Origin of the sequence: Salmonella sp. 741265055_HSA (assembly GCF_046569525.1) — a bacterium.
Taxonomy (GTDB): domain Bacteria; phylum Pseudomonadota; class Gammaproteobacteria; order Enterobacterales; family Enterobacteriaceae; genus Salmonella; species Salmonella enterica.
Map to the genome: position 1 here is coordinate 1 of NZ_JBKFSQ010000004.1, position 115,343 is coordinate 115,343.

Below are 115,343 nucleotides of genomic sequence, written 5' to 3' on the forward strand. Positions count from 1 at the left end.
GCACTGCCCAGGTCCAAAATGGCAAGTAAAATAGCCCTAATGGGATAGGCTCTTATGCTGTCTCTTATTCCATACTGATAACCATTATTCCCCATCAGCATATAGATATGCGAAATCCTTACTTCCCCATATCTGGCTGGAAGGTATGCTGGGAAGGTATCCCAATTTCATACAGTTAAGGACAGGCCATGAGTAAGATTTATGAAGATAACTCGCTGACTATCGGTCATACGCCGCTGGTTCGACTGAACCGTATCGGTAATGGACGCATTCTGGCGAAGGTGGAGTCGCGCAACCCGAGCTTCAGCGTCAAGTGCCGTATCGGCGCCAATATGATTTGGGATGCCGAAAAGCGTGGCGTACTGAAACCTGGCGTGGAACTGGTGGAGCCGACCAGTGGCAACACCGGTATTGCGCTGGCGTATGTCGCCGCCGCGCGCGGTTACAAACTCACCCTGACCATGCCGGAGACCATGAGCATTGAACGCCGCAAGCTACTCAAAGCATTAGGCGCGAATCTGGTGCTGACCGAAGGGGCGAAAGGGATGAAAGGCGCTATTCAGAAAGCCGAAGAAATTGTCGCCAGCGATCCGCAAAAATATCTCCTGCTCCAGCAGTTCAGCAACCCTGCCAACCCGGAAATCCATGAAAAAACCACCGGCCCGGAAATCTGGGAAGACACCGATGGTCAGGTGGATGTGTTTATCTCCGGCGTCGGCACTGGCGGTACGTTAACCGGCGTCACGCGTTATATCAAAGGGACGAAGGGTAAAACCGATCTTATCACCGTTGCGGTAGAACCCACTGACTCCCCGGTTATCGCCCAGGCGCTGGCTGGTGAAGAGATCAAACCGGGCCCACATAAAATTCAGGGCATCGGCGCAGGCTTCATCCCGGGCAACCTGGATCTGAAACTGATTGATAAAGTGGTTGGCATCACCAATGAAGAAGCCATTTCTACCGCGCGCCGTCTGATGGAAGAGGAAGGTATTCTGGCGGGAATTTCTTCCGGCGCCGCGGTTGCTGCAGCGCTTAAGCTGCAGGAAGATGAAAGCTTTACCAATAAGAATATTGTGGTTATCCTACCTTCATCAGGTGAGCGTTATCTGAGCACCGCGTTGTTCGCCGATCTCTTTACTGAGAAAGAACTGCAACAGTGATGCCAGCATGTTAAAAACGCGTAAAAAAGCACCTTTTTGGGTGCTTTTTTGTGGCCTGCTTCAAACTTTCACCTCACCTGGCATTGATTCACCCTGCCGGAACTGGTATTTAACCAGACTAATTATTTTGATGCGCGAAATTAATCGTTACAGGAAAAGCGTTAGCTGAATCGATTTTATGATTTGGTTCAAATCTTCCTTTCGCGGCATAATGTTTAATGACGAGCGAAACGTCAGCGGCCATAAGTTGCCAGCAACGGATTGCGTAGAACACCTTTTGTGTCGCGTCCCGTTTACGCCGGCGCTAACAATACAGGCTAAAGTTGAGCCGCCAGGCTAGACTTTAGTTCCACAACACTAAACCTATAAGTTGGGGAAATACAATGTTCCAGCAAGAAGTTACCATTACCGCTCCGAACGGTCTGCACACCCGCCCTGCTGCTCAGTTTGTTAAAGAAGCAAAAGGCTTCACTTCTGAGATTACTGTGACTTCCAACGGCAAAAGCGCCAGCGCGAAAAGCCTGTTTAAACTGCAGACTCTGGGCCTGACTCAAGGCACCGTCGTCACCATCTCCGCAGAAGGTGAAGATGAGCAGAAAGCGGTTGAACATCTGGTCAAACTGATGGCGGAACTCGAGTAAGTTTTTTTCCGGGTTCTTTTAAAAATCAGTCACAAGTAAGGTAGGGTTATGATTTCAGGCATTTTAGCATCCCCGGGTATCGCTTTCGGCAAAGCACTGCTGCTGAAAGAAGACGAAATCGTCATTGACCGGAAAAAAATTTCTGCCGACAAGGTTGATCAGGAAGTTGAACGTTTTCTGAGCGGTCGTGCCAAGGCATCTGCGCAACTGGAAGCGATCAAGACAAAAGCTGGTGAAACGTTCGGTGAAGAAAAAGAAGCCATCTTTGAAGGGCATATTATGCTGCTCGAAGATGAGGAGCTGGAGCAGGAAATCATAGCCCTGATTAAAGATAAGCACATGACGGCTGACGCAGCCGCGCATGAAGTTATCGAAGGTCAGGCCACTGCCCTGGAAGAACTGGATGATGAATACCTGAAAGAGCGCGCGGCTGACGTACGTGATATCGGTAAGCGCCTGCTGCGCAACATCCTGGGTCTGGCCATTATCGATCTGAGCGCGATTCAGGAAGAAGTTATCCTGGTTGCCGCTGACCTGACGCCATCAGAAACCGCACAGCTGAACCTGCAGAAAGTGCTGGGCTTCATCACCGACGCGGGCGGACGCACGTCTCATACCTCCATCATGGCGCGTTCTCTGGAACTGCCAGCGATCGTAGGTACCGGTAGCGTCACCTCTCAGGTGAAAAACGGCGATTATCTGATTCTGGATGCCGTAAACAACCAGGTTTACGTCAACCCGACCAACGATGTTATTGAGCAACTGCGCGCCGTCCAGGAGCAGGTTGCGACCGAGAAAGCGGAACTTGCAAAACTGAAAGATCTGCCGGCAATCACGCTGGATGGACATCAGGTTGAAGTTTGCGCCAACATCGGTACCGTTCGCGACGTTGAAGGCGCTGAGCGTAACGGCGCGGAAGGCGTTGGTCTGTATCGTACTGAATTCCTGTTCATGGATCGCGACGCGCTGCCGACGGAAGAAGAGCAGTTTGCCGCCTATAAAGCGGTCGCTGAAGCGTGCGGCTCGCAGGCGGTTATCGTCCGTACCATGGACATTGGCGGCGACAAAGAGCTGCCGTACATGAACTTCCCGAAAGAAGAGAACCCGTTCCTGGGCTGGCGCGCCGTGCGTATCGCCATGGATCGCAAAGAGATCCTGCGTGACCAGGTTCGCGCGATTCTGCGTGCCTCCGCTTTCGGTAAATTGCGCATTATGTTCCCGATGATCATCTCTGTTGAAGAAGTTCGCGCGCTGCGCAAAGAGATTGAAATCTACAAACAGGAACTGCGTGACGAAGGTAAAGCATTTGACGAAAGCATTGAGATTGGCGTGATGGTGGAAACACCGGCTGCGGCGACAATTGCGCGTCATTTAGCCAAAGAAGTTGATTTCTTTAGTATCGGCACCAATGATTTAACGCAGTACACCCTGGCAGTTGACCGTGGTAATGATATGATTTCACACCTTTACCAGCCAATGTCACCGTCCGTACTGAACTTGATCAAGCAAGTTATTGATGCTTCTCATGCAGAAGGTAAATGGACTGGCATGTGTGGTGAGCTTGCAGGCGACGAACGTGCTACACTTCTGTTGCTGGGGATGGGTCTGGACGAATTCTCTATGAGCGCCATTTCTATCCCGCGCATTAAGAAGATTATCCGTAACACGAACTTCGAAGATGCGAAGGTGTTAGCAGAGCAGGCTCTTGCTCAACCGACAACGGACGAGTTAATGACGCTGGTTAACAAGTTCATTGAAGAAAAAACAATCTGCTAATCCACGAGATGCGGCCCAATTTACTGCTTAGGAGAAGATCATGGGTTTGTTCGATAAACTAAAATCTCTGGTTTCTGATGATAAGAAAGACACCGGAACTATTGAGATTGTTGCCCCGCTCTCTGGCGAGATCGTCAACATCGAAGACGTGCCGGATGTAGTTTTTGCTGAAAAAATCGTTGGTGATGGCATCGCTATCAAACCAACCGGTAACAAAATGGTCGCCCCTGTTGACGGCACCATCGGCAAAATCTTTGAAACCAACCATGCGTTCTCTATCGAATCCGATAGCGGCATTGAGCTGTTCGTTCACTTCGGTATCGACACCGTTGAGCTGAAAGGCGAAGGCTTCAAGCGTATTGCTGAAGAAGGTCAGCGCGTGAAAGTTGGCGATCCGGTCATCGAGTTCGATCTGCCGTTGCTGGAAGAAAAAGCCAAGTCTACCCTGACTCCGGTTGTTATCTCCAACATGGATGAAATCAAAGAACTGATCAAACTGTCCGGTAGCGTGACCGTGGGTGAAACTCCGGTTATCCGCATTAAGAAGTAATTCTTGCCGCAGTGAAGAATGGCGCCTTTGGGCGCCATTTTTTTGCCTGTAGGCCGGATAAGGCGCTTGCGCCGCCATCCGGCGATGGTGCGGCGCACTGCCTGATGGCGCTACGCTTATCAGGCCTACAAGGTTGCGAACATTTCAGCGCCAATCCACGGGTTACAACTGCGAGGTCACCGGGCGAAAGCACTTCTCGCGCATCAGGATCTTCATCCCATCCGGGCCACTCTCCAGCATCCTGCGTTCGGAATCGGACACTTGCAACTCGCACTGATAGCCGCCAGTGATGCCAAATATCGCTCGCGCCACGCAGATATCTTCCAGCGCGTCCAGCCCGCTCGTTTCAAAATGCCCCACGATACGTCCCTGCTGGCGAACCACCAGCCGATAACTCTTCATCGCGCCTCCCCTGCCGGCGGCAGAATTAACTCATCACAGCCACACTGCTGTGTCCAGGTCATCACCTCCAGCACGCGCTGCGCCGCATCTTTTGCCGCGGTCGTCAGTTTTTTTCCCTGCACAATACCGCTGACCAGCTCGGCGCAGAAGAGATCTCCCGTCCCTTTTAACTCCGTCGCCACCCGCGGATGAGCAAAGACCTCCACGACCTGCGCGGTAACGACGGCAACCGTTATGGTCTCCAGAGATTCACCCGGCGCGCTGGTGATAACCACCCATTTCAGCGTATCGGAAAGCAGCGATTGCGCCGCCGCCACCGCCTCTTCCAGCGTGCGACACGGTTTACCACTCAGCATCTCCAGCTCAAATACGTTCGGCGTTAGCCCCTGCGCCTGCGGCAACAAATGTGTGCGATAAGCCTGCGGAATTTCCGCCTGCACATACATTCCACTGTCGGTATCGCCAATGACCGGATCGACAAGAATACACACCTCCGGATGCGAAGCCCGGATCGCCATTAGCCACTTCGAAAGCAAGACAATTTGGTCTGCGCTGCCCATGTAACCGGTGGTAATCGCTTTTAATTCACGTAGCGCATCGCGCTCATTCAACGCCGTAAGGTAGCCTGCAAACCACTCGGCGGGAATAATGCCGCCATAAAAGGTTGTATAGTGCGGCGTATTGCTGAATAGCACCGTCGGGACCGCCGTCACGCGTAGTCCCTGCGCTTTAATGGCCGGAACAGCGATGCTGTTGCCTACGCTGCCGTACACGACCTGTGACTGGACGGCGACGATATCGGTCTGTAACGCCCGATGGTTGTCGTCGAAGAGCACTGACTGAATATCACTCTCTTGTCCCATAAAATTTTCCTCTCGCTGGACAGCAGGCTACCGCCTCATTATCATTGTCATATGCTAAAATTCATTTTGTCATAGGTCAATAATGATCGACGGAAAAACCGCTAACGAAATTTTTGACAGTATCCGTCAACACATTATCGCCGGCACGTTACGGGCGGAGGATTCGCTCCCGCCGGTACGGGAGCTGGCAAGCGAATTAAAGGTGAACCGCAATACCGTCGCAGCGGCGTATAAACGGCTGATAACGGCGGGACTGGCGCAAAGTTTAGGCCGCAATGGGACGGTGATTAAAGGCAGTCCGTCTCCCGTAGCGCTGGAAGGCGGCGATCCGCATACGCCTCTGCACGACCTTTCCGGCGGCAATCCCGATCCGCAGCGTCTGCCTGACCTTAGCCGTTATTTTGCTCGTCTCAGCCGCACGCCGCATCTCTACGGCGATGCGCCCGTTTCCCCTGAACTACACGCCTGGGCGGCGCGCTGGCTACGGGATGCCACCCCCGTCGCAGGCGAAATTGATATCACCAGCGGAGCTATCGACGCTATCGAAAGACTGCTTTGCGCGCATCTGCTGCCGGGCGACAGCGTCGCGGTGGAAGATCCCTGTTTTTTAAGCAGTATCAATATGCTGCGCTATGCCGGTTTTAGCGCCAGCCCGGTCAGTGTGGATAGCGAAGGAATGCAGCCTGAAAAGCTGGAACAGGCGCTAAACCAGGGCGCGCGGGCAGTGATCTTAACGCCGCGCGCACACAACCCTACCGGCTGTAGCCTGAGCGCTCGCCGTGCCGCTGCGCTGCAAAATATACTGGCGCGTTACCCTCAGGTAGTGGTCATTATCGACGATCACTTCGCTCTACTTTCTTCGTCGCCCTGGCAGCCGGTTATTGCGCAGACAACGCAACACTGGGCGGTGATACGCTCCGTTTCCAAAGCCCTTGGCCCTGATTTACGTCTTGCTATTGTCGCCAGCGACAGCGCGACCTCGGCAAAACTTCGGCTGCGGCTAAATGCCGGTAGTCAGTGGGTCAGCCATCTGTTACAGGATCTGGTCTACGCCTGCCTGACCGACCCTGAGTATCAGCACAGGCTGGCGCAAACGCGGCTGTTTTACGCCGCCCGGCAACAAAAACTGGCCCGCGCCCTACAGCAATATGGCATCGCCATTTCTCCCGGCGACGGCGTGAATGCCTGGCTCCCGCTGGACACCCATAGCCAGGCTACCGCGTTTACGCTGGCAAAATCCGGCTGGCTGGTACGTGAGGGAGAAGCCTTTGGCGTAAGCGCGCCGTCTCACGGTCTACGTATCACGCTGTCGACATTAAATGACAGCGAGATCAACACGCTGGCGGCTGATATCCATCAGGCGCTAAATCGCTAACAGGAGAAAATAACGTGCGAGTTCATTTTGTTGTCCATGAGTCGTTTGAATCCGCTGGCGCTTATCTGAAATGGGCTGAAGATCGCGGTTATACCATTTCATGGTCGCGCGTCTATGCCGGAGAAGCGCTACCGCCCAATGCCGATGAGTTCGATATGCTCGTGGTATTTGGCGGTCCGCAGTCGCCGCGCACCACCCGCGAAGAGTGCCCATACTTTGACTCTCGCGCCGAACAGCACTTAATTAATCAGGCGATTACGGCCCGGCGGATGGTTATCGGCATTTGTCTTGGTTCACAGCTCATTGGCGAGGCGCTGGGCGCCGCTGTGTGCCAAAGTCCGGAAAAAGAGATTGGTCACTACCCTATTACGCTCACTGAAGCCGGTCTGCGGCATCCGCTTATCACCCACTTTGGCTCCCCGTTAACCGTCGGCCACTGGCACAACGATATGCCAGGACTCACCGATCAGGCGACCGTGCTGGCCGAAAGCGAAGGCTGTCCACGTCAGATAGTGCAGTACGGTAATTTTGTCTACGGCTTCCAGTGTCATATGGAATTTACCGTCGAGGCGGTTGAAGGATTAATCCAACATTCGCAGCAGGAGCTGGCCGACGCGCAAGGGAAGCGTTTTATCCGCTCGGTTGCCGAGATGCGCGCATGGGATTACCAGCAAATGAATGAAAAGCTGTGGCGTTTTCTGGATGAACTCACGCTGGCGCACTCACAGAAATAACCACACCAGGAGTGCAACTTATTACCCGGCTAACGGTCTGAGGTGCAGTGATTATCGCATGAAAAAGGATTTTACCATGAAGAAAATTGTCTGCGCCGTCGTTGCGCTCCTGCTGACCCTCCCCGCCTGGGCGAAGCTAAACGCCCACGAAGAAGCGCGCATTAACGCCATGCTGAATGCGCTGGCGCAGAAAAAGGATCTGACATTCGTTCGTAACGGTGATGCGCATAACTGCGAGGAAGCCGTATCGCACCTGCGCTTAAAACTGGGCAACACGCGCAATCGTATCGACACCGCCGAACAGTTTATCGATAAAGTCGCGTCGTCGTCGTCCATCACCGGAAAATCCTATATCGTTAAAATTCCCGGTAAAAGCGATGAAAACGCGCAGCCTTATTTACATGCGCTTATTGCGGAAACGGATAAAACGCTATAACACACGGGTGCCATACGACGATGGCACCTCGTTTAAATCCCTGCCCCCTGGCTGAAATGCTCTTCACCAAACACGCCGGTAGACAAGTAACGGTCGCCGCGATCGCAGATGATCGCCACCACTATCGCGCCGGGCGTGGCTCGTGCGACGCGTAACGCGCCCGCTACCGCGCCGCCAGAGCTGACGCCGCAGAAAATCCCTTCACGAACCGCCAGTTCACGCATGGTGTTTTCGGCATCATTCTGATGAATATCCAGCACCTCATCTACCAGCGAGGCGTTAAAAATGCCCGGCATATATTCCGCAGACCAGCGTCGAATACCCGGAATACTGCTGCCCTCTTCCGGCTGTAGGCCAACGATAGTGACCGGCGTTTCCTGCTCGCGCAGAAAACGCGACACGCCGGTAATGGTGCCGGTGGTGCCCATGCTGGAGACAAAATGGGTGATGCGACCTGACGTTTGCCGCCAGATTTCCGGGCCGGTGGTGGTGTAGTGGGCGTAGGGGTTATCAGGATTATTAAACTGATCGAGCAGTTTACCTTCTCCGCGCTCAGACATAGCGAGCGCTAAATCGCGCGCCCCTTCCATTCCCTGCTCTTTAGTGACCAGAATCAGTTCCGCGCCATAGGCCCGCATTGCCGCCCGACGCTCCTGGCTCATGTTGTCTGGCATCAATAGCTTCATGCGATAACCTTTCAGCGCGGCGATCATCGCCAGCGCAATGCCAGTGTTGCCGCTGGTCGCTTCAATCAGGACATCGCCCGGTTTAATTTCCCCGCGCTTTTCCGCCTCGACAATCATCGATAGCGCCGCGCGATCTTTCACCGATCCTGCCGGATTATTGCCTTCCAGCTTGACCCAGATTTCACTGCCGTTATCCGGCCCCAGACGTTGTAATTTGACCAGCGGCGTATTGCCGATGGTTTGTTCTAATGTATTCACGTTTTCAGCTCAATAAAAATGCCGGGTGGCGCTGTGCTTACCCGGCCTACAGGTCATGCTGCACCTGGTAAGCCCGGTATGCGTAGCGCCACCGGGCGATAACTATACAAATTAACCTATCAGGCCGATTGCGCCAGAGCAAGTTCCTCTTCACGCGTTTCAATACGCTGGTCGCCGTTATACAGACGCGCTTTTTGCAGTCCAACAAATAAACGCTCGCCGCGAACCGGAACATCCTCACCCGCCATCACCACCGTCAGCGGATCGTGATACCACCCCAGCGGCTGTACCACTAACTGTGTATAGTGACCTTTCGGGCTGGCCTCAATGACCTGTACTGGTAGCGGAGAATCCAGGCTGGTGCGGCGGCTAATATCCACCTCCCACGGACGCAGGAACAGATCGACCGGCCCCTGGTACGCGGGCGTATAACCCAGCGGCCAGCGATGCGCGCCAACGTGAAACTGCCCGCCGCGGACGGTGCCTGTCAGACGATTCACCTCGCCCATAAACTCCAGTACAAAGCGGGTTGCCGGTTCACGCCACACTCGATCCGGCGCATCAGCCTGTTCGATATTGCCCTGACTCATTACCACCACCCGATCCGCCACTTCCGTCGCTTCTTCCTGATCGTGGGTGACAAAGACGCTGGTGAATTTCAGTTCTTCATGTAGCTGGCGTAACCAGCGACGTAACTCTTTACGTACCTGGGCATCCAGCGCGCCAAAGGGTTCATCCAGCAGTAGAATTTGCGGTTCCACGGCAAGCGCGCGCGCCAGCGCCACGCGCTGTTTTTGTCCGCCGGAAAGCTGGGCGGGGAAGCGATCCGCGAGGTGCGCCAGTTGCACCATCTCCAGCAATTGCGTCACTTTCGTTTTAATCGCCGCCGCAGTTGGGCGGTCGCGTCGCGGCAGCACCGTCAGGCCAAAAGCGATGTTGTCAAACACCGTCATATGGCGAAACAGCGCATAGTGCTGAAACACAAAACCGACTTTACGCTCACGCGCGTGCAGGCGGCTAACGTCCGTACCGTGGAAACGAATATGGCCGCTGGACTGATGTTCCAGCCCGGCAATAATGCGCAGCAGCGTCGTTTTGCCGGAACCAGACGGCCCCAACAAGGCAACCATCTGGCCGGAAGGAATATCCAGCGAGATATCATTCAGTACCTGAGTGCGACCAAACGATTTCTTAATTCTGGCGATCTCAATGCTCATGATTTTCCTCCTGTTGCGCGCGTTTTTCCTGATTCTCCAGACGCCATTGCAACATGCTCTTCAAAAACAGGGTAATAATCGCCATTAGCGTCAACAATGCGGCGGCGGTAAAGGAGCCGACGGTGTTGTAGTCCTGCTCCAGTAATTCAATCTGTAACGGTAGCGATAACGTTTCGCCGCGAATCGAGCCGGACACCACCGACACCGCGCCAAACTCGCCAATCGCGCGGGCGTTGGTTAACACCACGCCGTAGAGTAGCGCCCAGCGAATATTCGGCAACGTTACGCGGCGAAACATTTGCCAGCCGGATGCGCCCAGTAAAATCGCCGCCTCATCTTCCTGACTGCCCTGGCTGAGCATTACTGGCACCAGTTCGCGCACCACAAACGGACAGGTGACAAAAATAGTAACCAGTACCATCCCCGGCCAGGAGAACATCATTTGCAAATTATGCTCATCCAGCCAGCCGCCCAGCGGGCCGTTGGAACCATAAAACAGCAGATAGACCAGACCGGCCACCACCGGCGAGACGGCAAAGGGAATATCCAGCAGGGTCAGCAATAGCTGACGTCCGGGGAAGTTAAAGCGCGTCACCAGCCACGCCAGCAGAATGCCGAACACCAGATTCACCGGCACTGCGATCAAGGCAATCAACACCGTCAGCCAGATGGCGTGCAGCATGTCCGGATCGGCCAGATTTTGCAGTACCGGCATTAACCCTTTGCTGAACGCCTGCACGAAGATGTAAATCATCGGCACCAGCAGGATAAACGCCGAAACCAGCATCCCGACGCCAATCAGAAACCATTTTCCCCAGTTAATACGGGGGACGTTGTATCGCTTCAATTGAGTCACTTCCGCCATTAATGACCTACCACACGTCGACCAAAGCGACTTTGCAAAGTATTGATAGAGAACAGCAGCAGCAAGGATGCCGCAAGGATCACCGAGGCAATGGCGCTGGCGGCGGGGTAATCAAACTCCTGCAAACGCACAAAAATCATCAGCGAGGTCACTTCTGTTTTCCAGGCGATATTTCCGGCGATAAAAATCACCGCGCCAAACTCGCCCAGGCTACGGGTAAAAGAGAGCGCCACGCCGGCAATCAGCGCAGGCGACAGCTCAGGCAGCACGACTTTGCGAAAACTTTGCAGGCGGGTGGCCCCCAGCGTTTGTGCCGCTTCTTCATATTCCGGCCCCAGCTCTTCCAGTACCGGCTGGACGGTGCGCACCACAAATGGAATGCTGGTAAAGGCCATCGCCACCGCAATACCGAGCCAGGTATAGGTCACTTTGATATCAAACTGCGCGAGAAACTGACCGTAGAAACCGTTCACTGAGAACAGCGAGGCCAGCGTTAATCCCGCTACCGCTGTCGGCAGCGCAAATGGCAGATCCATCAGCGCATCCAGCAACGTGCGCCCTGGAAAACGGTAGCGGGTTAAAATCCACGCCATCAGCAGGCCAAACACGCCGTTAAAAATCGATGCCACAAATGCCGCCAGTAGCGTCACTTTATAAGCAGCCACCACCTGTGGGTTGGTCACGACATCCCAGTATTGCGACCAGCTCATCTGTGAGAGCTGCATCACCAGCGCGCTCAACGGCAACAGCAGGATCAGGCAGACAAACAGCAAACTGGTGCCGAGGCTTAACGTAAAGCCGGGCAGCACGCGTCGGGAAGAAACGGCAAGCATTACTTACGCCCCGCCGCCAACAGTTTGTCCAGCTCGCCGCCGCTGGCAAAGTGCGTTTTCATCACCTCAGGCCACGTGCCAAATTTTTCTTCCACGCGGAACAGTTCGGTCTGCGGGAATTTATCTGCTTGCTTGCCCATGATTTCCGGGTTATTCACGCGGTAGTAGTAATGGGTGATGATGGTCTGCGCCTGCGGGCTATACAGCCAGTTAAGGTAAGCTTTGGCGGCTTTTTCTGTGCCGTTGGCCTTCACGTTTTTATCCACCCAGGCAACCGGGAATTCAGCAAGAATGTTCGTTTTCGGGATCACCACTTCAAATCCCTGGGCTTCATATTGTTTGCGGATGTTGTTCACTTCCGATTCAAAACTAATCAGCACATCGCCCAGACCACGCTCGGCAAAGGTAGTCGTAGCGCCGCGGCCGCCGGTATCAAACACTTCGACGTTTTTCAGGAACTGGATCATAAACTGTTCGGTTTTGGCTTTATCGCCGCCGTCCGCGTTATCCGCCGCGCCCCATGCCGCCAGATACGTGTAACGGGCGTTGCCGGAGGTTTTCGGGTTAGGGAAAATCAGCTTCACGTCGGAACGTACAAGATCGCTCCAGTCGTGAATATTTTTCGGGTTCCCCTTGCGCACCAGGAAGCCCATCGTGGAATAGAATGGCGAACTGTTGTTCGGCAGACGGCTTTGCCAGTCGGCAGGGATCAGTTTGCCTTTATCATGAAGAATCTGTACGTCGGTCACCTGATTGTAGGTCACGACGTCTGCCTTCAGACCCTGCAAAATCGCCAGCGCCTGTTTTGATGACCCGGCATGAGACTGCTTAATCGTCAGCTTATCGCCGCCGTTATCCTTCGCCCATTGTTGCTCAAACGGCGGGTTAAGGGCGGCAAACAGCTCGCGGGAGACATCGTATGAGCTGTTCAGCAGCTCCGTTGCCTGCGCCTGCCCTGCCAGTAACAGCATTGCTGCCAGCGTCAGGGGTCTCTTTTTCAGTAAGTTAACGGCCATTGCGCACCCTTATAAATTTAATGACTTTCTTATGGTCATCATATTTATAACCAGCGCTAAAGGAGTAACGGTTTTATATACCGTTTGATGATTTGAAAGTTGAAAAGGGAATAAGAGAATCCCTCCCCACGCGGCGCGGGGAGGAGACCGGCCTCAATCAGACGCCAACGCTCACGCTTTCAGGCAGGGTACTGCCGCCATCAATGACGTTTTGCGTTCCGGTAAGATAGCTGGACTCATCGGAAGCCAGAAATGCCGCCAGTTCCCCTACTTCCAGCGGATCGGCAAGGCGGCGTAGCGGAATAGCTTTTGCCATTTCCGTTAATACCGATTCCGGATCGTCAGGGTTAGACTGACGGGCAATGCTTTCCGCCATCGGCGTTCTTACATAACCGGGGCAGATGGCATTCACGCGAATACCGGACTGCGCATACTCTACCGCCAGCGATTTGGTTAAACCGACAATGGCGGCTTTTGACAGCGCATAGGCCGTTTCACCCGGGTCCGCCACCATATCTCCCGTGACGGAAGACATCATCACAATGCGGCCATCTTTACGTTTAATCATCTCCGGCAGGACGGCTTTGGTGACGTTCCAGACACCTTTAATATTAATATCAATGTGGAAATCGCGATCTTCTTCACTCATATCGAGGAAGTTGCCCAGACGGCACACGCCAGCGTTATTCACCAAAATATCAATTCTACCTTCAGTCTCTTTGGCGCGCGCAACCGCCGCCTGCACCGAAGCAAAATCTCTGACGTCAGCCTTAACGGCAGTACAGCGATGTCCGCGCCCGCCCAGCTCATCCGCCAGTTTTTCAATCTCATCGGAGATATCCAGCAAGATTAAGTTCGCGCCGTGGCGTGCGAATACGCGAGCGATCCCTTCGCCAATGCCCTGCGATGCGCCCGTAATCAATGCTGTCTTGCCCGTGAGTTTACCCATTTTCAATGTCTCCTTTTGAATATGGAGTCTTACACTCCATTAACACTGAAAATACAGTAATAACAAATAAGTACTGAGGAATAGCTCACTAATTCAGGTAAATCTTAGGTAAAAAAATCCCCGCGGAGGCGGGGATGGGCATTTTTATGCTGTTCTGCCTGATGGCGCTGCGCTGATCAGGCCTACCAATCGTAGGTCGAATAAAGCGTTTGCGCTGCCATCCGACAGGGTTTTACCTTATAGCGCTAACAGGCGATCCAGCGACGGCGCAAAATAGTAGCCGCCAGTCACCGGTTTGGTGAAGCGCAGCATCGCGTCGCGTTTACCGTCGGTATCGCCGAACATACTCAGAAGCTGCTGTTCGATATTGTGCAGACGTGCGCAGTAAGCGCAGAAATAGAGACCATGAGTACCGCTGGCGGTGCCGTATGGCAGGCTCTGGCGCACAATCTTCAGCCCTTTGCCATCTTCTTTGAGATCGACGCGGCTCAGGTGAGACGTTGCCGGACGCGCATCGCCGTCAATCTCTTCATTGGCTTCTTTGGTACGCCCGATCATCATCTCCTGATCGTGAATACTCATCCGGTTAAGTTGCTTGAGATTGTGTTCCCAACGCTGCACGAACACATAACTGCCGCCGGCATCCACGCCATCTTTGATCACCGCCACTTCACGGCGCGTCTCTTCGCCCGCCGGGTTCTCTGTCCCGTCGACAAAGCCGCTCAGATCGCGTTCTTCCACCCAACGGAAGCCGTGAACTTCTTCTTTCACGTCGATACCGTCGCCGAAGGCTTCCATCGCCGCCTGGGCAACAGAAAAATTCACATCGTGGCGCAGAGAAAGGATATGGATCAGCACGTCATACTGCGTGGCCGGCGCCAGCCCTTTACCATAAGGAATAAAATCTTTCAGTTCTTCCGCCCCGACGCCGCCGCTCAGGGCGCGCCAGGTGTTGTTGCCAAACGCCACAACGGCCCCAAGATGGGCGTCCGGAAATTTGACTTCGAAGGTCGCCAGTTTATCGGCAAATGTTCTGCTGGCCGCGCGCAGGGCGTCCAGGTCGCCTTTCACATTGGCTTCAATCCAAATTGCCGCACGGCAATGCTCCGGCAAAATGCCACTTTGAACCTGAGACATGATTCCTCCTGAAAATGAGAATGCCACGCAGTCGTGGCATTAATGGAGGCTATTTTACCTTGTTTTTAAGCGAAGCGGTTTGTTCAGGCGCAAATTAACGACGCCAGATAATTTTGCTCACGTCCCAGTTTTTTAAGACGTCATCAGGAGGCATTAAGCCTTCCGGTCCGCTCCACTCGCCGGAGAAAACATAGCTAATATGCTGACTTCCCTCGGCTTTACATTCGACGCTGGTATGGCTATCGCTGGAAACCGGCTCGCAGTGACCAAACGCTTTGCTGTAAAGGTCGCTAAACGGCGTACCGATTTTGCCCCCCGCGGCGGTTGGGATGTCGCTGTCCAGCACATCAATACGGCTCACGGTTCCCTGCTCGCCGTTGATCACCATCGCGACGCTGTCGCCCTTCATCGCTTCGAAAAAGCGCACCACGTTGCCGTTATCGGTTTTCATACCGCTACGCAGGCGATAATCGCCATCTAATGCCTCTGCAATAGCCGGCTCTTCCAGCGGCGTGGCGGCGGTCAGCGCTCCCACGCCTTGCTCAGTGACTTCTGTCGAGGAACCAAACCAGTTCCATGGATTTGCGGCAGACCAGTTGACCGAGGAGAGCGTCGAGCAGCCGGTCAGCGCCAGCGGCAGTGCGAGTAAAGTCAAACGCAGCGATTTCATCTCACTTCCTTTCTTTTATTAATTAACGTTGGTTGGAGTGCGGGTTCGCCAAAAAGTGCCGTTATTCTTTCTCAAAGGAAAAACAGGCACGCAAACGTTGATTGGTTAACAGCCAGATCAGCGCGACGATGTCCGCCAGCAGCAGCGCCAGCCCGACGCCGTTGACCGGGTCGCCACCCAGCCACATCACCGGCAGCCAGCACAACGACACCAGTTGAGCGAGGATCAGGAGTCCGCGCAGCCAGCGCCACACACCAGGAAACGCTTCACGCCGCCCGCTGAGTAAAAACGCCACTACCGCCGGAACGCCGGGCAACAGCCCCAGCCAAAAATTATCATGGTCGGGATAAAAAAAGTTTAACAAAGTATTACCCTGTCCACGGGATGAACCGGCAATGACAAAGAGTACCCAGGCGCGCGCCTGAAGTAGCAGTACGCACCAGAACAGAAACGGCAGGCGTAAACGTCCGTGTACATCATAATCGGCTGGATGAAACTCAGTACTCTTCATCTTCAATCAGGCGTTTACCCAAACTTAGGGCGTCAGAATGCTCATACCCCAGACGTTCATACATGCCCAGCACAACGTCGTTATCATCGCGCACCATAATTTGGATTTTCGGACACCCGCGGGCGATGAGTTTTTTTTCCAGCCGGTTAAGCAACGCATTCGCAATGCCGCGCCCGCGGAACTCCGGGTGAACGCCCAGGTAATACGCCGAGCCGCGATGCCCGTCATAACCGCCCATTACCGTACCGACGACTTCGCCGCTAACTTCCGCAACGAGGAACAAGCTGACATCGTGATTCACCTTGCGTTCAATATCCATTTCAGGATCGTTCCATGGACGCAGCAGGTCGCAACGCTCCCAGAGGGTAATCACCTCTTCGAAATCTTCCTGGCGAAAAACGCGTATTTCCATGGTATTCGTTGCCTTTTCGGGTGGAAAAACCAAGATTATGGCGCAAACATCTGATTCAGCCAATATCTGACGCGATGTAGCGGAAAAAATGGCATAATGGCGATGTGTCACGTATTGAAATGAAAAGTAAAACAATTCTCATCACCAACCGTCGTAACGGATTACGCGATACGATATAACATCTTGAACTTAATTTTCACAACTCAGGCCGTATGAGCACTTTTAAACTCCTAAAAACTCTCACATCGCGCCGCCAGGTACTCAAAACAGGTCTGGCGGCCCTGACGCTGTCAGGTATGTCGCACGCAATAGCCAAAGAAGAAACGCTAAAAACCAGTAATGGTCACAGCAAACCCAAAACCAAAAAAACCGGCAGTAAACGGTTGGTGATGCTCGACCCCGGACACGGCGGCATCGATACCGGCGCGATTGGCCGCAACGGTTCTCAGGAAAAACACGTCGTGCTGGCAATTGCCAAAAACGTACGCGCTATTTTGCGAAATCACGGAATCGATGCGCGTTTAACCCGGACAGGGGATACCTTTATTCCGCTGTACGATCGAGTGGAAATCGCCCATAAGCACGGCGCGGATCTGTTTATGTCCATTCATGCCGATGGTTTTACCAACCCGAAAGCGGCGGGCGCTTCCGTTTTTGCGCTTTCCAACCGCGGGGCCAGTAGCGCCATGGCGAAGTATCTCTCCGAGCGTGAAAACCGCGCGGACGAAGTGGCGGGTAAAAAAGCCACTGACCGGGATCATCTATTACAACAAGTTTTGTTTGATCTGGTGCAAACCGATACGATTAAAAACAGTCTGACGCTGGGTTCGCATATTCTCAAGAAAATCAAACCTATACATAAATTACACAGCCGCACTACCGAACAAGCGGCTTTCGTGGTGCTAAAATCACCGTCAATTCCGTCGGTACTGGTCGAAACCTCGTTTATTACCAATCCGGAAGAAGAACGCCTGCTGGGCACGACGGCGTTTCGCCAGAAAATCGCTACGGCGATCGCCAACGGCATCATCAGTTATTTTCACTGGTTTGATAATCAGAAAGCACACACGAAGAAACGGTAATCATGAAACCCGATGCACATCACGTAAAACAGTTTCTGCTACGCCTGCAGGATGATATTTGCCAAACGTTATCCGCTGTGGATGGCGCAAACTTTGTCGAAGATAGCTGGCGACGCGAAGCGGGCGGCGGCGGACGCAGCCGGGTATTACGCAACGGCGGGATTTTCGAACAGGCGGGCGTTAATTTCTCTCACGTTCACGGCGATGCAATGCCCGCGTCCGCCACCGCACATCGGCCAGAACTGGCCGGGCGTAGCTTTGAAGCGATGGGCGTATCGCTGGTGGTGCATCCGCACAATCCGTATATTCCCACCAGCCATGCTAACGTGCGCTTTTTTATTGCCGAAAAACCGGGCGCCGATCCGGTGTGGTGGTTTGGCGGCGGGTTCGATTTAACGCCCTACTACGGCTTTGAAGAGGATGCCGTTCACTGGCACCGCACCGCCCGCGACCTGTGCCAGCCGTTTGGCGACGATGTGTATCCGCGTTATAAAAAGTGGTGCGACGACTACTTTTTCCTCAAGCATCGTAACGAGCAGCGCGGTATCGGCGGCCTGTTTTTTGACGATTTGAATACGCCGGATTTCGACCACTGTTTTGCTTTTATGCAGGCGGTCGGTAACGGCTACACCGAGGCGTATTTACCGATTGTCGAACGACGCAAAGCGATGGTCTGGGGAGAGCGGGAGCGTAATTTTCAACTTTATCGCCGCGGGCGCTACGTGGAGTTCAACCTGGTGTGGGACAGAGGCACCCTGTTTGGTCTGCAAACCGGCGGGCGCACTGAATCTATCCTGATGTCGATGCCGCCGCTGGTGCGCTGGGAGTACGACTGGCAGCCGGAAGCGGGTAGCCCGGAAGCGGCGCTGAGCGAGTTTATTCAGGTACGCGACTGGGTGTAATTGCCTTATAGCGCTACGCTTATCAGGCCTACAACCACAACGGCACCGCCCCGTAGGCCGGATAAGACGCAAAGCGTCGCATCCGGCACAAGAATGCCATCAAGCCCATTGCCGCATCCGTTGATGCAGCGTCAACGACGGTTTTTCGGCAAATAATTGCTGATAATCGGTGGCAAATTGCCCCAGATGCCAGAATCCCCACTGCATCGCGGCATCTTTGACCGTGGCGCTCTGCGACCACGGGCTAATCAGTTCCCGGCGTACTGCATTTAAGCGAATACGTTTCAGCCACGCATTGGGGCCAATGCCCAAAATGGCGTGAAACGCATTTTGCAGCGTGCGACGGCTTACGTGTAGCTGGTTACATAAGTCGAGCACCGTCAGCGGCTCCGACATATTTTCCAGCACATATTCCCGCGCCCGCGACAGTAGCCTACGATATCCCTGATGGCTGATGCTTTCGGCGCTATGAATCGGCTTCGCCTCTTCCAGCATCGTGCCCATCGCCAGCAACAAATTATCACTCAAGACCTTACGCACCGCAGGTTGATGCAGGGTTTCAGGACTCTCGCTAAAGGTGGCCAGCGCCTGCTGCACAAAGCCCCACAGCGCCGCTTTATGCTGCTCTTTTACCTCCAGCGCTAACTGGTTACGTAGCATATGCAGCACCCTTTCCGGGTTATGCAAAAACGTGGCCTGACGGGAAATAACATCTTCCGAGATAACGACGCCCAGAATGGTGTAATCATCCGGCGTGCTCAGTTCAAACTCGGTGCCTCCCGGTCGGGTGGCAATCTCGGCGCTGCCGAGCCCCTGCGCGCCGATAAATCCCTGTTCGCCGCGCGTCGCCGGAATACCAAACCAGAAAGAGTTTGGCCAAACCAGACACGACTGACGCAGCGCCAGGCCGGTGTATTCACGGAACACCTGAATCTCATCAAGCAGGATTTCCGTGAACTCGCCATGAAATTTACCCGGGTGTAACTGATCGTAGATCTGCTGCCAGGCGGTGATAGTCAGAGCATGTTCATAGACATCCGTCGTCCGTCGCTGATGAACATTGTCCACCTCGACTCTGGGCGTAAGTTTAACGTCTTCGGGTAACGCTTCATGATAAAGATGGTGCAAATTCGCTGTACGGGTCTTTTTCATGATCTTCTATGCCGGACGCCCGCCAGGACGCCCGGCCCTCCGACAGATTAATTTTTGATGCGATAGCGACTACTGCGTTTACGCAACGCTCCGTCAGAAAAGAGTTGTTCCAGCACGTTTCTGGCCTGCTCCAGCGGCCAGCCAAAATGCGCGGCAACCTCTCCCGCCGTCATTCCCTGGCGTACTGATGCCAGCAGCGCCAGTAACGCTTCAGCGAACTCAGGCGTTGCGGGTACCTGGGGCGCTTTCTCAGTCGGCGTTGTCGCACGCGCAAACCCGCCAATCAGCCACTGGGTGTCCTCTTCCGGACGACCAATTTCTTTGCGGCTAATCACACGGCCTGTGCGCTGCGCGGCGGCGCTTCCGGCATCCAGCGCCGCACGACACGCCGCCAGATCGCCCTCCACCACCAGCGTGAGCCTACCAGGGTCGAGCACTTGGTGACTGAGCAAACGCACGTTGGCCGCTTTCAGCATGGCATCCGCCGCATCGACGGCGGCGACCATTCCGTCCACTTCCAGTAATCCCAGGGCATTGATCATTGGCAGCCTCCGTTACGCACGCTGGACAGGGTTACGGGCGATATCCAGCACGGCGTCGGTAAAGGCGTTGCAGGCGGCTTTACACGCGGCCTGGCTTCCCGTTAAGAACGCGGCCGAATAGTTGGTTTCCGACGGCGGCGGCACGTAAGTCACCAGTTGAACGTCAGCGGATTTCATCGCCGCGTCAATGCCGAATGTCGCTTCCAGCGGCGGCGCTACCAGATAGGCCATTGGATCGCCCAGCGCGATACCTGCGGTAGACGAGAGGTACGAGCCGGTACGCGAAACCACATGCGCCAGGAACGCGGTATTTTCCGCATCGTTCGCCCACTGGAACGCCGCGCCGTTTTCAATGCTGGCGACCATTGCATCCAGACCGGCGCGCACTTCCGCCGGGTTCGGTCCGCCCAGCATAATCAACACCTCACCGGCGGTCGGCGACGGCCCGTGAGCCGCCCCGGCATAGAGGGAGCGGCCATAGACTACTTCCACCATCGCCTGTTTTGTCGCTTCGTCAGCGGCAATATAGGTCACATCATCAGAATCTGCCGTGATGAGTCCGAGACTACGTATATGTGGCGGTAATTTAAGTTCCCGCGCAAAGCCGTCATTCACGGAGGCAATCACGCGCATGGCAGTCACTGAAGGTCGAATCAAATCTAATGCAGGCATGATGTCTCCTTAACGGGTCATGTTGATGCCGGACGCTTTCTGCTCCAGCATCCGTTTGGCCAAATCCACAATCACGGCGGCGGCTTCTACTGGCGGCGTCCCCCCCTGATGAATGTTTGAAATACAGGTTCTGTCGGCCTCGACGGTGGTCGCCACGCGCGGGGAATAGACGGCGTAGCAGGAGAGGCTTTCCGACTGCCCCAGCCCCGGACGTTCGCCCACCAGCAGGATGACGACCTTCGCGCCGAGAATTTCGCCAATCTGATCTTCAATCTTCACGCGGCCATAGCGCACAAAGAACGGCGTGCCGACGTTCAGCCCGGCCTGCTTCAGACCGGCAAGCAGCGGCGGCAGGATCTCTTCATAGTTGGCGGTGATCGCATCCGTAGAGAGGCCATCGGAGACCACTACCTGCACATCCGGGTTCATCACGCACTGCGACTTCAGCGCGTCAATGGCTTCCGGGCTCAGGCGACGCCCCATATCCGGGCGCGTCAGGTACAGGTTTTTGTCGCTGATTTCCGAACGCACTTCCAGCAGCCCTTGCGCTTTGACCCACTCTTCCGGCACTTCTTTGAGCACGGTGTCTTTCGAACGGGAGTGATCCGCCAGGAAGCGCAACAGCGCCTGGGTACGTGGACGCGGCCCGGCACGACCCGTACAGACACGTGCCGCAGTACTGCGACGCAGTTCGGTCAGCACGTCCGCACGATGCGGGTTCTCGACGCCAATCCAGGCTTTTGCCTCCGCGGAACCTAAATCCAACGCGCAGCTTTCGGTCACCGTCGGCGCGGCGCACTGCGGCTTTGCGCCTTCCTGCGTTGACGGCGCGGCGGGTTGCGGTACGTCCTGTCCCATTGACGCCATCACGCTACGTACAATTTCTTCAATCTGTTTTTGATCCATGGTGTTATCCCCGCGTCATCAGAAGAACAGTGACGGATCGCCCGCCCGTTTGGTCAGACGACCGTTTGCCATAATGCCCATCGTTTCCAGCCAGCGTTCAAACTCCGGCGATGGCCGTAAATTCAGCAACTGACGGACGGTGGCGGTATCGTGGAAAGCGGTGGTCTGGTAGTTGAGCATGATGTCGTCGCCGAGCGGCATCCCCATGATGTAGTTACAGCCGGCAGTGGCGAGCAGAATCATCAGGTTTTCGTTAAGGTTCTGGTCGGCGTCGGCATGGTTGGTATAGCAGCAGTCGCAGCCCATTGAGATGCCGCTCAGCTTGCCCATAAAGTGATCTTCGAGACCGGCGCGGATAATCTGCCTGTCGTTGTAGAGATACTCCGGCCCGATAAAGCCCACGACGGTGTTCACCAGGAACGGATCGTAGTGGCGAGCCAGCCCGTAGTTACGCGCTTCCATCGTCACCTGGTCGGCACCAAAGTTCGCGCCAGCAGAGAGCGCAGACCCTTGCCCGGTTTCAAAGTACAGGCAGTTTTCCCCGGCGATGCGGTTGAACTCCGCCCCCACAGCCCGCGCTTCGTCGAGCATGGCCAGCTCGACGCCGAACTCTTTTAAGCCCTTCTCGCTGCCGCAAATGCTTTGGAAAATCAGTCCGCCCGGCGCGCCGCGACGAATCGCTTCAATCTGGGTGGTGACATGCGCCAGCACGCAGCCCTGGGTCGGAATATTGAATTTATCGATAACGCCGTAAACGGTGTCGAGCACGCGGGTCAGGTTCTCCACGTCATCGGTCACCGGGTTAACGCCGATCACCGCATCGCCTGCGCCGAAAGAAAGCCCTTCGTAGATTTGCGCGGCGATACTCTGTACATCGTCACGGGTATCGTTCGGCTGCAAACGGCAGCTAAAGGTGCCCGGAATACCGATGGTGGTATTGGCTTTTTTGATCACCGGCATTTTCTTGCCGCCGTAGATCAGGTCGGCGTTGGAGCAGATTTTCGCTACTGCCGCCACCACTTCGGAGGTCAGGCCTTTGCGGGTAAACGCGATGTCGTCCACGGAGGTTTCATCGCTCAGCACGTATTCGCGCAGCTCGCTGATGCTCCAGTTTTTAATCCGGTTATAGGCCGTTTCGTTGACGTCGTCCTGAATCAGGCGCGTCACGCAATCCTCTTCATAGGCAATCACCGGATTGTTGCGGATATCCGCCACCGTCATTTCCGACAGTACCTGTTTTGCCGCTACGCGCTCCTGCGAACTTGCCGCGGCAACCCCGGCCAGCACATCCCCCGAACGCAGTTCGTTGGCTTTAGCCAGTACCTCTTTTACATCCTTAAACTGATAAACATTGCCGAACAATGTGGTCTTTAGTTTCATAAGTCGTTCCCTCAGGAAGGAAATGCGAGTGATTTCACCGTCACCGGCACAACCGATCCGCCAAAAAGAGGCGTACCAATGTCGATATAGTCTCCCGCCCGCACGACCACCTCATCGATGACCGCCAGCGGAAGTTGCGGTAACTGTGGGCGCAATAACATGCCCAGCGCTTTACCAAAATCCTGCTCGGCCACCACCAGCAGGGGATGTGGATTGGGATAACGCGCGACAAAAGCCGTCAGCGCGTTGATGACCGTGAGTAATGCGGCGTAACGCACCGGGAGCGTGGCGGGAAGCGCCAGCACGTAAGCGTCGGTTTGCGGGTCGAGATCAAGCTGGAGAAGCGCCTGCCGCCAGGCGTTCACCAGATCGGCGTCATCCTGCGGGATCGCCACCGGCAGGTTGCGCAGCGGCAGTTGGACGTCTTCCAGCCAGATAGTACTGCCGGAAAGCGAGAGCGTATGGGCCCCCGCGCCAATCACCGTGGCGCGTACGGTTTGCGCCGGAAACTGCACGTTCATCTCGCGCAGGCGCGGATGTTCATGCAACGCCGTGGCGAGCAGCGGTCCAATATCAGAAAAGCAGAACGGATCGGCAGGTTGGTTGCGGTAGCATTCACCTACCCCACCGGAAAGGGTGATCACCTCCGGCGTAATATCGGCGGGCAGCAGCCCGGTTTGCATCAGCGATTGCGCCAGCGGCGAGAGCGCGCCAGTGATAACCTCGACGATGAGATCCGCCATCCGCCGCGCCACCTGCCCTAACTGTGCGGCAGCCAAGGCGCGAGCATCAGTACCCGAACCGAACACCTCATCGATAATCATCTGCCCCGGCTGATGGGCATAAACCACGCGCCCCTGAGCGTCGGTTTCCAGCAGGCGACCACCGACGTTAAGGCAGGCGGTGCCGCTGACTTTTCCCGCGTCAAACAGCGCGTAGTTAGACGTGCCGCCACCGATATCAATATTCAGCACCCGACACATCCGCTGCTCAGACAAGCTTTGCGCCCCGGCGCCGTAACCGGCAATGACCGATTCCAGATGCGGCCCGGCGCTGGCGACCACAAAGTCGCCCAGCGACTGCGAGAGCGCCATGACCGCCGGACGGGCGTTGCGGGTTTTGGCGCTTTCGCCGGTGATAATGATAGCCCCTGAGTCCACCGATTCAGGCGCGATGCCTGCGGCCTGATACTGGGCCAGAATCAGCGCTTTAAGTTCGGCCTCTTTCAGACCGCCCTGCTTATCCACGGGCGTAAAGAAGACCGGGCTTTGCCAGCTAATGTCGCGTTTGATGAATTCGTAGCGCGGCACCTGCGACACCGCCGCACGGTTAACCAACTCCAGGCGCGAAAAGATCACCTGCGTGGTGGTGGTGCCGATATCGATACCGACGCTCAGTAGCTGGCGAGTGTTCACGATTGCGCCTCCGCTTCGGTTTTCACCTGGGCGGCGTCGTCTTTCGGCACCAGCATCATCGCCACGCCAATCGCCGTCACGCCGCCGATCAGCTTGCCAACGATCATCGGGAAGATCATGGCGTTCATGTTGGCAGCGGCGAAGCCTAAATGGTCGCCCAGAGCGAATGCCGCAGAGACGGCAAATGCGCAGTTAATCACTTTGCCGCGGGTATCCATCTGCTTCATCATGCCGAACATGGGGATATTGTTCGCCAGGGTCGCCACCATGCCTGCCGCCGCAATATTATTTACGTTCAGCAGTTTACCGACATTCATCAACGGTTTTTCAAACCAGCGGGTCAGTAACAGCACCATCGGATACGCGCCGAGCAGCACGCAGGAGATAGAGCCGATCACTTCAATGGCGCGCATCACTTCGCCGGGTTTGTCGCCTGGCGCCATAAAGATCGGGTCGAGTCCCGGAATCAACTCCCAGCCCAACAGGAATTTAACCACCGCCGCCGCCAGACCGATGGTGATCAGCGCCACGAGGAATTTGGCGAAGATCTGAAAGCCATTGATCATTTTTTCCGGGATGAACTTCAGCCCCAGCGCTACCAGCACCGCGACGATCAATACCGGGATCATGTTCATCAGGATCAGCGCGAAGGTAAACTCCACTGGCTGACCATTGATCTGCACGCCTGAGTACATGGCGATCAATCCCCCCGCAATGCAGCCAATGGGAATGGTGACGATACCCGCCAGTACGCCAAGCGCCAGGTAGCGGCGGTCAGACGGTTCGATAATGCCGAGCGCCACCGGAATGGAGAACACAATGGTCGGCCCCATCATCGACCCAAGGATTAACCCTGAGTATAGCCACGCCGCGACATCACCGCCGGCCAGCTCTTTGGCGAGGAAGAATCCGCCCATATCACAGGCCAGCAGCGTACCCGCGAACATGGATGGGTTCGCGCCCAGCATTTCGTATACCGGGATAATAACCGGCCCCAGTACATGCGCCAGCACTGGCGCCAGCGCGGTCATACCGACCATCGCCAGCCCCAGCGCGCCCATCGCCATAAAGCCCTCTTCAAACTGGCCGCCAGACCCCTCGATACTCTTGCCGAATTTACCGAGGAAGCGCGCCGACCCGCCGAACTGCGACAGGATTCTGTCCACGGCGGCAATCAGCATAAAGAACATCATGATGTACATGATGATTTCGTTAATTCCCATAGCCCTTACTCCCTGCCATTTATGATTTGTAGGCCGGATAAGACGTTTACGTCGCCTCCGGCATTAACGCCGTGTTATTGCCGGATAGCGGTGCAAGCACCTTATCCGGCCTACAGGCATTACCCGGCAGCCGCGTACAGATCGATAATCTGTGCCTGTGTGGCGGTGCGTGGGTTACTGCGCAGACAAATATCCTCCAGCGCGGCTTGCGCCCACGCGCTGTAGTGTTCGGGTTTGGCGCCAGCGTCAGCCAGCCGTTTGCTCTGGCCCACTTCGGCAATCAGCTCGCTCACCGCCGCAATCGCATCGCGATCGTCCGATTTCTTATTGGTTAACGCCCGACCGATTTGACTGAAGCGTTCGCGGCATACCATCCGGTTAAAGCCCATGACCGTTGGCAGCAGCATAGCGTTGGCCTGGCCGTGCGGAATATGCAGCGCCGCCCCTGGCTGGTGCGCCATTGCATGACACAGCCCCAGACCGGCGCTGGAAAAGGCCATTCCCGCCATACAGGAGGCCAGTAACATATTTTCACGCGCCGCCAGATCGTGGCCGTAACCCACGGCTTTCGGCAGCGATTTGCCAATCATCGCTATCGCGCCAATCGCCAGGCTGTCGGTAAACGGCGTGGCGTTGAGCGCGCTGTAGGCCTCAATCGCATGAGTCAACGCATCGATACCGGTCATCGCCGTCACGTTTGGCGGAACGCCTTCGGTCACGGCAGCATCAAGAATCGCCACATCCGGCATTAGTGACGCGTGTGCCAGCACCTGCTTGCGCCCGCTGACCGCGTCGATAATCACCGTCACGTTGGTGGTTTCAGAACCGGTTCCGGCGGTAGTCGGCACCGCAATCAGCGGCAGACGCGGGCGTAATGTACTGCGCTCGGTCATGGCGCTCAGCGTCTGGTCAGGGTTAGTCACCAGCAGGGCGACCGCTTTCGCCGCGTCCAGCACCGAACCGCCGCCAAAGGCCACTACGCCGTCGCACGCCGCCTCACGCAGTTGCGCCACCGCCGCGCAGACATCGGTGATGCACGGCTCGCCAGGCGGACACGGCCAGACCGTCATCGCCACGCCTTTCATCGCCAGGCTGCGTGCCAGCGGCGCGGTCATTCCCGCCTGATGCAGGAAGCTGTCGACCATCACAAACAGATGGCTTACGCCTCGCGCTTGCGCTTCCTGGCCGCAGGCGCCGAGCGCCCCAAGTCCGCACAGCGTGACCGGCGGTACGCTGAACGTTTTCACCCGTTGCAGATTCAGTGTGTCGAATGCCTGAAACAGCGCCGTCTGTAGTTCAGCTTGCATAGAGTCCCTCCGCTTTCGCTCTCCCGCTGTTGGCTATCGCCAGCGGGGTCATAAACAGGCTGTGCTGCGGCAAATGCACCTGTAACTCCGGGAAACGCTGGCGAAATAACGCCTCCACGCCCGGCTGCATACAGGAGCCGCCCGCCAGCCATAAATCAGCAATTCCTTGCCCTTCAATATGGCAAGCGACGATTTCCGCCATCTTTTCGTACACCGGCTTCACTACCGGCCAAATCTCCTGCGCATTGCTGCGCTTGTACTGTTCCGCCTCTTCCAGGGGAATACGGCGGTTGCCCGCCAGCGTCAGGGAGATATGGTGCCCGCCAGTGGCTTCATCGGCGGAGTAAGTCACCTTGCCCTGTTTGACGATGGCAATGCCGGTAGTGCCGCCGCCAATATCCACCACGCCTGCATTATCAAGCGCCAGCAGATCCGCCACCGCCGTCGGCTCATCCAGTACGTGGCTGACTTCTAACCCGGCAGACTCCAGCACGTTGATCGAAATACGCGGGTCGGTGCCCGGCGGGAACGAGGTCGCCGCGTGGGTAAAGCGGCAGCCGAGCTGCTGTTCAAGGGTGTCGAGATGGCGGCGCACGAGGGTGACGGCGCCGAAGAAATCCCAGACGATGCCATCACGCACAACGTCGGCCCAGTCAAGGCACACCGCCACCGGCTGGGCGTTGCCGTCGACCACCATCGACACCACGTCGCAGGTGCCCAAATCGACGCCCAGCCACAGCGGCGCGTCGCTGGCGGCGGGCGTCTGGTTACACAGGGCCGCCGCTTTTTGCAGTCTTGGGGTGAGCCAGAGTTGTTCGTCGTGCGCCATGAGTCATCCCTTATACAATGCGAAACGCATCCACCAGCACGCATCGACGCAGCCGCACAAAGGTACGCGCGCTGGTCACGCCTTCGCCGGTTGGCGTGGTGATAGTCATGGTGGTCCAGCCTTCTCCGCCCAATCCAAGCCCGGCAATGCACGGCCCGTTTTTGACGAAAATGCTGGTGTCGATGGCGTTCGCCATCTGGTTCATGTTGTCGATATTGCGCGAGTGCATCGCCGCCGTATGGTGGCAACCGCCTTCAAGCTGAACCGCCAGGGCGATGGCTTCTTCGACGTTGGCGACCCGCACCACCGGCAGTACCGGCATCATCATTTCAGTGACGGCAAACGGATGGTTAGCGGGCGTTTCCACAAATAGCAGGCGCGTTTTATCCGGGACGTTCAGGCCGATGGCTGCGGCGATCTTGCCCGCGTCACGACCGACCCAGTCACGGCTGACGGTGCCTTTGCCGCGCTCATCAATATTCTTCAGCAGCACCGGCTGGAGCTGTTCGGCCTGAGCGGCGGTCAGTTTCACCGCGTGCTGACCTTCCATCAGACGCATCAGCTCGTCGGCGACGCTATCCAGCACAATCAGCACTTTTTCGTCAGCACAGATGATGTTGTTATCAAACGACGCGCCTTTGACGATGGATTGTGCAGCGCGCGGCAGGTCGGCGGTCTCATCCACCACCACCGGGGGATTACCGGCACCGGCGGCGATCAGGCGTTTATTAGTATGTTTACGCGCCGCGTCCACCACCGCTTCGCCGCCAGTCACCACCAGCAGGCCAATACCGGGATATTTGAACAACCGCTGGGCGGTTTCGATATCCGGGTTCGCCACGGTGACCAGCAAATTTTCCGGGCCGCCGGCGGCGACCACCGCCTGATTGAGGAGGGTGATTGCCCGCTGAGAGACCTTTTTCGCCGCCGGATGCGGGGCAAACACGACGCTGTTGCCTGCGGCAATCAGGCTGATGGCGTTATTAATCACCGTCGCTGCCGGATTGGTGGACGGCGTGACCGAGGCCACCACGCCCCACGGCGCATTTTCAATCAGCGTCAGGCCGTTATCGCCGGTCAGCACCTGCGGAGATAAACACTCGACGCCCGGCGTGCCGCGCGCCTGCGCCACGTTTTTAGCAAATTTATCGTCAACGCGTCCCATACCGGTTTCGCTGACGGCAAGTTCCGCTAATTCTCGGGCGTGTTTTTCGCCCGCCTCGCGAATGGCATGAATGGCAAGCTGGCGCATCGCCACGCTCTTCAGCCCCTGCTGGGCCCGTTTTGCTGCCGCCACTGCGTCATCCAGGGAGGCAAAAACGCCCATCTCATGAACAGTGCTGGCCGGCTGGCTGCTGTCTTTCATTTTCAGCAGTACCGCTTTCACCACCTGTTCAATATCCTGTTGATTCATGATGTTCAGTCCTATTTATGGAAAACCACTTTCCCGCCAGCCACCACTTCATCGACGATGCCAATGACGCACAGATCGACCGGTGATAATTCGCTGCGATGCGCCTGGCGTGCGGAACTGCCGCTGACCAGCAGTACCCACTCTCCGGTTCCCGCCCCGATACTGTCGATAGCGACGGCACACTGCCCGTCGGGGTTGCCCTGGGCATCGATCATTTCCACCATCAGCAATTTGTCATGCGCCAGTCCCTGATGGCGGACGGTACATACGATTTGTCCTGTGACGACTGCCAGTTTCATATCCGCCTCCATGGATTGCCCGTTGGGTCGTAGGCCTTGAATCTGCGCACCATCAGGCAATGGCGCGCATTCATGCCGGATGGCGACGCTGCGCGTCTTATCCGGCCTACCATCAAATGTTGCTGTCGCCTTTGAAGCTGATCGGGAACACTTCTTCCAGATCGCCGTGCGGGCGTGGAATCACGTGTACAGAGACCAGCTCGCCAATGCGCTGCGCCGCAGCGGCGCCAGCATCGGTTGCGGCTTTGCACGCCGCCACGTCGCCACGCACCATGGCCGTACACAGGCCACCGCCAATCTGCTTCACGCCGACCAGCTTCACGCGTGCGGCTTTTACCATCGCATCTGAGGCCTCAATCAGCGCAACCAGGCCCCGGGTTTCAATCATTCCTAATGCTTCCATCGTGTTTTCCTCTCATTAAAGGGGTCCAGAACGGGACCGTTCATTCAACCAGTGTGTGTAAGCTGCGTTCGCGGCTCACGTCAGCCTGGCGCGGCACGGCTGCCACCAACGCCAGTTCGATAATTTCCTGCACGCTACAGCCTCGGGAGAGGTCGTGAAGCGGCGCGGCAAGCCCCTGAATTAGCGGCCCAACCGCGCGATAGCCTCCCAGACGCTGAGCGATTTTGTAGCCAATATTGCCCGCCTCCAGCGACGGGAAAATCATCACGTTGGCGCGGCCTTGCAGCGGGCTGTCAGGCGCTTTTTGCGCGGCAACCTCCGGCACGAAAGCGGCGTCAAACTGCAATTCACCGTCCACAAGCAGTTGCGGCGCACGTTCGCGAACGAGCTCTGTCGCCTGCTGCACGTTGGCAACGTTGGGGTGACGGGCGCTGCCGTTGCTTGAAAATGACAGCATCGCCACGCGCGGCTCTTCGCCGGTAATGGCCCGCCAGGTGTCGGCGCTGGCGATAGCGATATCCGCCAGCTGCGCCGCCGTCGGCTGCGGCACTACGCTGCAATCGGCGAACCCTAATGCCGGACCGGCATACTGCGGCAGCATCAGGAAAATAGACGACAATGTTTTGCACCCGGGTTGCAGGCCAATCACCCGCAGCCCTGCGCGCAGCACATTCGCCGTTGACGACAGGTTGCCTGCGATACACACATCAGCCTCACCGGCGCTCACCATGGCGGCAGCGAACATTAGCGGGTCGCTAAGCTTTTCCACTGCGTCCGGCGGCGTTTTTTCTCCGGCACGGGCAAGCCAGCGTTGCGCAAAACGCTGGCGCATACTCAGGTTGCTGTGTGGGTCGATGACCTGAATGCCATCCATCGCCATACGATAACTCAGGGCAAACTGACGCAGCGCAAACGGACTGGCGACCAGAACGGGGCGAGCCAGACCGTACTGTTGCAGGTAATGCGCCGCTTTCAGCACGCGTTCGTCCAGCGCATCGGGAAAGACGACTCTGGCGGGGGCGCGTACCGCCAGTTCGCGGGCGCGTTCAATGATCATGGCTTCTCTCCCAACCGTTGTTGAATTTGGGCGACCGTCAGCGGATGTTTCGCCACGCTCAAAATCATCATCACGTAAACCGTGCTGGAGAGACGGTTCAGCGCCTGTAAAATGTCCGGGCGCAAGACCTCAAAACTACGGGTAATAAACACTTGTGCGGCGAGGGTTTCCGTTTCGCGGACTTTGGTTCGCAGCAGATTAAGCAGCGCCGCATCGCGACCGTGGCTGGCCTCCGGTACCAGGTGATCGTGGTCGAGATAGCGCAGCGGCTGGTGGGAAAGCCGATGCAGCTCATCCTCGTTCAGCCCGACGATAGACTGCGCCGCCAGCGGTTCATCTATAGCGTCGGCGCGCATAATGTTGCCCAGCCGCGAGCGGATATCGAAAAGCCACGGCTGCCAGGGTTCCGCCAGTTCGATTTGTAGCCACACGGTCAGCGCGATGGCGCTGTCGAGCGCGGCGCGAAAGCCGAGGCGCGGGTCGCTTTTGGCGACCATTTTGTCCGCCGTCAGATGGGTCAGCGTATCGGGCTTTTTCACCACCGGCTGGCGGCACAGTTCACAGCAGGCCTGTGGGTGCGTATCGCTACTGGTTAAGCCATGTACCGGCTGCGGCTGCTGTTCGTCATCATCGACAAACAGCCGGCCTTGCGGATCCAGAAACTTAATGCGCAGGCGGCGGCTTTCCAGCAGTTCCCGGGCCGAGGGCGTCAGTCGTGCATCAGCGGGCAGATGGATTTCCGATCCTTCGCTGAGCGTATGATTCGCTCTGAGCCACGTTTCGGTGATGAAATCGTTCATACGGATTGCCAGTTCGCAGGCCACGCCACGTACAGAAAGCGCACGGACGTTGGCGTGCCAAATTCAATGCTGGAGCCTTTAGGGATGAACATCACATCTCCGGCTTTGGCAATCATGGTTTCGCCTTCATGGCGTACGTGCAGTTCGCCCTCCAGCACCATGTCGATTTCGTCGTAGTTCAGCGTCCACGGGAAAAAGGCGTTGTCCCACTGCATAAACCCGGCGGCCATGCTGCTGCCGTCCTGCTCTGTAACCAGATCGGTTAAGCCGACGCAGTGCGGTTCGGCGCCGTCGAAGCGGCCAAATTTCACGCTGCTGCCGTCAATGACTTTCACGCCGCCTTTACCCGTGACGGAGGTAAAGCTCGGCTGCATCGTCCCCAGTTCCAGCGACTGCTTTTCCTTCAGCACTTTTTCCATCAACTGCGCCACCAGGCTTTCAGTAAACTGCCCTTCCGGGAGCTGCGCGATGATGGCTTCCCGAATGCGCTGGCTTTCGCTTTTACACGCCTGCGCCGATGTGGATGCCGGAACGGACTCGTCGCATTCGGTAATCGTGAAGCCCAGTAGTTCCGCCACTTCGCGAGCCTCCGGGGTAATAATGCTGGCGCGCAGCACTACCGACATCGCCTGTTCGCCGCGGGCGTGGGCCGCACGAATATCGTTAGCTGTGATAAGTTTTTTCACCTGCCTCTTCCTCCTGTTCACTGAGAGCTGCCAGATAATCCACCAACTGCCGCACGCTTTGCGGGTCGTGGCCGTTGAGCTCGAAAATCGGCTCCCGGAATCCAATCTCGCAAAGCAACTGCCGCGTAGCGGCGACGTCGGCATCCGGCATGTCCGTTTTGCTGATAACGGCGATATGTCGTTTACGGGTTCCAACATCCAATAACCCGGCAGGTAAGCGACTTTCTTTATCGTTTGCCGCGTGGACATAAATCAGCGTGTCCACATCCTGCAACGTGGTAATTAAGGCGTGATACCAACGGGGATGGCTAAAATATTCACCCGGCGTATCTATATCGCCATGCTCATTAAATTCCACGGCCTGCGTTTTTCTGGCGAGGGAATAATTTCCCCGTAACGCGTTAAAAAGCGTTGTCTTTCCGGCACCGACCGCGCCGACAAAAGCAATACGTTTCATTACCGCCACCAATTAACTTTTTGTTAACTCACACAGGGTAAAGTTTAATAATCGCCCTAGTCCGCAGACCGTCTGTAATAGCGCTTCTTCTACTGCGCCGACGGTGCCATAAATCACCAGCGCGCCGCTAAATCTGTCGAGAAAACCGATGTGTACATCCGCAGCCTTCATCGCTAAATCGCCAGCGATCATGGCCGTTTCCCCCGGCGTTAAGGTCATAATGCCAATCGCGCCAGCATCGGGAACGCCGATCTTTTTCGCCAGTTCTTCACCAGGGTGCGCAATGAGATGCGCCAGCGTGACCTGTTTGCCCGGCACAAATTCCTGAATAATGCGTTCTTTATTCATTGCTCACCGTCTCCACTGAAACTGCCGTCATCGTGGCAATTTTTTGTCGGAGTAAATAACAAAATTCGGCAAGGTGATGTAAAAGGTGAGGTAGATCACTAAGAAAAAGAAAATAAAGGTGCCTTCTGTTGAAGGTGTTAACGATAAATATCGTGGTGCATCACATTTTCAGGTGTCATTCTGAATTTAAGCCTGTTCTGCAATAAATACCCCACCGGCTATTCTTTGTATTACTACCATCGATAAAAATAATTCGTATTACTCTATTTGTGCATAGTACAGATTCAGTGAAATAAGAGCCTATCCCACCAGGCGTTATTGGCGCAGCCAGTTTGGACACGGACAGCGCGCAAAAACCGGAGCGTACACGTAGTACGTGAGGTTTGACTCGCTACGCTCGCCCTTCGGGCCGCCGCAAGCGGCGTTCAAAACGCTAACGCGTTTTGGCGAGCACTGCCCAGGACCAAAATAGCAAGTAAAATAGCCCTAATGGGATAGGCTCTAAGTAGGGGTAACGCAATAGGTTCCAGAATATCCCCACCCGAGCCTTTCATACCATGGCGAAGCCCAGCGGCGCATAAAAAAAGCGCAGGAGAACCTGCGCCAGAAGAGAGAGTAATGCGTTATTAAAGCGGCGTGGTTTGCGCTTCAACTACCGCTAACGCCACCATATTCACGATACGGCGTACAGAGGCGATCGGCGTTAATACATGTACCGGTTTAGACACGCCCATCAGGACCGGGCCGACCGTGACGCCTTCGGAACTGGAGACGCGGAGTAAGTTGTAACTAATGCGGGCGGCTTCCATATTCGGCATCACCAGAATATTGGCGGCTCCCTTCAGCGGACTATCCGGCATCCGGTCATTACGAATACTTTCCACCAACGCCGCATCACCGTGCATCTCACCGTCAATCATCAGATCGGGCGCTCGTTCGCGTACCCGCTCAAGGGTTTCGCGCATTTTGCTGGCGGACAGCGAATTTGAGGAACCAAAGTTAGAGTGCGACAACAGCGCGACTTTCGGCTCAATACCAAAACGGCGAACGGTTTCCGCCGCCATTACGGCGATCTCCGCCAACTGTTCCGGCGTGGGATCTTCGTTAACATAAGTATCGGCGATAAAAGTGTTGCCGCTTGGCAGCAGTAAGGCATTCATCGCCCCTGCCGTATGCACGCCGTCACGGTAGCCAAAGACGGCTTTCACGACGCTGAAATGCTCATGGTAGTCCCCGATGGTGCCGCAGATCATCGCATCCGCTTCCCCACGCTGCACCATGATCGCGCCAATGGCCGTATGGTTGCCGATCATCGCACGCTGCGCCTGTTCCTGAGTTACCCCGCGACGCTTCATGATCTGGTAATACTCGCTCCAGTACTCTTTGAAGCGCGGATCGGATTCATTATTCACGATCTCGAAATCAACGCCCGCTTTGATCTGTAGCCCCAGTTTCTGGATACGCATTTCGATCACGCTCGGACGCCCGATCAGAATGGGCTTCGCCAGCCCCAGGGTTATCAACTCCTGGGTTGCGTGCAGCACGCGCGCCTCTTCCCCTTCCGGCAGCACTACGCGCTTCGGATCTTTGCGTGCCTGCGAGAAGATCGGCTTCATGAACAGGTTGGTTTTGTAGACAAACTCGGTCAGTTTATCGATATAGGCATCAAAGTCAGCAATCGGGCGCGTCGCCACGCCGGAATCCATTGCCGCTTTCGCGACCGCCGGAGCGATTTTGACAATCAGACGCGGGTCAAACGGTTTCGGAATAATGTATTCCGGCCCAAAGCTCAGGTCCTGATCGCCATAGGCCGAGGCCACCACTTCGCTCTGTTCGGCGTGCGCCAGCTCGGCAATCGCACGGACCGCCGCCAGTTTCATCTCTTCGTTGATCGCCGTCGCGCCGACGTCCAGTGCGCCGCGGAAGATAAACGGGAAGCACAATACGTTGTTCACCTGGTTCGGATAGTCGGAACGACCGGTACAGATAATGGCGTCCGGGCGCACTTCTTTCGCCAGCGGCGGCAGAATTTCCGGTTCCGGGTTAGCCAGCGCCAGAATCATTGGCGCGCGGGCCATTTTCTTCACCATCTCCTGAGTCAGCACTTTCGGGCCTGAACAGCCGAGGAAAATATCCGCGCCGTCAATGACCTCATCCAGCGTGCGCTTGCCGCTGTCGTCTACCGCATAGGCCGCTTTGGTCTCCGCCATATTCGGCTCACGGCCTTTGTAAATAACGCCCTTAGAGTCGCACACCACGATGTTGTGCTTTTGCATCCCCAACGCGACCAGCAGGTTCATACAAGCGATTGCCGCCGCCCCTGCGCCGGAGACGACCATCCGCACGTCGGAAATATTTTTCTCTACGACTCGCAGGCCATTAAGAATGGCGGCAGTACTGATGATCGCCGTTCCGTGCTGATCGTCATGGAAAACCGGGATGTTCATGCGCTCGCGCAGTTTCTGCTCAATATAGAAACATTCCGGCGCTTTAATGTCTTCGAGGTTAATGCCGCCAAAGGTCGGCTCCAGCGCCGCGACCACGTTGATAAATTTGTCCGGGTCAAGCTCATCGACTTCAATATCAAACACATCGATGCCGGCGAATTTTTTAAACAGAACGCCTTTGCCTTCCATGACCGGCTTGCCGGCCAGCGCGCCGATGTTGCCTAACCCCAGCACCGCTGTACCGTTGGAAATGACCGCGACAAGGTTGCCGCGCGCGGTGTATTTGTAGGCTGCCAGCGGATCTTTTTCGATTTCCAGGCAGGGCGCCGCCACGCCTGGCGAGTAAGCCAACGCCAGATCGCGTTGGGTGGCAAGGGGCTTAGTCGGAGAAACCTGAATTTTACCGGGTACCGGAAATTCGTGGAAATCAAGGGCGCTTTGTTTTAACTGCTCATCCATCTTGTTGTTCCTTTCACGTATCGTTCAAAAAGTGACGCGGCCTGGTGCGCCGCACATTATCACCGTACTGCGCAACACAAACTTTGAAGGTCTGCAAACTATCACGACGCGGCGCAAGAGTTTGTTATCAATTTATAACGGCCATGTTACCTGCTTATACCAGCAATACCATGCCTGTCTGCTATGCTTTTTGGTTATGTAGTGTATCAATCTTTCAGAAGTGTGAATCAACACACTCATCTAACACTTTACTTTTCAAGGAGTATTTCCTATGAACCAGCTAGACGGCATCAAACAATTCACTACCGTCGTCGCCGACAGCGGCGACATCGAGTCCATCCGCCACTTCCAGCCGCAGGATGCCACGACAAATCCCTCTTTACTGTTGAAAGCCGCCGGGCTTGAGCAGTATGGTCATTTGATTGAGGATGCGATTGCCTGGGGAAAAAAACACGGCGGTACGCAGGAACAGCTGGTTGCGGCAGCCAGCGATAAACTGGCGGTCAATTTTGGCGCGGAAATACTGAAAAGTATTCCCGGTCGCGTCTCCACTGAAGTCGACGCGCGGTTATCGTTCGATAAAGAAAAAAGTATCGAGAAAGCGCGCCATCTGGTGGATCTCTACCAGCAGCAGGATATTGATAAATCGCGCATTCTGATCAAGCTCGCCGCGACCTGGGAAGGTATCCGCGCCGCCGGGCAGCTCGAAAAAGAAGGCATTAATTGCAACCTGACGTTGTTGTTTTCTTTTGCCCAGGCGCGCGCCTGCGCCGAAGCGGGCGTCTATTTGATCTCTCCGTTCGTGGGCCGAATTTACGACTGGTATCAGGCGCGTAGTCCGCTGGAACCGTATGTCGTGGAGGAAGATCCCGGCGTGAAATCGGTACGCAATATCTACGATTACTTTAAACAGCATCGCTATGAAACCATCGTGATGGGCGCAAGTTTCCGCCGTACTGAGCAAATCCTCGCGCTGACCGGCTGCGATCGACTGACTATCTCCCCTAACCTGCTTAAAGAGCTGAAAGAAAAAGAAGAACCGGTGATCCGTAAACTGGTGCCTTCCTCGCAGATGTTCCACCGTCCTACGCCAATGACGGAAGCGGAGTTCCGCTGGGAACATAATCAGGACGCGATGGCCGTAGAGAAGCTGTCGGAAGGTATCCGTCTTTTTGCTGTTGACCAGCGCAAACTGGAAGACCTGCTTGCCGCCAAACTATAAACCTTGCATGGAGTGATTTATGTCCCGTAAAGACCTTGCCAATGCGATTCGTGCGCTGAGCATGGATGCCGTTCAAAAAGCCAATTCCGGGCACCCCGGCGCGCCGATGGGAATGGCGGATATCGCTGAAGTGCTATGGAACGATTTTCTTAAACATAACCCCACCGATCCGACCTGGTATGACCGTGATCGTTTTATCCTTTCCAACGGTCACGCCTCCATGCTGCTCTATAGTCTGCTGCATTTAACCGGTTATGACCTGCCGCTGGAGGAGTTAAAAAACTTCCGTCAACTGCACTCTAAAACGCCAGGTCACCCGGAGATTGGCTATACGCCCGGCGTTGAAACCACCACCGGGCCGCTGGGCCAGGGGCTGGCGAATGCCGTCGGGCTGGCGATTGCCGAGCGTACGTTAGGCGCACAGTTCAACCGGCCGGACCATGAGATTGTCGACCACTACACCTATGTCTTTATGGGCGACGGCTGTCTGATGGAGGGGATCTCGCATGAGGTGTGTTCGCTGGCTGGTACGCTGGGACTGGGCAAACTGATCGGCTTTTACGATCACAACGGCATCTCCATTGATGGCGAAACCGAAGGCTGGTTTACCGACGATACCGCCAAACGTTTTGAAGCCTACCACTGGCATGTCGTGCATGACATTGACGGGCACGATCCGGAGGCGGTGAAAAAAGCCATTCTGGAAGCCCAGAGCGTAAAAGACAAACCTTCGCTAATTATCTGTCGGACGGTGATAGGTTTTGGCTCGCCGAATAAAGCCGGGAAGGAGGAGTCGCACGGCGCGGCGCTGGGCGAAGAAGAGGTGGCGCTGACCCGCCAGAAGCTGGGATGGCATCATCCGGCGTTTGAGATCCCAAAAGAAATTTACCGCGCGTGGGATGGCCGTGAAAAAGGTGAGAAAACGCAGCAGCAGTGGCAGGAAAAGTTTGCTGCTTATGAGAAGGCTTATCCTGAGCTGGCCGCGGAGTTTACCCGCCGGATGAGCGGCGGACTGCCGGAGACATGGGAGTCCGCCACGCAAAAATTTATTAACGACTTGCAGGCTAATCCGGCCAAAATCGCCACCCGTAAAGCATCGCAAAATACGCTCAATGCCTATGGTCCCCTGTTGCCGGAACTGTTGGGCGGATCGGCGGATCTGGCGCCGAGCAACCTGACTATCTGGAAAGGTTCGACCTCGTTAAAAGAGGATCCGGCAGGTAATTACATCCACTATGGCGTGCGCGAATTCGGCATGACCGCCATTGCCAACGGCATCGCCCACCACGGTGGCTTTGTACCGTATACCGCCACGTTTCTGATGTTTGTCGAATATGCGCGTAACGCGGCGCGTATGGCGGCCTTAATGAAAGCCCGGCAGATTATGGTCTATACCCACGACTCCATCGGTTTGGGCGAAGATGGCCCGACGCACCAGGCCGTGGAACAACTGGCGAGCCTGCGCTTAACGCCAAACTTCAGCACCTGGCGTCCCTGCGATCAGGTTGAGGCAGCAGTCGGCTGGAAGCTGGCAATTGAACGTCAGCACGGGCCGACGGCGTTGATTCTCTCGCGGCAGAATCTGGCGCAGGTGGAACGCACGCCGGAACAGGTGAAAGCAATTGCTCGCGGCGGTTATATTCTCAAAGATAGCGGCGGCAAGCCGGATATCATTCTGATCGCTACCGGATCGGAAATGGAAATTACCCTCCAGGCGGCGGAAAAATTGACTGGCGAGGGGCATAACGTTCGCGTGGTGTCGTTGCCTTCAACGGATATTTTCGATGCGCAGGACGAGGCATATCGCGAATCAGTGCTACCGGCGCACGTGACCGCCCGCGTCGCGGTGGAAGCCGGTATAGCCGACTACTGGTATAAATATGTTGGCCTAAAAGGCGCAATTATCGGCATGACGGGATACGGTGAATCCGCCCCGGCTGACAAACTGTTCCCGTATTTTGGCTTTACCGTGGAAAATATTGTAGAAAAAGCCCGCCGGGTGCTGAATATCAAAGGCTAAGGCGAGCGTTAGCAACACAGACTTTGCACAGTCTGCAGACCTGTTCTGTAGGCTGTGCAAAATTACTTCGTAGACTCAGGCGCATCTGACTGCCCGATGACGACCTCATCAATGGATTTATGGCACATCAGGCAAAAGGCCTTTTTTTTATGCGCCTGCAATGTTGAATCCCACGCCGCTGATCCGCCTTCTTTATTCACTTTTTCTCTTATCGCCGCCAGCCGATCTATTTCATAATAAGCGCTCAGGCAGCCACAATGGGGGCATAATACGGGGCCATTATTTATTTTCATACTATTTCCTGCTGTGGTGAGGCTATCGGGTAAAGTAACAATCCTACCGTAACGTAGCAATCTCTATACCATAAATGAAACCTCAATAGGTGTATCCCTATTCTGAAAAGGGGGATAACAACCAGGATTCAACGCGTGATCCACAGCGTAGGCCAGGCATCCGGCCCGTGCCAGCTATCGCAGCTCGGTTCTTCGGCATAACGCACCAGACGAAAACGATCGCCATCATAACGCCAGCGCGTCTGGATACCGCAGTCGGTTAACCCCCGCCCTTTCGCCAACGTCACCAGCTCGCGCGTTTTCTCGTCAAAGAAGGCGTTCATCAACTCCATGTCATTACTTTCGACGCCGCGATTAAACGGCAGCCGCAAACGTACGGCGCGCGAGGCGAGCGTTTTTTTGCGTGAAACTACCCAGGCGAGATCAATGGTGTTATAGGCGCCGGCTTCGCAGTTAACAATCAATAACGCTTTATCATCCGTCAACGCGCTGACCTGCGTCTCACGACGCAGCGGGTCAAGCGAACAACGAATGCCGTTTACCCGCCATGCTGCGTAGTCCAGCAGATCGTCGCGTTCTTCCTCACTCAGCGGTACGGGCGTTGGATTAATCACGGCGATCCCCTTTAATGCCGGCGCCGGGGGCACGCTGAGCGGCGGTTCGTTTCCTTTTTCAATCCAGGCGGTTTCGCTACCCACACGTTTTTGTTGCGCGTCGATAAACAGTAATGCCGCTTTTAATCCCGCCAGCGAAAGCGTCTGAACGCCGTTTTTTAAGGTGATGGCCTGCGCATCCTGAATCGTCTGTAAAAATGCGGTGATGGTGGCAGGATCGCCGGTCATGAGATGCCAGGGCGACACGCGCCAGTGTGGACTGTTGAACGAAAGCGGTTTGCCATCCAGCAATAAGCGAGGCGCAATTGCGGCTTCTTTAGCGTCGGGCGGCGCCAAACCGCCGCGGTCGATACGCAGTACCGCATCGGTACGCGCCCCGGCGCTGCGGCTTAATGTCATCACCAGCCCATGATGTTCGCCAGTATTGCGCGCTACGCAAAAATTTTGGTTATTGCAGGTGACCTGCCAGTCGGAAAAAGTCCGTTGCGCTGGCGCAGCCCACAGTAGCTGGACCGGCAACAGGCCAAACAGACAAAAAAGAATAACGCGGTAGCGCATGAACGGAACAACCCCAGATTCAGAACAACACAGCTAAGGCGGTATCTTCCTTGCGCGCCTCAGGGTTCTCAATCAGATTTATCGGATTGGTCTTTTTTGTGTAAAGAAGTATATTTCTTTTTTTTCAGTCCATTAGATGAGACGTCTGTAAATAGTTAAGCAATAACACGGTCTTACCGTCCCGAATCTCGCCTGAGCGCACCATTTCCAGCGCCCGGGAAAACGGCAGTTCAAGCACCTCAATCTCTTCATCCTCCACGCCGCCGCCGATGCTGGCGCGCTCGCTATCATGATATTCGGCAATGAAGAAATGAATCAGCTCCGTGACGCCGCCTGGCGACATATACAGCTCAAATATCTTGCGTACCTCACCAACGTCATACCCTGTCTCTTCAATGGCCTCTTTACGGATACAGACCTCCGGCTCGTCGTTATCAAGCAGGCCAGCGCAGGTTTCAATTAACATACCGTCTTGATTACCGTTGACCCATGTCGCCACGCGAAACTGACGAACCAGAAGCACGGTTTTTTTAGTTGAGTTGTAAAGCAGAATAGTTGCGCCATTCCCGCGATCGTAAACCTCACGCTTGTGACGGATAACCTCGCCATTACGACGGGTCAGGTCATAGGTAATGTTGCGCAGAGTAAAATAATTATCAGAAAGAATTTTATCCTTAATAAGCGTAATGGTTTGCGACATGCTGGCTCCAGGGTGTAAAAAGAGCATTAATATTACGCCGTGAAGTCGGTTTTGTCTGCTGAAGGGGTTACCCTCAAGGCCGACTGAACGGACGTGCAGCCATATTTTCCTGTCACTACCATGACCATATTCTGCTTCTCCGGGCCGCAGAGTTCATGCTTGCGATATGATTTGACGGCCGGAGTGAGACTGAGGGAATCATCATGAAATTTACTCTCGTTGCAACGGTTCTACTGACATTTTCCCTTTCAGCTTTTGCCGTTGAGTATCCGGTATTGACCACCGCGAGCCCTGATCAGGTGGGGTTTGATAGCCAAAAACTTCACCGACTTGATGGCTGGATTCAAAATCAAATTGATGCCGGATATCCCAGCATCAATCTTCTGGTGATAAAAGATAATCATATTGTTCTACAAAAAGCCTGGGGCTATGCCAAAAAATATGACGGTTCCACGCTGTTAGCCCATCCCATTTGGGCGACCACTAATACGATGTATGACCTGGCTTCAAACACAAAAATGTATGCCACTAACTTTGCATTGCAAAAACTGGTATATGAGGGAAAAATAGATGTCAATGATTTGGTATCAAAATACATCCCCGGCTTTAAGGATATGCCTGGGGATAAAATAAAAGGCAAAGATAAACTCCGCATTATTGATATTCTTCATCACGTCGCGGGCTTTCCTGCCGACCCACAATATCCCAATAAAAACGTCGCCGGTAAATTATTCTCACAGAGTAAAAGCACTACTCTGGAGATGATTAAAAAGACACCGCTGGAATATCAACCTGGGTCGAAGCATATCTACAGCGACGTGGATTATATGATTCTTGGTTTTATCATTGAATCGATAACGGCAATGCCATTAGATCGCTACGTCGAAACCACCATTTATAAACCGCTTGGATTAAAACATACCGTCTTTAACCCGCTGATGAAAGGCTTCACACCGCCGCAAATCGCCGCAACGGAACTACACGGCAATACGCGTGACGGCGTGATTCATTTCCCCAATATTCGCACCAATACACTATGGGGCCAGGTGCATGACGAAAAAGCCTGGTACTCAATGGGCGGCGTTTCAGGACACGCCGGACTGTTTTCTGACACCCATGATATGGCTGTGTTAATGCAAGTCATGCTCAATGGGGGCGGCTACGGTAACGTGAAGCTATTCGACGACAAAACGGTTGCGCAGTTTACTCGCCGCTCGCCAGAAGACGCTACCTTTGGTCTGGGGTGGCGCGTTAACGGCAACGCCTCAATGACCCCAACGTTCGGGGTATTAGCCAGTCCGCAAACGTATGGACATACCGGATGGACCGGCACGCTGACGTCTATCGATCCGGTTAATCATATGGCGATTGTGATTTTAGGTAACAGGCCGCACTCGCCGGTAGCAAATCCTAAAGTGAATCCGAATGTTTTTGTCAGTGGATTATTACCTGCGGCGACGTATGGCTGGATTGTTGACCAGATATATGGTTCCTTAAAATAAAAATTAAGAGCCTATCCCACCAGGCGTTATTGGCGCAGCCAGTTTGGACACGGACAGCGCGCAAAAACCGGAGCGTACACGTAGTACGTGAGGATTTTGAGCACTGCCCAGGACCAAAATGGCAAGTAAAATAGCCCTAATGGGATAGGCTCTAAGAAGGGATTCTGATAGCGTCCCTTCCTTCAATTTACACTCTATTTTCAATACTAAGATTGGCCTCATCAGGCCTGTTAAACGTCGACCCGACGGGAAAATGTTTATCGCAGGGCGTCCAGCCCTGCGAGCGTCAACATTTCTGCAAACGGAGTAAGGTTAGCCAATAAGTTTAAGATTTTTTATCACTCAATCATTTAACCGTTCCAGGCCTTAACCGGCCTACAAATACGCTTATTTAGCTAACCAGTCGAGTATCCCCTGCGCGGCATGTCGGCCTTCTGCCATCGCCGTCACCACCAGATCGGCGCCGCGCACCGCATCGCCGCCGGCGAAAATTTTCGGGTTGGACGTCTGGTAACGAAACTCGCTCTCGACGCTGGCGGCAATACGTCCCCAGTTATCCACCTTCACGCCGTGCGATTCGAGCCACGACATACCATGCGGATGAAAACCAAACGCCATAATGACCGCATCCGCCGGCATCACGAACTCGCTGTCCGGTACAGGTACCGGGCGGCGTCGCCCCTGACCATCCGGTTCGCCAAGCCGCGTACGCAAAAAGCGAATACCGCTGGCGCGCCCGTGCGTATCCAGCACCAACTCAACCGGCTGAACGTTAAATTCAAAGTTCGCGCCCTCTTCCCGCGCGTTTTTCACCTCTTTTTTCGACCCCGGCATATTGGCCTCATCGCGGCGATAAGCGCAGGTGACGTTGGCAGCGCCATGACGCAGCGCCGTACGTACGCAGTCCATTGCGGTGTCACCGCCGCCCAGCACAATCACGTTAAGACCCGCAGTATCAATAAACGGCTCGTCAGGCGACGCCGGAAGCCCCATCACCTGTTTGGTATTGGCGATGAGGAATGGCAACGCATCATATACCCCCGGCGCGTCTTCATTCGGTAAATCAGCCTTCATGGAACGGTAGGTTCCTACCCCGACAAAGACGGCGTCATAACTCTCCAGCAGCGTCTCCAGAGAAATATCTTTCCCTACTTCGCAGTTAAGCTCGAAACGAATCCCCATCGCGCTGAAGATCTCCCGACGGCGCGCCAGCAGAGATTTATCCAGTTTGAAAGCCGGAATGCCAAAGGTGAGCAAACCGCCGATTTCCGGGTGGCGATCGTAGACGGTGGCGCTTACGCCATGGCGCACCAGCACGTCAGCGCAGGCAAGACCTGCCGGCCCCGCGCCGATAATCGCCACGCGCTTATCGCTCTTCTGTACGTCCGACAGGTCGGGACGCCAGCCTTTGCTCAGAGCGCGATCGGAGATATAGCGCTCAATGTTGCCGATGGTAACCGCGCCATATTCATCGCGGAGTGTACACGCGCCTTCACATAGCCGGTCCTGCGGACAGACGCGCCCGGTAATTTCCGGCAGGCAGTTGGTCTGGTGGGAAAGCTCTACCGCCGCATCAATATCGCCAGCTTTCACCAGTTCGATCCACTGGGGAATATGGTTATGCAGCGGACAGGTCCATTCGCAGATACTGTGTTCCCCGCATGTGAGGCAGCGGGCCGCTTCACGCTCCGCCTGCGCGGCGCGAAACGGCAGATAAATTTCCTCAAAGGTGGTTTTACGCGCTTCAATCGCCAGTTTATCCGGTTCGCCGCGCGGCGGCGTCGCCTGCATACGCTCGGCTTTGCTGCTTGCTGCCCCACTGTGTTGTGTATCCACGGTATGCCAGGGGCGAATCTCCTGCCGGGCGGTACGCAGCCGTCGCGTTTTAGCCAGACGGGTCAACGAGTCTTCGGTGACCAGTTGCAGCGCATCCGCCGGGCAATTTTCCACACAGGCCGGACCCTGTTCACGTCCCTGACACAGATCGCATTTATGCGCGCTGGCTTTGAACTGGTTTGGCGCGACGGGCGTCAATACCATCTGCATGGTGCCGAATGGGCAGGCGACGACGCAGGATTTACAGCCGATGCACTTCTGCGCATTGACCTGCACGCTGTCGTTAATATGCGCGATCGCGCCGTTCGGACAGCTACGGGCGCAGGGCGCATCTTCGCAATGGTGACATGTGACCGCGCTGCGCTGGTGCTGATGTTTAATGACAGTAATTCGGGGCTGATAGCGCTGTGACGTCAGGACATGTCGCTCATCATTGTGAGCCATTACGCAGGCGACCTCGCAGGCATGGCAGCCCAGACACTGCTGGCTATTGGCCATAATAAAACGATTCATGGCATCCTTCTGTTTTGGTTGTAAAAACCTTATTCTTTATATGAGCATTGTTATTAACTGACGAAGGCGGGGTCGGCAATGTTCATCTGCCCAGGAAGCACAACTATCTGTCCAGAACCTGTGGCAGATCAATTTATTTCAAAGCAAATGCGATTGCGATTCAGCTAAATGCGGGGAGTGCCAGCGTGACGGTTAAACGCCCGGTCTCAGCCAGTCTGGCTAAGGCTTTTTTCTATATTGTGCTGTTGTCTATTCTGTCCACCGGCAGCGCATTACTGACGCTGACCAGCAGTTTACGGGATGCCGAAGCGATCAATATCGCCGGTTCGCTACGAATGCAGAGCTATCGGCTGGGTTACGATCTGCAAAGCCGTAGCCCGCAGATTAATGCGCATCGTCAACTTTTTCAGCACGCACTCAACTCGCCGGTACTGCAAAATCTCAACGCCTGGTATGTGCCGCAGGCGGTGAAAACTCGCTACGCGCGCCTGCACGCCAACTGGCTGGAGATGAATAGCCGCCTACAGGACGGCGACATTGCCTGGTATCAGACCAATATCAACAATTACGTCGATCAAATTGATCTCTTCGTTCTGGCGTTACAGCATTACGCCGAGCGTAAAGTCATGCTGGTCGTCGCCATATCGCTGGCGGGCGGTATCGGCATATTTACGCTGGTCTTTTTTACCCTACGGCGTATTCGCCAGCAGGTCGTTCGCCCGCTGAATCAACTGGTCACCGCCAGTCAGCGAATTGAACATGGTCAGTTCGCCCCGCTGCCGCTGGATACCAGCTTACCCAATGAACTGGGATTGTTGGCGAAAACGTTTAGTCAGATGTCGAGCGAGCTGCATAAACTTTACCGTTCGCTGGAAGCCTCGGTGGAAGAAAAAACGCACGATCTGCACGAAGCGCATCGCCGCCTGGAGGTGTTATACCAGTGCTCCCAGGCGCTGAATACCAGCCAAATCGATGTCCACTGTTTTCGCCATATTTTGCAAATTGTCCGTGAACATGACGCCGCCTGGTATCTGGAGTTAACCGTGGGCGATAACTGGCGGATTAGCGAAGGCACGCAAAGCCCCGACCTGCCGATGCAAATGCTGCCAGTGACGATGCAGGACACGGTCTATGGCGAACTCCACTGGCAAAGCCCCAACGTTAATGCCTCTACGCCGCTGCTGAACAGCGTCTCCACGATGCTGGGGCGTGGCTTGTACTTTAATCAGGCGCAAAAACACTTCCAGCAACTTTTGTTAATGGAAGAGCGCGCGACGATTGCCCGTGAGCTACACGATTCGCTGGCGCAGGTACTTTCTTATTTACGTATTCAGTTAACGCTTTTGAAGCGCGCTATTCCTGACGATAACGCCGGCGCGCAAAGCATCATGGCGGATTTTTCCAGAGCGCTGAACGACGCCTACCGTCAGCTTCGCGAGCTACTCACCACGTTCCGTCTGACGTTACAGCAGGCCGATTTACCCTCCGCATTGCATGAGATGCTGGAAGATTTACAGAGTCAGACCCCGGCCAAACTCACGTTGGATTGCCGTTTACCCACGCTGGCGCTGGATGCGCAAATGCAGGTGCATTTGTTGCAAATTGTGCGTGAAGCGGTCCTGAACGCCATTAAACACGCCAACGCGAGCGAAATCGCCGTAAGTTGCGTCACCGCGCCTGACGGCGATCATACCGTTTATATTCGCGATAATGGCATTGGTATCGGCGAACCGCATGAGCCTGCCGGACACTATGGTCTGAATATAATGCGTGAGCGCGCGGAACGCCTTGGCGGCACGCTGAATTTTTCGCAACCCTCCGGCGGCGGCACGCTGGTCAGTATCAGTTTTCGCTCCTCCAACAAGGAAGAGAGTCAGTTAACGTAAAGAACGGCAAATCGCCGGAAGGCCAGATGTCAGGTTTTCCGGCGTTGGCACAAAAAGTATGCTGTAAAAGCGCATGATAATTTACATTATCTCCTTTATTTCTCCACGTTTGGCTCGTAGCTTGCCGCTACAGTGAAGCAGTTCAAATCTATAACGATATGTAGAAACATGAGGTTCCCCTTTAATGGCGAATTTTTTTATCGATCGCCCCATTTTTGCCTGGGTGCTGGCTATCCTGTTGTGTCTGACAGGGGCGTTAGCCATTTTTTCTTTACCTGTTGAACAATATCCCGATCTGGCGCCGCCCAACGTACGTATTACCGCGAATTATCCGGGAGCGTCGGCGCAAACGCTGGAAAATACCGTAACCCAGGTTATTGAGCAGAATATGACGGGCCTCGATAATCTGATGTACATGTCATCACAAAGTAGCGGCACCGGACAGGCGACCATCACCCTGAGCTTTATTGCGGGAACCGATCCTGATGAGGCGGTTCAGCAGGTGCAAAACCAGTTACAGTCCGCGATGCGTAAACTGCCGCAGGCGGTACAGGATCAAGGCGTCACGGTACGCAAAACGGGCGATACCAATATTTTGACCATCGCTTTCGTCTCTACCGACGGCTCTATGGACAAGCAGGATATCGCCGACTACGTCGCCAGTAATATTCAGGACCCGCTCAGCCGCGTCAACGGCGTCGGCGATATTGACGCTTATGGTTCACAGTACTCTATGCGTATCTGGCTCGATCCGGCCAAATTGAATAGTTTTCAGATGACCACGAAAGACGTGACCGATGCAATTGAGTCGCAGAATGCGCAAATCGCCGTCGGGCAGCTTGGCGGTACGCCTTCGGTCGACAAACAGGCGCTGAACGCCACCATTAATGCGCAGTCACTGCTGCAAACGCCGCAACAATTTCGCGATATCACCCTGCGCGTTAATCAGGACGGTTCCGAGGTCAAACTGGGCGATGTCGCCACCGTGGAGCTGGGGGCGGAAAAGTATGACTACCTCAGCCGTTTTAACGGCAAGCCGGCTTCCGGTCTTGGCGTTAAGCTGGCTTCCGGCGCGAACGAAATGGCGACCGCGAAGCTGGTGCTGGATCGCCTCAACGAGCTGGCGCAGTACTTCCCTCAAGGGCTGGAATACAAGATCGCGTATGAAACCACCTCCTTTGTCAAAGCCTCGATTATCGATGTGGTCAAAACGTTGCTGGAAGCTATCGCGCTGGTTTTCCTGGTGATGTATCTGTTCCTGCAAAACTTTCGCGCCACGCTAATTCCGACGATCGCCGTGCCGGTAGTATTAATGGGCACCTTCTCCGTGCTTTACGCGTTTGGCTACAGTATTAACACATTAACCATGTTCGCGATGGTGCTGGCGATCGGGCTCCTGGTCGACGATGCCATCGTGGTGGTGGAAAACGTCGAACGTATCATGAGCGAAGAAGGGCTCACGCCGCGTGAAGCGACGCGCAAATCCATGGGACAAATCCAGGGGGCGCTGGTCGGTATCGCGATGGTGCTGTCTGCGGTATTCGTGCCGATGGCGTTCTTTGGCGGTACCACCGGGGCGATTTATCGTCAGTTTTCTATCACCATTGTCTCGGCAATGGTGCTGTCGGTGCTGGTCGCCATGATCCTGACACCGGCGCTGTGCGCAACGTTATTAAAACCGCTGCACAAAGGCGAACAGCACGGGCAACGCGGATTTTTCGGCTGGTTTAACCGTACCTTCAATCGTAATGCCGAACGTTATGAGAAAGGCGTAGCGAAAATTTTGCATCGCAGCCTGCGCTGGATTCTGATTTATGTTCTGTTGCTTGGCGGCATGGTGTTCCTGTTTCTGCGCCTCCCCACCTCCTTTCTGCCGCAAGAAGATCGGGGCATGTTCACTACGTCTATCCAGCTACCGAGCGGCTCTACGCAACAGCAGACCCTGAAAGTCGTTGAAAAAGTTGAAAACTATTACTTCACCCATGAGAAAGACAACATTATGTCGGTCTTCTCGACGGTAGGTTCCGGCCCTGGCGGGAATGGGCAAAACGTCGCGCGCATGTTTGTTCGCTTGAAAGACTGGGACGCGCGCGATCCCACCACCGGCTCCTCGTTCGCCATTATTGAGCGGGCGACAAAAGCATTTAACCAGATTAAAGAAGCTCGCGTCTTCGCCAGCAGCCCGCCGGCAATTAGCGGTCTGGGCAGCTCCGCCGGTTTTGACATGGAATTACAGGATCACGCCGGAGCAGGCCATGACGCGCTGATGGCCGCACGAGATCAACTCATTGATCTGGCCGGGAAAAACAGTTCCTTGACCCGCGTGCGCCACAACGGCCTGGACGACAGCCCGCAACTGCAAATTGATATTGACCAACGGAAAGCGCAGGCGCTGGGCGTATCGATTGACGATATCAACGACACCCTGCAAACAGCCTGGGGATCGAGCTACGTCAACGACTTTATGGACCGGGGCCGCGTGAAGAAGGTCTATGTTCAGGCCGCAGCGAAATATCGTATGTTGCCGGATGATATTAATCTTTGGTATGTCCGTAACAAAGACGGCGGCATGGTCCCCTTCTCCGCCTTCGCCACCTCGCGCTGGGAAACCGGCTCGCCGCGTCTGGAACGCTATAACGGCTATTCGGCGGTAGAAATTGTCGGAGAGGCCGCGCCGGGGGTCAGTACCGGGACGGCGATGGATGTCATGGAGTCGTTGGTGCATCAGCTACCGGGCGGTTTTGGCCTGGAATGGACAGCCATGTCTTACCAGGAACGGCTCTCCGGCGCGCAGGCACCCGCGCTGTACGCTATTTCGCTATTAGTCGTCTTCCTGTGTCTGGCGGCATTGTATGAAAGCTGGTCGGTGCCCTTCTCGGTGATGCTGGTTGTGCCGCTCGGCGTCATTGGCGCGCTACTCGCTACCTGGATGCGCGGGCTGGAAAACGATGTTTACTTCCAGGTGGGGCTGTTGACCGTTATCGGCCTCTCGGCGAAAAACGCGATTCTGATTGTGGAATTCGCCAACGAAATGAATCAGAAGGGACACGCGCTGTTAGACGCCACGCTGTACGCCAGCCGCCAACGCCTGCGACCGATACTGATGACTTCGCTGGCGTTTATCTTTGGCGTATTGCCGATGGCCACCAGCACCGGGGCGGGCTCGGGTAGCCAACATGCTGTCGGAACCGGCGTGATGGGGGGAATGATCTCAGCAACCATTCTGGCTATCTTCTTTGTACCCCTGTTTTTCGTGCTGATACGTCGCCGCTTCCCGCTGAAGCCGCGCCCGGAATAAGCTCCCGGCCAGCCTGATACGAGGTGTCGGGCACAAAAAAGGCGACTTTCGTTGAGTCGCCTTTTCTTATCCCCTATGGGAGCGCGGTGCCTTCCAGGCATTTATTTACGAAGCATGACTTCGATAAAATCTTTCCAGTTCCCCAGTTCACGTTCAATCATAATAGCCTCTCTTATTATTATGGGTATTCTACGTAGTTAGCGGTATATACCCTTCATACTTCAAGTTGCTTATGTGTTGGCTACGCTCGCTCACCCCAGTCACATAGTTATCTATGCTCCTGGGGGCTCACTCCCTTGCCGCCTTTAAGCAACTCGAATTATTTTGGGTATACAGAGAAGTTCATTTAACCGATTGTTGCGATATCCTCTGGTTATGCTGTCTATGATATTACTATGGCGCTGTAGCCATAAATTTTATGTGACTTACTGCAATATTTAGCAATATTAATACCTTTTCTACTACTTTAGCAAATCGGGTTAAAAAACAAACAATTGCATATGCGCAAAATAGGATTTACCCCGCGAATTATAAACAAGCCATATCTGGAACGTTTTGGAATCATTATTCACATTCACTCAACAATGTTATATTGATTGCCAATCAGTGCTGGATAAATAACCAATAACAGCCACACTTATTATCCCGCAGACGATACTATTGATTATTTATTCGAATTTCGCGTTAAAGGATTCAATATGATTACCCTCTATGGCATTAAGAATTGCGACACGATCAAAAAAGCGCGCCGTTGGCTGGAGGAGCATGGCATTGATTATCGTTTTCACGATTACCGTGTGGATGGCATAGACCTCCCTCTTCTTAATACCTTTATTGCCGAACTCGGCTGGCAGCCTTTACTGAATACGCGCGGCACAACATGGCGCAAACTGGATGAAGGCCACCGCAGCGGGATTATCGATGCCGACTCCGCCGCTGCTCTCATGGTTGAACAGCCGGCAATCATCAAACGCCCATTGCTCTGCGCGCCCGGGAAGCCTATGCTGCTTGGTTTCAGTGAATCCCGTTATCAGCAGTTTTTTGATGAGGTGTAGTCTATGTCGTGCCCGGTTATTGAGCTGACACAGCAACTTATTCGTCGCCCCTCCCTGAGTCCGGATGACGCAGGCTGTCAGGCATTAATGATTGAACGCCTACGTAAAATCGGTTTTACCATTGAGCATATGGATTTTGGCGACACGCAAAATTTTTGGGCATGGCGTGGGCGTGGCGAAACGCTGGCGTTCGCCGGGCATACTGACGTCGTACCGGCTGGCGATGTCGATCGCTGGATCAATCCGCCGTTTGAACCTACGATTCGCGACGGAATGTTGTTCGGTCGCGGCGCGGCGGATATGAAAGGTTCACTGGCGGCCATGGTGGTGGCTGCTGAACGTTTTGTTGCGCAGCATCCTCATCACCGGGGCCGCCTCGCGTTTTTGATTACCTCTGATGAAGAAGCCAGCGCAAAAAATGGCACCGTAAAGGTGGTTGAAGCGCTGATGGCCCGTAACGAGCGGCTGGATTACTGTCTGGTCGGCGAACCTTCCAGTACGGAAATTGTGGGCGATGTCGTCAAAAACGGGCGTCGCGGTTCCCTCACCTGTAACCTCACTATTCATGGCGTTCAGGGGCACGTCGCCTATCCGCATCTGGCGGATAACCCTGTTCATCGCGCCGCGCCTTTTCTTAATGAACTGGTCGCTATCGAGTGGGATCGGGGCAATGACTTTTTCCCGGCCACCAGTATGCAGGTAGCCAATATCCAGGCAGGCACCGGCAGCAATAATGTCATTCCCGGCGAACTGTTCGTGCAATTTAACTTCCGTTTCAGCACGGAACTGACCGATGAGATGATCAAAGAACGAGTACATGCGCTGCTTGAGAAGCATCAGCTACGCTATACCGTAGACTGGTGGCTTTCCGGCCAGCCGTTCCTGACCGCACGCGGCAAGCTGGTGGACGCGGTGGTAAACGCCATTGAGCACTATAATGAAATTAAACCGCAATTACTGACGACGGGCGGTACGTCCGACGGACGTTTTATCGCCCGTATGGGAGCGCAGGTGGTAGAACTGGGGCCGGTGAACGCCACCATTCATAAAATTAATGAATGTGTGAATGCCGCCGATCTCCAGCTACTGGCCCGTATGTATCAACGCATTATGGAACAGCTCGTCGCCTGATGAGCGTTCCGGTAAGAGGAAATAAGCATGGACTGGCTGGCAAAATATTGGTGGATTCTGGTATTGGTGTTTCTGGTAGGCGTACTGCTGAATGTGATCAAAGATCTCAAACGCATCGACCATAAGAAATTCCTTGCCAATAAACCTGAGCTGCCCCCGCATCGCGATTTTAACGATAAGTGGGACGATGAAGACGACTGGCCGAAGAAAGATCAGCCGAAAAAGTAACCGGATAACATGCCGGACAGGTATCGCTATCCGGCATGGTCCCCACCGCCGGGCATTACGTCGCGTAAACGCTGCGTTCGTCCGGCATCCAGCGCAATTAGCGCCTGTGCCGCCTGCGCACGTTGCAACGCCAGCAGAGCTTTACGGCCTGAAATGCGTAGCCGGGCGCACAGTTCGGCATCGCTGGCTTTTTCTTCCAGCCGCCCTCTCAGCGCCGGTAATGGCAATGCGCTGTATTGCAGTAAACGATGCAGGCAACCTAACGATGTCAGTAGCGGACGGTGCGCGAACGCAAAACCGACCAGCTCACGCCAGTCTTCATCATTAAGCGCCTGTTCGCGCAACGCCGCCAGCGGTATCTCCTCGCCGTTCCACTGCGTCAGGATATCCGCATCGCGGCGCAAACGTCGGTGTTCCTGTTGCGCCAGCCGTTTTCCCGCGTCGCTCAGCGGCAATAACGCCATCGCCGTATAGCAACCGCTGCTCGCCTCCCGATGGTTGCCCATCCGTACCAGCACAAAGCCGCAACGTTGCCAGAAACGCCACAGCTCCGGTGTATAGCCGAAACTGACGGAAAGATAATCACACTGCGCCGCCTGCACGCACGCGCAGGCAATCAACTGCTGACCGATGCCTTCGCGCTGGCGGGCGGGGTGCACCGCGATACGGCTTACGCGACGCCCGACCAGCGTCGCGGCTAAAGGGTCGCTACCATGCGCCGCCAGCGACTGCGCCACCAGATTTCCACGCGGACGCCGGAAACCGCACCATACAGCCTGACTGAGTTCTGCGGATAAGCCCCCCTCTTCGACCAGCCAGACGGCGCCCGCCACACGGTTATTCGCCGTGGCCTGCAAGAAATGCTGTCCTGGCGCATCCATCATTCGGCGCAGATCCAGCGGCGAAGTACGATAGTGCGCCCCCGACAGTAACTGATACACAGCCCTCGGCAACGCGGGCGTCTTCCCCCAGGCCTGTTGGTAAAACGCCGAGATGGCTATCGCGCCATGTGGCGCCTGCGCAAACGCTTCATCGTCGAATATCAGCGCCTCGCTGACGATATTTTCCAGCGGGCATTCTGGCGCCCAGCGGACAGGCTGACGAAGCGTGAAGCGGTGAAGCTGCGGAAAACGGGCGCAAAACTTAAGTAAAAAACCGCGTCCGGTGCCTTCGTAGCCCTGAACAGTGGTGGTGAGTAGTATGCGGGGAAAGCGCGAAACCAGTTGCAGCAGCAGCGGCGCGGGGATTGCCGCCGCCTCGTCAACCACCAGCCAGTCGGCTCTTGCCCCGCCCGCCAGCAACGCATCCGGCGCCATAAAGCAGAACCGCTCACCGGCAAACGCTGCCAGGATATCCGTTGCCGTTTTCGCCGGTGCGGTCACGATAGCCGTGCCCGCCATCCGGGAGATGAATTGCCCGGCCAGCGCCGATTTGCCGCGCCCACGGGGGGCAATCACCGTCGCCACGCCGGGCGGCATTTCACGTAAACGCGATAAGATAGCCGCCTGCTCCGGCTGCGGCTCGCCGGTGGCGGGTCGCCAGCGTCCACGGAAAGGATAAGATGGCCAGCAAAACGGCTGGCGCTGTCGCCAAAGCAGCGTTTGCGGATCGCGGGAGAAAGTCCGTTTAAGATGCTGTGCAAACTGCGGTGTGGGGATAGGCTGCGCGCAGTCGCTCCAGCGCAGTGAATCGGTATCAGGCCTGCTTTCCCACGTCTCGTACGGCGGCATCAGCAGAAGCAGCCAGCTTCCGGCCTGCAAGGTCCCGCTCAGGGCGGCAAACGCTGCGGCGTCAAAGCCCTGCCAGGCATCAAATATCGCATGACGAAATTCACGGCCCAGCAGCGTTTGTAACGCCTGTGGCGTACAGCACGGCTGTGCGGGCGCATCAGGCGCGACCCACAGCCAGTCACCGGGCAATGCAGCGCGTATCGCCTCGGCCCGCTCCCGGCACCACGCCGCATCGCCGCTGATGACCAGTAAACGGCGAATGCCTTCCTGTGTCATTTGCGACGTTAACGCCTGTAGCGCATCGATATCAGACATCCCTGCCCCAGTTTATCAAAAGTTTTTGCCAAACGTATTACATTGCGCCGGGTCACCGCTGTCAAATCCACGCTTAAACCAGCTGTAGCGCTGTTCTGAGGTGCCGTGGGTAAAACTATCCGGCACGACGCGCCCCTGCCCCTGTTGCTGTAAGCGATCGTCGCCGATAGCCTGTGCGGCATTGAGCGCCTCTTCCAGATCGCCCGCCTCCAGTACGCCTTGCTGCTGCATACTGTGTCCCCACACGCCGGCAAAGCAATCCGCCTGTAGCTCCATGCGCACCGAAAGGCGATTCACCTCCGTTTGCGACGCGTTTTGCTGTAGCTGGCGTACTTTCGGCTCAATACCTAACAGTTTTTGTACGTGGTGGCCGACTTCGTGGGCGATGACATAACCCTGAGCAAAATCACCGTCCGCGCCCAGCTTATTTTTCATATCATCGTAAAATGAGAGATCGATATAGACGGTGCCGTCCGCCGGGCAGTAAAACGGCCCCATCACGGACTGACCCGCACCACAGCCGGTGCGCGTCATACCACGGTACATCACCAGTTTTGGCTGCTGATAGCCGCGGCCCATTTTTTGAAAGAGTTGCCCCCAGGTATCTTCGGTCGTCGCCAGAATCACCGAGGTAAATTTTGCCGCTTCATCATCATTGGGGCTTATCGAACGCGTCGACTGCTGCTGCGAAATCGGCTGACCGGTCAACAGACCGGTTAAATCCACCCCATAGTACCCTGCGACCAACACCACCACCAACAGAATGATGCCGCCTTTTCCGCGCGGAAGACGAAAGCCAGGGCCACCCAGCGAGGGGCCGCCTGGCCGATTACGTCTGTCCTCTACATTGTTACTTTCACGACGCCCTTGCCAGCGCATAATCACCTCATTCTCTCTTTGTTATACAGATGATCGTAGGCGGTCAGGCGCAGGATTACCACAGGTAAACGCTATCAGAATGAGGAAAGGATGATACCGGAGAGCGGTTGCCCCCCGGTCAGAAGCGGAATTAATCTAATTTCACGCCCAGGCGATGCGCGACGGCTTCATAGGCTTCAATCAGACCGCCCAGGCTCTGGCGGAAGCGGTCTTTGTCCATTTTGTCCAGCGTCTCTTTATCCCACAGGCGGCTGCCGTCCGGCGAAAACTCATCGCCCAGCACCACTTCGCCTTTGTACAGGCCAAACTCCAGTTTGAAATCCACCAGGATAAGACCCGCGTCATCAAACAGTTTTTTCAGTACGTCGTTGGCTTTGTAGGTTAGCTCTTTCATACGCGCCAGATTTTCCTGACTTACCCAACCGAACGTTTCACAGTAGGAACTATTCACCATCGGGTCGTGCAGCGCGTCGTTTTTCAGGAACAGATCGAATATCGGCGGGTTAAGCTCCATGCCTTCTTCCACGCCCAGACGCTTGACCAACGACCCTGCCGCACGGTTGCGCACCACACATTCAACCGGCACCATCTCCAGCTTCTTCACCAGACACTCGGTATCAGACAGCAAACGTTCCATCTGGGTCGGGATGCCCGCCTCGGCCAGTTTGGTCATAATGAAATGGTTGAATTTGTTATTTACCATGCCTTTGCGATCAAACTGTTCAATGCGCGCGCCATCCCCTGCTGACGTATCATTGCGGAATTCGAGCACCAACAGGTCCGGGTTTTCCGTGCTGTATACGGTTTTCGCTTTACCACGATACAACTCAGCTTGCTTTTGCATCTTTAACACTCCTGGGTGTGAATTAACGATAAGTATTCATTTTCTGCTACGCCTGCCGGAGACGCCGGCCTGTAATTGTGGTGCGAAATAGCGGTTAAATCGCGTTTTTGTACCGACGCACACGTTTGCGTATCTTATCAGAAAAAAGGGCCGGATTACTCCAGCCCTGTTAAATTACTTGTTGAACGCAGCCTGGAAGACGGCAACCAGCGCGTCGTTCTGGCTTTGCGTCAGAGTATGCCCCTTAGGATCGATAAACTGCAAGCTGCTGCGGTTATCTAAATCGCCGACCTGCAATTTATAGTCTCCGGACGCCAGGCCCGGGTCGCTAGCGCCCAGATCCCGCCAGTCGCTGTCAGACAACGGTTTGTACGTTACCGCCATGCTGCCCTGAGAGCGAGTGCTGTCGGTGACTTTCATGCCCACTTTTTCCAGCGCGGCCGGGAGGCGCTGCCACACGAGGTTGAACGGACCACGAACGACCAGCATAGGTAAACCGGTATCATCAGCGGCGCTCTGCACATCCATCGTTGCGGCGGAACGGTTCTGCGCGGCATTTGCCGCATCCGTAGCGGTCTTATCCAGACCGGCGGAAATGACGTTCATCATTTCAGTGCTATAGCGCTGCAGCGACGCCGCGTCAGCAACCGGCTTGCCAGCCTGTTCCAGATTAACCAGTTTTACCGTTACCGCCTGCTGATAGCCCTGCGGCTTCACCGAGATTTGATAACGTCCACGATACTGTTCGTCTTCATCCAGGCGGTTCCAGCTTACCCAATCGGTCGTCAGGGTCTGGCTGGCATCGTCACGTTTTTCAATCGAATAATTTTTCGCCTGAATCACGCTGACGACTTGCGGCCACAGCGTGCTGCTACGGCCATTTTCCACCAATAGCGTCGCGGTATCGCCAGAGAACTGGGTACGCGCGCCGCTCACTAACGCTAACGGCTGCGCCGGCGGACGGATATCCAACGCCTTACCAACCGCGCCGCTCCCCTTTGTGACCGGAATAACATAGTCGCCGGTCGTGATCGGCAGGATCATTCCTGCCGGGGCGTGAAGTTCAGCAAGCGGCGCGGCATCCAGATAGGATTCATCGCCGCTTACCTGGCGCTTGTAGCGCGAATCGGAACTACAGGCAGCGAGCAGCAAAACAAGCGAAACACCCGCAACCTTCGCCAGGCGCGACTTTTGTACTGAGTAAGCCATCAAATCTCCCTAAACTTTACAGCAGGCCAGCATGCTGAAGCGCTGCTTTGACGATGTCACGACCATGGTCCGTGATAGGCGTCATTGGCAGGCGCAGCGTGTCGGTCGCCACAAGACCCAATGCCTTACATGCCCATTTCACCGGGATAGGATTGGGTTCGACAAATAGTTTGTTGTGTAACGGCATCAGACGCTGGTTGATAGCACGCGCCTCGGCAAATTGCCCTTCCGCCGCCAGTTTGCACATGTCAGCCATCTCGCGCGCCGCTACGTTAGCCGTAACGGAAATCACGCCATGACCACCCAGTTGCATAAAGTCCAGCGCAGACGCGTCATCGCCGCTAAGCAGAATAAAATCGTCTGAAACCAGCTCTTTGATCTGGTGAACGCGGGTTAAGTTCCCTGTCGCCTCTTTGATAGCGATAATATTTTTTATTTCCGCCAGACGACCCACGGTTTCCGGCAACATGTCGCAACCGGTACGGGACGGCACATTATACAGAATTTGCGGCAAGTCAGTGTGTTCCGCGATGGCTTTGAAATGCTGGAACAAACCTTCCTGCGTGGGGCGATTGTAGTACGGCGTCACCGTCAGGCAGCCAACAACGCCGCTATCGTTAAAACGCTGCGTCAGGCTAATCGCTTCCGCGGTCGCGTTTGCGCCCGTGCCGGCGATAACCGGAATACGTCCGTCAGCCAGTTCCAGCGTCATCATCACGACATCGCCATGTTCATCATGGCTTAGCGTGGCAGACTCGCCGGTGGTGCCAACCGAAACAATCGCCGAGGTACCGTTGGCGACATGATAATCAATGAGTTTTTTCAGGCAAGACCTACTGACGTTACCTTTCTCATCCATCGGCGTAACAAGCGCGACAATACTTCCCGTGAACATGGGCCATCCTCTGTGCAAACAAGTCCCTCAATGGTACGTTTGGTATGGCAATAAAAGCAAGCGACCAAAGCCGTTCTGATTGTTGTACGCAGGTTTTTTTTATGGTTTCCTTAAGATTACCTCACCGCTCAAAGGAATAACTGGTTTGACACCGTCATCACAACACTATTTGGTTATCACTGCGCTGGGCGCCGACAGGCCCGGTATTGTGAATACCATTACTCGCCATGTCAGCAGTTGCGGCTGTAATATCGAAGACAGCCGACTGGCGATGCTGGGCGATGAATTCACGTTTATTATGCTGTTGTCCGGCACGTGGAACGCGATTACCTTGATTGAATCGACATTGCCGTTAAAAGGCGCGGAGCTGGATCTGCTGATTGTGATGAAACGGACGTCCGACCGCCCCCGCCCGGCAATGCCCGCGACGGTATGGGTTCAGGTTGAGGTCGCCGACTCCCCGCATTTAATTGAGCGATTCACCGCGCTGTTTAATAGTCATGAAATGAATATTGCGGAGCTGGTCTCCCGCACGCAGCCGGCTGAAGGTGATAAAGCCGCGCAATTATTTATTCAAATCACCGCACATAGCCCGGCGTCGCAAAATTCCGCAAATATTGAGCAAGCCTTTAAAGCACTATGTACAGAACTCAATGCGCAAGGCAGTATAAACGTCGTCAATTACTCACAACATGATGAACAGGATGGAGTTAAGTAATGAATCCACTGAAAGCCGGTGATATCGCACCGAAATTTAGCTTGCCGGATCAAGACGGGGAACAAGTAAATTTGACCGACTTCCAGGGACAGCGCGTTCTGGTTTATTTCTACCCAAAAGCCATGACACCCGGCTGTACCGTGCAGGCCTGCGGCTTACGCGATAACATGGACGAGCTCAAAAAAGCAGGCGTGGACGTGCTGGGCATCAGCACCGATAAACCTGAAAAACTCTCCCGTTTCGCTGAAAAAGAGCTGCTGAACTTTACCCTTTTATCCGATGAAAACCATCAGGTGTGTGAACAGTTCGGCGTCTGGGGCGAAAAGTCGTTTATGGGCAAAACGTATGACGGCATTCACCGCATCAGCTTTTTGATTGACGCTGATGGTAAGATTGAGCACGTCTTTAATGATTTTAAAACCAGTAATCACCATGATGTGGTGCTGAACTGGCTGAAAGAAAACGCGTAAAAGCCTCAGGCCGCGCTGATGTGCGGCCTGGAAAGGAATGCGCCGTCAGGCTTGCCGAGCCATACGCCCTTCTCCGGTAATCACCAAATCGGCATCTTTAACCACCTGCTCAAGCTGTAGCGTTTCCACGACAATCTCTACGTCGGCGCGTAATTCCGCATTGAGCAATCCTAAAAGCGCGCCGCCCATTTCGCCTGCCGCGCCCGCGCCGGGAGCATTAATCACCTCACGTCCCGTAGCCTGATAAATATGCCGGCCCCAGTTCTCCAGCGCCTCGTCCAGGATGTTCACCATTTCCGCTGTCGCCCCTTTTTGTGGGCCGAAAATGGCCGATGCGCCCTGGGAACCACACAGCGGATTGTTGACATCGCACGCCTTTTAGCTGATTGGCGGTAGCGGAATCAATTTCTACAATACAGTTTTCCTTCAGCAGCGAGAATTTTGTAGGTTCCGACAATAAAAATGCCGCAACACGGTGCGGCATTAAAAAAAGAGCGGCTTTCTAAGCGCTTGTCCCCCATCTGGCGTACGCAAAATGGCGGCAGGACACTATGATGTCGTTCACGCTTTCCGACTTTCGTACAGACCGCTCAGGATGAGGCATCCGTCACCTGACCATCCGGCCAGGCATGGACAACGGCTTTAATCAGCGTCGCCAATGGAATGGCGAAAAACACTCCCCAGAAACCCCACAGACCGCCGAAAATCACCACTGACAGAATAATCACCAGCGGATGCAAATTCACCGCTTCGGAGAAAAGTACCGGTACCAGCAGATTGCCATCCAACGCCTGAATAATCAGATAAACGGCAAAACAGCTCCAGAATTCCGTCCCCAGGCCAAACTGAAACAGCGCGACGCCCACCACCGGAATTGTCACCACAAAAGCGCCGATATAGGGGATCAGGACCGAAAAGCCCACCAGTACCGCCAGCAGTAGCGAATAGTTGAGGCCAAACAGCAAAAAGCCCAGCCAGGTCGCCACGCCCACCACCACCATCTCCAGCACTTTTCCGCGGATATAGTTGGTGATCTGCTGATTCATCTCATTCCACACCTGCCCCGCCAGCCCGCGATTACGCGGCAGCACGCGGCGCACGGCATTCAGCATCTGCTCTTTATCTTTTACCAGGAAAAAGACCATCAGCGGCACCAGCACCAGATATACCGCCAGCGTCAGTAGCCCGACTAACGAAGCCAACGAATACTTCACCACCGAATCGCCCATGTTAAGCATCCGGGTACGCATGTTTTCCGCCATCGCATCAATAATGCCCGCATCCATCAGCGCCGGATAGCGTCGCGGCAAGGTCGCGGCAAAATCGGACAGTTTATTCAGCATACCGGGCATATCACGAATCAGGTAAATACCCTGCTGCCAGGCAATCGGCATCACCACAAACGCCATTAATAACAGAATGCCGACAAAGAGGATAAGGACAATGGAGGCTGCCCAGCGCCGGGAACAGCCAATCGCCTGCAGGCGCGCCGTCGGCCACTCCAGCAGGTAGGCCAGTACGATAGCGACCAGCAGCGGCGCTAACAGGCCGCTAAAGAAAAAGAGGATGCTAAAACCAGCCACCAGAATGACCAGCAAGGCAATCGCCTCCGGGTCGCTGAAGCGACGGCGATACCATTGCATTAACATTTCGAGCATAAAACCCTTCCCAGAACTCAACTGCGGGATTGTGATGCCGAATTGTATCGAAATGTCACAAAAAAGACTTCGCTTTTTATCATTGATTCAGGAAACTAAAATAGTGAGTCTGTGCTCATCACAGTTACACTTATGAAGTGTCGGAGCGTGGAACGATATTTCACGACGTTGGTCAAAGGGCTATCTCAAAACAACAGGATAGAGGTTATGTTCAGGCAGTTGAAAAAAAACCTGGTGGCAACCCTCATTGCAGCATTGGCTCTCGGTCAGGTCGCGCCCGCATTTGCCGACCCTGCCGACACGCTGCCCGATATGGGAACCTCGGCAGGGAGCACGCTTTCTATCGGACAAGAGATGCAAATGGGCGACTTTTATGTGCGCCAGCTACGCGGCAGCGCGCCGTTAATCAACGATCCGCTGCTGGTGCAATACATTAACGCGCTGGGGATGCGTCTGGTCTCGCACGCCGACTCCGTCAAAACGCCCTTCCATTTTTTCTTGATCAATAATGACGAAATCAACGCGTTCGCGTTCTTTGGCGGCAATGTGGTGCTACACTCGGCGCTTTTTCGCTACGCGGATAACGAAAGCCAGCTAGCTTCAGTCATGGCGCATGAAATCTCCCACGTGACGCAGCGCCACCTGGCGCGCGCGATGGAAGATCAAAAGCGCAGCGCGCCGCTTACCTGGGTGGGCGCGCTGGGTTCCATTTTGCTGGCCATGGCCAGCCCACAGGCCGGTATGGCGGCACTAACCGGTACTCTGGCGGGAACGCGCCAGGGAATGATAAGTTTCACCCAGCAAAATGAGCAAGAAGCCGACCGTATTGGTATTCAGGTACTGCAACGCGCCGGATTTGACCCACAGGCGATGCCCTCTTTCCTCGAAAAACTGCTCGACCAGGCGCGTTACTCCACGCGTCCGCCTGAAATTTTGCTCACTCACCCCTTACCGGAAAGCCGCCTTGCGGATGCCCGCAACCGTGCCAACCAGATGCGCCCGGTCGTGGTGCAATCTTCCGCCGACTTTTATCTCGCCAAAGCGCGCGCCCTGGGAATGTACAATTCCGGACGTAACCAGCTCACCAGCGACCTGCTGGATCAGTGGTCTAAAGGCAACGTGCGTCAGCAACATGCGGCGCAATATGGCCGGGCGTTGCAGGCGATGGAAGCGAGCAAGTACGATGAAGCGCGCAAAACGTTGCAGCCGCTGTTAAGCGCGGAACCGAACAATGCCTGGTATCTTGACCTCGCCACCGATATTGACCTGGGGCAGAAAAGAGCCAACGACGCGATTAATCGCCTGAAAAATGCCCGCGATCTGCGCGTTAATCCTGTGCTGCAGTTAAACCTCGCCAATGCGTACCTCCAGGGAGGCCAGCCGAAAGCGGCGGAAACCATTCTGAATCGCTACACCTTTAGCCATAAAGATGACGGTAACGGCTGGGATCTGCTTGCTCAGGCCGAAGCCGCGCTGAACAACCGCGATCAGGAGCTGGCGGCGCGCGCTGAAAGTTATGCGCTGGCAGGACGACTGGATCAGGCAATTTCACTGCTCAGTAGCGCCAGCGCCCAGGCAAAACTGGGTAGCCAGCAACAGGCGCGTTACGATGCGCGTATCGACCAGTTGCGCCAGTTACAGGAACGCTTCAAGCCATACACGAAAATGTAATCGCCGTTTATTAGCCGGATGGCGTCACAAGGAGAACTCATGACCGACACGATTAAAATCTACCATAACCCGCGCTGCTCGAAGAGCCGCGACACGCTGAACCTGCTGAAATCTAACGGCGTGGAACCGGAAGTGGTGCTTTATCTGGATACGCCCGCCGACGCCGCCACCGTGCGGGAACTGCTGCGTATGTTGGGCATGTCCAGCGTGCGCGAACTGATGCGCCAGAAAGAAGATCTCTATAAGACGCTTCACCTGGCGGATAGCCAGCTAAGTGAAGAGGCGTTAATCCAGGCGCTGGTTGAACACCCTAAACTGATGGAGCGCCCCATTGTGGTGGCAAATGGTCAGGCGCGCATTGGCCGACCGCCTGAGCAGGTACTGGACATCCTCGGTTAACCGTTGAACGCCGCCGTCGCGGCGTATTACAGTTTCAGGATCTCTTTGACAAACGGGATCGTCAGTTTTCGCTGGGCAGTGATCGACGCATGATCGAGCTGATCCAGCGTCATAAACAGCGTGCGCATTTCGCGATCAAGACGTTTGAGTAAAAACCGCCCGACATCTTCCGGCAGTTCAAACCCCCGTAACCGGGCGCGCAACTGTAGCGCCTGAAGTTTGTCTTCATCGGAAAGAGGCTGGAGTTTATAGATTTGCCCCCAGTCCAGACGGGAAGCGAGATCGGGCAAGCCCAGATTTAACTGTCTTGGCGGACGATCGCCGGTGATCAATAACCGCGTCTTACCGGACTCCAGAATGCGGTTATAGAGATCAAAGATCGCCATCTCCCACAGTTCATCGCCAGCGACACACTCAATGTTATCAATACACACCAGCGAGAGGTGTTCCATACCGTCGAGCACTTCCGGCACGAACCAGGTACGTTTATCGAGCGGGACGTAGCCTACCGCATCTCCACGCTGCGACAGTTCAGCGCAGGCGGCGTGCAGTAAATGGCTGCGGCCCGCGCCTTCACGCGCCCAAAGGTAGATATATCCACTATGTTCCTGGCGCAACACGTTTTGTAACGCGGCCAGTAGAGAGGCGTTATCCCCCGGCCAGAAACTTGCGAAAGTTTCGTCGTCAGGAAGATAAAGTGGCAAAGAGAGCTGTGCCGGTGTGTTCAGAGATACCTCAACCCAGGATGACATAAAATCGCGCTGAGTTTACCACATAATTCCCTTGAGATAGAACCGGGCAGCATCGCTGCCCGGCAACCCGTTACGGATGCGGAGACTCCGCATCATTTGCCTCCAGTACCACTTCTTCCGGACGCAACAGGCTAATCAGTTTAAAAATCAGGCTCAGGCAAATCCCGACGATGGTCGCCAGCGCCATTCCTTTCAATTCTGCCGCGCCGATATGTACTTTCGCGCCGCTCACGCCGATGATCAAAATCACCGAGGTGAGGATCAGGTTTTGCGCTTTGTTGTAATCGACTTTTGATTCGATCAATACGCGAATCCCCGACGCGCCGATGACGCCGTACAACAGCAGCGAGACGCCGCCCATCACGGGTAACGGGATAATCTGAATCGCCGCCGCCAGTTTGCCGACGCAGGAAAGCAGAATGGCGAAAATCGCCGCGCCGCCGATAACCCAGGTACTGTAAACGCGGGTGATCGCCATGACGCCAATATTTTCCCCATAGGTGGTATTCGGCGTGGAGCCGAAGAAACCGGAGACGATCGTCGACAGTCCGTTAGCGAACATCGAGCGGTGCAAACCGGGATCGCGCACTAAATCTTTTTTGACGATATTCGCCGTCACCACCAGATGACCGACATGCTCGGCGATCACGACCAACGCCGCGGGCAGAATCGTCAGGATCGCGAACCATTCAAAACGCGGCGTATAGAAGGTCGGCAGCGCAAACCAGTGCGCCTGGGCAATCGGCGTGGTATCGACCACCCCCAACGCGAATGACAGCGCATAGCCCGCCAGCACGCCGATCAAAATCGGAATGATCGCCAGGAAACCGCGAAACAGTACAGAGCCGAACACCGTCACCGCCAGCGTGACCATGGAGATGATAATTGTTTTCGTGTCCGGCGACTGCCCTTGCGCAGGCAGCAATCCGGCCATCCCCGCCGCGACGCCAGCCAGCTCCAGACCGATGACGGCAACGATTGCGCCCATTGCCGCAGGCGGGAACATCACATCCAGCCAGCCGGTGCCCGCTTTTTTAACAATGAAAGAGACCAGACAGAACAGCACGCCGCACATAATAAAACCGCCCAGCGCCACTTCATAACCCAGCGGCAACAACAGTAATACCGGGGAAATAAAGGCAAAGCTCGATCCGAGGTAGGCCGGAATTTTACCTTTGCAGATAAAGAGATACAGCAGCGTTCCGATACCGTTAAACAACAGCACCGTCGCGGGGTTGATATGAAACAGAACTGGCACCAGCACGGTCGCGCCAAACATGGCGAAAAGGTGCTGTAAACTAAGCGGGATTGTCTGTAAAAGCGGCGGTCTTTCACTCACCCCGATAGCACGGCGCGTCATAGTGTTTTCCTCTAAGTGTGTTTGTTATGAGTTGTTTTATTCAAAAAAAAGCCGACTCTTAAAGTCGGCTTTTAATTATTTATTCACTTACTTGGTACCAAAAATCTTATCGCCGGCATCGCCAAGCCCCGGAATAATGTATCCGTGCTCGTTAAGCCCCTGATCGATAGAGGCGGTGTACAGTTCAACGTCCGGGTGCGCTTTTTCCAGCGCCGCAATGCCTTCCGGCGCGGCGACCAGCACCAGCACCTTAATGCTGCTACAGCCTGCTTTTTTCAGCAGGTCGATGGTCGCGATGACAGAACCGCCGGTCGCCAGCATCGGGTCGACGATCAGCGCCATGCGCTCATCAATGTTCGATACCAGTTTCTGGAAATAAGGTACTGGCTCAAGCGTCTCTTCGTTACGGTACATCCCGACTACGCTGATACGCGCGCTCGGTACATTTTCCAGAACGCCTTCCATCATGCCCAGACCCGCGCGCAGAATCGGCACAACGGTAATTTTTTTACCTTTGATCTGGTCGATTTCCACCGGGCCATTCCAGCCTTCGATGGTGACTTTTTCCGTTTCCAGGTCGGCTGTCGCTTCATACGTCAGCAGGCTGCCTACTTCTGAGGCGAGTTCACGAAAGCGTTTAGTGCTAATGTCGTTTTCACGCATCAGACCCAGCTTGTGTTTGACGAGTGGGTGTTTGACTTCCACGATCTTCATACTCTTCTCCTATCCTCAGATGAGTGGCAACCACAAAAAAAATCGCCGGATTATACCGCTTTTCCTCTCTGGCGCAACACAATGTATGCTTGACCTGGATCAACTAAAAGCGCTGATAGCGGAAAAGTGAGTATAAATCACTCACGTTGAAACAGGCGATAAAGGCTGACAACCGTTTGAATCTTAGCAATTTTAAGGATGAATGGCCTGTCCTGATCGCCTGTCGTAAACCAAGTGCTGGATATCCTTTTCTTTTTTACCAACAGAGAAATTTTCAAGCAGCGACCGAAACCATGCCAAAAAAATCGTCCGGATATCCAGGGCGCAGACCACGCTCGCAAACGTTTGCTTTCCCTGTTAGAATTGCGCCGAATTTAACTTTTACCGCAAGAAAAAACGTGGGGAACCAGGCAGTGACCGATAAGACCTCTCTTAGCTATAAAGATGCCGGCGTCGATATTGATGCGGGTAACGCTCTGGTTGATCGAATCAAAGGCGTAGTGAAGAAAACTCGCCGCCCGGAGGTTATGGGCGGTCTGGGCGGTTTCGGTGCGCTGTGCGCGTTGCCGCAAAAATATCGTGAACCGGTACTGGTTTCCGGCACTGACGGCGTAGGCACCAAACTTCGCCTGGCGATGGACTTAAAGCGTCACGACGCTATCGGTATTGATCTGGTGGCAATGTGCGTAAACGATCTGGTCGTTCAGGGCGCGGAACCGCTGTTTTTCCTCGATTACTATGCCACGGGTAAACTGGATGTCGATACCGCCGCCAGCGTGATCAACGGTATTGCCGAAGGCTGCCTGCAATCCGGCTGCGCGCTGGTCGGCGGCGAGACGGCGGAAATGCCGGGCATGTATCACGGCGAAGATTACGATGTGGCGGGTTTCTGCGTCGGCGTAGTCGAAAAATCAGAAATCATCGACGGCTCCCGGGTTGCCGAAGGCGACGTGCTGATTGCGCTCGGCTCCAGCGGCCCGCACTCGAATGGATATTCGCTGGTGCGGAAAATTATTGACGTTAGCGGCTGCGACCCACAAACCACTCTGCTGGAAGGGAAGCCGCTGGCCGATCATCTGCTTGAACCGACCCGTATCTACGTAAAATCGGTTCTGGAACTGATTGAAAACGTCGATGTACACGCTATCGCCCACCTCACCGGCGGCGGCTTTTGGGAAAATATTCCGCGCGTTCTGCCGGAGAATACCCAGGCGGTAATTAATGAGTCGTCATGGCAGTGGCCCGCCATCTTTACCTGGCTGCAAACCGCCGGTAATGTCAGCCGACATGAAATGTACCGTACCTTTAACTGCGGCGTCGGCATGGTGATTGCGCTCTCTGCTCCGGAAGCGGACAAAGCGCTTGCTCTGCTAAACGAGAAAGGTGAAAACGCATGGAAAATCGGTATCATCAAAGCCTCTGATTCCGAACAGCGTGTGGTTATTGAATAATGAATATTGTGGTGCTGATTTCCGGTAATGGAAGCAATTTACAGGCGATTATCGATGCCTGCGAAGCGAAGAAAATTAAAGGCACCCTCAGGGCAGTATTCAGCAATAAGGCCGACGCGTTCGGCCTTGAACGCGCCAGAGAAGCCGGCATTCCGGCGCAAGCGCTGACTGCCGATCGGTTTGACAGCCGCGACGCCTTCGATCGCGAGTTGATTAGCAAGATAGACGCGTATGCGCCCGATGTGGTCGTGCTGGCCGGTTTTATGCGTATTCTGAGTCCGATGTTTGTCGCGCATTACTACGGGCGTCTGCTGAACATTCACCCTTCCCTGCTGCCAAAATATCCGGGGTTGCATACCCATCGCCAGGCGCTGGAAAACGGCGATGAGGAGCACGGTACCTCGGTGCATTTCGTGACAGACGAGCTCGACGGCGGCCCGGTCATTCTCCAGGCGAAGGTGCCGGTTTTTGCCGACGACAGCGAAGATGATATCACCGCACGCGTACAAACTCAGGAACATGCGATTTATCCGCTGGTGATTGGCTGGTTTGCGCAGGGACGTCTAAAGATGCGCGATAACGCCGCCTGGCTGGACGGGCGTCGTCTGCCGCCGCAAGGTTATGCGTCTGACGAATAATACGTCATCGGACAGGACTGCGTCTGCTTGCTGGATGGCGGCATAAATGCCTATCCGGCCTACTCTTTTCCCTTCCTTTATGCTATCAGTTTATTGTCATATTTTTCTGGCGCAGTTGGACATTAACGCGTAATGCTCGCCATAATCATCAGGCAGTGTCCCGTGAATAAAACGGAGTATAGGTAGTAATGGGTCAGGAAAAGCTATATATCGAGAAAGAACTAAGTTGGTTAGCATTTAACGAACGCGTGTTACAGGAAGCAGCGGATAAATCCAACCCGTTGATTGAGCGGATGCGGTTCCTGGGAATCTATTCTAATAACCTCGACGAGTTCTACAAAGTGCGTTTCGCTGAACTGAAACGACGCATTATTATCAGCGAAGAACAGGGTTCAAATTCTCATTCACGCCATTTGTTAGGCAAAATTCAGTCCCGCGTGTTGAAAGCAGACCAGGAGTTCGACGGCCTGTACAACGAATTACTGCTGGAAATGGCGCGTAATCAAATCTTTCTGATCAACGAGCGTCAGCTCTCGGTGAACCAACAAAGCTGGTTGCGCCACTATTTTAAGCACTATTTGCGCCAGCATATTACCCCGATTCTCATTAACCGGGAGACGGATCTTGTTCAGTTTTTAAAGGATGATTACACCTATCTGGCGGTGGAGATTATCCGCGGCGATACCATAAACTATGCGCTACTGGAGATACCGTCCGACAAAGTCCCACGCTTCGTTAATCTGCCGCCGGAAACACCGCGCAGACGCAAGCCGATGATCCTTCTGGATAATATTCTGCGCTACTGCCTGGATGACATTTTTAAAGGGTTCTTCGACTATGACGCGCTTAATGCCTATTCGATGAAAATGACCCGCGATGCCGAATATGACCTGGTGCATGAGATGGAATCCAGTCTGATGGAGCTGATGTCTTCCAGCCTGAAGCAGCGCCTGACCGCTGAACCTGTGCGCTTTGTCTATCAACGCGATATGCCCGCCGCGCTGGTCGACGTGCTGCGGGAAAAACTGACGATCTCCCGGTATGACTCAATCGTACCCGGCGGGCGCTACCACAATTTTAAAGACTTCATTAATTTTCCGAATGTCGGTAAAGCCAACCTGGTCAATAAACCGTTACCGCGGTTACGCCATCTTTGGTTTGATAAAGAGAAGTTTCGTAACGGTTTCGACGCGATTCGCGAACGTGATGTGCTGCTCTATTATCCGTACCATACCTTCGAGCATGTACTGGAACTGCTACGCCAGGCGTCGTTTGACCCAAGCGTGCTGGCGATCAAAATCAATATTTATCGCGTAGCGAAAGACTCGCGCATTATTGACTCGATGATCCATGCCGCCCATAACGGCAAAAAAGTCACCGTGGTGGTGGAGTTGCAGGCGCGCTTCGATGAAGAGGCGAATATTCACTGGGCCAAGCGGTTAACCGAAGCGGGCGTCCATGTTATTTTCTCTGCGCCTGGGCTGAAAATTCACGCCAAACTCTTTCTCATCTCACGAAAAGAGGGCGATGACGTGGTGCGTTATGCGCATATCGGCACCGGTAACTTCAACGAAAAAACGGCGCGGCTGTATACCGATTATTCGCTGCTGACCGCCGATGCGCGCATTACCAATGAAGTGCGCCGGGTCTTTAATTTTATTGAAAACCCCTATCGCCCGGTCACTTTCGATTATTTGATGGTTTCTCCACAAAACTCACGGCGTCTGCTGTATGAGATGATCGATCGTGAAATCGCCAATGCCCAGCAAGGCTTACCGTCAGGGATTACCTTAAAGCTTAACAACCTGGTCGATAAAGGGTTGGTCGACAGGCTATACGCCGCGTCGGGTTCGGGCGTCCAGGTCAATCTGCTGGTGCGCGGTATGTGTTCTCTTATTCCGCAACTGGAAGGCATTAGCGATAATATTCGCGCGATTAGCATCGTGGATCGCTATCTGGAACACGATCGGGTTTATATTTTCGAAAACGGCGGTGATAAGCAAGTTTGGCTCTCTTCAGCTGACTGGATGACGCGTAATATTGACTACCGTATCGAAGTCGCTACGCCTATCCTCGACCCGCGGCTTAAACAGCGCGTCCTGGATATCATTGACATTCTGTTTAGCGACACGGTAAAAGCGCGTTTTATCGATAAAGAACTCAGCAACCGCTACGTACCGCGCGGCAATCGCCGTAAAGTTCAGGCGCAGCTGGCAATTTATGACTACATCAAATCACTTGAGCAACCAGACTAACGCTATGCCAATTTACGATAAATCCCCTCGCCCGCAGGAGTTCGCTGCGGTCGATCTCGGCTCAAACAGCTTTCATATGGTCATTGCCCGCGTGGTTGACGGCGCAATGCAGATTATCGGGCGCTTAAAACAGCGCGTCCATCTGGCGGACGGGCTGGGCGCGGATAACAAACTCAGCGAAGAAGCCATGGAACGGGGGCTTAGCTGTCTGTCGCTGTTTGCTGAACGCTTACAAGGTTTCTCCCCTTCCAGCGTCTGTATCGTAGGCACCCATACGTTACGTCAGGCGCAAAATGCCGCTGATTTTCTCAAACGTGCGGAAAAGGTTATTCCCTACCCGATAGAGATTATTTCCGGTAACGAAGAAGCGCGCCTGATTTTTATGGGCGTAGAACATACGCAGCCGGAAAAAGGCCGCAAGCTGGTGATCGATATCGGCGGCGGGTCAACAGAGCTGGTCATTGGCGAAAACTTCGAACCCAGGCTGGTTGAAAGCCGTCGTATGGGCTGCGTGAGCTTCGCACAGCTCTACTTTCCCGGCGGCGTTATCAATACAGAAAACTTCCAGCGCGCCCGAATGGCGGCGGCGCAAAAACTGGAAACCTTAACCTGGCAGTATCGTATTCAGGGTTGGAACGTAGCGATGGGCGCTTCCGGTACGATTAAGGCCGCTCATGAAGTTCTCCTGGCGCTGGGTGAGAAAGATGGCTTCATTACGCCGGAGCGCCTCGATAAACTGAAGTCAGAAGTATTGAAGCACCACTCCTTTAATGCGCTCAGCCTGCCGGGTCTGTCTGAAGAACGAAAAGCGGTCTTTGTGCCGGGCCTGGCGATTCTGTGCGGCGTTTTTGATGCTCTGGCTATCCGCGAGCTTCGCCTTTCTGACGGCGCGTTGCGCGAAGGCGTGCTGTATGAAATGGAAGGCCGCTTCCGCCATCAGGATGTTCGCAGCCGTACCGCAAAAAGTCTGGCCAATCAATACAACATTGACAGAGAACAGGCCAGACGCGTGCTGGAAACCACCATGCAGATGTACGAGCAGTGGCAGGCCCAGCAGCCAAAACTGACGCATCCGCAGCTTGAAGCGTTGCTCCGTTGGGCGGCAATGCTGCATGAGGTTGGACTGAATATTAATCACAGCGGTTTACATCGCCATTCGGCTTATATTCTGCAACACAGCGATTTGCCCGGCTTTAATCAGGAGCAGCAAATGATGATGGCGACGCTGGTGCGTTATCATCGTAAAGCCATAAAACTGGATGATATGCCCCGCTTTACGCTGTTTAAGAAAAAACAGTATCTGCCGTTAATTCAGCTACTTCGGCTGGGCGTATTACTGAACAACCAGCGGCAGGCGACCACCACGCCGCCGACGCTACGGCTAACGACCAATGACAGCCACTGGACGTTATGTTTTCCGCATGACTGGTTCAGCCAGAATGCGCTGGTACTGCTTGATCTGGAAAAAGAACAGCAGTACTGGGAAGCGGTAACTGGCTGGCGTCTCAATATTGAGGAAGAAAGCTCGCCGGAGATCGCCGCGTAAATTGTGGGTCAGACGCCGCGGCGTCTGCCTTTACTGAATCTCAGATAATAGCTGCGGCTCGCCAATTAAATATCCCTGAAGATAGTCGATCCCCAACGAGAGCACTGCGCTGCGTATTTCTTCGCTCTCGACATACTCCGCGACGACCTGCATATTTTTCATTCGCGCTAAATGACAAATAGAAGCCACAATCTGATAATCGAGACTGTTTGACACTATATTGCGAATAAAACTGCCGTCAATTTTAAGAATATCAGCGTTAACGTTTTTCAGCCGCGCATAGCTGGCGTAGCCAGTACCAAAATCATCAATCGCTATCTGACAGCCAAACTGCTGTAGCTGTCCCAGCGTCAATTGCGCCTGCTCAGCATTGGTGAGAGAGTTGCTTTCCGTTACCTCAAAAACCAGTTGCCAGGGTTCAACCTGATATTGTTTAAGCAACTGCTTAACTTCTGAAGGGAAACGGGCGCGACATACCGATGTTGGCGACAGATTAATGGCAAAACGATGCGCGGGCATATATTCCCGGCTGGCCGCCATAAACCGCAGCGTGTTTTCAATCACCCAAAGATCGATAGCGGAAGACAAACCAAACTCATGCGCCACGGGTAAAAAATTGTCCGGGTTGATAACATCGCCGTTGTCATCCCTGAGTCGCAGTAAAATTTCATGGTAAACGTCCCCACGAATACCGAAAATAGGCTGCGCCATCAGGAAAAAATGATCGTGCTCCAACGCCTGTTGCAGGCGATTCATCATCGCAATTCTGCCCTTCAAATCGCGCTGCAGGTGCATTGCGCCGCGCCGCTGTAAATCCTCCGGCGCGTTAGTCGTCAACGAAAGATCGGAACTGGTGCTTAATTCGCCCAACAGCAGATAAAGGTGGCTAACCGGAGAACGCACGCAGCAGTAACTCACGCCGACAGGCGGCTGTAGCGGCAGTCCATCCCAGATAAACCGAAACTGCTTAATATGTTTATCCAGCGCTTCAATACGCTGCTGATGCGCCTCTGTATTAAGACGCAGCACCAGGTCGTGCCCTGACATCTGGTAGACACACTCATTTGAGGCCAGCATCGGCGTAATCCAGTGAGAGAGCTTTTGCTTATACTGGATGCGTAGCATGACGCCATAATTTTTACCCAATAGCTCCAGACCCGGCACGTGTAAAAAACAGATCGTAGACCAGGGCGCATTTTTGAGCGCGCGGTTTAATGCACGTAAATTGGGAAGATGTACAACCGGGTCAAGATAGGCCAGCCGCCGTGCGCGACCACTCACTACGCGCTGACGCGTGGCCAGTACAGACATATAATTAACAATAAAAGAAAAAACCAGATAGCTCGAAGAGGTAATCGCTAATTGCGTATCATAACCTGAATACCAGGGCATATAACGCTGATAATAATGAATCGATGTAATTAGCACGACGGCCCAGATAATTGAAATAAACTTATAGCCATAGCGCATCGCGCCCCACAGCATGACCGGCAATAATAACGAAAGCGTATAGTTGGTACTAAATATTGAACTATTATCAGTCAATGGCATACACAGTATAAACATTAGTGTAGTCAATACGGCCAGCCAAATAACGATCTCTTTTTTAGTGGCCTTGCTATCAATCTGTAGCTTTAATTGCTGATAATATCCCCGCAGGTGCAGCGGATTACGGAGAGTACGAATAATAAAATAGCACAATGGCACGCCGATAAGATTACCGACCAGTAACGCCTGGTAATTAATCAGCGTGTTGATATTAAAGGGCATTACCCCCATCAGGCTGGCTTTACTTTCGTACATGCCAACAAAAGCGGCAAACTGGTAGATGACCAGAAATAATGTTGCTGAACAAAATACCTGCCAGAACATTCGTTGAAACAACAGGTGGGCGTCGCCGTGGGAAACATTGTTTCGCCGGGGGGAAAAGACACGATAACCGCCCCAGCTTAGCACGATAGTAATGATAAAGTGCATCGTCACAGAAAGGGTTTCATACAGACCTGTCTGCGGGTATCTGCGCCAGAAGATAGCAAGCACAATACCCGGCAGTGCTGCCCAGCCGAAAAAGAGCATCAGGCTAAGCATAAACGCTAACGGCAGGTAAAAAAGAACCACATTTCCAGTGCTGGTATGCGCATAAGTATTTGCGCTACTTAAAACAGGTAGTAAAATCGAAGGAAGAATGAGCGGTAGTCCCCACCATTTATCTCTGATATTTATATAAATTTTATTTAGCTTCATAGATGCTCAGCAGAACCCCCCAATCCCAAAGGGGCGTTAACAGACAGGCATCCCACCTGACTTTAAATTGATGATGCGATATACATCACACGATAGTCATCGATTGTAATTATTAAACAAAAGTAACATTTGATTTAAGTCAATTATTACCTTTCTCCTGCAACCTTTATTCGCCTTTTTATTCTTTGTTATCATTAATTTATTATTAATGTAAATACTAAAATTATCTTCCATAACAATATAAAATAAATCAACTGACGCAATTTTACATTAAGAGGAATTGACCATCGGTTCGCAGTATGCCTTAATGTAGAGTGAACGCAGGCTTGTTACGTTCTTCGCCTTGATAATACCCTTGAAGAACCCAGCCTGATCCCGCCCATACCGCTGGGCCAACGTTAAGGAACCCTTTGTGAGTCAGGCCAACAGTATGCGAAAACGACATCGATTTAACACTCGCATGACCCGTATCGTACTGCTTATCAGTTTTCTCTTCTTCTTTGGACGTTTCGTCTACTCTTCTATCGGCGCCTGGCAGCACCATCAGGATAAAAAAGAAGCGCAACAGTCATCGCTTTCTGTCACCACGCCGGGACAACGTTAAGCTGTTATCCGTTAAAAAGCCCGCGCAAGAAAAAGAAGCTTTAGCGTTAACGCAAAAAGACAACCCACTCAATGGGTTCAGGCCATGATCAGACGCTTAAAGAGCAACCGCGGGATATCCTGCCTGGGTGATAAGATCACATGCGCGGTTACTAAGATTCCCTCGACCGAATACAAAACCCGATAGCCTTCAGCGTGCCCCTATCATGTACTGCAAAACAACCCCGATGATCTTTTTTTTCAAAGAGGTGAATCGCTTACTACCCCGTAATTATTAGTTAGAACAAAGAGATTGGGTGTTGTATAATTTTTGGTCATGGTTAGAAGGGGTGAGTAAATGGACACTACTGAAACATTGAATGGTACGTACTTCTACGGCGGGTTATCCAACCTGACACCACAACAACTATGGTGGGCTATCACCATCGCCGTTGTGAGCGATCATCTGGGGATCTCAGCGGTTGATGCTGCACTGGTTATCTCAGGGCAACCAGTTCTACCTACGAGGGGTAAACCTCGTGGGACAACGCCAGGAACATCAATTGCTTCTAAGTACATCAGTAATTGGTTGAACTATAAACTGCCTCCTGGGATCAGATTACCAACGTTGACAGGCAAAACCATCAACTCATTACAGCTAAGCTCAACGAATAATTTAGGTCGTTTCGTTGGTCGTAATGTACCCTGGCTCGGTTGGGTTATGACATTCACTACGATTTATGATATCCAGCGTGATATTAAAGATACATTTAATTGTGTGGCGGTTCCTAAAGATCGCATTCAGTGGATGTACTTCTAATGAGAGATATTGAGAAAGAAATTATCGATTTTATCGATCAGGAATATAACACTAAAAAGTACTTTCTCTGTGGGCCAAAGCGAACCATCACGCTTGATACCAGTATTAGGGATGATCTTAAACTCGTTTTTGAAGATAGTGAAGAACTTCTACAAGAGTACTTCAAGCGTTGGAATGTAGATTCAGAAGGATTTGACATACTCAACTATCTGAATCCAGAGTACTTTGGAAATAAAGAGCCTGATCCGCGTAAGACACTAACAGTTGGTATGCTCGTTGAAAGTGCTAAAGCTGGACGTTGGTTATATAGTTAAAAAATAAAGTTATTATATTTTAAATACCCATTATTTGGACATTTTTTATTATCATAACGGTAATATGATTAGGTGTATACCCAAAATAATTCGAGTTGCTTAAAGGCGGCAAGGGAGTGAGTCCCCAGGAGCATAGATAACTATGTGACTGGGGTGAACGAGCGTAGCCAACACATAAGCAACTTGAAGTATGAAGGGTATATATTTTCATGATTATTAGTAAGAGCCTATCCCATTAGGGCTATTTTACTTGCCATTTTGGTCCTGGCAGTGCTCAAAATCCTCACGTACTACGTGTACGCTCCGGTTTTAGCGCGCTGTCCGTGTCCAAACTGGCTGCGCCAATAACGCCTGGTGGGATAGGCTCTAAATACATAGAATGGCTTGCAGATGGAAACCTGCGATTGGCGAGTACGTGATTTAGGCGATCTGAATCGCCACGGATAACCTGGACAAGCTCAAGGCGTCGCGATCTGCTGCAAAGCGAAGGTAAAGCCCATCTGCGATAGCCGGACGTGGCTCAACCTCAACGCGCTTCAGGAACCCGCTATTGTGTCGATGCAGTGCTTTACCATAAATGTATACTCAAAGGTCACCTGCGGTTCCGCCCTATCCGCCATCGTCAATGCGAAATCAGGAAGATAACCATCGTGGGAGGAGAATAAGGTGACCAGTCCCATACGTCAGGATTTGTTTTGTAAAGAGCCCAGTAAGCTCTGAAACTTTTTAGGCGTAGTCGGCCTGGTGCCAGAAGCGAACATTGGCTGAATTGAAAGTAGCCATGATGTGTTTTCATTATGGCCTGTTACGTTAGAATAACCTCGTTGAAAACAATAGAGCTGGAGTAAAAATGTTTGCTGATTTTGGTATCGTGAATTTCTGGACGTATCTGCTTGGTGCGACACTGATAGTCCTTGCTCCTGGCCCTGAGACCATGTTCGTGATTAAAACAAGCATTACGAGCGGCATCAAACGAGGCTTTGCTGCCATATTTTCCATTCTCATGAGTGACGTACTTCTGGTTCTGCTGGCATGGTGTGGGCTGGCTGCGGTCATAAGCTCAACCCCTGCCTTGTTTAACGCCATCAAATACGCAGGTGCTGCCTATCTTTTCTATCTCGGTGTCCAGACGATACGCACTATCTTTAAGCCCGCTATCGAAACGAGTGAGGAAAAGAAATCTTCAGCTAATGCTAAGGGGATCATCGGGCGCGGAATGCTGGTTACTCTACTGAATCCAAAGACGCTACTGTTCTATATCTCTTTTTTCGCCCAGTTCATCAATGTTCAGGTTGAACACTCCTGGATGGCGTTTATCATTCTTGCTGCGGTAATGTTCGCGATTACTCTCGCTTATTTCGGTTTCCTCGTTTTCTGCGGCTCTTATCTGCTAAGCCGTCTGAAAGGCAACCGTAGATTATCAACCATTGGAAACACGCTGGTAGGTATGTTCTTCATTGGATTTGCAGCACGACTCGCAAGCGCCACTTCCTAACTGAACAACTAAACCGCCTCACGGCGGTTTTTTTACGTTCTTACGCTGGATGGGACGACCGCTCCTCGCTCACGGCGGACATTGTAGTCTGGCTTTCATGCATGCAATTCGAGGAAAACTATGAGTGAGCTGAGACAGCACAAAACGTTGCCGCATTCGCTCGAACTCCTGCTGCTTACTCCATCGCTCTCGTACTGTTTACTTTTCCGATGATTACGTCAAATTTGCCGCCAGAAGCTGTGCACTACACAGAAAACTCATCTATGCACATAAATAAAAACCCTCTGCAAAAACAGAGGGTTAAATTCACTTTTACCTGTTCATGAAAGCTCAGGAAGGGTTATCGGATCATTCCCACTCAATGGTAGCCGGTGGTTTACCGCTGATGTCATACACCACACGGGAAATCCCGTTGACTTCATTGATAATGCGGTTGGAAACGCGACCGAGGAAATCGTACGGCAGGTGCGCCCAGTGCGCGGTCATAAAGTCGATGGTTTCGACGGCACGCAGGGAGACCACCCAATCGTACTTACGACCATCGCCCATGACGCCTACGGAACGGACCGGCAGGAAGACGGTGAACGCCTGGCTGACTTTGTCGTACAGATCCGCTTTGCGCAGCTCTTCAATGAAGATGGCGTCAGCACGGCGCAGCAGGTCACAGTACTCTTTCTTCACTTCGCCCAGTACGCGCACGCCGAGGCCCGGCCCCGGGAACGGGTGACGGTACAGCATGTCGTACGGCAGGCCCAGCTCCAGACCAATCTTACGCACTTCATCTTTGAACAGCTCTTTCAGCGGTTCAACCAGCCCCATCTTCATCTCTTTCGGCAGGCCGCCGACATTGTGGTGAGATTTGATGACGTGTGCTTTACCGGTTGCCGAAGCGGCAGATTCGATGACGTCAGGGTAGATGGTGCCCTGCGCCAGCCATTTCACGTCTTCCAGTTTGAGCGCTTCTTCGTCGAACACTTCTACAAAAACATGGCCAATGATCTTACGCTTGGCTTCCGGATCGTTCTCGCCAGCCAGCGCGGACAGGAAGCGCTCTTCCGCCGGTACGTGAACGATATTCAGACCAAAATGGTCGCCAAACATGTCCATCACCTGCTCGGCTTCGTTGAGGCGTAACAGGCCGTTATCGACGAAAACACAGGTCAGATTTTTACCGATCGCGCGGTGCAGCAACATCGCAGTTACGGAAGAATCCACGCCGCCGGAGAGACCGAGGATTACTTTGTCGTCGCCCACCTGCTCGCGGATGCGCGCCACGGCATCGTCGATGATCTTCGCCGGCGTCCACAGGGCTTCACACTGGCAGATATCGCGTACAAAACGCTCCAGCATACGCATACCCTGGCGGGTATGGGTCACTTCCGGGTGGAACTGTACGCCGTAGAAGCGTTTTTCTTCGTTAGCCATGATGGCGAACGGGCAGCTTTCGGTGCTGGCGACGGTCACGAAGTCGGACGGAATCGCCGTCACTTTATCGCCGTGGCTCATCCACACGTCCAGCAGCGGTTTGCCGTCGGCGGTCAGAGAGTCTTCAATACCACGAACCAGCGCGCTGTCGGTCAATACTTCGACCTGCGCGTAACCAAATTCACGCTCATTAGAACCTTCTACATGACCACCAAGCTGCATCGCCATGGTCTGCATCCCGTAGCAGACGCCAAATACCGGCACGCCTGCTTCAAAGACATACTGCGGCGCGCGCGGGCTGTTTTCTTCGGTGGTGCTTTCCGGGCCGCCGGAAAGAATAATGCCGCTTGGGTTGAAGTCACGAATTTGTGCTTCTGTCACATCCCACGCCCACAGTTCGCAGTAAACGCCCAGCTCACGCACGCGGCGCGCAACCAGTTGAGTGTACTGGGAACCGAAGTCCAGAATGAGGATGCGATGCTTATGAATGTTTTCCGTCATTGACGCTTATTCCGAGGCAAGTGAAACAGATTAAATAAATCGCCCGACACGAAGGTCGGGCGAAGAAAATCAGGAGCCCAGACGGTAGTTCGGGGACTCTTTGGTGATGGTCACGTCGTGAACGTGGCTTTCCTGGATACCCGCACCGCTGATACGCACAAACTCCGCTTTAGTACGCAGTTCGTCGATGGTAGCACAACCGGTCAGCCCCATACAGGAACGAAGGCCGCCCATCTGCTGGTGAATGATCTCTTTCAGGCGACCTTTATAGGCTACGCGGCCTTCGATACCTTCCGGCACCAGTTTGTCGGCAGCGTTATCGCTCTGGAAGTAACGATCAGAAGAGCCTTTGGACATCGCGCCCAGCGAGCCCATGCCGCGGTATGATTTGTAAGAACGGCCCTGGTAGAGTTCGATTTCGCCCGGAGACTCTTCCGTACCGGCCAGCATAGAGCCCACCATCACGGCGCTCGCGCCTGCGGCGATGGCTTTGGCGATGTCGCCGGAGAAACGGATACCGCCGTCAGCGATAACCGGAATCCCGGTGCCTTCCAGCGCTTCCACCGCGTCGGAAACAGCGGTGATCTGTGGTACGCCCACACCAGTCACGATACGAGTCGTACAGATAGAGCCAGGGCCAATACCGACTTTCACCGCGCTGCAACCGGCTTCCGCCAGCGCGCGAGCACCTGCGCCCGTCGCAACGTTGCCGCCGATGATTTGCAGGTCAGGATATTTAGCGCGGGTTTCACGGATACGTTGCAACACGCCTTCAGAGTGACCGTGAGAAGAGTCGATCAGCAGTACGTCAACGCCTGCCGCCACCAGCGCGTCAACGCGCTCTTCGTTGCCCGCGCCTGCGCCGACCGCCGCGCCGACACGTAAACGGCCCTGCTCATCTTTACAGGAGTTTGGTTTACGTTCCGCTTTCTGGAAATCTTTTACGGTAATCATGCCAAGCAGATGGAAGTTATCATCAACCACCAGCGCTTTTTCTACGCGTTTTTCGTGCATTTTTGCCAGTACAACTTCACGGGCTTCGCCTTCACGAACGGTCACCAGACGCTCTTTCGGCGTCATGTAAACGCTCACCGGCTGGCTCAGGTCAGTCACAAAACGCACATCACGACCGGTGATGATACCCACCAGTTCGTTATCTTCAGTCACCACCGGATAGCCCGCAAAACCGTTACGCTCGGTCAGGGCTTTCACTTCATGCAACGTGGTGGTTGGCAGGACGGTCTGGGGGTCGGTCACTACGCCGGACTCGTGTTTCTTCACGCGGCGAACTTCTTCCGCCTGGCGCTCAATAGACATGTTTTTGTGGATAAAACCAATGCCGCCTTCCTGGGCCAGGGCAATTGCCAGGCGCGCTTCCGTCACGGTGTCCATCGCCGCAGAAAGCATAGGAATATTCAGACGAATGGTTTTCGTCAACTGCGTGCTAAGGTCGGCAGTATTCGGCAGAACGGTGGAGTGAGCGGGAACAAGGAGGACGTCGTCAAACGTCAGGGCTTCTTTAGCGATACGTAGCATGGGCAATATCTCACCTGGGAGGTTAATAAATATTGCCGCGGCATTATACAGAACGTAATCGGTTGCATCTACATTTTTTTGCAAATAGTGCTTGCGATCCCCTGTGAGCAGGTTACTATCGATTGAATAACCTGCTGATTTAGAATTTGATCCCGCTCACATGTTATCCTCTCAAACTTCCTCAATTTTTACCGTAAGCCGCCTTAACCAGACGGTTCGTCTGCTGTTAGAACAGGAGATGGGGCAGGTATGGATCAGCGGCGAGATTTCTAATTTCACGCAGCCTGCGTCGGGCCACTGGTACTTTACGCTCAAAGACGATACCGCTCAGGTGCGCTGTGCGATGTTCCGTAACAGCAACCGCCGGGTGACGTTCCGTCCGCAGCACGGGCAGCAGGTGCTGGTACGCGCCAATATTACGCTGTACGAGCCGCGCGGCGATTATCAAATCATCGCCGAAAGTATGCAGCCGGCTGGCGAAGGCTTGTTGCAGCAGAAATATGAGCAGCTAAAAGCCAAACTGCAGGCCGAAGGCTTGTTCGATCAGCAGCATAAACAGCCGTTGCCCTCCCCGGCCCACTGCGTTGGGGTGATCACCTCGAAAACCGGTGCGGCGCTGCACGATATTCTCCATGTGCTAAAGCGTCGTGACCCATCCCTGCCCGTAATTATCTACCCGACTGCGGTCCAGGGCGACGATGCGCCAGGACAGATCGTTCGCGCCATTGAGCTGGCGAACGCGCGCGGCGAGTGTGATGTACTGATCGTCGGACGCGGCGGCGGTTCGCTGGAAGATTTGTGGAGTTTTAACGACGAACGCGTGGCGCGGGCTATTTTTGCCAGCCGCATTCCGGTGGTCAGCGCCGTCGGTCACGAAACGGACGTCACGATAGCTGATTTTGTCGCCGACCTGCGCGCGCCGACGCCATCAGCAGCGGCAGAAATTGTCAGCCGCAATCAGCAGGAGTTGTTGCGTCAGATCCAGTCCGCCCAACAGCGTCTGGAGATGGCGATGGACTACTATATCGCCAACCGTACTCGTCGCTTTACCCAGCTTCATCACCGTTTGCAACAGCAACATCCGCAGCTGCGTCTGGCCCGTCAGCAGGCCGTGCTGGAACGGCTGCGTCAGCGGATGAATTTCGCCCTTGAGAATAAGAATAAGCAGGCCAATCAGCGCCAACAGCACGTAAGTCAACGCCTGAGCCAGCAAAACCCGCAGCCGCGCATTCCGCTCCAGTAAGAGCGGTTGATGGGCCAACCCTGGGCAGTTTTTATCGTTCGCCCTGGGTATTTGCTGTACAGCGAATCCAGCGCCGCAACGGAAGGATAATAACCCGCAGCACAATTGTTCGGGTTATTTTTCCCACTATTCGGCCCGTAAAACCCGGCCCAGACTTCATTATCCTCCGTAAACAGAGAGATATTCGTCGTACTGCTCAGTTCGTTGTAAAGCAACGGGCGTTGATATACCGCACCGTCCGCCGCCGTTAACGACGGCAGCATATGCCCCCACATATGGGCGACGTCAACGTCCGGGCTGGTGACAACGGTAAAAATGGTGTCGATACTGGCGCTCACGGTGGCGTTTTCATAAAGCGTCGCAATCAGGGCCGTCAGGGTACCGTTGGTGTCCGGGCGGGTGACATTGATAATGCGGGTGCCGTCAGTGCCAACCTGCATCCCCATTTTGGTGGAGGACCAGGCCAGCGATTCGCCGTCGATCACTACAGGCGTTACCAGTTGTTCTGGATCGTCGCCTTCCCTGGAGCTATGTTTCTCGCCCTGGCGGGTATAACCGTCGCCGCGAGTGAGCACAAACGGCGCTTCCGGGATCGGGTTACCGCTGGCATCCTTCACCGTCACCTTGAGCCGCATCGTATCGCCCTTTTTCACTTTAACCGCGTGGACGCCGCTGCCGTCATACCATTGCGACGCGTCTACCGGCTCAATGGTGATAGCGGCTGCCACCGGGTTATCGCTGGCAAGACAACTGGAATAAATCGAGACATTGCCGTTCGCAAATTCACTGCCACTAAACAGCGAGATCAGTTTCCATGTGCTGGCGCTCTGGAAGGTGGACGACCAGTAGTTAAGCAATGTCGGCCACCCCTGGGTGCTTTTCATCGCGCCGCCGCTGTTGGCGCTGTACAACGCCTCAAGCTGGTCGATGCGCGGTAGGCGACTCGCCGCACAACCGCCCGCGTCCGGGTTGCCTGCCGCGTCAGGGTGCAGAACGCGCGCCCAGGTTTCGTTGGCTTCATCCTGGGTACGCACCGGCGTAACTTCATCCGCCAGCTTCGGTCGCTCAAAGGTCAGATCGCCGACGGTGATGGTGTCGGCCATATGGCCCCACATTTTGGCCGCTGGCGTATCCGGGCTGGTGGCGACGGTAAACTTCACACTGCGAGAAACTGGCGTATTGATGTATGAATCGGCAGGCACGATGCTTAACGGCGTCAGCAGCCCCACCCCCTTGTTTTGGGTGAGAATAATGGTCGCATCGCCGTTGGCGTCGGTGATCCCGTGATAAACCTGCCCGGCAACGTAGCCGACTCCGTCAAACTGCATCTCGCCGTTGCTGGTATCGGTAAAGCCGGTCGTCAGCCCGTCGCGCCGCCTGCCGTTCGCCATGGTGACGGTGAAGTCGGTGTAGGCGATCGTCATGTCGTTGAGAGCGTTGCGTGAATGAACGTTCAGCTTAATCTGTTCACCCACTTTGGCGTCGGCGTTTTTGATCACCGGGTCGTCATTGAAGTAAACGTCCAGCACCGCCACCATTTCATTGGCCGAGCAGGTCAGATAGTTAGGCTGATTGGTAAATTTGCCGCTATTGCCGTTTTCCAGGTTGACATGCACCGTTCCCGACTCGTCATTATCCGCCGCAATAAAAAAGTCACTGGTCGGCCAGCCGTGCTCACTTTCCATCTTGCCGCTGGCATTCTCACTGTACAGATGTTCAAGCGATGATTGATCTGGCACCTGGCCAGTGCCGCACTGCGCGGTGGCCTTATCGACTGAATTAAACGTCGCCCATTCTTCATTATTTTCACTGAACTGACCGTCTTTATGACTGGCCTCAACCGCCAGCTGCGGGCGCTTATACAGGTTGCCTGCATCCACCACGCCCTGCATATGGCCCCACATGCTGGCGCCGTCCACGTCCGGGCTAGTGATCACGGTGAAAATCACGCTAAAGGGCAGCTCAACGTTGCCACCTTCATCATCCGGCATTACGATGCGGATTGGCGTTTCTACGCCCATGCCGCTGTCATGTTTTAACGTCAGGTGTGCCTGACCGTTGGCGTCGGTCACACCGGTATAGTGCTCCGGCGACGAGGCGCGCATATCTTCGGAATTGATGGTAACCCGTTGGTTATCCCACGCGTCCTGATGCTCTCCTTTGCGGTTTTTCGCTGGGTCAATAAACAGCTCCATATAGCGATAAGGCAGCGGTTTTTGCGTGTCCCGATCTACAACGGTCATCACTAAATCAATCGATTCCCCCACCTGTGCTTTATAAGGCCCTTGCGGGGAGAGGGTAATCTGCGGGTGTGCCGCAGGCTGGGCCTTATCCACACAACTGACCAGCAGCGTGTCGCTGTTGGCGGCCCTGATGACCGACGCGCTGTTCATATGCACGGCAGCGTGGTAATTGCTCATCTGATCTTTGGTTGACGACCAGTATTCTGCATCGCCCGACACCGGCCAGCCGGTCCAGGTTTCCAGCGTGCTGTGCTCATGTCTCAGCTGCACCAACTGTTCGGCATCCGGCAGAATGTCGCAATGGTTATCAGCGCCGCTCCAGGTAAACAGCGCCCAGGTTTCGTTGGTATCCACAACGGTGCTATTTCCGCTGGTTTCCGCCGCCAGTTTTGGCCGGTTGAAGGTGTAGGTCGTACCGTTCAGCGTCGCCGTGGCGCTCTCGATCATATGACCATACATGTTGGCCTTATCACTGTCAGGGCTGGTTATGGTAGTGAAAATGACGTCGACATTGTCGGTCAGCGTGGGATAGCCAGCCGAAGAGACGATAAGTCGCGTTTTTACCCCTGGACCGTTCTCTTGCGTCACCACCACCGTGGCGTTACCCTGCCCGTCCGTAACACCATGATATTCCGCTTGCGTGGTCGTCAACTCAGTATCGCCAACATGCACCGGGTTAGCGTTGTTGACCTCACCCTGGCGGTTTTTTGCATCCTCACGGTGGATCACGAAAGCGGTATTCGGCTCCACGTCGCCATTACAGGCTTTGGTGGAGATGGTAAGGGTAATGCTCTCCCCAGCTTTGACTTTCGAGGCTTCAAAATTAGCGTCAAAATGATCGCCGCTCGCGGAAACGGGATCGCTCACCGCCGGTTTGATATTCAGCGTCACTTTTGGGCTAAGCAGCGGAATGATCGCATTATTCGGCACACCAGTGCTGGTGTAGAGCCACAGCGCGGGAACCGTTGTTTCATCTTCTACCTGCGCCCAGGCAACCAGTTGCCGCCCGGCGAGGTTTTGAGCGCAAAAGGTCTGGTTGAGAATCGGCTGCGGCGAGAGCGGTGTGTCGGGCGTGGCGGCATCGGCCCACACCAGGCTCATTACCGGCGGCTGCTGATTTTCCCAGGCAATGGTGGGCGGCTCGCTAAAGAGATCGCCTTCCGTATCAGTGGAATTGACTGCACGCATCGAGGTTGGGGTGGCATCAGCGCTAAAATCGCGCGGCATGGCGGTGAACGCAATATCGTAGGTTTGGGTTGGGTCAAGCAACACACTTCCCTGATAAACGGGAATAACCGCGCCGTCAGCGCGGGGCACAGTGCCATTAACCTCGCCGGTAGCCGAATGTAGCTGTTGCCAGGTCCCCCCTTTCAACAGCGCCTGCGCAGGCACGATCGAGGCCGTAAACATGACCAGTAACGTCACCAGGAAAGATAAAACTTTATTCACTTGTCGATTCTCTTCCATGAGCGATAACCACCCGTTTTAATGCTCTATCCGTTATTCAACCCACTTTGCTTAGCGTGCGGCTAAGCAAAGTGCGCGGAAAATACCACTCCCCGCAGGGAGTGGTATGTTGAGGACAACTTATTTGCGTCTGTAGTCGATGGACAAACTAAAGCCCTGGACGCCGTCGCTACCCACGGTAACGCCGCCGTCTGCTCCCTCGAACGCTGTTTTCGCATCGGCGTTGGTGAGTGGGATGACAAGGTCTTTATCGTTCCAGCTTTCGTTAACGATACCACCGGTGCCAGTGCCTGCAATTTTACTGGTGCCGACGAATTTCCAGCGGTAGTCATACTGGTCGGTAACGTTTTCACCGGCATCATAGGTGCCGTTGCCGTTCTTATCGCTCCACAGTAATACCTGATAGGTGGTATTCGTTTTGAGTGTCGTCCCTGTATTCTTCAACAGGTTGGTATTCGAATCTTTCTCATGAATAACCACATGGACGTTTTCATCCACCACCGGACCTTCCGGAATTTCGTCATCATCCGAACCACCGCCCGCATTGGTCGACAGGTCTTTCAACAACAGTTCGGTTGCCACGGCAGGGTCACCAGTGGTGGTGGTTGGCGTGATTTTGATACCGATATAACGATCCGCATCAGCGGCCTGGATTTCATAACTGTCACCAGTACCAAGATCTTTGGGGTCGCTGCCATTCTGGTCGCTAAAACTCACCCATTGCACGGTGGCTTTAGTTGCCGTGTTGTCGGTGTCCAGGTCACCTTCCGTATCGCCAATCGCCCAGTTCACCGTGACCTTATCGCCAACGTGAAACTGCTTATCGCCTTCGGTCGTAATGGTCCTTGAGCCGCGATCGATAGTTACCGTCACGTGATCTTTGTCGGTATCCGCAGTTTTATCCGCCGCACGGGTAATCCACGGCACCGAACCCTGAATGGTGCCCGTTGTGTCACTGACAATCTGCCACTGGCCCGATTTCAGATTACCGTTTGCCGCCACCGCGGGTGCGGCACAATATCCGGCAACGACTAACGCTAAAGCGACCTTCGTCAGCCGCCGTTTTACTGTCATTTGCATTAAGACACTCCTTTTCTTCAAAATTCAGCGGCTGGCTGGTCAGCCATAACGCTGACGCTATTTCTGGCTATACGTAACGCGTATGCCGTAACCCTGAACGCCATCTTCCTCATTGGCGGCAAACTTCTGCGCTGCCTCTTTATTGGTTACTGGCAGGACAAGATCTTCATTCATGGTGTTGGCCAGCGCGCCGGTATGTCCGTTTGTACTTTGCCCGGTAAACTCCCACTGGTAGTCGTACAGCGACATCTCTTCTTCCGTGAGCTGCTCAGACATCTGGAATACGCCGTCTTTATTCTTGTCGCGCCACAGCAGGAAACGGTAGGTATTATTGACCGTAGGGTGCTTATCTTCTTTGCCGATAAGGTTGACAGGGTTGGCGGCTTTGACCTGATAAATCACCGCATTCAGCGCGCTCAGGTTGTCGCCGATAAAAGTGACATCAACGTAGTTACTGTCGCCATAGGCGTCTGCTTTCGCCTTCCAGCGGAAAGTTCCCGGCAGGGTACTGGAAAGCGTCACCGTCCCCGCTTCTTTGTCACGGCTGGCAATAAACACGCAGGGGGTTTCCGTGGTGCAGGGCGTCTGGGCCAGGGTGACTTTTTTATCATTACTGTCGTACAACTCTGGCGTCATGGCATCGTCCACCAGTTCGTTACCATTGCGATCCGTGGAGTCGCCAAAGGAATCGGTGATCAGGAGATCCATCACTACGCCGTCTTCGCCATCGGCCAGCGCGCTGGCTTCATGGCTGTGATCGCTGCGATCGGTATCGGCAATGTTGTCGACGATCAGTTCAATTTTGCGATCCTGCTGGACGGTGATTTCAACCACGCCGGAGTTCTGCTTATTGCCCTTTTCGTCTTCCAGCGTCATGCGTACTTTCCAGGTGTTCAGGGCGGTGCGCTGCTCTTCGGTATCGGCATTAACCCAGGCAGGAAGCACCAGATTCCAGCTGTTATTGTTGCCTTCGGTTAACGCATCCGCTTTTACCACTGGCATCACCAGCGTACGGGCGGCGTTGTTTTTCGCCTGCCAGGAAGCAGAAATAATTTTGTAATGATGGTTAATCAGCGCGTTGACCGTCCACTTACATTTCTCCAGCCCCACCGCGGCCTCAGGCGTATCTTCAATCACACATTCAGGGTGTTCGTTGGTGGCGTCAGCCTTCAGCCACAACGTGACGTCCAGCGGATCTTTCTCGCGATATTCAAGAACGATGAAATTGTTACGATCGACAAAATCGGTACGACTACCCATTAAGGAGCGCTGAATTTTGACGTTTTCCGGATCGAGTTGCGCCGCCAGTGGCGTGCCTATCTGGTAGTTCACGGTCGCGTTAACGCTAAAATCGTTACTATCGCCAGTACCGGCTTTGTAATCCGTACCAACCGTGACCAGCGGTACCGGCGTATACTCCAGCCCCAAAGTGACGGCATGAGGATCTTTTTGCAGATTATCGGTGCCAAACAGCGCCACTTCATCGCCGTAGTACTGTTCGTAAACTAATTTAGCGCCAAGCTGCGGATAAAAGGGCAGCCAGCTTTCCATGCGGATATCCCATCCGCGCGCAGGCCGTTCTTCATAAAAGTCGAAATCTTTGGAATCCTTCCAGTCAGAAAGAGGATGGTAATAGTTGCCGGAGAATTTCAGGTAATCCGTCCAGGCTTCGGTTCCCAGACCTAATCGACGGTGACCGCGCGTAAAATCGTAGTCATAGAATGCGTTGCCGCCAAGCAGCCAGTTGCCGACATTCTGGCGCACGCCAAGCCCAACGTTACCAATGGTGCGGTCTTCCTTACGCTGAGCCGAAATCTGGCTAAAGAAAAGCGTGATCTGGTTGTCATACCAGGGAATAAAATAATCCAGCGAACTGCCGTCCAGATCGCCGCCTTCGCCAATAGATAAACTGGTGCGAACTTTACCATAAGGCGAAAGCATACCTTCGAGATAGGATTGCGCAGAAGACGTGACTTGCCCTTGAATATAACCGCGCGCCTGGGATTCCAGCGCTTCCGGGGTGAGGTTATCAAAGCCCTGGGTGGCGGAATTAATAAAGTAGTCTGCGCCCTGTTCTTTAAAGGTCTTTCCTTTATTTTCCTGTTCTTCTTTTTTCGCGGATTCGCTGGCTAAATCAGGCAGGGAGGAGTGGCTTTCATCATTTGCAGATACAGAGTTATCTGCGCCGGAAGCCGCAACTGATACTCCAGACACTAATAGCAAAACCAGAATGCGAATCCTTCGCACCATATGATATCCCTGTCGTTAAATAAACACGCCGCTATGAAACAATATTATATGGATGATTCACATGGAATCATAACTAACAAGGCTAAATATATTCCTAAAAAGAAAAGTTTAATATGAAACAGAGTTATATTATTGATATAATAAATAAAAAGAAGGCTGTTATTTATTTCTAATATTAATTTTCTGGAATAATATTCACTGTAAATAGTTGAATAAATAAAAATAATAAAATAGCCGCGGGCAGGATACTATGCTGATATTACAGGAATATCGAATAACTCTTTTGCCCTTAGCCGGATAAGACGTCGGTGCCTCTGCTCTGCGGCGCAACGTCGACAGCGGTTTTACTGATCGGAAATGACGAAATTAACCCGTTTTTTTGAAATTAAACCATGACCATTCTGGCAAAAATAGTCCACTGCGCCGCAGGCTTTCAAAACCTGTAACGGCTGGTGGCAGTCAGGACAAATTGCCTGTAACGAGAAATCTTTAGCGCATGTCTCGCAATGCGCTGTATCGCCATTGCGCTCCAGCGTGTGATGGCAAACGGGGCAGGTTATTTCCATAACATTCTCCTCAGGCGCGTGACTCACTTTTACTTGAAAGGCCTGATAGCGTTGCGCTTGTCAGGCCTGGAATATTACTGAAAAAGCACTACTTGCTTTTCTTGATATGTTTCATTAGACGCTTACGTTTGCGCATTTGCGTTGGCGTCAGTGTGTTACGCTTGTTCGCATACGGGTTCTCCCCTTCTTTAAACTGAATGCGAATCGGCGTACCCATCACTTCCAACGACTTGCGGAAGTAGTTCATCAGATAGCGCTTATAGGAGTCTGGCAAATCTTTTACCTGGTTGCCGTGAATGACCACAATCGGCGGGTTATAGCCGCCAGCGTGGGCATATTTTAGTTTCACACGGCGACCGCGCACCAGCGGCGGCTGATGATCTTCAACCGCCATCGTCATGATACGGGTCAGCATCGCAGTACTCACCCGGCGAGTGGAACTGTCGTAAGCCTCGCGTACGGACTCAAACAGGTTACCGACGCCGCTGCCGTGCAGTGCAGAGATAAAATGAACGCGGGCAAAATCAATAAAGCCCAGACGGAAATCCAGCGTCTCTTTCACCTGCTCTTTGACTTCCTGACTCAGGCCATCCCATTTGTTGACTACGATAACGAGTGAGCGCCCACTATTGAGGATAAAGCCCAGCAGAGACAAATCCTGGTCGGAGATCCCCTCGCGCGCATCGATAACCAACAGTACGACGTTAGCGTCTTCAATCGCCTGCAACGTTTTAATCACCGAGAACTTTTCTACCGCATCGGTGATTTTTCCGCGCTTACGCACCCCCGCCGTGTCAATCAGCACATATTCCCGTTCGTCGCGTTCCATCGGGATATAAATGCTGTCGCGAGTGGTGCCCGGCATGTCGTATACCACCACGCGCTCTTCACCGAGAATACGGTTAGTGAGTGTGGACTTACCTACGTTCGGGCGACCGACAATCGCCAGCTTTATCGGCAGGCTTTGCGGGTCAAAATCATCTTCCGGCGCTTCTTCGCCATTTTGTTCCGCCTCGAACTGTGCCCAGTATTCCGCGTCTTCATCCACCTCTTCCTGCGGCGCGACATCATCCATCCACGGCAGAAGCACATGTTCCAGCAGGCTCAATACGCCGCGACCATGTGAGGCGGCGATAGGGTAAATTTCGCCTAATCCCAGCGAGTAAAAATCGACAACCGCCTGATCGGGATCGAGACCATCCGTTTTATTCGCCACCAGGAAGGTTGGTTTTTCACGGGAACGCAGATGTTTGGCAATCGCTTCATCCGCCGGCATCAGGCCAGCGCGCGCATCTACCATGAATAACACTACATCCGCTTCTTCAATCGCCAGCAGCGACTGTTCCGCCATCCGCGTTTCGACGCCGTCTTCGGTGCCGTCAATACCGCCGGTGTCGATACAGATAAACTCGCGGCCTTCAACTTCCGCACGACCGTACTTACGGTCACGAGTCAGACCCGGGAAATCCGCAACCAGCGCATCTCGGGTGCGGGTCAGACGGTTAAATAGCGTGGATTTTCCGACGTTAGGGCGCCCGACAAGCGCGACCACAGGTACCATGTTTAAAGCCTCATTAAAAAAATCATCAGACAATGCGCGCATTTTGCGCCATTGTTAAAAACAGGAAAACGGCCCCTACACCAGGAGCCGTTTTTTAAAACGCACAACCGTGACGATTAACGCGTAATCGCGTAGACCGTACCGTCTTTGGCCTGGATGAGCAGTTTACCATCCGCCACCGTCGGTTCGGTCAGAAAACCGGAACTGTCTACTTTTTGTTGGGCCACAAAACGCCCGTCATCAACATTAATCCAGTGCAGATAACCTTCGCTATCGCCGACGACTAAATCACCATTATACAGCACCGGGGAGGTCAGCAAACGGTGCAGCAGATCGCTTTGCGTCCACAGCGTTACGCCGCCGTCAGTGGTCAGCGCCAGCACGCGATCGTTCTGATCGACCAGGTAGATACGGTCGCCGTCGACGATAAAGTCATTGACCGAACCCAACTCGCGTTTCCACATAATCTGACCACTGCGCAGATCCAGCGCCGTTAAGTTACCATTATACGCCAACGCGTAAACGACGCCGTTTACCACAACCGGCGTGGTATCGACGTCGCTCAGACGGTCAATTTCCGTTGGGCCAGTGGCCTGGGAGATACGCTGTTGCCAAATCATCTGGCCTTGTTGCATCAACACGGCGCTGACGCGACCATTGTCACCACCAACGATAGCCGCGCCGAACGCGGTTGCCGGCGCAGATTCGCCGCGCAGCGACAGCGAAGGCATATCCAGGTTCACCGTCCATTTAATGGCGCCATCCGCCTGATTTAGCGCCTGCAACTGACCGTTGCTGGTATGGATAAGGACGATTCCATCACTGACAACCGGACGAGACAACGCTTCGCCTGCGACCTTCGTCTGCCATGCTGTGGTGCCGTCGCTGGTATTCAGCGCATAAACCTCGGCCTTTTCACTGCCGATATAGACGTGACCGCCCGCGACCGTGACGCCGCCGGACAACAGCGCGGACGAACGAGAGAACCAGCCGTCTTTCTCGCCCAGATTCACAGACCAGATCTCTTTGCCATCATCCGCATTGAGCGCTTTTACCACGCCCGCGCGATCGGCTGCATAGACCACGTTATCTACCATTACCGGATGAAGGTTAGAATAAAAGTCGCCAATTCCGTTACCGACAGAGGTGCTCCAGACAGTGGTCGGAGTAAACTGGTTTTCAACTTGCGGTAATGGAGACATCTTGACGACATCTTCTTCGCCGCTAAACAGTGAACAGCCGCTGAGCAGGGTAACGGAAAGCAACCCTGGCAGAAGTAATTTACGCAATTGCATCGGGTCCCTCTCAGATGGACAAATTATTGATTTTCATCTGCATCATTTCGCTCAACGCCGGAGAAGCATCGCTATTGACGCCCGCTTCCCATGCGCTGCGCGCGCCTTTTTTATCACCCTTACTCAGCAACGCTTCGCCGCGCAAATCAGCGACAATTGCCGTCCATCCTTCGCCTTTAACGGCATCCAGAGTTTTCAGCGCGGCGTCAGCTTGCTTAAGCTGCAACTGAACGCGAGCGAGACGCAGATTAATCACCGCTTTGAGATTTTCATCGCTGGTGGCCGCCAACCCCTGCTGCAACTGGGCTTCGGCTTTTTTAAGTTCATTCTTATCCACAAACTGCTGCGCCAGTTCCATAGACGCCAGCGCACCATAGGTATTTTTATTCTCAGCCGCGAATTTTTCAGCGGCGGGAATGCTATCCGGCTTATCGGCGCTTACCGTCGTCACCGCATTTTGATACGCCAGAGAAGCAGCACGCGCGGACTCCGTCTGATGGCTACTCCAGTAACGCCAGCCAACCAGCGCGCCAACCCCTAAAATCACTCCGACAGCCAGCGCTTTGCCGTTTTCGGCAAAGAAGCGTTTAATCGCATCCACCTGGTCGTGTTCGTTCTCGTAAATTTCCACGCTGTCCTTCTCCTTAGCCCAATAAAGTGCGCAAATGCGCGGCGACGCTGTCCTGCGCCACTGCCGTTTGCTCACCGGAGCGCAAATCCTTCACTACAACAGTCCCATCGGCGACTTCAGATTCGCCAAGAACCAGTGCAATACGGGCACCCCACTTATCGGCGCGGGCAAACTGTTTCTTAAAGTTGCCGCCGCCGTGGTTTGTCATTAGCTTCACGCCAGGCATTTCATCGCGCAGCCGCTCCGCCAGCGTCATTGCCGCAGACTGCGTTTGTGCGCCGGCAGCCACCAGGTATATATCGACAACAGGAGAGGCAATAAATTCCGGATTAACTGCCTGAACTAACAAAACAAGTCGTTCCAGGCCCATCGCAAAGCCCACTGCCGGGGTAGCGCGACCGCCCAGTTGTTCCACCAGACCGTCATAACGACCACCCGCACAGACGGTGCCTTGTGACCCCAGACTGTTTGTTACCCATTCAAATACGGTGCGGTTGTAGTAATCAAGACCGCGTACCAGACGCTGGTTGACGGTGTAGGCAATCCCCGCCGCGTCCAGCAATTTACACAGGCCGGCAAAGTGCTCGCGTGAATCGTCATCGAGATAGTCGCCGAGAGCGGGCGCGTCGTTGAGCAGCGCCTGTACGTCCGGATTTTTGGAGTCCAGCACGCGCAGCGGATTGGTATACATGCGGCGTTTGCAGTCTTCGTCCAGCGTCTCTTGATGCTGTTCGAGGAATGCGACCAGCGCATCGCGATAGTTCGCACGCGCCTCTAACGAACCAATAGAGTTCAGCTCCAGGCTAACGTGTTCAGCGATGCCCAGCGCGCGCCACCAGCGTGCGGTCAGCATAATCAGCTCCGCGTCAATATCCGGGCCTTGTAAGCCGAAGACTTCGGCGCCTAGCTGATGGAACTGACGGTAGCGGCCTTTTTGCGGACGCTCATGACGGAACATCGGGCCGATATACCACAAACGCTGTTCCTGATTGTACAGGAGACCATGTTCGATGCCGGCGCGTACACAGCCCGCCGTACCTTCAGGGCGCAATGTCAGGCTATCGCCGTTGCGATCCTCAAAGGTGTACATCTCTTTTTCAACCACGTCAGTAACTTCACCGATCGCGCGTTTGAATAACGGGGTCTGCTCTACAATCGGCAAGCGGATTTCACTGTAACCGTAGCTGCCGAGCACGTTTTTGAGTGTGCCTTCAATGCGCTGCCAGATGGCGGTTTCGCCAGGCAGATAATCGTTCATGCCGCGAATGGCTTGAATGTTTTTTGCCACGTTTATTCTCTTTCTGAATATAAAAATGAACCCTCAGCGCTTCCCCGAACGAACCGGGAGCCATGCGGGTTCAATCATACACGGGAAGCGCGCCGCTTCCCATCACGTTCTTATTTTTCAACCTGTAGCACGTCAATCCGACGCGCTTCGTCAAGTTGACTTGCTTTCGCGCGAATACGGGATTCAAGCTGCGCGATCATATCGTCGTTGTCGAGTCTGTCCTTACGCACGCCGTCTTCATACAGGCCGCTTTTCTTATTGCCGCCCGTCACGCCCAGCGTCGATACCAGCGCTTCGCCAGGCCCGTTCACTACGCAACCGATGATCGAGACGTCCATCGGGGTGATGATATCTTCCAGACGCTGCTCCAGCGCGTTCACCGTGCCAATAACGTCGAACTCCTGGCGAGAACAGGTCGGGCAGGCGATGAAATTGATGCCGCGCGCGCGAATGCGCAGCGACTTGAGGATATCGAAACCGACTTTGATCTCTTCCACCGGGTCGGCGGCCAACGATACACGCAGCGTGTCGCCGATGCCTTCCGATAACAGCAGACCTAAACCGATCGCCGACTTGACCGCCCCGCTACGCGCGCCGCCCGCTTCGGTGATCCCCAGATGCAGCGGCTGATCGATCTGTTTAGCCAACAAACGATAAGACTCAACGGCAAGGAATACATCGGACGCTTTTACGCTCACTTTGAACTGATCAAAGTTGAGACGATCGAGATGATCGACATGGCGCATGGCTGATTCCAGCAGCGCCTGCGGCGTCGGCTCACCGTATTTTTCCTGCAGATCTTTTTCCAGCGATCCGGCATTTACGCCGATACGAATAGGGATGTTTTTGTCGCGCGCGCAGTCCACCACCATACGAATGCGTTCTTCGTTACCGATATTGCCGGGGTTGATACGCAAGCAGTCAACGCCGTATTCCGCCACCTTCAGCGCAATGCGGTAGTCGAAGTGAATATCGGCAACCAGCGGGACACTAACCTGCTGTTTGATGAGCTTGAACGCTTCGGCGGCGTCCATTGTCGGTACAGAAACACGAACAATGTCTGCGCCAACGCGCTCCAGCGCTTTGATCTGATTAACCGTCGCTTCCACGTCAGTGGTACGCGTGTTAGTCATCGACTGAACGGCGATGGGGGCACCATCGCCAATTGGCACATTCCCAACGTAAATACGTGTCGATTTTCTACGTTGAATCGGAGCCTGGTTATGCATGAAAAATCTCCCGCGTTACCCGTCTGTTACTGCGCCGGTGTTGGTTCGGCATTAAGGGTCAGACGCGCAACCTGATTAGTTCTGATAAAGCGGCTCAGATCGACAGGTTTTCCTTGATACTGGATCTGCACCGCGGCCGGCGCGCCAATTTTAAGTTTATAAGGCGCCTGACCGGTTAGGTTTAAATTGCCATCTTTACGCTGCATACCGCTAAACAGCTTCTTACCCGTGGCGTCAGTGACTTCGAGCCAACAGTCAGCGGTAAAATTCATCACCAGCGCATTCGGATCGGCAGCAGGCGCCGCTACGCCAGCCTGACTGGTCGGCAGCGCGGACGGCGTTTCCGTTGCCGCTGGCGCGGCAGATGTCGCAGCCGTATCGACATTCGCCTGCGAAGGCGCGACTACCGTATTTTGCGTCGCCGCCGCCGTTGGCGCTGGCGTTTGCATCGCCGTCGTCGAATCAACCGGCGCCGCAGGAGCCGTTTGCGCTGGCGTCGTATCCTGGCTTGTCGCGTCACGGGTGTCCAGCGGTACGCTTTGGCCGCTGTCTTTATCTGCGTTCAGTTCAGCCGTGCTTTGATCGGCCATTGTCGTGATCTCTTCCTGCTGCGCCTTATGGTTCTGCCACCACCAGGCGCCGGTCAGCCCTACGACCACAAACAGTACCAGCCAGGTAAAAGACATTAACCAGCCGTCGCGTTTTTTGCGACGCTTTCCTAATGAGAAACTCTGCATCGGAGCAACTTTGGCGGCGCGCAGCGGGGCCTGCTTTTCCAGCCCCGGCAACAGTTCCTCTTCTGGAACATGCACCAGACGCGCATATGAACGGATATATCCACGCAGGAAGGTTGAAGCAAGATCGGACGGCGCCTTATCTTCTTCAATATCGCGTACCGTAGAAACCTTCAGGCAAAGTCGCTCAGCGACAGCCTGCTGGCTGAGTCCGAGTTGTTCACGGGCATTGCGCAGACGAACGCCGGTGGTTTGTGCTTCATTTTGGTCGTGCGTGGCTTCAGTATTCATTCGCTACAGCTACAGGTACGTGTAAATTAGGATTCAGGCGCCGACGAGCCGTAATGCCCGCCCACACCGCGAAACATCAGGTTAGTTAACCTTAGTCAGACAGTATAAGCCTGTCAGGCCGCAGATGACAAAACCGCTAAGACACAAGGCTAAACTCTTGTTGCACCATTACATACTGCCTTAAAGTCGACAAAAACGCACCGTTATTATTGACCAGACAAGTACAACGCCAGACATTATTCAACTGACATTGCGCCACGATATAATGAATGCACAGTGGCGCAACTGCTATCAAATAGCCTTGATGTCAATCACCTCTCCCTGCATACGCTTACGCAGGGTACGTTTAGTACGGTCAATCACATCGCCTGCCAACTGTCCGCACGCCGCATCAATGTCATCGCCACGCGTCTTGCGTACGATGGTCGTGAAACCATAACTCATCAAAACTTTAGAAAAGCGATCGATACGGCTGTTAGAGCTGCGGCCATACGGCGCGCCAGGGAACGGGTTCCACGGAATAAGATTAATCTTACAAGGCGTCTCTTTTAGTAGCTCCGCCAGTTGATGCGCGTGTTCAGTGCCGTCGTTGACGTGGTCAAGCATCACGTATTCAATCGTCACACGCCCCTGATTGGCGTTGGATTTCTCCAGATAGCGGCGAACCGCGCCCAGGAACGTTTCGATATTGTATTTTTTGTTGATCGGGACGATTTCGTCGCGAATAGTGTCATTCGGCGCATGTAAGGAGATAGCCAGCGCAACGTCTATCATATCGCCCAGTTTATCCAGTGCAGGCACCACGCCGGACGTTGAGAGCGTGACACGACGTTTGGACAGGCCGAAACCAAAGTCATCGAGCATAATTTCCATCGCCGGTACGACATTGGTCAGGTTAAGCAATGGCTCGCCCATCCCCATCATGACCACGTTAGTGATCGGACGCTGGCCGGTGACTTTGGCCGCGCCGACGATTTTCGCCGCCCGCCAGACCTGACCGATAATTTCCGATACGCGCAGGTTGCGGTTAAAGCCCTGCTGCGCAGTTGAACAAAATTTGCACTCCAGCGCGCACCCTACCTGTGAAGAGACACACAGCGTAGCGCGGTCGTCCTCCGGAATGTAGACCGTTTCAACGCGCTGATCGCCGACAGCAATCGCCCACTTAATGGTGCCGTCTGAGGAACGCTGCTCTTCAACGACCTCCGGCGCGCGGATTTCCGCGACCTCTTTTAATTTGCCGCGCAACACTTTGTTGATGTCGGTCATCTCATCAAAATTATCGCAGCAATAGTGATACATCCATTTCATCACCTGATCGGCGCGGAAAGGCTTTTCACCTAAGTTTTTAAAAAACTCGCGCATCTGCTGACGGTTGAGATCCAGCAGGTTGATTTTCGTTTCGTTGTTAAGAACTACCGGGGTACTGCTTTCAGGTGTGACAATTTGTTCAGACATATGCTATTCCGGCCTCGTTATTACACGTTATGGCCCCTGGAGGGTTGAAAAAAGAAACGCCCCGGTAAGCTTACTGCTCATCCGGGGGCGCTGCATTGTACAAATTCTGGCGTAAGGATGCCACGTCTGCACGCGGCATTAGCGAAAATAATATTTGAACCGATAATTTATCGCCAACGCATTTACAGCGTGAAAGACGAAGGAGATTAACGGGTGCGCGGGCACACTTCGCCTTCACCGAAGAAAAAGGCGATTTCGCGCTGCGCGGATTCCAGCGAATCCGAACCGTGGGTGCCGTTTTCAGTTAAGCTATCAGCGTAGTCGGCGCGCAGCGTACCCGCCAACGCGTTCGCCGGATTGGTGGCGCCAAGCAGATCGCGGTGACGCTGTACCGCATTTTCACTTTCCAGCACGGATACCACGATAGGGCCAGAGGTCATGAACTCCACCAGACCGTCAAAGAACGGCTTGCCGTCGTGCTCAGCATAGAAGCCGCGCGCCTGCTCAACGGTCAGGTGCAGCATTTTAGTGCCAACAATTTTGAACCCTGCAGCTTCAAAGCGCGCAAAGATGCTGCCAATAACGTTTTTTGCCACCGCGTTGGGTTTAATGATGGAAAAAGTCCGTTCAATAGCCATGTTTACCTCTGAAATATGTTCTGTTGTTATGTCAGGCGCGGATTATAAAGAGCATCCCATCAATTGCCTATGGATGCAGGTAACATTTTTTTAAAATAAAATGAGCATTAGCAACAAAAGTTAAAGGCGCACAGCAAACTCAGGGGACTGACACAGCACGCAGTGCGTGTGTTCAGGCGTGAGTGCATGGAAAGTACGTTTGCAGCTTTCGCAGGTGAGCGTATGCACCGCACTATGCCGCGTTGAGGCGGGTTCCACGTCAAACCGCAGCCGCAGCGCCTGATGCGGACATACCGCCGCACAGCCGCCGCATCCCGTACAACGCGCCGCCGCTATCGTCAGGGTATTGTCGTCAAACTGGATAACGTTTTCCGGGCAGCTTCGCCAGCAGGCGCCGCACATCCTGCACTCTTGCGGACTGATTTCGGGTACGCATTCGCTGAACGCGGAAAACGCCTGTCTGAGACGCCGTTTCCCCGGCTCGACGGCGCCCGGGGTAATGGCGTCGCGCGGAACATGAAACAGAGTGCGCCGCGAGGCGTTAATCTCCGCGCCGACAACGTGTTTGAAAGACCAGCCCGGCTCGCCATAGCGGCGCAGCGCTAAATTTAGCCCCGCCAGCGCCATCAGCCACTGCGCCGATCGCTCCACCGCAATATCAATAAAGCGAATACCGTACTGGCTATGCCAGAGAAGCAGTTCATCGACCGTTGGCGCCTGTAGCGAAAACGGCCCCACCAACGTATCCCCCTGCACAAAGCGTTTAACCGGTTTGATACCGGTAATGGCGTCAACAGGACAGACAAACAGACAGTCGCCACAGGCTATGCAGCGCGTCGTATCTATGCTGACCTGCCCCTGCGCCAGCGAAAACGCCTGCGCCGGACAAACATCGGCGCAAGCGCGGCAGGAAGAAAAACGAAAGCGACGACGGACGCAGGCCTGCGTCACGTCTACCGCCGGATCGATCGTCAGGTTAACCATCATCCAATACTAAAGAAGACGTAGCGCAGCATAATCTCGCCGAGAAGCAGCAATACGCTGCCCGCCACCAGAGTCCCGCTGGCGTTTCGCAGACCGCCTGCGGCAAAGCAGAGCATTCCCGCCGCTGAGACACACCAGCCGAGAAGATAGATGTCGCGCAACTGCGCCAGCGCCTGTAGCGGATGATGCGGGAAAGTGACGACCGTCGTATCTACCACATTAATATCCGCCAGCCATAGCGGCTGCATGATCAGGCGAATCAGCACCATCAGTACGACCACCACCACAGCGCAGCGCATTGCGGCCCCAGCGTTGCGCAGATAAGCCAGCGCAATGGCTACCGAGCCGATAATGCCTGACGTGCCAAAGAACAGCGCCAGCGTGTTGCTATGCTGCCAGGTCGCCACCGAGGCATGGATATAAACCTGCGCCATGCAGAATACATCCACCAGCCCGAACGCTGCCGCCAGCGCCAGCAGCGGCTGCCAGCCTGGCTTTCGGAAAAACAGCAGCACAACCCCTAGCCCCAGCGCCGCCAGATAAAGGCTGGCAAAGACGATTTCGCGACTCAGCCACGAACTGGCGACATGACGTAACGCATTTAGCGCATTCAGCGGATAGCCCATGTGCAGCGCTGAAGCAAGCAGCCCTACGCAGGCCAGTACAAACGCCCCCGCCATCGCGGGAAGCGCGCCGCGTGCAGGCACGCGTCCCTCTACGGCGTACTGGCGGCCCAGCGCCAGCCACACTGTCACGCCCACGGACCCTTGCAAACAGAGCGTAAAAATCAGCAGCGGTAACTCATGCATGGCGTTTACCCTCTTTTTCTGCGCCCTGATGCGCTTTGACAACCAGATTAGGTTTGGTTATGGATGAATCTGGCAGCCCGTTAACGTCGCATACGCTACCGTACTTCGCGCGCAGTTCATCAATCGGGCCAAACTTGATGGCCTCCAGCGGACAGGTCGCGACACAGACGGGCGGTTCACCTTTCGCCAGTAAATCAACGCACATGTCGCACTTGGACATTTGGCCGGTCTGCTCGTTAAGCTGCGGCGCGCCGTAAGGGCAGGACCAGGCGCAATAGCCACAGCCGACGCATTTGTCGGTATCAACGCGCACGATGCCGTCGCCCGGGCGTTTATGCATAGCGGTAGTCGGGCAATTTTTGGTGCAGACAGGGTCCGCACAGTGGTTGCAGGAAATGGAAAGCGTATAAGCAAATACGTTATTGCTGACCCCGCCCTGCCCGGTCGGGATGAAACTTCCGCCCTTGACTTCATAGACGCGGCGGAAACGACGGCCTACTTCCAGATTGTTTTTGTCTTTGCAGGCCACCTGGCAGGCTTTACAACCGGAGCAGCGTGAGGAGTCGATGAAAAACCCCAGTTGTTTATCGCTCACCGGCGGGTAATGTGTAAACTGACTCATGCTTTAGCCACCTCCACCAGCATGGTTTGATGTGAATTTCCCTTCGCCAGCGCGGTAATACGGGCCGAGCTGAGGACGTTCGCACAGCCGCCTTTATCAATACCGTTCTCATCCGGCTGCCACCAGGCGCCGGCCTGCATCGCGACAACGCCGGGAATAATGCGCGGCGTCACTTCCGCCGGGATTTCGCAAATCCCGCGTGAGTTATGAATGCGCACCATGTCGCCATGCGTAATACCGCGCTTTTGCGCATCCTGCGGATTGATCCACAATGTCTGCTGCTGCACTTCAATCAGCCACGGGTTAGCGTATTGCGTTGAGTTGGCGCGGTTTTTTCCTTTCCACGTAATTAACTGGAGCGGAAAATCTTTCGCCAGCGCATCCTCCGGGCCTTCATGCGCGGGAACGTAGTGCGACAACGCCGGGATTTCCGGATGCTGCATGTCGTACAGGCGCTTCGAGAAGATCTCTATTTTCCCTGACGGCGTCGGGAACGGATGATTGTCCGGATCGCGAATATTGTCTTCAAAGGCGATAAATGGCGCGCTTTTGAACAGATGCTGACGGGTCTTTTGCAGCGTGGCAAAATCCGGCAGATTTTCGTCCGGCATCGCCAGGCGCGTCTGTTCCCAGATGTGTTCAATCCACGCTTTCTCATCGCGCCCCTGGCTAAATTCGTTCTCAATGCCTAATTTCGCCGCCACCTCACGTAGCCAGTCGTAGTCGGAGCGCCGCTCAAATTCAGGCTCGATCAGTTTTTCAGAGAGCATCAGGTAGCTTGCCGTGCCCCAGGTTTCACCGATGTTCCAGCGTTCCATGAAACTGGTTTCCGGCAGCAGTAGATCAGCGTATTTCGCGCTCGGCGTCATAAACAGATCGCTGGCGACAATAAACTGGATCTTTGATTCATCCTCCAGTACGCGTACCGCCTGGTGCAGATCGGGGTTCTGATTCGCCAGATAGTTCCCGGCCAGCGAGAACAGAATACGGATGTTACTGTCCAGCTTATCGGCATCTTTCAGTCCAATATCCGGCGTCACTTTGCTGGCGTCGTCTGCGGCCTGCACCCAGTTCATCACCGAAATTTTGGCTTTTACCGGGTTATCCGGCATCTCCGGACCCGCGGCAAATTGACGGTTAGCGCAGCCGCCATAACCCGCAGCCCAACCGCCTTTGATGCCGACATTACCGGTAATGGTCGCCAGTAGAGTCGAGCCGCGCGCGGTGCGCTCGCCGCAGTTGTGGCGCTGTGGTCCCCACCCCTGAATCAACGCGGCGGGTTTGGTATTCGCGTAATCACGCGCTAACTGGCGAATGGTTTGCGCCGGCACATGGGTGATCTTTTCCGCCCACTCGGGGGACTTAACGACACCGTCTTTGGCGCCGGTCAGATACGCCACCAGCGATTCGTTAGCCGGTACGCCTTCCGGCATTGAGTCTTCGTCAAAACCGATAGCGTAGCGCGCAATAAATGCGCGATCGTGCAGATTCTCGCTGATGATGACGTACATCATCGCGTCCATCAGCGCATTGTCGGTGGTGGGCAGCAGCGGGATCCACTGATCCGCCAGCGACGAAACGGTGTCGGAATAGCGCGGATCGACCACGATAAACCGCGTACCGTTCTGCTTCATCTTCTGCAAGAAATAGTTGGTATGACCAAAAATGGTCTCCGTCGGGTTATGGCCCCACAGAATCACCAGCTTGGTCTCCAGAAGCGTATCCAGCGAACTGCCGCTGGCGGCAGTGCCGTAAGTATAAGGCGTCGCGGCCGCCGTGTTGCCCATACTCACAGAATGGTAGCTTTCGAGATAGCCGCCGGTCAGATTCAGCAGGCGACGCGCCATTTTATCGCCGGAAAAGGTGCCGCCGGAAACGGCGGTGCCAACATGAACATAGCGCGAAGCCGGGCCATATTTTTCAGTAATCGATTTTAAATTATCGGCGATTAAGGTTGTCGCTTCATCCCAGGAAATTCGCTCGAATTTTCCTTCACCGCGTTTTCCTACGCGCTTCATGGGATATTTAAGTCTGTCAGGATGATAAACAAATTTACGGTATGCGCGTCCACGAACACAGGCACGCATCACCGGCATTTGCGCATCCAGCGCATTATCCGGTCGCGTTGAAATTCGCGTCACGATACCGTCACTAACATGCGCCCGAATATCGCATTTGCCCCCGCAGTCAAAAGTGCTGCATGTCTGAACGATTTTTTCCGCAGGCCGGTTTTCAGTTGCCGTCACAGCGCGTACCTGAGCGGTAGCTGGCGAGGAGACAAATGGTAACGCAATAAGCGCGGAGCTGGCCTGGATAAAATGGCGGCGGGAAATAGTGGACTGTTCGCCATTTCCCTGGCTTTTTATATTTTTCATGATCCGACTCGTCAAATAAAAACCCATTCTCACGTTTTTAAGTGTTAGATCTCTTGATATTTATCAAGCTCCCTCATTAAGGGTAATTCCGGAAAAATTAATAATTCTCATTAACTTTAAATTAAATGAAATTCATAATTTATTCTGAAGAGTTGTTAACGTATTAATTCAAAATTAACCGCTGCAACCTGACCGGACTCATCCATTACGACAAGTTGATAACGTCCAGCGATATTGAGTAATAAAGAAAGGCGATTATTTTCGCCATTAACAGGTTTGCCATTTAAAAACCACCAGCGACGCCCTTTACCGCCGGTAGTCGAGACGGGCAGCGTGACGTTTTCCTGGCCTGGCAATTGCCTGATCACCGCGCCATCCCTCACTCCTGACAGCATTAACGGCGCGGCATCACTGCCCTGTAGCGGCGGACAGTAAGCGGACGCCGCGGGCAAGCGGGCGCTACGTCTTTCCGCAGGCGGCAGCCACGGCTCCAGCGGCCGCGGCCAGACGATAAACGTATGCGCACGCGCCTGCGGACAGTCGGCAGCGACACGCCGCCCCGTATCATCCAGCCAGACCGGGAAACGAATACCGTTGATGTCTTCCTGCTCAGGTAACAGCAGCGTGGGCGGCTGGCTGTCATCGAGCAGCCATGTCGCCAGTCGGCGGCGACAGTTGCTGTCTCCGGCAGGCAGAGTCTGTCCGCCCGGCCAGCAAATGACGCCGCGGCTTACCGTCTGCGGACGCGGATCTTCCGGCAGGCGTCCCGTATGCGCCAGTAACAGATTATTGACCTGGTTAAGCAATGGCACCGCGCTGGCAAAACCAAATTGCCCCACCACAGGCGTGCCGTCGGGTCTGCCTGTCCAGATGCCGATGATATAGCGCGCGTTAACGCCAATAGCCCACGCATCGCGATAGCCGTAGCTGGTGCCGGTTTTCCACGCCAACGGCACAATGCGCGGCAGCGCATTATCCGGTAAGGGTTGCGCTTCATCCGCCATAATTCGTCGAATGATCCACGCCGCTCCCGGCGACATTAATGGTCTTTCCGACAGCGGATCGTCCGGCTGTAACCGTAGTTTCGCCGCTTTCCCATGACGAGCGAACGCGCTGTATGCCGCCGCCATCTCGTCAAGCCGCGCGCCCGCGCCGCCCAGAATCAGCGAAAGATTGGGCGCCGCGCCAGCAGGCAAATATAGCGGCAGGCCGACGTTACGCAGTTTTGCCGCAAATCGTTTCGGCCCATAGGCTTCAAGCACCTGAACGGCAGGCAGATTCAGCGAGCGTACCAGCGCGTCGCTCATGCTGACCGGGCCGTGAAATCCGCTATCGAAGTTTCCCGGGCGGTAATCTCCGGTGCGGCGCGGAACGTCCTGTAATAATGATGCGGGATGGATCAAGCCGTCATCCAGCGCCAGACCATACACAAAGGGTTTGAGTACCGATCCCGGCGATCGGATCGCCGTTACCATGTCGACATGACCAAAACGGCTGTCGTCATTAAGGTCTACCGATCCTACCCAGCCGCGCACGCTCATATCGGTATGATCGACGACGATCATCGCCAACGAACTGCGTGCAGGCAGCCGCCCTTTCCATGCCCGCGCCAGATCTTCCAGTTGCCGCTGCAACCCGGCGTCCAGCGTGGTCACAATTTTGTCGTTCTGGCTTTTACTCAACATCATTCGGGCAAAAAGCGGCGCCAGTTGCGGCATTTGACGCGGCGCCAGCCAGACCGGCTCTTCACGCGACTCGCGTACCGTTTCGGCAGGCCAGACGCCCTGCGCCGCCATCCGATCCAGCACTTTATTTCGTGCCGCTTCAGCTCTCGCTGGCCAGCGGTCGGGACGTAACCGGCTCGGCGCCTGCGGCAATACGGCCAGCAGCGCCGCGTCAGCGTAGCTCAGGCGCGCGGGCGGCTTGCCGAAGTAGGCCCAGCTTGCAGCGCCAATACCCTGTAGCGTGCCGCCGAACGGCGCGCGGTTCAGGTACAGCGTCAGGATATCGCGCTTGGACAAATGCCATTCAAGCTGGAGGGCGCGCCAAAGCTGGCGGATTTTACCGCCGAACGTGCGCGAATGCGGGTCCAGCAGTCTCGCCACCTGCATAGTCAGCGTACTGCCGCCGGAAATAACGCGCCCGGCGGTAAGATCCTGCCATGCCGCGCGCGCGACGGAGAAAGGGTTAACGCCAGGGTGCCGCCAGAACCAGCGATCTTCGTAATTGATTAAGGCCTCCAGGTAGCGGGGAGAGACCTCTTCAATCGTCACCGGATAACGCCAGATCCCCCCGGCGTCGGCAAAGCGCCACAGCGGCGTACCGTCATGGGCTACCACGACCCGCGCAGGATGGACCTCATTGAGCGGCAGCGGCCAAAGTTTATCCGCCGCCCATAACGCCAGAAGAATAAAAAGCGGCGCGCCCGCCAGCCACAGCCAGCGGCCACGTTTACCACGCCAACCGTTCATTTAAGGCGTCACTATCAGCAGCCCCTCGCTCGCGCCGGTTGCCCGCCACTGAGGCACGTACATCGATTCCACCTGCGGTTGCGCAAGCTGGTACGTCCCCGGCGTTACCGCGCGCGCCAGGTAGACCAGCGTCACGGGCTGGCCCTCATTGACGACGACGGCAGCCACAAACCGATCGTCGCGGAATTCCATATGCTGAATATCCGCCTGCTGCATCTGATTAAGCAGATTTTGCACTTCGCTACCGCTCTCCGGCAGGCTGGCACTGCTGTCAGCCAGATTCTGGTTTTCCAGCTCCAGCCCGGCCGGGAGCAGGTCCACCACCAGCGCATCCGGCACATTGCGATCGGCCACTACCGTTAACCAGACCAGCACCAGTTCGCCGCTACGCAACGAGGACAGCGATTTGCGCTGACCATCTGTTCCCAGTATTTGTCGTTCAATCTGCAAAACGTTGCTGGCAGGCTCAGGCGCAGATGAGGGATAGCCGCTGCTATCCAGACGCAGCCATAGCGGCTGGCTACCGGTGTTCGTCACCTCAAGGGCGGCCAGTTGGTCAGCATCCAGATTACGGGTCAGCGCCTTGTCGCCCGACAGCGGCTGCGCCTCTAACGAGGTCTGCGCCTGCCAGGCGCCCGCGCTAGCCTGTCGCGAATGCGCGGCAAGGAACAACGCATTATTCTCCTGAGTGGAGAGCCAGCGCTGACCGAAGGCCTGCTCAGAGAGCGAGCTTAATAGCGCGTTTTGCGCGTCCGGTCTGAGGTTGTTCTCTTCCAGTAACGACAACATCAGAGCGTTATCGCGCAGAGAACTGCCGTAATCCGCTATCCATTGCCGTTCGTCCTGACGCGGCGTATTCAGAGCCAGCGTAATGGCCTCTTCGCCACGTCTGGCATCACCCATCGTGTTTAACGCGATGCCCAATTGCATCAGCGGCAGTCCTGAAGCCGCCTGACTACGGCGCTCCCAGATTTCGCGCAGCGCGCCGAGCGGCGCTTTCTGCTGACGCGCCAGTACCAGCGAGGCGTAAGCCTGAGCGGCAAAAGTACTGGCCTGGGTATTATCGCTATAACGAATCAGCATCGTGCCGGGATCCTGCAGATAGCGCAGCAGTCGCTCATTGCCCCGGTTAATGGCCTCCGGCGGGACGCTATATCCCTGCTCGCCCGCGCGAATGAGGAAATCCATCGCGTAGGCCGTTAGCCAGGGCTCTTCCGCGCCATTTTTATCCCATAGCGCAAAACCGCCGTTATCACGCTGCATCTGTAGTACCCGGGAGATGCCGATATCCACCGCGGCGCGCCGTTTTTCATCGCTATCGCCGGTAATGCCGAGCGACTGCAATTGAGCGGCATTGGTATACAGCGCCGGGAATAACCCGCTGGTGGTTTGTTCCAGGCACCCGTACGGATATGCTTTCAGCTCGCGAATGTAGCGCGCCAGATTGAGCGGCGGTTTTCCGCTTAACAGCAGTTGTCCCTGTAACGTGGCTGGCGAGACATTGGCCAGATGCTGCTCTGGTATATGCCAGCTCTCTCCCGGCGCCAGCGCAATGCCGCTATTTTCCGTGTAGGCAGGCCAGGCCGGACGCACGCCGATTTGCCACTGTTTATGCTGCGCGCCGAGGGTTTCTCCCGGCAGATTCAGACCGCTAATGGTCGCCTGGATTTCGCCTTCGCCAAAACCTTCCAGCGCGCGTACCGGAACGAATAAGGTGGTGCGCACGCCCGGCGCCAGGTTAACCGGTTGCGGCTGCTGGCTAAGCAGTTCCAGTAGCCCACTGGCGGCGAGAGAAATATTCAGCGTCTGCGGACGGTCGGTCAGATTGGTGACGTCCAGCACCAGTCGCGACACATCCCCTCCCGCCAGAAAACGCGGCATATTCAGCTCGGCAATCACTGGCGCGGCGACAACGACTTTGCTTTCGCCGCGGCCAAAATCGTCCGCTGTCCATGCCTGCGCCATAACCCGCAGTTCGCCGTTAAAGTCGCCAATCGGCAGCGTTACGACCCCTTCGCCCTGCTCATTGAGCGTGATCGGCTGCGCCTGCTGCGCGATGATATTGACATGGTTTACCGGCGGTTTTCCGCCGCGCTTAAGGGCGTCGCCATCGCCGCCAAAACGCAACGCCGCCAGCCGCCCCTGCCCTTCAATGACCTGGCCGTAAATATCATAAATATCTGCGCCATAACGTTTTTGACCGAAGAACGCCTGCCACGGGTCCGGCGTCGCATAATCGGTAATATTCAATACGCCGCTATCGACTGCGGAGACCAGCACGTTGATCTGTTTTGGCATTTCGCCGTGTTTAACGCTGGCTTTCACCCTGACGGTGAGCGGCTGATTTGGGCGCATTTTGGCCGGGCTTTCGAGCGCCAGATCGAGGCGGCGGTTTTCATCCCCCAGCGGTAGGTGTAGTAACCCCACGGCGCGTTTTGGCGTGGCGGAACGAGATTTATCGCCGGGACGCACCACCAGCGTACTGAGATAGAGATCGTGGCGATTCCAGGTTTTATCCACCGGAATCGTGAGATCCAACCCTTGTGCCGGCACATCGATCGCCTGCCACCACAGCGGACCATCGCTGGACTCCACCATCGCATAACCTTTACCGGCGACCGGCGCGGCGATATGCAATTTCATGGTGTCGCCTGGACGATAATTCGCTTTATCCAGTTTGAGGGTGACGCGATCCGGACGCGCCGCGCCGCTACCGTCGCTGTTATCCTGCCAGCTATAGCCGGCCCAGAAACGAACGCTGCTGACCGTCTCATTCGGCGCTTTGACTTCCAGACGGTACGCGCCCCATTCCACCGGGAAGCTGACTTTTCCGGTTTCATCCGCGTTCAGATCCAGCGTCTGCTCGCCCTCCACCAGATCTTTTTGATCAAACTGCGACTGCCAGCCTTCGCTTTCCGACCAGTTCCAGTAATAGTCGCGACGCTCGCGGATGAGCCGCACCTGTAAACCAGACACCGCTTTTTTCTCGCCCTGCGCGTTGGCGTAAACAATATCGAATGCGGCGTTGCTGTCTTCGTCGACAATCGGTTGATTAACGGTGGTATCCGTACGGTAGTCGTATACCGCTTTAGCGGCGAACTGTGGGCGAATTCCCGGTAACGTATCGGCAGGCCAAATCGCCTGCTCTACGCGACGAGTGACCGGACGACCGCCAGACTCCAGCAGGCTGGCCTGTAGAATTACCTGCAGCGGCGAATGCGCTTCTTGCCACTGGCTGGCAGCACTCACTTCACCACGTCCGCCTTTATCCAACGTCAGTTGAACTTCGTCCAGGCTGCGCGAAAGATTCTCTTCGGCAATATTGCCGAACTGGAAGCCAGGCAACGCCGCAACAGCGTCGCGCAGCGGACGCAGGAAAAGTTGCCCTTGCAGGGTATTGCCGTTAGCAGGCGCGCCATACAAGTAATAGCCGACAACGGAGAATTTCACCTCATCCGCAGGCGCCAGCGGTGTTTTTTGCGCCGTCAGGTTGAGCGCCATCCGCTCCGGCATAAAGTCTTCCACGTGGAAATCCCAACTCCGCAGCAAATTATCGCCGGTGTTGGCGCGGACATGCCACAAGCCGGTCGGCGCGTTGATATCCAGCGGATAATTCAAACGGTATAGCCCGTTTTCCGGCTGGCTGACGACGGTACGCATCACCTGTCCGTCTGGTTTTACCACTTCCAGCTTAACGGGTTGATCGGGCAGCGTTTTACCGTCGCTATCGCGCAGTAATCCGTTGAGGATAACCGTTTCGCCCGGTCGGTAGAGATCGCGCGGGCCGAACATAAAGAACTGCTTGCTGTAGCCGGGCGCGCCAGCGACATTAAATTCCGACAGATCCAGAGCCGGAAGCGTGAGATCGAGCAGCGTGGTCTGCCCCTCTTTACGCGCCAGTAAGAGCGCCGCCGCTTTATCAGCCTCCAGTTGCACATGCCCCTGCGCGTCGCTCGTCGCCTGCGCCAGCGTCTGACCTTTATCATTCAGAAGAACGATCTCAATTCCCGACTGCGCCGCGCCGTTTTCCAGGCTTTGCGTAAAGATATCCAGCCGATTATGGTAACGGTGCGCGGACACGCCGATATCGCTAAGGGTAAACAACGTAGCGGCATTACTATAGTTGTAGTGTCCAGCCTGATTCATTACCGCCACATATACGCCCGCCTGTTGCAGCGGCTTAATATCGCTTAATGGCAGTAGCAGTTTCTCACGCGTATTGCGCGCCGGATTAAGATCAAAACGACCGGTATAAACCAGATCCGCCATTTTCAGCAGATTGTCGGACTCCCAGTTAGAGAGAGAACTACGGTACTCCCACTGGCTGACAAATGACGCCAGCGATCCGGGCTTAACGCGGAAAAAGTTCACATCAACATGGTTGACGTTAAGCGCCATGACCGGCAGTCCTTCCGCGATTTTCCCCGGTAGCAGCGATCCCCGGCTGGCAAAGCCGACGCTGGGCTGGACATCACGCGTGGTAATCGTTTTTTCATAAGACTTGCCGAAGGTGGCGTTATTCAGCGCTTTAACGGCGGGATCAACCGTGACCACCAGCACGCGTTCAGGTTCCAGATGACGTAACCTTAGCTCTTTTAAATTTGGCGCCAGCTCCCATGCGCCGTCAACGCTGCCGCTTTTCTTATCAACCACGTGAACCACACGGGAGAAATCCTGTTCAGGATCTAAAGGAATTGAAAACGTCAGCACCAGCGTCGCCGCGCCGTCGAGCTGCGCTTCGGAGGCGTCTAATAGCGTGAGCGCTTTGCCCTGGCTTTGCTGCGCCAGCTTTTGTAGCTGTGCCGGGTCTTGCGCGGGCGAGGGCTGCGCTACGGCTGGCGCTTCGCTTTTAGTCGTCGGGGCGGTTTTATCGTTGTTATCGCATCCCGCCAGCGCCAGCATGATCATGCAGGCCACCACGCGTAAATGTTTCATCTTTCATCCCTGGCCTTAACGGCCTGTCAGCAACGGTTGATGAGATATTATGCGCGAGAAATTTTATTGTGTAAGTCCGTATTACTGTGATGATGCGAAAATTTTACGCAGAAATGTGGTTTCGCCAGCCAAAACAGCCTCTTCTACTTGTCCCTTTTCGGGAAACGTCCGACAATTTGTCCATAATCAGGTAACAATGGAGATGCCCATGACCACCGCCTTTTTTGTCGCCGCCGACTGGCTTGCCGAACATATTGATGATCCGGAAATACAGATTCTTGACGCCCGTATGGCGCCGCCAGGACAGGAACATCGTGATATGGCGGGCGAATATCGCGCCGGACATATTCCCGGCGCGCTGTTTTTTGATATTGAAGCGCTTTCCGATCGCGCATCGCCGCTGCCGCATATGATGCCGCGCCCGGAAGCGTTTGCGGTGGCCATGCGTGAACTGGGTGTTCGCCAGGATAAACACCTGGTCATATACGATGAAGGCAATCTGTTCTCCGCTCCGCGGGCATGGTGGATGCTGCGCACGTTCGGTGCCGAGAAAGTGTCCATTCTGGCGGGCGGACTGGCGGGCTGGCAGCGCGACGAATGGCTATTGCGCGAAGGCGAGGAAGCGCATGAAGGAGGCGAGTTTGAGGCGAAATTCGCGCCGCAAGCCGTGGTGCGTCTCACCGACGTATTGCTGGCAAGCCATGAAAAAACCGCACAAATCGTTGACGCGCGTCCGGCGGCGCGTTTTAACGCTCAGGCTGATGAACCGCGTCCGGGGCTGAGGCGCGGACACATTCCTGGCGCGCTAAACGTCCCGTGGACGGAACTGGTGTATGAGGGCGAATTAAAGACCACTGACGAACTGAATGAGGTTTTTTTCAGCCACGGCGTGAGTTTCGACAGACCGATTATCGCCAGTTGCGGTTCCGGCGTGACGGCCGCGGTCGTGGTGCTGGCACTCGCCACGCTGGATGTGCCTGACGTCACGCTTTACGACGGCGCGTGGAGCGAATGGGGCGCGCGTAACGATTTACCGGTTGAACCCACTTAATATCTGCCATGCCGGATGGCGCTCACGCTTATCCGGCCTACCGTTCAGGCTGATGTAAAACGAATCTACAGACATTGTTTTTATTCAGCTCTTTTCCGCTGTCCTGCAAACGGGCATTATTTTCTCTTAATAAAATCCTATTTTTTATCGGTAAATACTTTACGCCGGGTATAAGGAGTATCATCACCGCTGTTTTGGTTTTCACCGGGAAATAACTCCTGTAAATATAATTTTTTAAGGATGGAAAATGGATATTTCACTCGCTAATTTAATTGAGTTGGTTAAAAAGGTTAACCGCAATAAGGTGCCTAATCCTATGCCTGCTGAGGAAATAAGTCGTCTGCGAGTGCGTAAGTATCGCGATCCGCAAAATACGGAAACCACTGAGTTACCTGAAAGCCTGAAGGCGCTACTGGCCTACGACCGCGATCTACTTAGCAATTATAATATGCCTGTGATTGAAACATTACAAAGATCTATTGATAAAGAGGGAGTAATTCATTCTTACTCCCCTGATGAAGAGGCGTATTACGGCGTTGGCATGGATGACTCAGGTATTGATATTGAAGATCTGATGCCTGTCTGGAGTAACGATCCTCGTCTTCCGGCATTAATTCGTATCGATCATGTCGGCGATCAGGCCATTTTTATCTATATCACAGAACGGGATGCCAACGGCGAATACCCTATTGCCCGCATGGAACGAAATGAATTCTGGCTGGCGGAGTCTTCCCTGGTGGAATATCTCTATAATATTATTTCGCGCGCTAAAGACATTGGCTTTACCGAAGAGGATTTACATCTTCCGCAATGGCAGGCACAGCAAAAAATGAATGAAAAACGCGATGCCGCTTTACTTGACCTGGAGAATTATCATGAGGAGCTTTGGGCAAAACTGGACGCGCTCGGCGATTAATCGACATGATGCCGGATGGCGCTCACGCTTATCCGGCCTACCGTTCAGGCTGATGTAAAACGAATCTACATAAATTCGGTTTAAGCAGGCCACAAAAAAACCGCTCAATTGAGCGGTTTTTTTGTGCTGGTCCGGTTCGCGGCCTTCCCAGCAGGCTTTGTTGCCATAGCAACGCAGGCACACCGTAGGGGATTAATACTCCCTTTTAAGGGAGCAAATGTCAATATGATTTATCGGGAAACTATTCAACATTTGAGGTATTATCTTTCCCGGCCCTTTCCGCCGTCTCGCAAACGGGCGCTGGCTTCAGGAGAGGATAACCCATGGCCGTAAGCGCAGGCACACCGTAGTGCCTGCTATCACGGCATTATCGCCAGCGGTGCTGCCGTGATGCGGTCTTCGCAAGGACCGCAACATGAAGGTACGATGCTTTTGTGTCGTGCTTCTTGTTTCTGGCACGTTGTGTCTTCACGCAGACAGAAGCCACCCAGGTAGCTCTGTTCCCGTAACGCTCAACGTCCAGAGCAGGTAAGCCAGGAGGCCGCCCTGTTGGGCGGCTTTCTTTTCTTCAGATGATGCGATTCTGTTTAAAATCGCGCAGGAACCCGCCCCAGCGGCGCTCGTAGAACGGTGCGATATGCTCGGTGATAAAGTGGCTGATACCCTGCTCGCCCTTTCTCACCTGACAAATATCGATCGGTTCGTCACCCGGTAACGTGTCGGTCGCCACATTGCCCGCTGCGTGAATGATCTCTTCAATATCGCCGTCAGCCTCAATGCCAATCAGCAGATTGGGTTGGGCGTCCGCATGTTCTTTAATCGCGCAGAGAAACGCGCGTTTCACCGGTTTGATGGTTTTAAACAGCGTAGTGAGGGAATCAATCATCTGCGACGGTGGCTCGGCCACTTCGGATAAAATAAGCGACTCGCCGCCTTCCAGCACTTCCTGCGTACTTAATGGGCTGCCTTCCTCAGCGAGAAGCAGGCTGATTTCACGCGGCATAAACTCTTTGCCGGTCGGCAATTTAGCGTTGAGGAATAGCGTTTCGCCAAGCGTCATTTCAAACAGCGTGCGCACCGGCATCACCACAAACGCCTGTTCGTCTTCCACGGCCTGCTGCAGCGCCTCCAGAGAAGTAAAGAAGGGAATGACGGTCGTGCCGTCTTCTTTTTCCCAGTGCTGCAAATCCAGAGCGCTGTCTTCCACAATCGCCTCGCCTTCGGCAGCGCTGCCCGGCACCCAGACGGTGGACTCCAGTAAGGTACGGAAAAATGCCGGACGATGCGCGGGCTCAGTCGCCGCTTTCTCCAGCAAGATTTCTAATTCATTTTTAGTTTCGGACATAGGAATCACAAATTATGTATATGGGTTGTAGGCCTGATAAGACGCACGGCGTCGCCATCAGGCAAAATGCCGGGTGGCGCTTCGCTTACCCGGCCTACAAAAACACCGTTCAGGCGGTCAGCAAATTCGCGATGGTGCGCACACCCAGACCGGTTGCCCCGGCAGCCCACTGCTCAACCGGTGCTTTGCGATAAGTGGCGGAACAGTCAATGTGCAGCCAGCCTTCGCGGTAATTTTCAACAAAGTGCGACAGAAAACCCGCGGCGGTGCTTGCCCCAGCGGGATACGCCGCGCTGCCGGTGTTGTTCAGTTC

At 54.5% G+C, this 115,343-nt stretch carries 99 protein-coding genes and 4 pseudogenes (1 of these 103 running past the window's edge); 33 read left to right on the plus strand and 70 right to left on the minus strand.

The genetic code is table 11. The annotated features are described in order from the left end of the window. The first annotated feature begins 188 nt into the window (after nucleotides 1-188). The 4 genes from cysK to crr all read left to right on the plus strand — a co-directional run bounded on the left by cysK (nucleotide 189) and on the right by crr (nucleotide 4,127). Nucleotides 189-1,160, plus strand: a complete 972-nt coding sequence (gene cysK / locus ACLD4K_RS03255; RefSeq protein ID WP_000036904.1) for a cysteine synthase A — start codon at nucleotides 189-191, stop codon at nucleotides 1,158-1,160. A gap of 383 nt (nucleotides 1,161-1,543) precedes the next feature. Further along, nucleotides 1,544-1,801, plus strand: a complete 258-nt coding sequence (gene ptsH, locus ACLD4K_RS03260) for a phosphocarrier protein Hpr (protein ID WP_000487600.1) — start codon at nucleotides 1,544-1,546, stop codon at nucleotides 1,799-1,801. Nucleotides 1,802-1,849: 48 nt separating this feature from the next. Next, nucleotides 1,850-3,577 carry a phosphoenolpyruvate-protein phosphotransferase PtsI gene (gene ptsI / locus ACLD4K_RS03265; protein WP_000623118.1) on the plus strand — a complete coding sequence of 576 codons (1,728 nt, stop codon included), beginning with the start codon at nucleotides 1,850-1,852 and terminating at the stop codon, nucleotides 3,575-3,577. Between the two features lie 40 nt (nucleotides 3,578-3,617). Further along, nucleotides 3,618-4,127, plus strand: coding sequence for a PTS glucose transporter subunit IIA (gene crr / locus ACLD4K_RS03270; RefSeq protein WP_000522253.1), 510 nt, complete (start codon nucleotides 3,618-3,620; stop codon nucleotides 4,125-4,127). 162 nt (nucleotides 4,128-4,289) lie between these two features. Here crr and ACLD4K_RS03275 read toward each other — a convergent pair whose 3' ends face one another. Both ACLD4K_RS03275 and pdxK read right to left on the minus strand, forming a co-directional pair. Further along, nucleotides 4,290-4,529, minus strand: a complete 240-nt coding sequence (locus tag ACLD4K_RS03275; protein WP_080095163.1) for a cytoplasmic protein — start codon at nucleotides 4,527-4,529, stop codon at nucleotides 4,290-4,292. Then, on the minus strand, nucleotides 4,526-5,392 hold the full coding sequence (gene pdxK, locus ACLD4K_RS03280) for a pyridoxine/pyridoxal/pyridoxamine kinase (protein ID WP_350387694.1): 867 nt from the start codon (nucleotides 5,390-5,392) through the stop codon (nucleotides 4,526-4,528). The genes ACLD4K_RS03275 and pdxK overlap by 4 nt, the downstream gene beginning before the upstream one ends. Before the next feature lie 82 nt (nucleotides 5,393-5,474). On the opposite strand from pdxK, the gene ptsJ reads away from it, so the two are divergent. The 3 genes from ptsJ to ACLD4K_RS03295 are packed head-to-tail and all read left to right on the plus strand — an operon-like array spanning nucleotide 5,475 to nucleotide 7,937. Continuing rightward, nucleotides 5,475-6,767 carry a transcriptional regulator PtsJ gene (gene ptsJ, locus ACLD4K_RS03285; RefSeq protein WP_023231429.1) on the plus strand — a complete coding sequence of 431 codons (1,293 nt, stop codon included), beginning with the start codon at nucleotides 5,475-5,477 and terminating at the stop codon, nucleotides 6,765-6,767. A gap of 14 nt (nucleotides 6,768-6,781) precedes the next feature. After that, nucleotides 6,782-7,501 (plus strand): GMP synthase, encoded by a 720-nt coding sequence (locus tag ACLD4K_RS03290; RefSeq protein ID WP_001263757.1) that lies wholly within the window; start codon nucleotides 6,782-6,784, stop codon nucleotides 7,499-7,501. A gap of 58 nt (nucleotides 7,502-7,559) precedes the next feature. After that, nucleotides 7,560-7,937 carry a YfeK family protein gene (locus ACLD4K_RS03295; protein WP_411011378.1) on the plus strand — a complete coding sequence of 126 codons (378 nt, stop codon included), beginning with the start codon at nucleotides 7,560-7,562 and terminating at the stop codon, nucleotides 7,935-7,937. Between the two features lie 32 nt (nucleotides 7,938-7,969). Here the strand turns inward: ACLD4K_RS03295 and cysM are convergent, their stop codons facing one another. From cysM to ACLD4K_RS03345, 10 genes are all read right to left on the minus strand, one after another. Continuing rightward, nucleotides 7,970-8,881 (minus strand): cysteine synthase CysM, encoded by a 912-nt coding sequence (cysM, locus tag ACLD4K_RS03300; RefSeq protein ID WP_411011379.1) that lies wholly within the window; start codon nucleotides 8,879-8,881, stop codon nucleotides 7,970-7,972. Nucleotides 8,882-9,000: 119 nt separating this feature from the next. Then, nucleotides 9,001-10,098 (minus strand): sulfate/thiosulfate ABC transporter ATP-binding protein CysA, encoded by a 1,098-nt coding sequence (gene cysA, locus ACLD4K_RS03305; RefSeq protein WP_000021076.1) that lies wholly within the window; start codon nucleotides 10,096-10,098, stop codon nucleotides 9,001-9,003. Then, nucleotides 10,088-10,963, minus strand: a complete 876-nt coding sequence (cysW, locus tag ACLD4K_RS03310; RefSeq protein WP_411011380.1) for a sulfate/thiosulfate ABC transporter permease CysW — start codon at nucleotides 10,961-10,963, stop codon at nucleotides 10,088-10,090. The genes cysA and cysW overlap by 11 nt, the downstream gene beginning before the upstream one ends. Beyond that, nucleotides 10,963-11,796, minus strand: coding sequence for a sulfate/thiosulfate ABC transporter permease CysT (gene cysT, locus ACLD4K_RS03315; protein WP_000881746.1), 834 nt, complete (start codon nucleotides 11,794-11,796; stop codon nucleotides 10,963-10,965). The genes cysW and cysT overlap by 1 nt, the downstream gene beginning before the upstream one ends. After that, nucleotides 11,796-12,812: a thiosulfate/sulfate ABC transporter substrate-binding protein CysP gene (gene cysP, locus ACLD4K_RS03320; protein WP_411011381.1), complete on the minus strand. Its 1,017-nt coding sequence runs from the start codon at nucleotides 12,810-12,812 to the stop codon at nucleotides 11,796-11,798. Before cysP ends, cysT begins: the two co-directional genes overlap by 1 nt. Before the next feature lie 157 nt (nucleotides 12,813-12,969). Beyond that, on the minus strand, nucleotides 12,970-13,761 hold the full coding sequence (gene ucpA / locus ACLD4K_RS03325) for an SDR family oxidoreductase UcpA (RefSeq protein ID WP_000517460.1): 792 nt from the start codon (nucleotides 13,759-13,761) through the stop codon (nucleotides 12,970-12,972). 237 nt (nucleotides 13,762-13,998) lie between these two features. Further along, entirely contained in the window at nucleotides 13,999-14,898 is a 900-nt protein-coding gene (locus ACLD4K_RS03330) for a Dyp-type peroxidase (protein WP_411011382.1), read from the minus strand. 94 nt (nucleotides 14,899-14,992) lie between these two features. Next, nucleotides 14,993-15,568 (minus strand): RpoE-regulated lipoprotein, encoded by a 576-nt coding sequence (locus ACLD4K_RS03335; protein ID WP_411011383.1) that lies wholly within the window; start codon nucleotides 15,566-15,568, stop codon nucleotides 14,993-14,995. 61 nt (nucleotides 15,569-15,629) lie between these two features. Further along, entirely contained in the window at nucleotides 15,630-16,079 is a 450-nt protein-coding gene (locus ACLD4K_RS03340) for a DUF2919 domain-containing protein (RefSeq protein ID WP_000842937.1), read from the minus strand. Then, nucleotides 16,066-16,491, minus strand: a complete 426-nt coding sequence (locus ACLD4K_RS03345; protein ID WP_000406008.1) for a GNAT family acetyltransferase — start codon at nucleotides 16,489-16,491, stop codon at nucleotides 16,066-16,068. The genes ACLD4K_RS03340 and ACLD4K_RS03345 overlap by 14 nt, the downstream gene beginning before the upstream one ends. A gap of 212 nt (nucleotides 16,492-16,703) precedes the next feature. On the opposite strand from ACLD4K_RS03345, the gene amiA reads away from it, so the two are divergent. Together amiA and hemF are read left to right on the plus strand one after the other, a co-directional pair. Continuing rightward, complete coding sequence (amiA, locus tag ACLD4K_RS03350) at nucleotides 16,704-17,573, plus strand: N-acetylmuramoyl-L-alanine amidase AmiA (protein ID WP_000102880.1); 870 nt, start codon at nucleotides 16,704-16,706, stop codon at nucleotides 17,571-17,573. Nucleotides 17,574-17,575: 2 nt separating this feature from the next. Beyond that, entirely contained in the window at nucleotides 17,576-18,475 is a 900-nt protein-coding gene (gene hemF, locus ACLD4K_RS03355) for an oxygen-dependent coproporphyrinogen oxidase (RefSeq protein WP_000801340.1), read from the plus strand. A gap of 99 nt (nucleotides 18,476-18,574) precedes the next feature. On the opposite strand, the gene eutR is transcribed toward hemF, so the two are convergent. From eutR to maeB, 18 genes are all read right to left on the minus strand, one after another. Continuing rightward, nucleotides 18,575-19,627, minus strand: coding sequence for an HTH-type transcriptional regulator EutR (eutR, locus tag ACLD4K_RS03360; RefSeq protein WP_000753665.1), 1,053 nt, complete (start codon nucleotides 19,625-19,627; stop codon nucleotides 18,575-18,577). Nucleotides 19,628-19,674: 47 nt separating this feature from the next. Beyond that, on the minus strand, nucleotides 19,675-20,169 hold the full coding sequence (gene eutK, locus ACLD4K_RS03365; RefSeq protein ID WP_000606266.1) for an ethanolamine utilization microcompartment protein EutK: 495 nt from the start codon (nucleotides 20,167-20,169) through the stop codon (nucleotides 19,675-19,677). A 12-nt stretch (nucleotides 20,170-20,181) separates the two neighbouring features. Beyond that, a complete protein-coding gene (gene eutL, locus ACLD4K_RS03370; RefSeq protein ID WP_001111056.1) occupies nucleotides 20,182-20,841 on the minus strand; it encodes an ethanolamine utilization microcompartment protein EutL in 660 nt (219 codons plus the stop codon). 9 nt (nucleotides 20,842-20,850) lie between these two features. Further along, nucleotides 20,851-21,747 carry an ethanolamine ammonia-lyase subunit EutC gene (gene eutC / locus ACLD4K_RS03375; RefSeq protein WP_000372335.1) on the minus strand — a complete coding sequence of 299 codons (897 nt, stop codon included), beginning with the start codon at nucleotides 21,745-21,747 and terminating at the stop codon, nucleotides 20,851-20,853. Between the two features lie 18 nt (nucleotides 21,748-21,765). Beyond that, nucleotides 21,766-23,127, minus strand: a complete 1,362-nt coding sequence (gene eutB / locus ACLD4K_RS03380) for an ethanolamine ammonia-lyase subunit alpha (RefSeq protein ID WP_000769990.1) — start codon at nucleotides 23,125-23,127, stop codon at nucleotides 21,766-21,768. An 11-nt stretch (nucleotides 23,128-23,138) separates the two neighbouring features. Beyond that, on the minus strand, nucleotides 23,139-24,542 hold the full coding sequence (gene eutA / locus ACLD4K_RS03385; RefSeq protein ID WP_001097522.1) for an ethanolamine ammonia-lyase reactivating factor EutA: 1,404 nt from the start codon (nucleotides 24,540-24,542) through the stop codon (nucleotides 23,139-23,141). After that, a complete protein-coding gene (gene eutH, locus ACLD4K_RS03390) occupies nucleotides 24,539-25,765 on the minus strand; it encodes an ethanolamine utilization protein EutH (RefSeq protein ID WP_000512359.1) in 1,227 nt (408 codons plus the stop codon). Before eutH ends, eutA begins: the two co-directional genes overlap by 4 nt. 119 nt (nucleotides 25,766-25,884) lie before the next feature. Continuing rightward, on the minus strand, nucleotides 25,885-27,072 hold the full coding sequence (eutG, locus tag ACLD4K_RS03395) for an ethanolamine utilization ethanol dehydrogenase EutG (RefSeq protein ID WP_001147505.1): 1,188 nt from the start codon (nucleotides 27,070-27,072) through the stop codon (nucleotides 25,885-25,887). Beyond that, a complete protein-coding gene (gene eutJ / locus ACLD4K_RS03400; protein ID WP_121768233.1) occupies nucleotides 27,062-27,901 on the minus strand; it encodes an ethanolamine utilization protein EutJ in 840 nt (279 codons plus the stop codon). The genes eutG and eutJ overlap by 11 nt, the downstream gene beginning before the upstream one ends. Before the next feature lie 10 nt (nucleotides 27,902-27,911). Then, a complete protein-coding gene (locus ACLD4K_RS03405) occupies nucleotides 27,912-29,315 on the minus strand; it encodes an aldehyde dehydrogenase family protein (RefSeq protein WP_411011384.1) in 1,404 nt (467 codons plus the stop codon). An 11-nt stretch (nucleotides 29,316-29,326) separates the two neighbouring features. Further along, entirely contained in the window at nucleotides 29,327-29,614 is a 288-nt protein-coding gene (eutN, locus tag ACLD4K_RS03410) for an ethanolamine utilization microcompartment protein EutN (protein WP_001522340.1), read from the minus strand. Between the two features lie 112 nt (nucleotides 29,615-29,726). Further along, entirely contained in the window at nucleotides 29,727-30,017 is a 291-nt protein-coding gene (gene eutM, locus ACLD4K_RS03415; protein ID WP_000387716.1) for an ethanolamine utilization microcompartment protein EutM, read from the minus strand. Between the two features lie 40 nt (nucleotides 30,018-30,057). Further along, a complete protein-coding gene (pta, locus tag ACLD4K_RS03420; protein WP_411011385.1) occupies nucleotides 30,058-31,074 on the minus strand; it encodes a phosphate acetyltransferase in 1,017 nt (338 codons plus the stop codon). Continuing rightward, the gene (gene eutT, locus ACLD4K_RS03425) at nucleotides 31,071-31,874 is read right to left on the minus strand and encodes an ethanolamine utilization cob(I)yrinic acid a,c-diamide adenosyltransferase EutT (protein WP_000997656.1); all 804 of its coding nucleotides are present in this window, start codon (nucleotides 31,872-31,874) and stop codon (nucleotides 31,071-31,073) included. Before eutT ends, pta begins: the two co-directional genes overlap by 4 nt. Then, nucleotides 31,871-32,560, minus strand: coding sequence for an ethanolamine utilization acetate kinase EutQ (eutQ, locus tag ACLD4K_RS03430; protein WP_000733867.1), 690 nt, complete (start codon nucleotides 32,558-32,560; stop codon nucleotides 31,871-31,873). The genes eutT and eutQ overlap by 4 nt, the downstream gene beginning before the upstream one ends. Further along, a complete protein-coding gene (eutP, locus tag ACLD4K_RS03435) occupies nucleotides 32,538-33,017 on the minus strand; it encodes an ethanolamine utilization acetate kinase EutP (RefSeq protein ID WP_411011386.1) in 480 nt (159 codons plus the stop codon). The genes eutQ and eutP overlap by 23 nt, the downstream gene beginning before the upstream one ends. Nucleotides 33,018-33,029: 12 nt before the next feature. Further along, nucleotides 33,030-33,365 (minus strand): ethanolamine utilization microcompartment protein EutS, encoded by a 336-nt coding sequence (gene eutS / locus ACLD4K_RS03440; RefSeq protein WP_411011387.1) that lies wholly within the window; start codon nucleotides 33,363-33,365, stop codon nucleotides 33,030-33,032. Nucleotides 33,366-33,991: 626 nt separating this feature from the next. Further along, nucleotides 33,992-36,271: an NADP-dependent oxaloacetate-decarboxylating malate dehydrogenase gene (gene maeB, locus ACLD4K_RS03445; protein ID WP_000344299.1), complete on the minus strand. Its 2,280-nt coding sequence runs from the start codon at nucleotides 36,269-36,271 to the stop codon at nucleotides 33,992-33,994. Nucleotides 36,272-36,542: 271 nt separating this feature from the next. Here maeB and tal point away from each other — a divergent pair, with 271 nt between their 5' ends. Together tal and tkt are read left to right on the plus strand one after the other, a co-directional pair. Further along, nucleotides 36,543-37,493, plus strand: coding sequence for a transaldolase (gene tal / locus ACLD4K_RS03450; protein WP_411011388.1), 951 nt, complete (start codon nucleotides 36,543-36,545; stop codon nucleotides 37,491-37,493). Nucleotides 37,494-37,512: 19 nt separating this feature from the next. Continuing rightward, the gene (gene tkt / locus ACLD4K_RS03455; RefSeq protein WP_411011389.1) at nucleotides 37,513-39,513 is read left to right on the plus strand and encodes a transketolase; all 2,001 of its coding nucleotides are present in this window, start codon (nucleotides 37,513-37,515) and stop codon (nucleotides 39,511-39,513) included. Nucleotides 39,514-39,575: 62 nt separating this feature from the next. On the opposite strand, the gene ACLD4K_RS03460 is transcribed toward tkt, so the two are convergent. The 3 genes from ACLD4K_RS03460 to nudK all read right to left on the minus strand — a co-directional run bounded on the left by ACLD4K_RS03460 (nucleotide 39,576) and on the right by nudK (nucleotide 41,678). Continuing rightward, complete coding sequence (locus ACLD4K_RS03460; protein ID WP_000700635.1) at nucleotides 39,576-39,806, minus strand: hypothetical protein; 231 nt, start codon at nucleotides 39,804-39,806, stop codon at nucleotides 39,576-39,578. Between the two features lie 128 nt (nucleotides 39,807-39,934). Further along, nucleotides 39,935-40,978 (minus strand): DUF1176 domain-containing protein, encoded by a 1,044-nt coding sequence (locus ACLD4K_RS03465; protein WP_001270669.1) that lies wholly within the window; start codon nucleotides 40,976-40,978, stop codon nucleotides 39,935-39,937. 124 nt (nucleotides 40,979-41,102) lie between these two features. Continuing rightward, nucleotides 41,103-41,678: a GDP-mannose pyrophosphatase NudK gene (nudK, locus tag ACLD4K_RS03470; RefSeq protein ID WP_000084033.1), complete on the minus strand. Its 576-nt coding sequence runs from the start codon at nucleotides 41,676-41,678 to the stop codon at nucleotides 41,103-41,105. A 203-nt stretch (nucleotides 41,679-41,881) separates the two neighbouring features. Here nudK and pbp4b point away from each other — a divergent pair, with 203 nt between their 5' ends. Further along, the gene (gene pbp4b / locus ACLD4K_RS03475; RefSeq protein WP_411011390.1) at nucleotides 41,882-43,180 is read left to right on the plus strand and encodes a penicillin binding protein PBP4B; all 1,299 of its coding nucleotides are present in this window, start codon (nucleotides 41,882-41,884) and stop codon (nucleotides 43,178-43,180) included. 387 nt (nucleotides 43,181-43,567) lie between these two features. Here pbp4b and aegA read toward each other — a convergent pair whose 3' ends face one another. Further along, a complete protein-coding gene (gene aegA, locus ACLD4K_RS03480) occupies nucleotides 43,568-45,529 on the minus strand; it encodes a formate-dependent uric acid utilization protein AegA (protein WP_411011391.1) in 1,962 nt (653 codons plus the stop codon). A gap of 185 nt (nucleotides 45,530-45,714) precedes the next feature. Here aegA and narQ point away from each other — a divergent pair, with 185 nt between their 5' ends. Continuing rightward, entirely contained in the window at nucleotides 45,715-47,415 is a 1,701-nt protein-coding gene (gene narQ / locus ACLD4K_RS03485; protein WP_411011392.1) for a nitrate/nitrite two-component system sensor histidine kinase NarQ, read from the plus strand. Between the two features lie 184 nt (nucleotides 47,416-47,599). Then, a complete protein-coding gene (gene acrD, locus ACLD4K_RS03490) occupies nucleotides 47,600-50,713 on the plus strand; it encodes a multidrug efflux RND transporter permease AcrD (protein WP_411011393.1) in 3,114 nt (1,037 codons plus the stop codon). A gap of 101 nt (nucleotides 50,714-50,814) precedes the next feature. On the opposite strand, the gene ypfM is transcribed toward acrD, so the two are convergent. After that, a complete protein-coding gene (gene ypfM / locus ACLD4K_RS03495; RefSeq protein ID WP_001386977.1) occupies nucleotides 50,815-50,874 on the minus strand; it encodes a protein YpfM in 60 nt (19 codons plus the stop codon). A gap of 537 nt (nucleotides 50,875-51,411) precedes the next feature. Here ypfM and ACLD4K_RS03500 point away from each other — a divergent pair. The 3 genes from ACLD4K_RS03500 to ACLD4K_RS03510 are packed head-to-tail and all read left to right on the plus strand — an operon-like array spanning nucleotide 51,412 to nucleotide 53,127. Beyond that, complete coding sequence (locus ACLD4K_RS03500; RefSeq protein WP_183059702.1) at nucleotides 51,412-51,768, plus strand: ArsC family reductase; 357 nt, start codon at nucleotides 51,412-51,414, stop codon at nucleotides 51,766-51,768. Nucleotides 51,769-51,771: 3 nt separating this feature from the next. Then, nucleotides 51,772-52,899 (plus strand): succinyl-diaminopimelate desuccinylase, encoded by a 1,128-nt coding sequence (gene dapE / locus ACLD4K_RS03505; RefSeq protein ID WP_001277825.1) that lies wholly within the window; start codon nucleotides 51,772-51,774, stop codon nucleotides 52,897-52,899. 27 nt (nucleotides 52,900-52,926) lie between these two features. Beyond that, nucleotides 52,927-53,127, plus strand: coding sequence for a YpfN family protein (locus ACLD4K_RS03510; RefSeq protein WP_000383839.1), 201 nt, complete (start codon nucleotides 52,927-52,929; stop codon nucleotides 53,125-53,127). A 26-nt stretch (nucleotides 53,128-53,153) separates the two neighbouring features. Here the strand turns inward: ACLD4K_RS03510 and tmcA are convergent, their stop codons facing one another. From tmcA to dapA, 5 genes are all read right to left on the minus strand, one after another. Continuing rightward, a complete protein-coding gene (tmcA, locus tag ACLD4K_RS03515) occupies nucleotides 53,154-55,172 on the minus strand; it encodes a tRNA cytosine(34) acetyltransferase TmcA (protein ID WP_411011394.1) in 2,019 nt (672 codons plus the stop codon). A gap of 15 nt (nucleotides 55,173-55,187) precedes the next feature. Continuing rightward, nucleotides 55,188-56,051, minus strand: coding sequence for a neutral zinc metallopeptidase (locus ACLD4K_RS03520; protein ID WP_001267519.1), 864 nt, complete (start codon nucleotides 56,049-56,051; stop codon nucleotides 55,188-55,190). Between the two features lie 130 nt (nucleotides 56,052-56,181). After that, the gene (purC, locus tag ACLD4K_RS03525) at nucleotides 56,182-56,895 is read right to left on the minus strand and encodes a phosphoribosylaminoimidazolesuccinocarboxamide synthase (RefSeq protein ID WP_001171630.1); all 714 of its coding nucleotides are present in this window, start codon (nucleotides 56,893-56,895) and stop codon (nucleotides 56,182-56,184) included. Nucleotides 56,896-57,069: 174 nt separating this feature from the next. Further along, the gene (gene bamC / locus ACLD4K_RS03530; protein WP_183058958.1) at nucleotides 57,070-58,104 is read right to left on the minus strand and encodes an outer membrane protein assembly factor BamC; all 1,035 of its coding nucleotides are present in this window, start codon (nucleotides 58,102-58,104) and stop codon (nucleotides 57,070-57,072) included. A gap of 16 nt (nucleotides 58,105-58,120) precedes the next feature. Then, a complete protein-coding gene (gene dapA, locus ACLD4K_RS03535; protein WP_183058959.1) occupies nucleotides 58,121-58,999 on the minus strand; it encodes a 4-hydroxy-tetrahydrodipicolinate synthase in 879 nt (292 codons plus the stop codon). Between the two features lie 145 nt (nucleotides 59,000-59,144). Here dapA and ACLD4K_RS03540 point away from each other — a divergent pair, with 145 nt between their 5' ends. Together ACLD4K_RS03540 and bcp are read left to right on the plus strand one after the other, a co-directional pair. Next, a complete protein-coding gene (locus tag ACLD4K_RS03540) occupies nucleotides 59,145-59,717 on the plus strand; it encodes a glycine cleavage system transcriptional repressor (RefSeq protein WP_000189061.1) in 573 nt (190 codons plus the stop codon). Further along, nucleotides 59,717-60,187 (plus strand): thioredoxin-dependent thiol peroxidase, encoded by a 471-nt coding sequence (gene bcp, locus ACLD4K_RS03545; RefSeq protein ID WP_001068686.1) that lies wholly within the window; start codon nucleotides 59,717-59,719, stop codon nucleotides 60,185-60,187. Before ACLD4K_RS03540 ends, bcp begins: the two co-directional genes overlap by 1 nt. A 48-nt stretch (nucleotides 60,188-60,235) precedes the next feature. On the opposite strand, the pseudogene ACLD4K_RS03550 reads toward bcp, so the two are convergent. Together ACLD4K_RS03550 and ACLD4K_RS03555 are read right to left on the minus strand one after the other, a co-directional pair. Then, nucleotides 60,236-60,562, minus strand: a pseudogene (locus tag ACLD4K_RS03550) (glycerate kinase); the annotation flags it as partial. A 215-nt stretch (nucleotides 60,563-60,777) separates the two neighbouring features. Continuing rightward, nucleotides 60,778-61,845 carry an AI-2E family transporter gene (locus tag ACLD4K_RS03555; RefSeq protein WP_000892056.1) on the minus strand — a complete coding sequence of 356 codons (1,068 nt, stop codon included), beginning with the start codon at nucleotides 61,843-61,845 and terminating at the stop codon, nucleotides 60,778-60,780. A gap of 207 nt (nucleotides 61,846-62,052) precedes the next feature. Here ACLD4K_RS03555 and bepA point away from each other — a divergent pair, with 207 nt between their 5' ends. Then, nucleotides 62,053-63,516, plus strand: coding sequence for a beta-barrel assembly-enhancing protease (gene bepA / locus ACLD4K_RS03560; protein ID WP_000489631.1), 1,464 nt, complete (start codon nucleotides 62,053-62,055; stop codon nucleotides 63,514-63,516). Between the two features lie 39 nt (nucleotides 63,517-63,555). Continuing rightward, entirely contained in the window at nucleotides 63,556-63,915 is a 360-nt protein-coding gene (gene arsC, locus ACLD4K_RS03565; RefSeq protein ID WP_411011395.1) for an arsenate reductase (glutaredoxin), read from the plus strand. 26 nt (nucleotides 63,916-63,941) lie between these two features. Here the strand turns inward: arsC and ACLD4K_RS03570 are convergent, their stop codons facing one another. From ACLD4K_RS03570 to upp, 3 genes are all read right to left on the minus strand, one after another. Beyond that, nucleotides 63,942-64,643 carry a DnaA inactivator Hda gene (locus tag ACLD4K_RS03570; protein WP_061835882.1) on the minus strand — a complete coding sequence of 234 codons (702 nt, stop codon included), beginning with the start codon at nucleotides 64,641-64,643 and terminating at the stop codon, nucleotides 63,942-63,944. A 94-nt stretch (nucleotides 64,644-64,737) separates the two neighbouring features. Then, nucleotides 64,738-66,027, minus strand: a complete 1,290-nt coding sequence (gene uraA / locus ACLD4K_RS03575; protein WP_183058960.1) for a uracil permease — start codon at nucleotides 66,025-66,027, stop codon at nucleotides 64,738-64,740. A gap of 87 nt (nucleotides 66,028-66,114) precedes the next feature. After that, nucleotides 66,115-66,741 carry a uracil phosphoribosyltransferase gene (upp, locus tag ACLD4K_RS03580; RefSeq protein WP_000706208.1) on the minus strand — a complete coding sequence of 209 codons (627 nt, stop codon included), beginning with the start codon at nucleotides 66,739-66,741 and terminating at the stop codon, nucleotides 66,115-66,117. A 413-nt stretch (nucleotides 66,742-67,154) separates the two neighbouring features. Between upp and purM the strand changes: the two genes are divergently transcribed. The 4 genes from purM (at nucleotide 67,155) to ppx (ending at nucleotide 72,631) form a co-directional block, all read left to right on the plus strand. Then, nucleotides 67,155-68,192 carry a phosphoribosylformylglycinamidine cyclo-ligase gene (purM, locus tag ACLD4K_RS03585; protein ID WP_000130477.1) on the plus strand — a complete coding sequence of 346 codons (1,038 nt, stop codon included), beginning with the start codon at nucleotides 67,155-67,157 and terminating at the stop codon, nucleotides 68,190-68,192. Then, nucleotides 68,192-68,830 carry a phosphoribosylglycinamide formyltransferase gene (gene purN / locus ACLD4K_RS03590; RefSeq protein WP_350387669.1) on the plus strand — a complete coding sequence of 213 codons (639 nt, stop codon included), beginning with the start codon at nucleotides 68,192-68,194 and terminating at the stop codon, nucleotides 68,828-68,830. The genes purM and purN overlap by 1 nt, the downstream gene beginning before the upstream one ends. A gap of 188 nt (nucleotides 68,831-69,018) precedes the next feature. After that, the gene (gene ppk1, locus ACLD4K_RS03595; RefSeq protein WP_000529555.1) at nucleotides 69,019-71,085 is read left to right on the plus strand and encodes a polyphosphate kinase 1; all 2,067 of its coding nucleotides are present in this window, start codon (nucleotides 69,019-69,021) and stop codon (nucleotides 71,083-71,085) included. A gap of 4 nt (nucleotides 71,086-71,089) precedes the next feature. Continuing rightward, nucleotides 71,090-72,631: an exopolyphosphatase gene (gene ppx / locus ACLD4K_RS03600; RefSeq protein ID WP_411011419.1), complete on the plus strand. Its 1,542-nt coding sequence runs from the start codon at nucleotides 71,090-71,092 to the stop codon at nucleotides 72,629-72,631. A gap of 30 nt (nucleotides 72,632-72,661) precedes the next feature. On the opposite strand, the gene ACLD4K_RS03605 is transcribed toward ppx, so the two are convergent. Together ACLD4K_RS03605 and ACLD4K_RS03610 are read right to left on the minus strand one after the other, a co-directional pair. Beyond that, nucleotides 72,662-74,875 (minus strand): MASE1 domain-containing protein, encoded by a 2,214-nt coding sequence (locus tag ACLD4K_RS03605; RefSeq protein ID WP_411011396.1) that lies wholly within the window; start codon nucleotides 74,873-74,875, stop codon nucleotides 72,662-72,664. A 96-nt stretch (nucleotides 74,876-74,971) separates the two neighbouring features. Continuing rightward, nucleotides 74,972-75,109 carry a hypothetical protein gene (locus tag ACLD4K_RS03610; protein ID WP_001540598.1) on the minus strand — a complete coding sequence of 46 codons (138 nt, stop codon included), beginning with the start codon at nucleotides 75,107-75,109 and terminating at the stop codon, nucleotides 74,972-74,974. A 178-nt stretch (nucleotides 75,110-75,287) separates the two neighbouring features. On the opposite strand from ACLD4K_RS03610, the gene ACLD4K_RS03615 reads away from it, so the two are divergent. Then, nucleotides 75,288-75,479 (plus strand): YfgG family protein, encoded by a 192-nt coding sequence (locus ACLD4K_RS03615; protein WP_000075924.1) that lies wholly within the window; start codon nucleotides 75,288-75,290, stop codon nucleotides 75,477-75,479. 77 nt (nucleotides 75,480-75,556) lie between these two features. On the opposite strand, the pseudogene ACLD4K_RS03620 reads toward ACLD4K_RS03615, so the two are convergent. Next, nucleotides 75,557-75,676, minus strand: a pseudogene (locus tag ACLD4K_RS03620) (hypothetical protein); the annotation flags it as partial. 139 nt (nucleotides 75,677-75,815) lie between these two features. Between ACLD4K_RS03620 and ACLD4K_RS03625 the strand changes: the two are divergent. From ACLD4K_RS03625 to leuE, 3 genes are all read left to right on the plus strand, one after another. Continuing rightward, the gene (locus ACLD4K_RS03625) at nucleotides 75,816-76,277 is read left to right on the plus strand and encodes an STM2901 family protein (RefSeq protein WP_411010765.1); all 462 of its coding nucleotides are present in this window, start codon (nucleotides 75,816-75,818) and stop codon (nucleotides 76,275-76,277) included. Next, nucleotides 76,262-76,591, plus strand: coding sequence for a DUF1493 family protein (locus ACLD4K_RS03630; RefSeq protein WP_411010766.1), 330 nt, complete (start codon nucleotides 76,262-76,264; stop codon nucleotides 76,589-76,591). Before ACLD4K_RS03625 ends, ACLD4K_RS03630 begins: the two co-directional genes overlap by 16 nt. Before the next feature lie 850 nt (nucleotides 76,592-77,441). Continuing rightward, entirely contained in the window at nucleotides 77,442-78,086 is a 645-nt protein-coding gene (gene leuE / locus ACLD4K_RS03635) for a leucine efflux protein LeuE (protein WP_411010767.1), read from the plus strand. Nucleotides 78,087-78,434: 348 nt separating this feature from the next. Here the strand turns inward: leuE and guaA are convergent, their stop codons facing one another. Both guaA and guaB read right to left on the minus strand, forming a co-directional pair. After that, nucleotides 78,435-80,012: a glutamine-hydrolyzing GMP synthase gene (gene guaA, locus ACLD4K_RS03640; RefSeq protein WP_411011397.1), complete on the minus strand. Its 1,578-nt coding sequence runs from the start codon at nucleotides 80,010-80,012 to the stop codon at nucleotides 78,435-78,437. Nucleotides 80,013-80,081: 69 nt separating this feature from the next. Continuing rightward, nucleotides 80,082-81,548 (minus strand): IMP dehydrogenase, encoded by a 1,467-nt coding sequence (gene guaB / locus ACLD4K_RS03645; protein ID WP_156010528.1) that lies wholly within the window; start codon nucleotides 81,546-81,548, stop codon nucleotides 80,082-80,084. A 160-nt stretch (nucleotides 81,549-81,708) separates the two neighbouring features. Here guaB and xseA point away from each other — a divergent pair. Continuing rightward, a pseudogene (gene xseA / locus ACLD4K_RS03650) lies at nucleotides 81,709-82,779 on the plus strand (exodeoxyribonuclease VII large subunit); the annotation flags it as partial. Here xseA and ACLD4K_RS03655 read toward each other — a convergent pair. From ACLD4K_RS03655 to ACLD4K_RS03740, 18 genes and pseudogenes are all read right to left on the minus strand, one after another. Continuing rightward, nucleotides 82,761-86,501, minus strand: a pseudogene (locus tag ACLD4K_RS03655) (adhesion domain-containing protein); the annotation flags it as partial. The pseudogenes xseA and ACLD4K_RS03655 overlap by 19 nt on opposite strands. A 120-nt stretch (nucleotides 86,502-86,621) precedes the next feature. Then, nucleotides 86,622-87,581: a SinI family autotransporter-associated protein gene (locus ACLD4K_RS03660; RefSeq protein ID WP_411011398.1), complete on the minus strand. Its 960-nt coding sequence runs from the start codon at nucleotides 87,579-87,581 to the stop codon at nucleotides 86,622-86,624. Between the two features lie 57 nt (nucleotides 87,582-87,638). Beyond that, nucleotides 87,639-89,831: an intimin-like inverse autotransporter SinH gene (sinH, locus tag ACLD4K_RS03665; RefSeq protein WP_411011399.1), complete on the minus strand. Its 2,193-nt coding sequence runs from the start codon at nucleotides 89,829-89,831 to the stop codon at nucleotides 87,639-87,641. A 344-nt stretch (nucleotides 89,832-90,175) separates the two neighbouring features. Then, nucleotides 90,176-90,397 (minus strand): zinc ribbon domain-containing protein, encoded by a 222-nt coding sequence (locus ACLD4K_RS03670; protein WP_411011400.1) that lies wholly within the window; start codon nucleotides 90,395-90,397, stop codon nucleotides 90,176-90,178. An 88-nt stretch (nucleotides 90,398-90,485) separates the two neighbouring features. Beyond that, on the minus strand, nucleotides 90,486-91,958 hold the full coding sequence (der, locus tag ACLD4K_RS03675) for a ribosome biogenesis GTPase Der (protein WP_000249411.1): 1,473 nt from the start codon (nucleotides 91,956-91,958) through the stop codon (nucleotides 90,486-90,488). A 116-nt stretch (nucleotides 91,959-92,074) separates the two neighbouring features. Continuing rightward, nucleotides 92,075-93,253, minus strand: a complete 1,179-nt coding sequence (gene bamB / locus ACLD4K_RS03680; RefSeq protein WP_350427252.1) for an outer membrane protein assembly factor BamB — start codon at nucleotides 93,251-93,253, stop codon at nucleotides 92,075-92,077. Between the two features lie 10 nt (nucleotides 93,254-93,263). Beyond that, complete coding sequence (locus ACLD4K_RS03685; RefSeq protein ID WP_350427253.1) at nucleotides 93,264-93,884, minus strand: YfgM family protein; 621 nt, start codon at nucleotides 93,882-93,884, stop codon at nucleotides 93,264-93,266. Between the two features lie 13 nt (nucleotides 93,885-93,897). Then, nucleotides 93,898-95,172, minus strand: coding sequence for a histidine--tRNA ligase (gene hisS, locus ACLD4K_RS03690; RefSeq protein WP_001107141.1), 1,275 nt, complete (start codon nucleotides 95,170-95,172; stop codon nucleotides 93,898-93,900). A 110-nt stretch (nucleotides 95,173-95,282) separates the two neighbouring features. After that, nucleotides 95,283-96,401 (minus strand): flavodoxin-dependent (E)-4-hydroxy-3-methylbut-2-enyl-diphosphate synthase, encoded by a 1,119-nt coding sequence (gene ispG / locus ACLD4K_RS03695; RefSeq protein WP_000551815.1) that lies wholly within the window; start codon nucleotides 96,399-96,401, stop codon nucleotides 95,283-95,285. A 26-nt stretch (nucleotides 96,402-96,427) separates the two neighbouring features. Continuing rightward, nucleotides 96,428-97,426 carry a cytoskeleton protein RodZ gene (rodZ, locus tag ACLD4K_RS03700; protein ID WP_411011401.1) on the minus strand — a complete coding sequence of 333 codons (999 nt, stop codon included), beginning with the start codon at nucleotides 97,424-97,426 and terminating at the stop codon, nucleotides 96,428-96,430. A gap of 291 nt (nucleotides 97,427-97,717) precedes the next feature. Further along, nucleotides 97,718-98,884, minus strand: coding sequence for a bifunctional tRNA (adenosine(37)-C2)-methyltransferase TrmG/ribosomal RNA large subunit methyltransferase RlmN (locus tag ACLD4K_RS03705; protein ID WP_000003206.1), 1,167 nt, complete (start codon nucleotides 98,882-98,884; stop codon nucleotides 97,718-97,720). A gap of 206 nt (nucleotides 98,885-99,090) precedes the next feature. Further along, entirely contained in the window at nucleotides 99,091-99,522 is a 432-nt protein-coding gene (gene ndk, locus ACLD4K_RS03710; RefSeq protein WP_000963846.1) for a nucleoside-diphosphate kinase, read from the minus strand. Nucleotides 99,523-99,642: 120 nt separating this feature from the next. After that, complete coding sequence (locus ACLD4K_RS03715; protein WP_411011420.1) at nucleotides 99,643-100,506, minus strand: 4Fe-4S binding protein; 864 nt, start codon at nucleotides 100,504-100,506, stop codon at nucleotides 99,643-99,645. Next, on the minus strand, nucleotides 100,506-101,315 hold the full coding sequence (locus tag ACLD4K_RS03720) for a dimethyl sulfoxide reductase anchor subunit family protein (RefSeq protein ID WP_411011402.1): 810 nt from the start codon (nucleotides 101,313-101,315) through the stop codon (nucleotides 100,506-100,508). Before ACLD4K_RS03720 ends, ACLD4K_RS03715 begins: the two co-directional genes overlap by 1 nt. After that, entirely contained in the window at nucleotides 101,308-101,937 is a 630-nt protein-coding gene (locus ACLD4K_RS03725) for a DMSO/selenate family reductase complex B subunit (protein ID WP_000077436.1), read from the minus strand. Before ACLD4K_RS03725 ends, ACLD4K_RS03720 begins: the two co-directional genes overlap by 8 nt. Continuing rightward, nucleotides 101,934-104,312: a DMSO/selenate family reductase complex A subunit gene (locus tag ACLD4K_RS03730; protein ID WP_411011403.1), complete on the minus strand. Its 2,379-nt coding sequence runs from the start codon at nucleotides 104,310-104,312 to the stop codon at nucleotides 101,934-101,936. The genes ACLD4K_RS03725 and ACLD4K_RS03730 overlap by 4 nt, the downstream gene beginning before the upstream one ends. 155 nt (nucleotides 104,313-104,467) lie before the next feature. Next, a complete protein-coding gene (gene pbpC, locus ACLD4K_RS03735) occupies nucleotides 104,468-106,783 on the minus strand; it encodes a peptidoglycan glycosyltransferase PbpC (RefSeq protein ID WP_411011404.1) in 2,316 nt (771 codons plus the stop codon). After that, complete coding sequence (locus ACLD4K_RS03740) at nucleotides 106,784-111,718, minus strand: alpha-2-macroglobulin family protein (RefSeq protein ID WP_411011405.1); 4,935 nt, start codon at nucleotides 111,716-111,718, stop codon at nucleotides 106,784-106,786. It abuts the gene before it with no gap. A gap of 208 nt (nucleotides 111,719-111,926) precedes the next feature. Here ACLD4K_RS03740 and sseA point away from each other — a divergent pair, with 208 nt between their 5' ends. From sseA to timP, 3 genes are all read left to right on the plus strand, one after another. Continuing rightward, a complete protein-coding gene (gene sseA / locus ACLD4K_RS03745; RefSeq protein ID WP_411010775.1) occupies nucleotides 111,927-112,769 on the plus strand; it encodes a 3-mercaptopyruvate sulfurtransferase in 843 nt (280 codons plus the stop codon). A 247-nt stretch (nucleotides 112,770-113,016) separates the two neighbouring features. After that, a complete protein-coding gene (locus ACLD4K_RS03750; protein WP_411010776.1) occupies nucleotides 113,017-113,685 on the plus strand; it encodes a DUF5066 family protein in 669 nt (222 codons plus the stop codon). Between the two features lie 415 nt (nucleotides 113,686-114,100). Then, nucleotides 114,101-114,217, plus strand: coding sequence for a small toxic inner membrane protein TimP (gene timP, locus ACLD4K_RS03755; RefSeq protein WP_242618368.1), 117 nt, complete (start codon nucleotides 114,101-114,103; stop codon nucleotides 114,215-114,217). Nucleotides 114,218-114,253: 36 nt separating this feature from the next. On the opposite strand, the gene sseB is transcribed toward timP, so the two are convergent. Both sseB and pepB read right to left on the minus strand, forming a co-directional pair. Then, nucleotides 114,254-115,030 carry an enhanced serine sensitivity protein SseB gene (gene sseB / locus ACLD4K_RS03760; protein WP_411011406.1) on the minus strand — a complete coding sequence of 259 codons (777 nt, stop codon included), beginning with the start codon at nucleotides 115,028-115,030 and terminating at the stop codon, nucleotides 114,254-114,256. 109 nt (nucleotides 115,031-115,139) lie between these two features. Continuing rightward, nucleotides 115,140-115,343 carry the 3' portion of an aminopeptidase PepB gene (gene pepB, locus ACLD4K_RS03765; RefSeq protein ID WP_000133536.1) on the minus strand. Its footprint extends 1,080 nt past the window's final position, so the window shows 204 of its 1,284 coding nt (coding positions 1,081-1,284); its start codon lies off the right edge, out of view; it ends in the stop codon at nucleotides 115,140-115,142.

What these genes read in the sequence shown, in the direction of transcription:
- cysK (WP_000036904.1), top strand. Translation starts at nt 189, where the DNA reads ATGAGTAAGATTTATGAAGATAACTCGCTGACTATCGGTCATACGCCG.
- ptsH (WP_000487600.1), top strand. Translation starts at nt 1,544, where the DNA reads ATGTTCCAGCAAGAAGTTACCATTACCGCTCCGAACGGTCTGCACACC.
- ptsI (WP_000623118.1), top strand. Translation starts at nt 1,850, where the DNA reads ATGATTTCAGGCATTTTAGCATCCCCGGGTATCGCTTTCGGCAAAGCA.
- crr (WP_000522253.1), top strand. Translation starts at nt 3,618, where the DNA reads ATGGGTTTGTTCGATAAACTAAAATCTCTGGTTTCTGATGATAAGAAA.
- ACLD4K_RS03275 (WP_080095163.1), bottom strand. Translation starts at nt 4,529, where the DNA reads ATGAAGAGTTATCGGCTGGTGGTTCGCCAGCAGGGACGTATCGTGGGG.
- pdxK (WP_350387694.1), bottom strand. Translation starts at nt 5,392, where the DNA reads ATGGGACAAGAGAGTGATATTCAGTCAGTGCTCTTCGACGACAACCAT.
- ptsJ (WP_023231429.1), top strand. Translation starts at nt 5,475, where the DNA reads ATGATCGACGGAAAAACCGCTAACGAAATTTTTGACAGTATCCGTCAA.
- ACLD4K_RS03295 (WP_411011378.1), top strand. Translation starts at nt 7,560, where the DNA reads ATGAAAAAGGATTTTACCATGAAGAAAATTGTCTGCGCCGTCGTTGCG.
- cysA (WP_000021076.1), bottom strand. Translation starts at nt 10,098, where the DNA reads ATGAGCATTGAGATCGCCAGAATTAAGAAATCGTTTGGTCGCACTCAG.
- cysW (WP_411011380.1), bottom strand. Translation starts at nt 10,963, where the DNA reads ATGGCGGAAGTGACTCAATTGAAGCGATACAACGTCCCCCGTATTAAC.
- cysT (WP_000881746.1), bottom strand. Translation starts at nt 11,796, where the DNA reads ATGCTTGCCGTTTCTTCCCGACGCGTGCTGCCCGGCTTTACGTTAAGC.
- cysP (WP_411011381.1), bottom strand. Translation starts at nt 12,812, where the DNA reads ATGGCCGTTAACTTACTGAAAAAGAGACCCCTGACGCTGGCAGCAATG.
- ucpA (WP_000517460.1), bottom strand. Translation starts at nt 13,761, where the DNA reads ATGGGTAAACTCACGGGCAAGACAGCATTGATTACGGGCGCATCGCAG.
- ACLD4K_RS03330 (WP_411011382.1), bottom strand. Translation starts at nt 14,898, where the DNA reads ATGTCTCAGGTTCAAAGTGGCATTTTGCCGGAGCATTGCCGTGCGGCA.
- ACLD4K_RS03335 (WP_411011383.1), bottom strand. Translation starts at nt 15,568, where the DNA reads ATGAAATCGCTGCGTTTGACTTTACTCGCACTGCCGCTGGCGCTGACC.
- ACLD4K_RS03340 (WP_000842937.1), bottom strand. Translation starts at nt 16,079, where the DNA reads ATGAAGAGTACTGAGTTTCATCCAGCCGATTATGATGTACACGGACGT.
- ACLD4K_RS03345 (WP_000406008.1), bottom strand. Translation starts at nt 16,491, where the DNA reads ATGGAAATACGCGTTTTTCGCCAGGAAGATTTCGAAGAGGTGATTACC.
- amiA (WP_000102880.1), top strand. Translation starts at nt 16,704, where the DNA reads ATGAGCACTTTTAAACTCCTAAAAACTCTCACATCGCGCCGCCAGGTA.
- hemF (WP_000801340.1), top strand. Translation starts at nt 17,576, where the DNA reads ATGAAACCCGATGCACATCACGTAAAACAGTTTCTGCTACGCCTGCAG.
- eutR (WP_000753665.1), bottom strand. Translation starts at nt 19,627, where the DNA reads ATGAAAAAGACCCGTACAGCGAATTTGCACCATCTTTATCATGAAGCG.
- eutK (WP_000606266.1), bottom strand. Translation starts at nt 20,169, where the DNA reads ATGATCAATGCCCTGGGATTACTGGAAGTGGACGGAATGGTCGCCGCC.
- eutL (WP_001111056.1), bottom strand. Translation starts at nt 20,841, where the DNA reads ATGCCTGCATTAGATTTGATTCGACCTTCAGTGACTGCCATGCGCGTG.
- eutC (WP_000372335.1), bottom strand. Translation starts at nt 21,747, where the DNA reads ATGGATCAAAAACAGATTGAAGAAATTGTACGTAGCGTGATGGCGTCA.
- eutB (WP_000769990.1), bottom strand. Translation starts at nt 23,127, where the DNA reads ATGAAACTAAAGACCACATTGTTCGGCAATGTTTATCAGTTTAAGGAT.
- eutH (WP_000512359.1), bottom strand. Translation starts at nt 25,765, where the DNA reads ATGGGAATTAACGAAATCATCATGTACATCATGATGTTCTTTATGCTG.
- eutG (WP_001147505.1), bottom strand. Translation starts at nt 27,072, where the DNA reads ATGCAAGCTGAACTACAGACGGCGCTGTTTCAGGCATTCGACACACTG.
- eutJ (WP_121768233.1), bottom strand. Translation starts at nt 27,901, where the DNA reads ATGGCGCACGACGAACAACTCTGGCTCACCCCAAGACTGCAAAAAGCG.
- ACLD4K_RS03405 (WP_411011384.1), bottom strand. Translation starts at nt 29,315, where the DNA reads ATGAATCAACAGGATATTGAACAGGTGGTGAAAGCGGTACTGCTGAAA.
- eutN (WP_001522340.1), bottom strand. Translation starts at nt 29,614, where the DNA reads ATGAAACTGGCAGTCGTCACAGGACAAATCGTATGTACCGTCCGCCAT.
- eutM (WP_000387716.1), bottom strand. Translation starts at nt 30,017, where the DNA reads ATGGAAGCATTAGGAATGATTGAAACCCGGGGCCTGGTTGCGCTGATT.
- pta (WP_411011385.1), bottom strand. Translation starts at nt 31,074, where the DNA reads ATGATCATTGAACGCGCCCGCGAACTGGCGGTACGCGCCCCCGCCAGA.
- eutT (WP_000997656.1), bottom strand. Translation starts at nt 31,874, where the DNA reads ATGAACGATTTCATCACCGAAACGTGGCTCAGAGCGAATCATACGCTC.
- eutP (WP_411011386.1), bottom strand. Translation starts at nt 33,017, where the DNA reads ATGAAACGTATTGCTTTTGTCGGCGCGGTCGGTGCCGGAAAGACAACG.
- eutS (WP_411011387.1), bottom strand. Translation starts at nt 33,365, where the DNA reads ATGAATAAAGAACGCATTATTCAGGAATTTGTGCCGGGCAAACAGGTC.
- maeB (WP_000344299.1), bottom strand. Translation starts at nt 36,271, where the DNA reads ATGGATGAGCAGTTAAAACAAAGCGCCCTTGATTTCCACGAATTTCCG.
- tal (WP_411011388.1), top strand. Translation starts at nt 36,543, where the DNA reads ATGAACCAGCTAGACGGCATCAAACAATTCACTACCGTCGTCGCCGAC.
- tkt (WP_411011389.1), top strand. Translation starts at nt 37,513, where the DNA reads ATGTCCCGTAAAGACCTTGCCAATGCGATTCGTGCGCTGAGCATGGAT.
- ACLD4K_RS03460 (WP_000700635.1), bottom strand. Translation starts at nt 39,806, where the DNA reads ATGAAAATAAATAATGGCCCCGTATTATGCCCCCATTGTGGCTGCCTG.
- ACLD4K_RS03465 (WP_001270669.1), bottom strand. Translation starts at nt 40,978, where the DNA reads ATGCGCTACCGCGTTATTCTTTTTTGTCTGTTTGGCCTGTTGCCGGTC.
- nudK (WP_000084033.1), bottom strand. Translation starts at nt 41,678, where the DNA reads ATGTCGCAAACCATTACGCTTATTAAGGATAAAATTCTTTCTGATAAT.
- pbp4b (WP_411011390.1), top strand. Translation starts at nt 41,882, where the DNA reads ATGAAATTTACTCTCGTTGCAACGGTTCTACTGACATTTTCCCTTTCA.
- aegA (WP_411011391.1), bottom strand. Translation starts at nt 45,529, where the DNA reads ATGAATCGTTTTATTATGGCCAATAGCCAGCAGTGTCTGGGCTGCCAT.
- acrD (WP_411011393.1), top strand. Translation starts at nt 47,600, where the DNA reads ATGGCGAATTTTTTTATCGATCGCCCCATTTTTGCCTGGGTGCTGGCT.
- ACLD4K_RS03500 (WP_183059702.1), top strand. Translation starts at nt 51,412, where the DNA reads ATGATTACCCTCTATGGCATTAAGAATTGCGACACGATCAAAAAAGCG.
- dapE (WP_001277825.1), top strand. Translation starts at nt 51,772, where the DNA reads ATGTCGTGCCCGGTTATTGAGCTGACACAGCAACTTATTCGTCGCCCC.
- ACLD4K_RS03510 (WP_000383839.1), top strand. Translation starts at nt 52,927, where the DNA reads ATGGACTGGCTGGCAAAATATTGGTGGATTCTGGTATTGGTGTTTCTG.
- tmcA (WP_411011394.1), bottom strand. Translation starts at nt 55,172, where the DNA reads ATGTCTGATATCGATGCGCTACAGGCGTTAACGTCGCAAATGACACAG.
- ACLD4K_RS03520 (WP_001267519.1), bottom strand. Translation starts at nt 56,051, where the DNA reads ATGCGCTGGCAAGGGCGTCGTGAAAGTAACAATGTAGAGGACAGACGT.
- purC (WP_001171630.1), bottom strand. Translation starts at nt 56,895, where the DNA reads ATGCAAAAGCAAGCTGAGTTGTATCGTGGTAAAGCGAAAACCGTATAC.
- bamC (WP_183058958.1), bottom strand. Translation starts at nt 58,104, where the DNA reads ATGGCTTACTCAGTACAAAAGTCGCGCCTGGCGAAGGTTGCGGGTGTT.
- dapA (WP_183058959.1), bottom strand. Translation starts at nt 58,999, where the DNA reads ATGTTCACGGGAAGTATTGTCGCGCTTGTTACGCCGATGGATGAGAAA.
- bcp (WP_001068686.1), top strand. Translation starts at nt 59,717, where the DNA reads ATGAATCCACTGAAAGCCGGTGATATCGCACCGAAATTTAGCTTGCCG.
- ACLD4K_RS03555 (WP_000892056.1), bottom strand. Translation starts at nt 61,845, where the DNA reads ATGCTCGAAATGTTAATGCAATGGTATCGCCGTCGCTTCAGCGACCCG.
- bepA (WP_000489631.1), top strand. Translation starts at nt 62,053, where the DNA reads ATGTTCAGGCAGTTGAAAAAAAACCTGGTGGCAACCCTCATTGCAGCA.
- arsC (WP_411011395.1), top strand. Translation starts at nt 63,556, where the DNA reads ATGACCGACACGATTAAAATCTACCATAACCCGCGCTGCTCGAAGAGC.
- uraA (WP_183058960.1), bottom strand. Translation starts at nt 66,027, where the DNA reads ATGACGCGCCGTGCTATCGGGGTGAGTGAAAGACCGCCGCTTTTACAG.
- upp (WP_000706208.1), bottom strand. Translation starts at nt 66,741, where the DNA reads ATGAAGATCGTGGAAGTCAAACACCCACTCGTCAAACACAAGCTGGGT.
- purN (WP_350387669.1), top strand. Translation starts at nt 68,192, where the DNA reads ATGAATATTGTGGTGCTGATTTCCGGTAATGGAAGCAATTTACAGGCG.
- ppk1 (WP_000529555.1), top strand. Translation starts at nt 69,019, where the DNA reads ATGGGTCAGGAAAAGCTATATATCGAGAAAGAACTAAGTTGGTTAGCA.
- ppx (WP_411011419.1), top strand. Translation starts at nt 71,090, where the DNA reads ATGCCAATTTACGATAAATCCCCTCGCCCGCAGGAGTTCGCTGCGGTC.
- ACLD4K_RS03605 (WP_411011396.1), bottom strand. Translation starts at nt 74,875, where the DNA reads ATGAAGCTAAATAAAATTTATATAAATATCAGAGATAAATGGTGGGGA.
- ACLD4K_RS03610 (WP_001540598.1), bottom strand. Translation starts at nt 75,109, where the DNA reads ATGGAAGATAATTTTAGTATTTACATTAATAATAAATTAATGATAACA.
- ACLD4K_RS03625 (WP_411010765.1), top strand. Translation starts at nt 75,816, where the DNA reads ATGGACACTACTGAAACATTGAATGGTACGTACTTCTACGGCGGGTTA.
- leuE (WP_411010767.1), top strand. Translation starts at nt 77,442, where the DNA reads ATGTTTGCTGATTTTGGTATCGTGAATTTCTGGACGTATCTGCTTGGT.
- guaA (WP_411011397.1), bottom strand. Translation starts at nt 80,012, where the DNA reads ATGACGGAAAACATTCATAAGCATCGCATCCTCATTCTGGACTTCGGT.
- guaB (WP_156010528.1), bottom strand. Translation starts at nt 81,548, where the DNA reads ATGCTACGTATCGCTAAAGAAGCCCTGACGTTTGACGACGTCCTCCTT.
- ACLD4K_RS03660 (WP_411011398.1), bottom strand. Translation starts at nt 87,581, where the DNA reads ATGCAAATGACAGTAAAACGGCGGCTGACGAAGGTCGCTTTAGCGTTA.
- sinH (WP_411011399.1), bottom strand. Translation starts at nt 89,831, where the DNA reads ATGGTGCGAAGGATTCGCATTCTGGTTTTGCTATTAGTGTCTGGAGTA.
- ACLD4K_RS03670 (WP_411011400.1), bottom strand. Translation starts at nt 90,397, where the DNA reads ATGGAAATAACCTGCCCCGTTTGCCATCACACGCTGGAGCGCAATGGC.
- der (WP_000249411.1), bottom strand. Translation starts at nt 91,958, where the DNA reads ATGGTACCTGTGGTCGCGCTTGTCGGGCGCCCTAACGTCGGAAAATCC.
- bamB (WP_350427252.1), bottom strand. Translation starts at nt 93,253, where the DNA reads ATGCAATTGCGTAAATTACTTCTGCCAGGGTTGCTTTCCGTTACCCTG.
- ispG (WP_000551815.1), bottom strand. Translation starts at nt 96,401, where the DNA reads ATGCATAACCAGGCTCCGATTCAACGTAGAAAATCGACACGTATTTAC.
- rodZ (WP_411011401.1), bottom strand. Translation starts at nt 97,426, where the DNA reads ATGAATACTGAAGCCACGCACGACCAAAATGAAGCACAAACCACCGGC.
- ACLD4K_RS03705 (WP_000003206.1), bottom strand. Translation starts at nt 98,884, where the DNA reads ATGTCTGAACAAATTGTCACACCTGAAAGCAGTACCCCGGTAGTTCTT.
- ndk (WP_000963846.1), bottom strand. Translation starts at nt 99,522, where the DNA reads ATGGCTATTGAACGGACTTTTTCCATCATTAAACCCAACGCGGTGGCA.
- ACLD4K_RS03715 (WP_411011420.1), bottom strand. Translation starts at nt 100,506, where the DNA reads ATGGTTAACCTGACGATCGATCCGGCGGTAGACGTGACGCAGGCCTGC.
- ACLD4K_RS03720 (WP_411011402.1), bottom strand. Translation starts at nt 101,315, where the DNA reads ATGCATGAGTTACCGCTGCTGATTTTTACGCTCTGTTTGCAAGGGTCC.
- ACLD4K_RS03725 (WP_000077436.1), bottom strand. Translation starts at nt 101,937, where the DNA reads ATGAGTCAGTTTACACATTACCCGCCGGTGAGCGATAAACAACTGGGG.
- ACLD4K_RS03730 (WP_411011403.1), bottom strand. Translation starts at nt 104,312, where the DNA reads ATGAAAAATATAAAAAGCCAGGGAAATGGCGAACAGTCCACTATTTCC.
- pbpC (WP_411011404.1), bottom strand. Translation starts at nt 106,783, where the DNA reads ATGAACGGTTGGCGTGGTAAACGTGGCCGCTGGCTGTGGCTGGCGGGC.
- ACLD4K_RS03740 (WP_411011405.1), bottom strand. Translation starts at nt 111,718, where the DNA reads ATGAAACATTTACGCGTGGTGGCCTGCATGATCATGCTGGCGCTGGCG.
- sseA (WP_411010775.1), top strand. Translation starts at nt 111,927, where the DNA reads ATGACCACCGCCTTTTTTGTCGCCGCCGACTGGCTTGCCGAACATATT.
- ACLD4K_RS03750 (WP_411010776.1), top strand. Translation starts at nt 113,017, where the DNA reads ATGGATATTTCACTCGCTAATTTAATTGAGTTGGTTAAAAAGGTTAAC.
- timP (WP_242618368.1), top strand. Translation starts at nt 114,101, where the DNA reads ATGAAGGTACGATGCTTTTGTGTCGTGCTTCTTGTTTCTGGCACGTTG.
- sseB (WP_411011406.1), bottom strand. Translation starts at nt 115,030, where the DNA reads ATGTCCGAAACTAAAAATGAATTAGAAATCTTGCTGGAGAAAGCGGCG.